Genomic DNA, 82,338 nt, shown 5'->3' with positions numbered 1-82,338 from the left:
GGCAGCGCAGCGGCCGTCCCGGCCGCGAGCAGCACCACGACGCAGGCGCCGAGCACGAACACGGCCCCGGCGGCGAGCGCTCCCACCGGTGGCGCGCAGTCCGCGAACACCCCGGCGCCTGCGGCGAACACCGCACCCGCCGAGGAGAACACCAAGTCCGGCAACGCCAACGGCAAGTCCGCGCCCGCCAAGCCGAATCGCACCAAGCGCGGGAAGGCGCCCATGCCGTCCTGGGAGGACGTGCTGCTCGGCGTGCGCAGCTCCGGTCACTGAGCCTGCCCGACGCGCCCGGCGCATTTTCCTGCGAAGTTTGCTGGATGACTCGTCCTGTTTGCTGAACCCCGAAATTTTCGGTGCGCTGGCGTGTTCCGTTACCGAAGCCGCGTCGCGTGTCGTCCGAGGCGGGTAGATTTTTCGATACGTGCCGGACGACGGGCGTCGTCGCCGGACACGAAAGGTAGCGGGAAGTTCGCGGAGTGTTTCGTGCGACCATCGGAGGTGCCGGAAATGCTGTCCAAAGCCTCGTCCCTCTGGTATGTCGACGCCTCCGACCCGTTGGCGGTACTGCGCGCTGATCACGACCCTGATCCCGAGGCCGCGCTGGCGCTGGCGAAGCAGCTCTACGCCGACCGCGACGTGGTGCCGATCATGGTCGGCACTCTCGGCGGCTGCGCGGGCCCCGATCTCGACGAGGTGTACATCGGCTGCTATCCCGGTGTCACCGTGCTGTGCTCGGCGCAGGCCGCACTGCCGCGGCCGACGAGACTGCCGGAGTTGCTGGTCCGCCCCCTTGCCTCCGACCACACCTATCTGATCTCCTTCGACACCGCCATCAGCTGGGGCGCGTTCGCGCACTGGGAGCGCGGGGAATTCCGCCGGGCGTTCAGCTCGACCAGGGTGAACATCCTGGAGGACGAGGGGCTTCCGCTGGTGTGGGAGCGGCCTTTCTGGGCGGGCGAGCATCCCGTCCGCTGGCATGCCGGGGAGTTGCCCGACCCGCATACGCTCCCCTTCGACCCGCCCGATTTCGCCGATGCGGCCAACAACGAATGGCTCGGCTTCCACTACCGCGCCCCCGCGGCCCAAGGGGCGCTGGTACCGGGTGACATCGCGGTGTGCGGGTTCACGCTCTACCCGAAAGGCGCGGCGCCCGACCACTCGACCTTGGTCGATTCCGAAAGGCTTCGGACCGAGATCAAGCCGAGGCGAGGGCTGTTCGGTTGGCTGCGCGGCGGCGACCGGGTCGGCTGAATCGGATTTGCGTGCTCACAGCTCTACATCCTCACAGCGCCGACAGGCCCTCGACGACGAGCGCCAGCCAACCGAGCACAACGCCAACCCCGCAACCGAGCAACACCCACCTCGTCACCGGCGTGAACCGCGCACGCCACGCGGTCGGCGCGGCGCCGCCCGCCGCCACCAGATTCACCGCCACCGCGAGCAGCGGATGCACCTGGGCCAGCGCGATACCGAACGCGTAGACGGCCACGGTAGCCAACAGGGCGACCATCACCGTCACGGTGAGGCCCGCTGCCCACGGCGTTGGATCCTGCGCGGGCGGATAGGGACGGTACGCACCGTTCGTCGGGTGATCCACCATGTCCTCGTCCCTCACGACGTTCTCACTCGTTCATAGAACGCCATAGCCGCGGCCGTGGCCACATTCAGCGAATCGGTACCCGGCGACATCGGAATGCGGGCCCGCACATCGGTCGCGCGCATCGCCTCCTCGGTGAGGCCCGGCCCCTCCGCACCGAGCAGCAGCGCGACCCGTTCGCCCGTCATGGCGGTGGCCAAATTCGGCGCCTTCGGGTTCGGGGTGAGCGCGATGATCTGAAAACCCTTGCGCCGCAGGAGCTCCAGGCCATCGGGCCAGTCCGGTACCGGCGCGAACGGCACCCGGAGGACATGACCCATCGACACCCGAACGGCACGCCGGTACAGCGGATCCGCGCAGCGGTCGCCGAACAGGATCGCCTCGGCCCCGAGTCCGGCCGCGTTGCGGAACATCGAGCCGAGATTCTCGTGATCGTTGACGCCCTCGAGCACCGCGACGGTGCGCGCGCCCTCGGTCACCTCGTCCATGGTCAGCTCGGGCGGCCGCCGAGCCACCGCGAGCACTCCGCGATTGAGGTGGAATCCGACGATCTCCGCCATCACCTCGGCGCTCGCCCGGTAGTACGGCACATCCACCCCGGCCAGATCCTCGGTCAACTGCTCGTACCGGCGGGCGACCCCGAGCAACCCGCTCGGCCGAAACCTCGAGTCAAGCATCCGCTGCACGACCACAACGCCCTCGGCGATCACAAGCCCCTTGCGGCCGGGCAGGTCGGGACGCCGATCCGCCGACGCCAGGTCGCGAAAATCGTCGACCCGGGGATCGCTGGGGTCATCGATATCGATCACTTCGGCCACCGCCATATCCTGCCCGCCCCGGCCGGTCGCCGGAAACCGTACCCGTCCGCCGCGACAGTTCCTCTCCTCAGACCTTCGGCCGGAAAACCGGGTGCGCGTGAGCGGGCCGCCGTGTGACGATCTTGCGCATGACGCTCGTACCCGGCATCACCGTCCGATCGGCTACCGAGGAGGACGCGGCAGGGGTGCGGCTACTCGTGGAGACGTCGTTCGGCACCAGGTCGGACGAGGCGTGGCTGGAGCGTTCGGCGCGGTTGTTCCCGCCGCGCGACGTCATCGTGGCGGTGGACGGCGACCGCGTCGTCGGGCACGTCCGGTCGCGCGAGATGATCCTGACGGTGCCCGGCGAGCGGACCGTTTCGGCGTGCGGCATCGCCGGGGTCGGCGTCGCGCCGACGCACCGCAGACGAGGCATTCTGCGCGCCATGTACACCGAGCAGCATCGGCGCACCGAGGCACAGGGCCTGCCGCTGACCATCTTCACGGCGAGCGAGGGCGGCATCTACGGGCGGTTCGGTTACGGGCCGACGTTACGGCTGAACGCGGTCGAGATCGATCGCAGGTTCGCCGAATTCCTGCCGACCACACCGGATCCGAGCGGCGTCGAGCTCGTGATGCTCACCGACGTCGGCGACCGGGTGCGCGAGATCTACGACCGCTGGCGCAGGCCGACACCGGGCGCGCAGGTGCGCCCCGACGCGTCATGGGAAAACCTGTTCGCCGATCCGGAGCGATTCCGCGGCGGCGGCTCCGACCTGTTCACGATGCTGCATTCGGACGGCTACGCGCTCTACCGCTACTACCACGAAGGCAGGGAGCTGGTCGTCGACGTCGTCGAGATGCGCACCGTCACCACCGACGCGCACGCCGCGCTCTGGCGCGCGCTGTTCGGGCTCGACCTCGTCACGCGCATCAAGGCCGAGCTGAGCGACAACGACCCGCTCCCGTACCTGCTCAGGAATCCGCGGCTGGTCCGCACCACCGCGCGCTACGACAACCTCTGGCTGCGGCTCATGAACGTTCCCGTCGCGCTGACGGCCCGCGCGTACCGCGCCGATCTCGACCTCGTTCTCGGCGTCACCGACCCGTTCCGCGAGGCCGGCGGCACGTTCGCGCTCACCGTGCGCGACGGACACGCCGAGTGCGTGTCCACCGACCGGGAGGCCGACATCGAACTCGGCATCGACGTCCTGGGCAGCATGTATCTCGGCGCGTACCCGGCGCGCGCGTTCGCCGCGGCGAACCGGCTCCAGGTCAAGGATTCCGGCAAGCTGCGCGCACTGGAAGAGGCGTTCGGCGCCGACCGGGACGCGGTGCTCGGCTGGTTCTTCTGACCGGTGGTTCCGCTGACCCGAGCTTCCTCCGGAGAGCAGGTCCGACGCCCGACCTGGAATGTCCCCGCGGCGGGCGGCGGGCTGGCATCCTGGAGAACATGAAGCCGCTACAGCTGGTTCTCAACATCCTCTGGCTCATCTTCGCCGGGTTCTGGATGGCGCTCGGCTACATCGTCGCTGGAATCATCTGCTTCATCCTGATCATCACGATCCCGTTCGGCATCGCGTCGTTCCGCATCGCGGCCTACGTGCTGTGGCCGTTCGGCCGCACCACGGTGGAGAAGCCGGGCGCGGGCGCGGGGTCGCTGATCGGCAACATCATCTGGTTCATCGTCGCGGGCTGGTGGCTGGCCCTCGGCCACCTGCTCACCAGCATCCCGCTGTTCCTCTCGATCATCGGCATCCCGTTCGGCTGGGCCAATCTCAAGTTCATCCCGCTCTCGCTCTTCCCCCTCGGCCGCGAGATCGTCGACTCCGACCAACCATTCGGCACCGCCTGAACAAGCGAACCGCCTGAGCTCGCATATCGTGCGCACGCTTCGCAGCGCCCGCAATCGCTGCGAGGCGTATGGAACCGGTGCGAAGAGGGGTTACTCCGATTCGGAGACGATGTGCTTCATGATCGTGACGGCCTGCTCGAGGACCGCGAGCTGATCGGCGGTGAGCGTCGAGAGTTGCTCGGTCATCCAGGCTTCGCGAGCGCTGGCCTCGTCGGCGATCAGCGCACGGCCGGATTCGGAGAGCGAGACGATGATCTGGCGTCCGTCGGTCGGATGCGGCTTGCGCTCCACCAGGTTCAGGTCGGACAGCGACGCGATCACCCTGGTCATCGACGGCGGCTGCACCCGCTCCTTGGCGGCCAGCGCGCCCGGTGTCATCGCGCCGTCGCGCGCGAGCGTGGCGAGGGCGGAGAGCTGGGTGAGCGAGATCTGTGCGTCGGCGCGGCGCCCACGGAGATGTCGCGTCAGCCGAACCACCGCCAGCGACAGTTCACCGGCGAGGGCTCGAACATCCGATGGCGTTGTCACAGTGGCAAACGATACGGGACCCGCTGGCTGCGGGACGCCGGTTCCCGCCGCTACGCTGAGGCCGTGACCCAGAAAGTGCCGGAGATCCCACCGCGGCTGACCGACCCACGGCCGGTGCTCGCCGTCGGCAGCGCCCTGTGGGTGGTCGCCACCATCGTCGTGTGGGCGAGCGGCGAACGCTGGGAGTCGGCCCGGCCCGTCTGTCTGATGGGGCTGGTGGTCGGCCTGATCGGCTTGACCATCTTCCTGATCCAGCGCCGCGGCGCCCGGCGCGGCGACAAGGGCGCACAGACCGGTCTGCGGTGATCAGCTCACCTGGAATTCCGCGCTCACCCCGGTGAACGGCCGCAGCACGCCGTCGGCGCCGAGGCTGTCGGCGAAGTGCACGAACCGGTAGTCGCCCGGCTCCGCGTCCGCGGGCACGTCCCAGCTGAACCTGGCCACCGATTCGGCCGCGCCGCGCTTGCTCCAGTGGTATCGCACCGCCCACTCCCCCTCGTTGGCGACGCGCACCCAGCCGGTTCCGGTTCGGCGCTGCACCTCGAGGAAGGTGCCGTTGCGTCGCGGGTTGTGCTTCGGATGCGCCGAAACGAACTCGGCGACAACTCTTTCCCCGCGGGCGCAGGAGGCGGGCTGGATCAGTGCGTCGCCGAAGCCGCGCCCGGGCGGCGTGGTGTCCGGGCCAGGCGCGGGCACGAAGTTCGGCTGGAGATTCGACACGTCCCGCGGCGCCGGACCGCGCGGGACCGCGGCTCGTGCCGCGAAAGCCGTTGCCAGGCGGTGGAATTCCTGCTGATATGCGGGCAGGGTATAGCGCCCGTACAGCGTCGACGCTCCCTCGTACTGCTGGGCGTCGTATTCCTCCGGCGTGGTGACGTATTCGTGGTAGGCGTTCGCATAGCCCTGGAGCAGTACCTGTTCCAGGCCGACGCCGAGCGCCTCCGCCACGGCGCGGCGCACCCGCAACCCGGACACGATGGTGAATTCACCGCCCGCGGCCGCCAGGTACAGCTCGCCGATCCGCACGAGCTGGATCGGCACCACGCTGGGCACCCACGGCACGGGCGGCAGCAGGCCCAGCGGCACGGCGATCGCCTTGGGCGCCTGGGCATCCGCCAGCCAGGCAGGCGCAGCCTGGTTCGGATCGCCGAGCGCGTCCAGGAACGGATTGCGCACGCCCTCGGGAATCGGCCCGCCCGGCAGGCCCGGCCCGTCCTCGACGCTACCGGCGATCAGCGAGACACCCGCGGCGGCCGGGGCCGTGTGCCGCGGCTGTCCGTCCGGCGTGAAACGTCCCTCGACCGCGATATCGGCCAGATCGATGTAGCAGAGCACGGAATCGACCGGTCCGCTCATCGCGCGAGCGGCGGTCAGCGCGTTCTTGGCCGCGCGATATTGCCGCTCGCCGATGAGGCGGGTGTTCTCGAACTCGTCCTCGGTCGGCCCGGAGCCGGGGCGCAGGTTCAGGTTCGGCGACATGTCGCCCGCGTTGGTCTGGGCGAAGGCGGACACGAAATCCGTTGCGCCGTCGAGGTATCGAACGCCGTGTTCGGTGTGCTCATGGGCGAACGAGGCGTAGCCCTTGTTGTCGGCGCTGATCAACCGGTTCGCGTTGGTCATCGAGGTATTGTGCGTGGCGAACCAAGTGATGGCGCCGACTTGCTTGCCGCCCTTGGCAATCGAGAGCGTGGTCACGGCCGGATCGATGGCGTCGGGGAAGTGCTCGCGGTCGGCCGCGGGGTTGCGATCGAAGGCGACGCGCGACCGATTGACGCTTGCGTCGTGCAATTCCGAACGGCCGAGCGCGAGGGCGGCGGGCGCGAGATCGGCGTGCGCGGCCGCGATGGCCTCCACGATCCCGTTCACCTCGGCGTCGTACACCTGCTGCTGGAAGCCCAGGATGGACAGGTTGTACGCGTAGCCGTGGGCGGAGCCGCCGCAGGTCGCGTGCGAGTGGGTCGAGGTGAGCAGCACGTTCTGCTCGGTGTAGAGGTCGCCGAAGCGGCGGGCCAGCTCGAGCAGCACGCCGCGGTGCACCGACTGGAAGATCATGCCGTTCTCGGCGACGACGAAGACGATGCGTCGCCCGCCCGCGGCTATCACATACGCGCGGGCGCGCGGACGCAGATGGATGCCCGCGGTCGTCTGCTCGAGCTGCGAGTAGCCCATCATCCCGCATTCGGCGGCCGGGCCGGTGATGTCCGAGATTCCGACGCCCACCTGGTAGCCCGTATCGGGTGCGGCGGCGGCGCTCGCGCCGAGTGTCGCGGTCAGCCCCGGCACGGCGCTCGTGGCGACGAGCGCGGCAGAACCTACCGCGGTTCGGGCGAGAACCGTTCTACGTGACACCGGCATCCGGGCCTCCCTTCTTCCGTTTGGCAGCGAACCACACAACTGGACATTCGTCCAGTCCAGATTTTTCCGCGCCGCGAATTGACTGCACGCGCCGCGGGCGCTTAACTCGCTGAGGTGTCCTCCCGATTGAGCGTCGAAGAACGAAGGGCCCACCTTATCGAGGCCGCGATCGGCCTCGCCGAAAAAAAGGGCGTGGCAGGCGTGACCACGCGCGATGTGGCTCAAGCAGCCGGTGTCTCGCTCGGTGTGGTGCATTACTGTTTCGAAAATAAGGACGCGCTGATGACCGAGCTGGTCAAAGCGTTGTCGATGGAATTACGCGATTCCGTTGACGCCAATGAAACAGTTTGGCAGAACGTCGAAAGTGGAAAAGAAGCACTTCAAAAATTGGTGCGCGCCGGACTCGAACTGATGTGGCTCAACATCGAAGCCACACCGGAACGACAACTGCTCACCTACGAAACAACCACTTATGCGTTGCGCGAAGGGGAACAGACCCCGAAAAAGCTCGCCATCGCGCGCGAACAGTACGCCTTCAACGACTCGACGCTCGCGGACGTACTCGACCACGCGCGCGACGCCACGTCCACCGAGTGGTCGGTGCCCCTGGAGACCCTGAGCCGCTTCACCCTCAACGTCATCGACGGCGTCGTGCTGCGCTGGCTCGTGGACAACGACAGCGAGGCGGTGCGCGCCCAGCTCGACCTGCTGAGCGAGATGCTCGCGGGATACGCGAAGTAGCCGTTCAGGAAGCCGGGGGCGGCGTTCCCTCGACGGCGGTCGGCATGCGGACGTGCGTCTCGGCTCCCGAACGCCACCAGGGCACCGACACCGTCCCCGACATCGCGCCCGACAGCCGTACCCGTAGGTCCTCGTGCAGCACCAGCTCACCCTCCTGCGGAGGGAGCGAGAACAGCTGGCGCAGAACGACTCCCAACGGTGCGGCGGACCACGATGTGCGCAGGCCGGCGCCGAGCACCTCGGCACTGACCGACTCCGACGCCAGCGGCAGGTCGAGCAGGGTCGCCAGGGCGGATGCGGTCTCCTGATCGCCGAACACCAGGCGGTCGGGCGGCAGCGCGAGACCGAACCACGGCAGATCCAGCACCATCGCCTCCGCCGCCGGCACCGCAGCGCCGGACAGCGTGCGCACCCGTTCCGGCAGCTCCAGCTCGGTGAGGTCCAGCCGGTCCGCCGCGGCCGCCAGGTGGCGGTGCGCCCGCGAAACGACCTCCGGCTCAGGGTTGTTCGCCGGATCGGCCAGCGCGGCGAGCAGCGCGTCCGCCAGCTCCGGGGTGATTCGCTCCGGGTTCGCCAGGACGGTGCGCAGCACCTCCAAATCGCCGTGGCTCAGGCCCGGCACCGCGAATTCCGGGAGTAGTCCGGCGAATTCGGTATCGAGGGGATGGCGGTGACGACCGAGCGGGATGCCGTCCAAGCGGGCGTGCCTGCGCAGCCACCACGCGGTGTAGCCGTCCGGGTCGGCCAGCAGACGCCTGGTTCGCGGTTCGGCTAGCAGCTGATGCAGGGCATCCGGCCAGGCGATGTCGTCGACCAGGTCCAGGTCACGGACGGCGACGAATTCGGCGGGCTCCTCGGCCAGGCCGGCCCACCAGGCCTCTTCGTCGTCGAGATGGTGGTCGGGTCCGGTCGGATCGGACTCGGCGACGATGCCGAAATCCCAGCCGACACCGACGGCCCGCAGCGCCTGCGCGCCGTACTCGGCCACGACCTCCTCGGCGACGGTGCCGAGCGGCGCGTCCTCGACCAGCAGCGCGTACAGCGGCGCCTCGGGCAGCAGCAGTTCGTCGGCGGGCAGCAATTCGCCTGTGCTGTCCGGCAATTCGATCATGCCGAGCCAGGGCGGCAGCGCGTCGGGATCGGCGTGCGCGGCCAGGCGCAGCACCGCGTCGACCAGGTCGGGATCGTCCGGATGATCGGAAAGGTCGGCGTGCAGCGCCGGATCGGCGAGCAGGTCCTCGGCGGTGGCCGAACGGGCGCCGAGGCGCGACAGCAGCGGGTGCGTCGCCTCCGGATGCACCAGGCGCGCCCAGTGCAACGGGATGGCGAGCTCGAGCATGTCGTCCAGGACGACGGTGCGCGGACCGGTCACCAAGCGGCCGTCGGCCAGCGGAACGGCCAGCGCCCCAAGCTCCTCCGCCGTCAGCGGGTCGACGACGAACGGTTCCAGCGCCGCGTACCAATCCCGCCACCAGGCGGGCGGCCGCTCCACACCGCCGGACAGCTCCGCGAGGCGCGCGAGGCCGAGGCGATGCACGTCGAGCACCGCGAGCGCCTCGGCGTGCGCGCTGCTCGACAGTTCGGGGATGACGAGCGGGCCGATCACGTCATCCAGGAGGCGGGCCAATTCCGGTGTGAGGTAAGGGAAGACGCTCGCACGGGCGGGTACGGCCGTGGGTATCACGCCTCGGCCGGAGCCGAGGCCGTAGCTCGAATCGAGGCCGAGGTCGTCGGCGAGACCGCCTGCGTTCGGGGTGTCGGCGTCCGCTTTCTGGTCGACCACCGGCAACCACGAATGGGTTTGCAGTTCGCGGACGAGGGCCTCGCGGAGCAGTCCGTCGGCCTCGCTGCGGTCGAAACCCGGCGTGGGAACCAGAACGAGCCGGTCGGCCGGGGGTAGTGCTCGCGCGAAATCGGCATAGCCCGAGGCCAGTTCCGCTACGCGGGCGCCGGGGAGCAGGCGGCGCCGGTCCGGCTGCATCGGGATGTCGGCGATCAGCAGCGCGGGCAGGGACAGTTCCTCGTCGGAGCGAGTGGGTGCGCGCAGGACGTCGTGCGGTGCGGCATGTGGCTTGCCGTCGCGTAACGGCAGCAGCCATCGCGCGCGCGGCGTACGGAACTGCCACCAGGTGCGGCCGCGCTCGTCCGGGCCGGTCACCCGTAGTTCCTCCAGACCGTCGCCGAGCTCGCGCACCACGGAGGTGAACTCGTCGTCGCCGATCCGAAGGGATTGCAAGGCAGGCAGTTCCAGGAGCAGATCCGCGGCCTCGTCGTGCATGGCGGCCAAGAGCGCGTCGGCGTCCACGTCAGCGCGCAGGCGCACCACGACCTCGGTATCGAAACCCTCTGCGGGGCAGGCCTCGACGGGCCAGGTCAAGCGAAGCGCGGGAGGCTGGAAGGTCGACGCGGCCGGGTCGGCATCGGCAGGCCGATCTGGGAGAACCGCGTTCGGCGTCGCTATCCCTCTCTCGCGCAGCGCCTCTCGCGTTCTGTCCCGCGAGAAGTGCAGGGATCCGGTGGTGGAGCGGAACTCGATGTCGTCGCTCACCGCGAGCACAGCGGTGAAGCCGACGCCGAACTGGCCGACCGCGGTCGCTTCGGCCTTCCCGGAAGCCCGCAGGGCCGTTAGGGCGTGCACACCGGAAAGATCCAGTGCCGCTCCGGTGTTCGCGATGGACAGCGTGCGGCCGTCCAACCGCACCCTGACTTCGCCCGGGACGCCCGCCTTGGCGGCGGCGTCGGCGGCGTTCTGCGCCAGCTCGGTCAGCAGCCGGTCGCGGTAACCCGCGCGGACCAGATCCGCCTCGGTGGCGGCGTCCTCCCTGAGCCTGGTCGGCGAATCACGCCAGGAGGCGAGAACGGCGGCGCGCAGCCCTTCGGTGCCGAACGGGTCGGCCGAGCCGATCAATTCCGCGGCGATGACCCGGACTCCGACCGCGATTCCCCATCGTCGTCCGCATCCGCCTGCGCGCCGGGCGTCGAACCCGGCTCTGCGGCTGTATCGTTCGCGGGCGCATCGGCGTCGATGTCATCCGAGAGCGACGGCGCTTCACCCGTCACCGGCTCGGCAGCACTGGACTCCGAGGTCGCCGAAGCGTCACCGGTGGCCGACGCCTGCACGTCGCCTGCTTCCACGTTCACCGCACGCGGCTCGGCGGAAAGCGTTGCGTCGGCGGCGTCAACCAGGACCGACGGCTCGACGTCGCCCGCTTCCACGTTCACGGCGGTCGGCTCGGCGGCGGGGGCTGCGTCAACCGCGGATTCGGCCTCGAAGTCGGTCTCCACCGACGGCACTTCGCCAGCCATCGATTCAGCCGCGTTCGGCTCGGTGGCGGACGTTGTGCCGACTACGGATTCGGCCGCATCCGACCTCAGCGACGGCTCCTCGCCGGTCACGGATTCGGCCGCGTTCGCCTCCGGGGTCGCCGACGCGTCGGCGGCGGGCTGCTCCTCGGCCGTCGCTTCCCGCACACCGCTCTGCTCGGACGTCACCGCCTCGTCGGCGACCGAACCGGCCGTCTCCGAACCCTTTTCGGTCTCCACCGCAGCGGCCACGGCCGACTCGGCGGCGGTGGCGTCGGCAATCGCTTCCGGATGCGTGACGGCAGCAGCGGATTCGGCGACGGCGGTGGTCTCGGCGACCGGCTCCGTGTGCTCGACGCTCGGACCCTCCAGCGATACGTCGTCGCGGCCGACCTCGGTATCGGACTCGGTGTCGCTGGTCGCGGTCTCCTGGGCGTCCGAATCGACAGGGGCGGTGGCGCTCTCTCCCTCGACGACCGACGTCTCGGTCTCGGCCGCAGCGGAAACACTCTCGCCCGCAGCCTTTTCATCGCTCGCGGCTTCGGGAGCCGACGGCGCCCCGTCACCTGCGACCACGGCCGACGACTTGCCCAGCTCCTCGGGCGGAATCACGTCGAAGGCGGCGTCGTCGTACGCCTCGTAGAGCGGGGAGCCGCCGCCGGTCGGCGCGACCACGTCGGAATGCGCGCCGCAGCCGTATTCGGTGTGCACCACGCGGCCGTCTGCGCCCATCGCGTTACCGCAGACACCGAAGGCGGCGCGCAGCGCGCCCGCCAGCGGCAGGTAGAAGCCGCACGTGCCGCAGGTGGCGGGAGCGGCCTTGGCCATGTCGGTCTCTGGGCCGTATTCGGAATACCAGCGTTCTGCGGCCTCGATGCGGCCCTCTTCGCTGAGCACCTTGGCGCGGCCGAGGCCGATCTCCAGCGCGACCTCGTCGACCTCCGGATCGCCGCTGGCCATGTAACCGGGCACCAGGCGCGGATCGTCCTGCGCCGGGGCGAGCAGGTCGCCGGGCGCCAAGTCGCCCGGGCGGATGCGCTGCTCCCACGGAACGAAGTCGGGCGCGACGAGGGCGTCCGGGCCGGGCAGCAACGCGGACTCGCTGACCGTCGCGCGGTCCGCCCCCGGCGGCGCCGCCACGACAACGGCCCACTGCCAGCCGCGATAGCCGGGCAGAGTGGCCTCGAACCGATGGGTCGCCGCGCTCTCGTCCTCGGCGCTGACACCGAGGTGCGCGCCGACGGCGGATGGCTCCAGCGCCAGGAGCGCACGGCGGGCCAGGTCCACGGCTTCGGCGAGTACCGGCCGGACGTCGGGCTCCGAAACAGAAACTGCGCTCACGGCCTACATTTTGCCGTATGGAGCGGAATCGGCGTGCGTTGGCCATGGGTGTGCTGGTCGGTTCGCTCCTGACGGGCGGTTGCGGCGACGCCGAGCCGGAGCCGCCGCGGCTGCGGATCGAGGTCGTCGGCGTCCGTCCGCACGATCCGGAGGCCTTCACGCAGGGGCTGGAGGTGGACGGCGACGTCCTCTACGAAGGCACCGGAATGACCGGCCGTTCCACCGTGCGCGCCACCGATCTGCGCACCGGCGCCGAGCTGGCCAGGGCGGAATTGCCGGAACCGTATTTCGGCGAGGGAATCACCAGGGCGGGCGACACGCTGTGGCAGTTGACCTGGCAGCACGGCGTCGCCTTCGCCCGCGATCCGGTCACCCTCGAAACCCGGTCCCAGGCCCCGTACCGAGGCGAGGGCTGGGGGCTGTGCACCCGCGACGGGCGGTTGGTCATGAGCGACGGAACGGACACACTGACCTTCCGCGATCCGGTCACCTTCGCGCCGACCGGTTCGGTCACCCTCCGGGACAGCAGGCGCGCGCACCTGAACGAACTCGACTGCGCCGCGGACGGTTCGGTCTACGCCAACGACTACCCGACGAACCGGATCCTGCGCATCGACCCCGATTCCGGCCATGTGCTCGGCGCCGCAGACGCCTCCGCGCTACTCACTCGCGAGCAGCGCGCCACCGCCGACGTGCTCAACGGCATCGCCCAGCTGCCCGGCACCGACCGCTTCCTGATCACCGGGAAACACTGGCCGACCATGTTCGAGGTCCGTTTCGTGCCCGACTGAGCCGTAGCGGGACGCGAGGAACGTCACTTCCGCCCCGCAACGTGGAGCGCCGGTGAGTTCCTGTCGTCGCAGTACGACAGAATTGAGGGGTGACTACTCCGCGCGATCCCTTCGGTCCCGAGCGTGGTCCATGGGATGGCGAGGAAGCGCCGATCGAACGGCATCCCGGCTACGACCGGTATCCCCCGCCCAACGGGTCGCCCCGGCGCAGGCCGCTGCCGCCGCTCGATCCCAACCGCAACACGCCGCGGCGCCGCCCACTCGGCCCTTTGCGCAAGACGTCACCGCCCGAGCCCGACCCGCAGGGGCAGACCCGAAAGCTTCCCGCCCGGCCCGGTCCGCCCGGGGAGCCGACCCACAAGGACCCGCGCCGCGTCTTCCCGAACGCGCCCGCGCAGCCCGCGGACACCAAGCGCTTCGAGGCGCAGGACCCGCCGCCCGAGCCCGTACGCCAGGAACCCGCCGCTCCACCGAGCGAGCAGCGCACTCCGCGCAAGCTGACCGTCACCCGGGTCGCCGCGCTGCGCGGCAAGGAACTCACCGAGAAGGGCATCGCCACCTTCCAGCGCGCCGCCAAGGCCGACGGCGCGGACAAGTCCGGCCTCACCGCGCTGACCTACGCCACCATGGCGAACTTCGCGCTGGACGCCGCGATCGCGGTGGCGTTGGCCAACACCCTGTTCTTCGCCAGCGCGACAGCGGAGAGCAAGTCCAAGGTCGCGCTGTATCTCTTGATCACGATCGCGCCGTTCGCGGTGATCGCGCCGCTGATCGGTCCGCTGCTCGACCGGCTCCAGCGCGGCCGCAGGCTGGCGCTGGCCACCTCGTTCGGCACCCGCGCCGTGCTCGCGGTGGTGCTGATCCTGCAGTTCGACACCTGGGCGCTCTATCCGCTCGCGCTGTGCATGATGATCGGCAGCAAGTCGTTCTCGGTGCTCAAGAGCGCGGTGACGCCGCGCGTGCTGCCACCGGATATCGACCTGGTGCGCACCAATTCCCGGCTCACCGTCTTCGGTCTCGTCGGCGGCACCATCGGCGCGGGAGCCATAGCCGCGCTGTTCGCGGCCATCGCGGGCTCGACGGGCGCGCTCGTGCTCGCCGTGCTGATCGCGGGCGCCGGCACCTATCTGAGCCTGCGCATCCCGCGGTGGGTCGAGGTGACCGAGGGCGAGGTGCCCGCGACGCTGGGTTACCACGGCGACGACGCGCACACCGAGGTGCTGCGCGAGGGCACGCCGTCCGCGGTGCCCCTGCGTAAACGCAGGCAGCCGCTCGGCCGTGCCGTGGTGACCGGGCTGTGGGGCAACAGCGCCATCCGCGTGCTGACCGGATTCCTGACCTTCTACTTGGCGTTCGTGGCCAAGGCGACCGAGCACCGGCCCGCGCAGCAGGCGGCGATGCTCGGCGCGGTCGGCGCGGCGGCCGCGATCGGCAACTTCGCGGGCAACGCCACCGGCGCCCGCCTCGCGCTCGGCAGGCCATCGCTCATCGTGCTCGGCTGCACCGCCGCGTGCACCGGGGTCGCGATCTTCGCGATCTTCGCCGACAACCTGCTCGGCGCGGCCGTGGCCACCCTCGTCGCGGCGGGCGCGAGCGCGCTGGCGAAAGTGTCCTTGGACGCGTCGATTCAGGACGACCTGCCGCCCGAGTCGATCGCGTCCGGATTCGGCCGCTCGGAGACCGTGCTCCAGCTGAGCTGGGTGGTCGGCGGCGCGGCAGGCGTGCTGCTGCCGACCGACTACTGGAAGGGCTTCGCGGTCGTCTCGGGAATACTCGTGCTCGGACTGATCCAGACCTTCGTCAGCTATCGCGGTCATTCGCTGTTGCCCGGCCTCGGCGGGAACCGGCCGCAGCACGCGGAACAGGAAGTGCCCGTGGCGCGTAAACCGCACGGCGACAGCATCCAACGAGAAACGGGAGATCCGATCTGGTGAACAAGCTCACTGGCCGCACCATCGCCGCGCTGTCCGCGGGCGCGCTGTTGCTGGTCGCCGCCGCGGTCGCCGTCGTGGTGACCGTGACGGTGCGCAACGCGCCCGACCACGACCCCGAGATCACCGCCTACGCGCACGGCAGGTCGGTCACCGTGCCGCCGTACCAGTACTGCGACATCAGGATCGTCGGCGAGGATCAGCTCGACCTGTCCAATTGCCGCGGTGGCGAATCCATCGATCTCGAAGTGCCTCCCGGCTATCCGCTGCAACTGTCGCTGCCCCGCTCGATCGCCGACGCGCCGTGGCTGGCGCAGCTGGTCTACGCGCTGCCCAACGGCGATGTGGTCGATCGCGTCATCAGCCACAACGACTACCCCGATGGCGCGCTCGCGCTGACCATCGATTCGCGCCCGCTGCCGGAACTCCGGCTCATCGGTGTGGAATTGCAGCTGCCGGTGCCCGCGATCGACGAGAACGGCCGGGAGACAACCGTTCCGCACGCCGCCTGGTCGATCCGCACGGCCTGAACGCTCGATCCGCCGGGCGCACAAGGCCTCCCGGCGGATCGGTCACGACAGAGATCGGCTCGTCGCGAGAAAGCGAGCGACCGTCAGTGGTCGAGCTCGCGCGCCACGGCGCGGACGACCTCGGAAATGGTCCGCGCGGACTTGCGATCCGGGTAGCGGCCCTTGCGCAGGTCCGGCTGAACCTTGGTCTCCAGCAGGGTGATCATGTCCTCGACCATCCCGTGCAGCTCGTCGGGTGTGCGGCGCGGGCCCGCGGGCTCCTTGCGGGTATTGCGCTCGCGCTCCTGGCCCTGGCGCACCGACGGCGGCGCCTCGAGCAGCTTGAGGCTCAACGCCTGCGGACCGCGGCGGCCCGCGGCCATGCCGAATTCGACACGCTGCCCGGGCTTCAGGCCTTCGACACCGTCGGGCAGCGCGGACGAGCGGACGTAGACGTCCTCACCCTCGTCCTGGGAAAGGAAGCCGAAGCCCTTTTCGACGTCGTACCACTTCACCCTGCCGGTCGGCACTGCGCTCACCCGTTCATCATTCGAAACCCGGACCCGGTCGGTCCGAGCACACCCGTCTGCTCGAAACTGCGCGGCGAATTCCGCCGGGAGCAGCTCCTGTCAGTTTGCGAAAAGAACGCGCCCCACAAGCTTGTAGGACGCGATTGTCATCGAGTCTACCCCGGTGGCGATAACCGAAGCACATCAGTTTTACCGTCGAGAGGTGACGAACCCTCCCGTACCGCCGCCGCCGAGCAGCTCGCCGCGCCGCGCCGGAGATTGGTTGTTGAAGCTCGCGCTCGGCCTGTTCGCGATCGGATTGCTGGCCATCATCGCGATCTTCCTGACGCCGATACTCACCGATGGGCGGCCAGGGCTGTGGCTGTATCTGCTCGCGATGCTGACGCCCGTCGGCTTCCTTTGCGCACTGGTGTTCGCGCTCTGGTCCGGCCGCAGGTCCAGATGACCGGCAACTGCTTACCCGAGCGGTTCGTTACTCACTCACCTGTGTGATCCTCGTCACATTCCAGGCGGGTCACGGACCGGCAACGGGCGGGAACCGTGTGCACGACGCCGCCTCTAGCTGCGCGGAAGGGATTTCGCACCCGCCGAGACCAGTTCGAGACCGACGGGTACACGCCGGTTACCAAATAGTGATTTTTCGCGGCGATCGACGTACGGTCTATCCCAGCCGGGGACACCCGGCACCACCGGCCCGCCGCACCGAACCTCGCCCCGCGGGTACCGGACCCCGACGGAATACAGGGGCGGGGGCGGGACGGACGACCTCTCAGTCCGAACCCGAGCGAAACCTCGCAGGTGCGGACGAGAGGAAGACACCCGATATGAGTGGACGCCATCGCAAGCCGACCTCCACCGGGCGCACCGTAGCCAAGGTCGCCGTCACCGGCGCGATCTTCGGTACCGCAGGTGTGGCCCTCGCTGGAAACGCCAGCGCGGCTCCCGACTCCGACTGGGATCGCCTCGCGCAGTGCGAAGCAGGCGGCAACTGGGGCATCAACACCGGCAACGGTTTCCAGGGCGGCCTGCAGTTCTCCCCGAGCACGTGGAATTCCCACGGCGGCCAGGAGTACGCGGCCACCGCCAACCAGGCCAGCCGCGAAGAGCAGATCGTCGTCGCCGAGAAGGTCCTTGCCTCGCAGGGCTGGGGCGCTTGGCCCTCGTGCTCGGCCAAGCTCGGCCTCAAGAGCTCCCCTTCCCAGCGCAGCGCTCCGTCCACCGCCGAGACCCCGCGCTGGAACCCCGAGCCGTCCGCCCCGCAGCAGGTGCAGGCCGCCGACGCCAACCAGGAGATCTTCCAGGCCGTCGACCGCGCCATCGCCGCGGTGCAGCAGCAGGGCGTGCAGATCCCGCAGCCCGCACTCGATTTCTTCAATGCCGCCAAGGCGAATGGCGTGACCCTCGACCCCACGGTCGTGAACTTCTACGAGGCGAACAAGGGCCTGCTGCCCTCCTGATCTTCGCCCCGTTCACGAACAAGGCCCCCGCATCAACGAGGATGCGGGGGCCTTGTTCGTACCTACGGCCGTGATCGGCGAGATCAGCGGTTGATCACCGTTTGGGGATGCACGTAGGCCAGCTGCTCGGCCGGGACCGGGAACTCGGTGTCCTCGCCGTAAGGCGACAGTCCACCGGAACGGGTCGACGAGAGCTCGGTGACCGCGTGATCACCATCGGCCACCTGGGGCCAACCGTTGTCGACATAGGGTTTCTTAGATTTGTTCACCACGCCCTCATGCTAGCTCCCCCCGCCTCCCCCGCATCTCCGCGCCTAAGGCCAGACTCGGGTGCGGGGCTTTCTGGCGTCGGTGGCCGGCGGGTAGGAAGGGGCTGGGTTAGCCCGTACCCGGTGAGTTATCCGGGCCGTGCGAGATCCGGCGGTGCGTCGGGTATATCGGTTATCGCCAGCGGCTAACGGGATGTCCTGCGATGGAGCAGCCGGATTCGGGTGAGAGCAGGGTGGTGTGGCGGCCGGCGGGGAGGAAGGGGGCTGGGTTAGCCGTCCCTGGCGAGTTACCCGGGCCGTGCGAAATCTGTCGTTGCCTAGGGCATATCGGCGGGCTACGGGGGCAGGAGTGTCCGGAGAGGGAGTGGCGGGGCGTAGGCGAGGGGATCGGGTGTCCTGGACCGGCGATCGGCGAGTCTGCGCACTACTCTGGATCGGATGACCGTGACCAGTGCCCTTGCCGCGTGGCTCGGTGCGCGCAGCGACGACCAACTGGTGCACCTGCTGCAATTGCGGCCCGATCTCGCCGTGCCGCTGCCGTCTTCGATGACGGTGCTCGCGGCGAGGGCCGAACAGCGCGCTTCCGTGCTGCGCGCCACCGACGATCTGAACACCCTCGATTTCGCCCTCGTGGAAACGCTTGCGGTGCACGGCGCTACGCGAGCGCCGGGCGACAGCGCGCCGCTGACCCGCAAGGCGTTGCACGCGCAACTGAAAGGACGCGCGACCAAGGCCGCGATCGAGGAGTCGCTCGAACGGCTGACCGCCCGCGCGCTGGTCTGGCTCGACCGTGACGACCTGCACCTGGTCGCCGCCGCGGCCGAGGCGCTGCCATGGCCGATGGGCAGCAGCACCGAACTGCCCGACGCGCTCACCGAGGCCGAGAGCGTCGCGGCGCTGGCCGAGATCGCCCCCGCCGAACGCGCATTGCTCGAGAAGCTGGCGAGCACCGGTCCGCGCGGCCGCACCAGGGACGCCGCACCGGGCACTCCCCCCGACCGTCCGGTGCAGCAGCTGCTCGCCCGTCGGCTGTTGCACCGCGTCGACGACGAGACCGTCGAGCTGCCGATCACCGTGGGCCAGGTGCTGCGCCGCGAGCCGGTGACCCACCCGCATGCCCTCATGCCACCGAAGCCGGAGCTGACCAAGCACGCCCCCGCCGATGTGAACGCCGTCGCCGCGGGCGAGGTGGGTGAGCTGCTGCGCCACTGCACCGACATCCTGGAGGCGCTCGGGCAAGCGCCCGCACCAGCCCTGCGCGCGGGCGGGCTCGGCGTGCGGGAGCTGCGCCGCATCGCCAAGCAGACGGGCGTCGACGAGATGAGGGCGGGTCTGCTCGTGGAGCTGCTTGCTGCCGCGAAGCTCATCGAGAAGGGGCAGCCGGACCCGCCGCCGGATTACGACTCCGTGGACGACTTCTGGGCGCCGACCCCCGCCGCCGACGGCTGGCTGGACGGCCCGCCCGCCCGCCGCTGGACGGTGCTCGCCATGGTGTGGCTCGACCTGGACCGGATGCCGTGGATGATCGGCATGCGCGACGCCAACGACAAGCCGCTGGCCGCGCTCTCCCTCGAGCTGCGCACCCCGACCGCGCCGCGCGACCGCCGCGCCGTGCTCGAACTGCTCGCCGAGTATCCGTCCGGCGCCGCCGTCGACCCCGCCGACATCGGCCGCCTCCTCGCCTGGCGGCAGCCGCGCAGGCGCAGGCACTTCCGGCGCGAGGCGGTGGAGAACACCGTGCGCGAGGCAGCCGAGGTGGGTCTCGTCGGACGCGGCGCGCTCGGGTCGCCCGCCCGCGCGCTGCTGCACGGCGGGGTGACCAGCGCGGCCGACGCCGAGGTCGCCATGGAGGCGGCGCTGCCGGCCCCGGTCGATCACGTGCTGGTGCAGGCCGACCTGACGGTGATCGCGCCCGGCCCGCTGACGGCCGAGCTCCAGCAGCGGGTCGCTCTCGTCGCCGACGTCGAATCGGCCGGTGCGGCAACGGTTTACCGAATCGGCGAGGACTCGGTGCGCCGCGCCCTCGACGCCGGGCTCACGGCTGCCGAGCTGCACACGCTGTTCGCCACGCATTCCCGCACGCCGATCCCGCAGGCGCTGACCTATCTCATCGATGACGTGGCCCGCAGGCACGGCAGGCTGCGGGCGGGCATGGCGCAGTCGTTCGTGCGCAGCGACGACCCGACGCTGCTCGCCCAGGTGCTCGCCGCCCCGGTCGCGTCCGCGCTGGCGCTGCGCGCGGTGGCCCCGACGGTCGCGATTTCGCAGGCGCCGCTGGGCGAGGTGCTCGAACAGCTGCGCGCGGCCGGTTTCGCGCCCGCGGGCGAGGATTCGGCGGGCGCGATCGTCGATCTGCGCAGGCGTGGCGCCCGCATCTCGGTGCGCCCGAACGCGCGCCAGGCCTATCGGCCGACGCCGCCGAGCACCGAACAGCTGGAACTGCTCGTCGCCGAGCTCAGGGCGGGCGAGCGCGCGGCCAGCGCCCGCGCAGGCCAGTCGGTGCGCACGGACGGCACCAGAACCAGCACGGCCGCCACCCTCGCGCTGCTGCAATTGGCGGCGCGAGTGCGGCGGCCGGTGAACATCGGGTATGTCGACGCCTCCGGCGTCGCGTCACAGCGCGTCGTCGAGCCGTTGAAGGTCGGCAACGGACAGCTCGACGCGCTGGACCCGGTGACGGGCGCGGTCCGGCACTTCACGTTGCACCGGATCGCGTCGGTCGCGCTGCTGGAATGATCAGCTGTTGGGCTTGCCCACGCAGAACAGGGTCTTGGGGTCGGAGACGGTGATGAACTCCTCGGCGCTCTCGCAGAGCAGTTCGTCGGTCTGGCCGTCCACGCGCTGCAGGACCTTGAAGGTGGCCTCGGTGGAGGAGCAGTCCACCCACTTGTACGGCGAGGTGCCGACATCGTTGTAGCAAGCGCCCTGGGCGAAGTTGGGCGCTAGGCACAGGAACGCCGTGCCGCCGCTGGCCAGCTGCTCGGTGTAGCTGGTGTACTCCTTCGACGCGCATTCGGTCTGTTGGTCGAAGCTCTGGTGCACCTTGTACACGGCCTTGGGCGAGGAGCAATCGATCGGCTCGCCCTCGGTCGCGGTGGGCGAGTTGTCGGTGATGTTGATGCAGTCACCGACCTTCGTCTTGGCCACGTCGGACTTGGTCGCGTTGTCGATCGCAGAACAGCCGGTCACCGCGGCCGCGAGCGCGGCCACCGCCAGGAGGGCGAGCACGACACGTGCCAGCAGCCTCGTTCCTGGGAACTTCACGGGAAAACCTCTCTCACCGAATACGTCCACGGGCGTGAACGCGGTGAGGATACCTTCACGATCGCGGTGGCCGCATCAGCCTCGTCGAACGACGTGGCGTGGCTCAGAAGCCGGCGCCGTACATTCCCAAGATCGCGAAGCCGAGTACGCGCGGGATCAGTTGACCGAGCAGTTGCAGACCAAAGTAGTTCACTAGCAATGCCTCTCGCAGATCGCCCACATGGTGGACGTTCGTCCAATACGACGACTGTGTCGTCCGACGGCGGCCCGTCGTTACGCTTGGCAGGTATGACGCTCGAGGACGTCGCCGGCGAGCTCTACGCGGTGCAGCCCACCGAGTTCGTCGCGGCGCGCGCCGCGCGAGTCGCCGAGGCCAAAGAGGCGGGCGACAAAGAGCTCGCGTCCGCCATCGGCAAGCTGCGCAAGCCGACGGTGACCGCGTGGGCGGTGAATCTGCTCGCCCGCTCGGTCCCGGACGAGGTGGACGCCCTGCTGCGGCTCGGCGACGCCCTGCGCACGGCGCAGCGCAAGCTGTCCGGCGACCAGCTGCGCACCCTCACCACGCAGCGGCAACAGGTGGTCAACGCGCTGGCCCGGCGGGCGGGGGCGCTGGCAGGCGAGGCGGGCAAACCGGTGAGCGAAAGCGTCCTGCGCGAGGTGGGGCAGACCCTGACCGCGGCACTTGCCGATCCGGAGGTCGCCGAGCAGGTGCGCACCGGCACGCTGGCCACCGCCGCGAACTACGAGGGTTTCGGGCCCACCGGTCCCGCACTGGTCGCGGTGGACGGCAAAGGTTCTGCGCCGTCGAAGAAGAAGGCGCGCGAGAAGCCGGAGAAGCAGCGCGACGAGGAGGCGGAGCAGGAGCTGGAGGACGCCCGCGCCACCCTCGAATCCGCTGCGGCCGCAGTGGATTCGGCACAGCGGGAGGCCGACGAGACGGCGGCGCGGCGCACGGAGATCGAGGACAGGATCACCGGGCTACGCGCCGAACTCGAGCACGCCGAGCAGGAGAAGCAATTCGCCCGCACCGCCGAACGCGGCGCCCAAGAGAAGTTGCGCGCGGCGCAGCGTCAGCTCGACCGGGCGCAGCGGTGGGTGCGGCGGGCGGAGGAGCGAGTGCGGGACTGACCCGGATCAGAGTCGCAGGTCGCCGGGGTACAAATATTCGTCGGCGGGCGGGGAGGTCTGATTCAGCCACGCGTCGAAGAAGCCGGTCAGATCCGTCCCGGTCTTCGACTGCACAAAGGTGCGGAACTCGGGCATCGACGCGTTCCCGTAGGCGTGCCTGGCGAGGAATTCCCTTGTCGCGCCGAAGAACGCGTCGTCACCGATTTGCTTGCGCAGCGCGTGCAGGAAGAGCGGGCCGCGGTAGTAGACCGAGGTGAATTCGAAACCAGCGCCGGGATTTTCCAGCGGGATATCCCAGAAGCGTTGTTTGTCATACCATTTCGCGATGGTCTCGCGATACTGCGCGTCGACGTCCTCGCCTTCCATCCGCTCCGGCCACAGGTAGTCGGCGGTGTAACTGGCGAAGCACTCGTTCAGGCAGATGTCGGACCATTGCCGCACCGACACCGCGTCGCCCCACCACTGGTGCGCGATCTCGTGCACCACGGTCTGCAGGTCGCTGCGCGGCGAGTAGATCGGCCGGGTCTGGGTCTCCAGGGAGAACAAGATGTCGGCGTCGACGTAGATACCGCCGCCGGCCTCGAACGGGTACGGCCCGTAGAGCTGCTCGGCGAAATCGAGGATCTCGGGCAACCGCTCCTCGTACTCCCTGTTGTGCTCGGCATCGGGCGCGAAGGCGCTCACCAGCGGGGTACCGTTGGCGCGCCGTTGGTCGAGGAAGCTGAAGTGGTCGATGGCGACGGTTGTCAGGTAGCCCAGGACCGGAACCCGCGATTCCCAGCTGACCGTGCGCTTGTCGGCGACCACCGTGTTCTGCGTGCGAAGTCCGTTGGACATGACCTCCCACTCGGCGGGCACCGTGGCGTGCAGCGCGAAGGTTGCCTTGTCCAATGGGGTGTCGTTGAGCGGGTACCAGGTGGTCGCGGAGTGCGGCTCGCCCGCGACGAACGCGCCGCCGCTCGGCGCGAAGGTCCAGCCCTCCCCCACAGTGTTGGTCATCTCGCCCGCGTAGTCGACGGTCACCGTGAACGGCAACCCGGGCAGGATCGGCAGCAGCGGCGTGACGGTCAGCTCGTGCTCGCCGTTGCGGTCGAAGGAGGCGGGCTGATGGTTCACCGAGACCATCCGCACCTCCGGCCCGGCGAAGTCGAGATTGAACGCGCGCAACGCCTGCGTCGCGACGGCGGCGATGCGGGCGGTGCCGGTGAGCTGATAGGTCGGCGGGTCGTAGTCGATGGTGACGTCGTAGTGGACCACGTCGTAGCCGCCGTTGCCGTCCATCGGGTAGTAGGGATCGTCCAGGCCGGGAGCGCCGACGAACGGATCGGCGTTCGCGGGCCCGGCTGCCGTGAGCAGCAAGGCGGCCACCACACCACACACCAAGCCGGACAACCTCATTCGACCACCGCCCCTTTCCACCACACCCCGATTCCGGTACCGACGTACCGCGCAGGTGGATGGTAGCCGGTTCAGTCCGCCGTGCCGCTGAGCGCCACCGACGCGCCGAGCCCGACGATCATCGCGCCGCCCGCACCGCCGACGGCTTCGAGCCTACGCGGCGACCTGGCGAACCAGTTGCGGGCCGAGGCCGCCAGCAGCGCCCACGCGCTGTCGGAGACGAGCGCGATGGCGAGGAACACCGTCCCGAGGACGACGAGCTGCAACGGCAGCGAACCGGAGGCCGGATCGATGAAATGCGGCAGCACGGCGGAGAAGAACACGATGCCCTTCGGATTGGTCACCCCGACGACGACGCTCTGCCGGAAGACCCGTCCGTCGGCGACGGTGTCGACGCTCGCGCCGAGCGCGTCCCGCAACGCCTTGCGTTCCCGAATCGCCTGCACGCCCAGATAGACGAGATACAGCGCGCCCGCGAACTTCACCACGCTGAGCGCCAGCGACGACGCGGCGAGCAACGTGCCGAGACCGATCGCGACGAAGATCAGGCAGATCAGCACGCCGAGGCAATGGCCGACGGCCGAGATCAGCGCGGCACGCCTGCCGAGGGCCAGCGCCCGCCCGACGGTGAACAACACGCCAGGACCGGGTACGACGACGATGAGAGTGGCCGCGGCCATGAACGCCAGCAGGTTGGTCATGGGAACCATCGGGGCAGTCTAATTCGCGGCTACGCGGGCTCGGCGTGTCGCGCGATGCCCGGCCGGGTCAGTTGCCGAGATCGTCCGGCAGCTGCTGCGGATCGAGCAGCAGGCGCTTGGCCGAGGTGCGGCGAACCTGCGCGGCGAGCGCGAGATTGTCGGTGAGCAACCGCCATTCGACCTCGCTGATGGCGGCGCGCGCCCGATCGATGACCTGGCCGTCCCTTGTCCCCCATGCGATCGGCATGGCGCTCACCGACTGCCAGCGCTCCCCGATCTGGCGCGGCGCGCGGTCGGTGCGGATGGCGACCGAAGGCACCCGCTCCCCGGCGCGCTTCTGGTGACCGGGCAGATCCCGCACCTTCCGGGTCACCAGCGCATAGCGCGGATCGGCCGCTTCGGGTGTCGACACATCGACGAGCGCGAGCAACACGACCCCGCTCGGATAGGTCTCCGACACCACGGCGGGTACGAGCTCGCCATCGGCGTAGAGCCTGTCGATGCTCGACCGGTGCGGCGCCCACAGCGCCACCCACAGCGAGGTCACCGCGCCGAGCGCGGAGGCGACCGCGAGCAGGTAGGACCACGGATGGTCCAGCCAGACGAGATAGGCCGTCACGGCGGCGGAGACGACGGCCGCGGCGATCGCCACGATGCGCAACCGGCGCAGATCGGCGAACACTTCGTTCACCGCATGGGCATGCCTGCGGTCCACCGCGAATTCGAAGCGTCGCACGTTTCTTTCCTAGCACACGTTGCGGAGGATTTGCCTCCGCTTATCCGATGGCAGGTCCGAGCAGATCGTCGGCGTCGGTGATGCGATAGGCGTAGCCCTGTTCGGCGAGAAAACGCTGACGGTGCGCGGCGTATTCGGCATCGAGGGTGTCGCGGGCGACCACCGAATAGAAGTGCGCCTGCCCGCCGCCCTGCTTCGGCCGCAACAGCCTGCCCAGCCGCTGCGCCTCCTCCTGTCGCGAACCGAACGTACCCGAAACCTGTACCGCCACGGAGGCTTCCGGCAGATCGATGGAGAAGTTGGCGACCTTGCTCACCACGAGCACCGGAATCTCGCCGCGCCGGAACGCGTCGAAAAGTTCTTCGCGCTCTTTGGTTTTCGTCGAACCCTGAATCACGGGCGCGTTCAAATCCGCGCCCAATTCGTCGAGCTGTTCCAGATAGGCGCCGATCACCAGGCTCGGCGCGTCCTGATGTCTGGCCAGAATCGATTCCACCACGGCGATTTTGGTTCGCGCGGTCGAGCACAGCTTGTAGCGCTCCTCCGGCTCCGCGGTCGCGTAGGCCATCCGCTCGGCGTCGGTGAGCGTCACCCGCACCTCGATGCAGTCGGCCGGGGCGATCCAGCCCTGCGCCTCGATGTCCTTCCACGGCGCGTCGTAGCGCTTCGGGCCGATCAGCGAGAATACGTCGCCCTCGCGTCCGTCCTCGCGCACCAGCGTGGCGGTGAGGCCGAGCCTGCGGCGCGACTGGAGGTCCGCGGTCATCCGGAAGACCGGCGCGGGCAACAGGTGCACCTCGTCGTAGATGACCAGGCCCCAGTCGCGGCTGTCGAACAGCTCCAGGTGCTTGTACTCGCCCTTGGTGCGGCGGGTGATCACCTGGTAGGTCGCGATGGTGACCGGCCGGATCTCCTTGCGCTCGCCCGAGTACTCGCCGATCTCGTCCTCGGTCAGCGAGGTGCGGGCCAGCAGCTCGCGCCGCCACTGCCTGCCCGCGACGGTATTGGTCACCAAGATCAGCGTGGTGGCCTTGGCCTTGGCCATCGCCGCGGCGCCGACCATCGTCTTGCCCGCGCCGCACGGGAGCACGACCACGCCGGAGCCGCCCGCCCAGAACGAGTCCGCGGCCATCTGCTGGTAGTCGCGTAGATGCCAGTGGCCGCCGGTGTAGTCGAGCTCGATGTGATGCGCCTCGCCGTCGACGTAGCCCGCCAGGTCCTCGGCGGGCCAGCCGATCTTGAGCAGCATCTGCTTGATCCGGCCGCGCTCGGACGGGTGCACCACCACGGTGTCCTCGTCGATGCGCGCGCCGAGCATGGGCGCGATCTTCTTGTGCCGCAGCACCTCTTCGAGCACCGCGCGATCCAGGCTGACCAGCGTCAGGCCGTGCGCGGGATGCTTGACCAGCTGCAGCCTGCCGTACCTGGCCATCGTGTCGACGACGTCGACGAGCAGCGGCTGCGGGACCGCGTACCGGGAGAAGCTGACCAGAGCGTCGACCACCTGCTCGGCGTCGTGCCCGGCCGCGCGTGCGTTCCACAGCGCCAGCGGCGTCACCCGGTAGGTGTGCACGTGCTCGGGCGCCCGTTCCAGCTCGGCGAACGGCGCGATGGACTGGCGCGCCGCGTCGGCCAGCTCGTGGTCGACCTCCAGCAGCAGCGTCTTGTCACTCTGAACGATCAGCGGACCGTCGGTCACAGTCTCTCCTCGTATCGGGCGGGTGCGGGCGTCGTTCGCCCGTGCGCGCCGGCTTCGGCGCTCATTCTCCCCTGGCCCACCGACAACCCGCAGGCTGCGGTGGGTGTGCGCAGCGGGGTTCGGCTCCGGAGATACCAGCGTAGGCCGCCGCCTTTTTGTTCCGTCGCGCCGGTCACGGCGGGAGTCCACCGGCCTCGAAGTGGACCGAGACGCGGTTCGCCTCGGTCGGCGACGATCGTGGGCATGATCGAAACAGCGGCTATCCTCGGCGTGGCTGCGGCCGCGCTCGGCATGGTGCTCACCCCGGGACCCAACATGATGTACCTGGTCTCCCGCACGGTTTCCCAGGGACGACGGGCCGGTCTGGTGTCGTTGACCGGGGTGGCGGCCGGTTTCGGCGTCTATCTCGCCGCCGCTGCCGCTGGCATCACCGCGGTGTTCGCGGTGGTGTCGGGGCTGTACCTCGCGGTGAAGCTGGCGGGCGCGGCCTACCTGCTGTGGCTGGCCTGGCAGGCGCTGCGGCCTGGCGGCGTCTCGGTGTTCGCGCCGTCGCAGCTGCCCGCCGACCCAGCGCGCAGGCTCTTCGCCATGGGCCTGGTCACCAACCTGCTCAACCCGAAGATCGCGATCATGTACCTCGCGCTGATCCCGCAGTTCGTCGTGCCCGAGCGCGGGCTGATCTGGCTTCAGAGCCTGTGCCTCGGCGCGGTGCAGATCGCCGTCGCGTTGACGGTGAACGGCGTCATCGTGCTCGCCGCAGGCACGATCTCGGGCTTCCTCACGGGACGGCCGCTGTGGTTGCGGGCCCAGCGGTACGTGATGGGCACGATGCTGGGATCGATCGCGGTGCTGCTCGCCACCGACCGCGCGCGTCCTGTCCCAGCCTGACGGGGCACCGAGGCCACGCGGCGCCGGCCACCGTTCGGGGCCGCACGGTGCGGGCGGCCCCTCGGCCCCACGGCGTCGCCGCAACCACGCGGCATCAACCCTCGACAGGGGCCGCATCGGCCTCGGCGACCAACTCCTCGAAACGCCGCGTCATGGTCCGATCCTCACCGATTCCCGGTCGGCGGCGCCACGGTCATTCCTCAGCGACGGACCCAGCTCCGAGCATCCGCAACCGACGTGCAAATCTGCTGGACGGAGAAAGAGGAAAGGAGCGGTTTCATGATCGCCGGGTTGGACGTCATGGCCACGCAGCTCGATTCCGCAGTGAACGCCGCCCAGCGCATCGGCGAGTTGCTCGGGGTGATCTCGTTCGCGGCGTCGGGCGCGCTGCTCGCGGTCCGCAAGAATCTCGACATCTTCGGGATGGCCGTGCTTGCCTGCAGCACCGCGCTCGGCGGCGGCGTCATCCGCGACCTGCTCATCGGCCGCACCCCGCCCGCCGCCTTCACCGATCTCACCTACCTGTGCGCGTCGCTGCTCACCGCGCTGGTGATCTTCTTCAAGCACCCCTCGCGCCGGCTCACCCGCGGCCCGCTCGAGGTGTTCGACGCCATCGGGCTCGGGCTGTTCTGCGTGACCGGCACCGCGGTCGCGTATGCCCAAGGGATTGGCGCGCCGACGGCCGCGCTGCTCGGCATGGTCACCGCGATCGGCGGCGGCGTCATCCGCGACGTGCTCGGCGGTGAGGTGCCGCGGGTGTTGCGCCCGGACCAGGAGCTGTACGCCGTGCCCGCGCTGTTCGGCGCCGCCGCCACCGCCACGCTGCTGCACTTCGACGCCTACTGGGCGTGGACCGGACTGCTCGCGGCGTGCCTCGCCATCGGCTTCCGTCTGCTGGCCCGCCGTTACGGCTGGCACGCGCCGCAGGCTCGCCGCGACACCGGCAGGCTCGATCGCACGCCGGACTGACCGCCCGCAGCGGCGGAGCACGCGGATGTCCAGGAACCGAAGGAGACATAGCATCCCCCGCCGCCCGCCCGTAACCTCGAAACGTGACGGCGACCGAGCTGCGGCAGGACCCTCGATCCGAGCGCGGCCGCCGGTCGACCTGGCTCGCAATCGAATTCGTGGCGCTGTACTTCGGACTGGTCGGCGGCTACGCCGCGATCGGTAGCCCCGGCAGCCCAATCCCGCCGCTGGTCGCGCTGGCCGTCGCCGCTCATCTCTGGCTGCGTCGCCTGCCGTTGCGACCGGCCGGGCTACGGGAACAGCTCCGCACGTTGCGCGCCGAACTGCCGTCGATGCTGGCGCTCTGGGTCGCCGCGGCGATCGCCATCGGTCTGACGCTCGCGGTGTTCAGCCCGGAGCGACTGCTCTCGCTGCCGCGCACCGAACCGCTGCTGTGGGCGGTGGTGATGGTGTTCTATCCGCTGTTCTCGGTGTACCCGCAGGAGCTGATCTTCCGTAAGTTCCTGTTCCAGCGGTACGCACCGGCTTTCGGCGACGGGTGGGCGCTGATCGTCGCGAACGCCGCCGCGTTCGGCTTCGCGCACATCATCTTCGGCAATTGGATCGCAGTGGCGCTGACCCTGATCGGCGGCATCCTCTTCGGCTACCGCTACAGGAGGACCGGTTCGCTGCTGGTGGTCTCGGTCGAGCACGCGCTCTACGGCTGTCTCGCCTTCACCATCGGCCTCGGCGGGTTCCTGTACCACGGCGCGAGCTGATCTCGCCGGATCAGCTCAGCCGATAGGTGAGCTGCGCGAACTGCCCCATCCGCGCTACCTCGGCCAACCGCATCCGGTCGGCGAGGATGCGGCGCGGCAGCAGCGGCGCCCCGCCACCGAGCGTCACCGGTGTGATGCCGACGATCACCTCGTCCAGCAGGCCCGCGTCGGCGAAACGCCCGGCCAGCTCGCCGCCACCGACGATCCAGATGTTCCGCTCGCCCGCCGCCTCTGCCATCAGCTTGTGCACCGGCTCGACGTCCCCGGACACGAAACGCAGGTTCGCGCCGGGGATCGCGGGCAGTTCCCGATGGGTGAACACCCAGCAGGGCCGATCGCCGTAGTTGTCACGCCAGGACGCGGGTGACTCGTTGGCCAGCATCCACTCGTAGGTGGTCGCGCCCATCGCCATGGCGCCGACGCCGCCGAGGAACGTGCCGATGTCATCGGTGGCGGCGTCGGCGTCCGGCACGGCGAACAGCCAACTCAACGAGTTGTCCGGGTCGGCGATGTACCCGTCGAGGCTGCTCGCGGTGTAGTACTGGGTTGTCATGGTCTCGATCCTCACACCGAAACATGACACCTTCGGTCAGCGTTTGCCGCTCGCCGTCACACCCGCGCGCAGCCGCCGCACGCCCTCGTCCAGCGTCTCGTCGCGCTTGCAGAAAGTGAACCGCACCAAATGGTTCCATGCGGGCGTGTAGTCGGCGAAGACGCTGACGGGCACCGCGGCCACGCCGATCCGCTCGGGGATCTCGCGGCAGAACTCGAGACCGTCGGTGCGACCCGTCGGTGTGAGGTCGGCGCACACGAAATAGCCTCCGCCGCTTGCCTTGACGCCGAAGCCGGTGTCGGCCAGCGCCGCAGACAGACGGAGGCGCTTGTCCGACAGTGAATCTCGCAGCCGAGCGACCCAGTCGAGCTCGTTGGTCAGCGCGTGCGCGATGGCGGGCTGGAACGGGCCGCCGCCGACGAAGGACATGAACTGCTTTGCGGCGAGCACGCCGTCGATCAGGTAGGCGGGGCCGCACGCCCAGCCGATCTTCCAACCGGTGACGCTGAAGGTCTTTGCGGCGCTGGACACCACGACGGTCCGCTCGGCCATGCCCGGCAGCGTCGCCAAGCTGATGTGTTCGTTGCCGTCGTAGACGAGATGTTCGTAGACCTCGTCGGTGAGCACCAACAGGTCGTGCGCGCAGGCGATCTCGGCTATCGCGGTGAGATCGGCCCTGTCGAGCACCGTGCCGGTGGGATTGTGCGGCGAATTGACCACCAGCATCCTGGTGCGCGGGGTGATCGCGGCGCGCAGGCTGTCCAGATCGAGCACGAACCGATCGCCGTCGGCCACCAGCCGGGCCGTGCGCCGCCGCGCGCCCGCAAGCGCGACGGCCGCCGCGTAGGAGTCGTAGTAGGGCTCGATCAGCACCACCTCGTCGCCCGGCTCGACGAGCCCGAGCATGGCCGCGCTGATCGCCTCTGTCGCGCCGACGGTGACCAGCACCTCCCGCTCCGGGTCGTATTCGGTGCCGTAGCGGCGGGCGCGGTCGTCGGCGATGGCGCGGCGCAGCACCGGCATGCCGCGGCCGGGCGGGTACTGGTTGACGCCGTCGGCGATGGCTTGCCTGGCCACCTCGAGCATGCCCGCGGGTCCGTCGCTGTCCGGGAAGCCCTGGCCGAGGTTCACCGCCTCGTGCCGGACAGCGAGTTCGGTCATCTCGGCGAAAATCGTGGCGGCGAAAGGTCGCAGGCGAGCGACGGTCGCGGGGCGCGCAGGCATACCCCGGAGAGTAGCCGAGCGGTCGCCATTGTTGCCATTAGATAGCGAATGGCTATGTTTCACATTCATTTCGATACCCCTAGCTGCATGGTTGTGCGTTCTCCCACAGGGAGCTAGCCTCGCCGTGTTCCATCTCATAAGCCGCCGTTCTCGCGGCGGCGTCTCGAAAGGGGCGCTCATGGCCTCGTATCTCGACCTCGTACTGCAGCCGGCCGCGTCGGAGGTCGCCGGAGCCGTACTCGGTCTGATTCGCGAAGTAGCGCACGATCTCGTCGCGGGCACCGGCGACTGGTTCACCGGATCGTCGACCGGCGATTGGTTCACCGGGTCCACCACCGGCAACGGCGGCACCGGATCCTCGACTGGCGACTGGTTCACCGGTTCGACCACCCCCTGATCCGTCCGGCTCCGCTGGGCCGGACGATGAGGGTCCGGCCCGGCGGCTCAGGACAACCGCACGCCCGTCAGCTTCGCCGGATTGGCGTGATCATAAGTGCCCCAGACCAATCCGTCGCACACCGTGAAACCGACCACCCTCGCCGGATGCCAATCCTGTTCCTCGGTCGCCGAATCCAAATTCATCACCAGGCCCAATTGCCCGTTCACCGTGGCGAATTCGTAGCGCGTCGCGGCCTGCTCGGAAGCGCCGATGCCGTACGTGTGCACCAGCTCGAGCATGAAGCGAGCGATCCGCTCCGCGCCGCCGACGATCTTCACCACCGTGGAGGTGGTGCCGTTGGCGTCGCCGATCAGCACCGCCTCCGGATGCAGCGCCTTCGCGACCGCGTCGACATCGTCCGTGGCCAGCGCCGCGAGCAGCCGCCGAACCGCGGCCTCGTGCTCGGCGTCGGCCACCGCCGAGGGCACGCAGGCGACCGCCTCACGCGCGTGGGTCGCCAGCAGGCTCACGTCATCGGTGGATACACCGAGAATTTCGGCGATCTCCTCGAACGGCACCGCCAGCCCGTCGTGCAGCACGAATGCCACCCGCTGCGGCGGAGTCAGGCCGTCCAGCGCGACCATCGCCGCCATGCGATATTCAGCGCCGCGCACCACCGATTCCAGCGGATCCGGCGTGCCCGACGGCGCGACGCCGGTGACGATGGGCTCCGGCAACCATTGCCCCACATAGGTTTCCCGGCGCATCGCGGTAGTGTGCAAGTGGTCCAAGCAGATTCGGCTCACCGTGGCCGTCAGCCAGTCGCGCAGATCGTCGATCTCGGACTGGTGTGTCCCCGCCAGCCGCAGCCGGCTCTCCTGCACCGCGTCTTCGGCGTCGCCGACGCTGCCCGTCAGCCGGTAGGCGACGGAAAGCAAATGCCCCCGATGTGATTCGAACAGGTCGGCGATAAGAGCGGAAACCATCGGGCTGATTCTACGGTCCGCCCGGCCGGGCGATCACCGCGGCATCCATCCGGTCATCCGATAACCGGATGCTCGCCTCGGCCCGTCCGTGTCACGATGGCTCGATGGAGATCCGCACGCTGTCCGACGGCGCGGTCTGGCTGTCACCGCCCACCGCGGCCGATACCGATGACATCATCGTCCACTGCCAGCACCCGTCCATCGGCCAGTGGACGACGATCCCGGTGCCATACGGCCGGTCCGAGGCCGAGAGCTTTCTCGCCGACTTCGTCGGTCCCGGCTGGGCGGGACGCAGCCCGACCTGGGCGATTCGCCCAGCGCCCGACGGGCCCGTGATCGGCATGATCGGCCTCACCGAACAGGACGCGTCGGCCTGCGAGATCGGGTTCTGGCTCGGCGCCGAGCAGCGCGGCCGCGGCCGCATGGCGCGCGCGGTGGCGCTGGTCTGCGAGTACGGTTTCGCCGCAGACGGCATGGGGCTGGCCCGCATCAGCTGGCGCGCGTTCGTCGGCAACTACGCGTCGGCCGCCGCGGTGTGCCGCAATGGCTTCCGCTACGAGGGACTTGCCAGGCTCGGCGTGCTGCACCGCGGCGTCCGGCGCGACGAATGGCGGGCGGCCCGTCTGTACAGCGACCCTCCGGGGCCGGCCGACGACGCCTGGCCCGCCGAGTGCATCGGAAGCCGGAAGGCGGCCCGCCATGGGTGACGCCCGGTTCGGCTGGTTCGCCGATGCCATGGATCTGCGCGCCACCGACCGGGTGCTGGAGATCGGCCCCGGTTCGAGCCCCTCGCTGTCGCTGCTGGCCGAGCGGGTGACCGACGGGCGCGTCGTCGGCGTCGAACGCTCCGCGACGGCGATCGCCCGCGCGGCGCAGCGGCTGGGAATTCCGCCTGCGGCGCAAACGAATTCGGGCCGTATCGGTCTCGTCCACGCCGACCTGGCCCGGCTGCTTCCCGAACAAGTGCTCGACGGGATCGACGGCTTCGACAAGATCCTGGCGGTCAACGTCAACGTGTTCTGGACCAAACGACCCACCGCCGAACTCGCCGTCGTCAGGAAACTGCTGGCTCCCGGCGGTGGCCTCTACCTGTGCTACGGCTACGGCGACCCGGACGGCGCGTCGACATCGGCCAAGCCGCCGCCGGGGCGCTTGGAGGAGCGCCTGACGGAGGCGGGCTTCACCGTTCGCACGCTCGCCTCCGGCGACCTGCTCTGCGTGCACGCCGTACTCGATTAGTTCCCGCACACCTTGCCGACGCCTCACAGACCGGCTGGGCCTGTGAGACGTCGAAAAGGGGGATGTGTCAGCGGCCGCGGCGCTGTGCGACGGCCTCGGCGAGGCGGTCCAGCTGGGCCGCGGTGGTGGACCAGTCGATGCACGCGTCGGTGATGGACTGACCGTAGGTCAGGTCGGCGGCGCGGCCGAGGGTGAGGTCCTGACGGCCCGCGACCAGGAAGCTCTCCAGCATGACGCCGACCACGCTGCGCTCGCCCGCGGCGACACGTTCGGCGATGTCGGTGACCACGTCGACCTGCTTGTTGTGGTCCTTGTTGCTGTTGCCGTGGCTGGCGTCCACCACGATGCGCTGCGGCAGCCCGGCCTTCTCCAGCCGCAGGCACGCTTCGGAGACCGAGGCCGCGTCGTAGTTCGGGCCGTTGCTGCCGCCGCGCAGGATCACGTGGCAGTCGGGGTTGCCGGTGGTGCGGATGAGCGCGGAACGCCCGTCCAGATCGGTGCCGGGGAAGACGTGGCTGGCCGCAGCGGCCCGCACGCCGTCGACGGCCACCTGCACGTCGCCGTCGGTGCCGTTCTTGATGCCGACCGGCATGGACAGCGCGCTGCTCAGCTGGCGGTGCACCTGGCTCGCCGCGGTGCGCGCGCCGATCGCGCCGTAGGAGACCAGATCCGCGATGTACTGCGGGGTGATCGGGTCGAGGAACTCGCAGGCCACCGGGAGGCCGAGCGCGGTGATGTCGACGAGCACCTTGCGGCCGATGCCGAGACCGGTGTTGACGTCGAACGAGCCGTCCAGGTGCGGGTCGTTGATCAGGCCCTTCCAGCCGAGGCTGGTGCGCGGCTTCTCGAAGTAGACCCGCATCACCACGTGCAGCCGGTCGTCGAGTTCGGCGGCCTTCTCGGCCAGTCGCCGCGCGTAGTCCAGCGCCGCCGCGGGATCGTGCACGGAGCACGGGCCGACGATCACCATGAGACGGTCGTCGGCGCCGTCGAGCACGTCCACCGTGGCCTTGCGGCCCGCGCGGACGGTGTCGGCCAGCGGATCGGTGATCGGGTGCACCATGCGCACCTCGGCTGGTGAGCGCAACGGGCTCACGGACAGGGTGCGCTGGTCGTCGAGATCGGAATGCCGCGCGTCGACGTCGGCTGCGGTTGTCATCTGTGTGGGTTCCTTTTCCTCAGGCCGACCCACGGACGTGAATACCGTCGAGCCGGTCCATCATCCGGCTCGGGGTGGAAGAAAGTCAGCGCATGTGGTTGCCGCAGACCGACCCACCCAGGGCCGGCTTGCTAAACCAGAAATACGCGCGCTGCACGTCGGCGACTGTACCAGGCGCTGGCAGCCGGGTGACGCGAGGGCCAACTTCGAAGATCGCGGCCGCGTCGGTCGTCACATCGATACCCGTCGCCTACCGACGTGACGCCGGGGATCGATCAGCCCCACTGCCCCGGCTGGTAGCTGCCGGCGGGCGTGCCCGCGATGACGTTCATCCGGTTGTAGGTGTTGATCAGCGCGACGAGCGAGATCAACGCGGCGATCTGGTCGGTGTCGTAGTGCTTCTGCACCTGAGCCCAGGTCTCGTCGCTGACGCCGGTGTGCGCGTCGGCCAGCCTGGTGCCCTCCTCGGTGAGCGCCAGCGCGGCCCGCTCCGCGTCGGTGAACACGGTGGCGTCGCGCCACGCGGCCACCAGGTTCAGCCGCACCTGGTCCTCGCCCGCGTGCAGCGCGTCCTTGCTGTGCATGTCGGTGCAGAAGCCGCAGCCGTTGATCTGGCTGGCCCGCAGCTTGATCAGCTCCTGGGTCGCGCGCGGGAGGGTGGACTGATCCACGACCAGCCCGGCGTTGCCGATGCGCTTGGTGAACTTCGCGCCGATCTCGGTGCCGTAGTAGTCGAAACGCGCTTCCATGGTGTGCTCCTCGGGTTGTCGGATTGTCGCTGCGGCGGGGCGCCGAAGCGTCGTATACCGATATGACGACCCACCTGCGCGAGGTGTGACATCGCCCGTTGTGACCCCGGTCACGACGCTCGAATCGGTCTCGGCGTATGCCGAGACCGCGAGCGAACGACGTCCGGAGAGAGGCGTCAGGAGAACGAGTAGGTGATGCCGGTGAGCTTCTCCGACAGCTCCCACAGGCCCCTGGCGACCGCCTCGTCCCGGGACAGCTTGGTGGAACCCGAAGTGCCCGGGTAGCCGCGCATGCCGCCCAGCCCGGTGGGCCCGTAGAACGCGCCGGGCTCGATCGGAGTGACAGTGGCGGCGTAAAGCTCTGGCAGCGCGCCCATTTCGGCGCTCTGCGCGAAGATCCGGTTACCGATGGACATGATCGGATCGAGCAACGATTCGGTGTGCGACTGCAATTCGGTCGCGGCGTAGCCAGGATGCGCGGCGACCGAGATCTTGGCCGAACCGGCGGCGGTGAGCCTGCGTTGCAGTTCGTAGGCGAACATCAGGTTGGCCAGCTTGGCCTGTCCGTAGGCGGCCCAGCGCTGATACTTCCTGCGCTCCCAGTTCAGGTCGTCCAGATCGATCTTGCCGATGGCGTGCGCACCGCTGGACACGGTGACCACCCGATCCGAGATCTTGTCCAGCAGCAGGCCGGTCAGCGCGAAGTGACCGAGATGGTTTGTGCCGACCTGCATTTCGAACCCGTCGGCGGTGCGGCCGAGCGGCACCGCCATCACGCCCGCGTTGTTGATCAGCACATCGACGCTGTCCACCGATTCGGCGAACGCGCGCACCGAGGAGAGGTCGGCGAGATCGAGCTCGCGCACCGTGGCGCGATCGCCGATCTCAGCGGCCACCCGCTCGCCCTTTGCCACATTGCGGCAGGCCAGCACCACATCGGCCCCCGCCTCCGCGAGCGCTCGCGCGGCCACCGCGCCGAGTCCGCTGTTCGCGCCGGTGACGATGAACGTCCGGCCGCTCTGATCCGGGATGTTCGAGGTGTCCCAACGGGTCATGCGGCCGAGTCTAGTCCGGGGGTCTGCTTCCGTCGCCCCGATCGGAATCGGGGCGACGGGATCCGGCTCAGGCCTGGGCGAGGATCTCCTCGTCCGTCATCGCCGCGACCTCCAGGTACAGCCGGGCGACCTCGTCGAGCCGGTCCGGCGTGCCCGCCTCGGTCTCCTTCGCGAGCAGCCGTCCGGCCAGACCCGCCACCGAACGGCCGACGAGAATGTCCGCGACCAGCGCGTGATCCACGTCGAGCCAGTCGCGGACCCGGGCGATCGCGGTGGTCGCGAGCACCGAGTCGCCGCCGAGCCCGAAGAAGTCGTCGTGCACACCTAGCCGCGGCACGCCGAGCACCTCGGCGACGATCGCCGCGAGCGCCTCTTCCAGCGGCGTGCGCGGCGCGAGATCCGGGGTGTCCCGCGCCGATGGCTCGAGCAGCGCGACCACCGCGCGGCGGTCGAGTTTGCCGTTGCCGGTGAGCGGCATGTCGTCGAGCAGCTCGATGCGGGTCGGAATCATATAGCCGGGCAACAGATCCGAGATCGCGCCGACCAGATCCACGGTGCTGCCCCGATATCCGGCGACCGCGGCGACCAGTTTCGGCGCGCCCGCTCCCACCACGGCGGCCACCGCGTGCCGGACCCCGGGCGCGGCGCGCAGCGCGCTTTCCACCTCGCCGAGTTCCACACGGTAGCCACGGATCTGCACCTGGTGGTCGGCGCGGCCGAGAAATTCGATGGTGCCGTCGGGCCAGTAGCGAGCCATGTCGCCGGTGCGGTACCAGCGGATGCCGTCGTGCGTCACGAATCGCTCGGCGGTGCGCTCGGGATCGTTGCGGTAGCCCGCGGCGACGTTCGCGCCGCCGACCCAGAATTCGCCGGGCACCCAGTCCGGGCAGTCGTGACCGGCCGAATTCACCACGCGGCAGCGCACATTGCGCAGCGGGACGCCGAACGGCACCGTGGTCCAGTGGGCGGGCGGGTCGCTCACCTCGCAGATGGTGTTGTGGATGGACGTCTCGGTCGCACCACCCAGGCCGGAGAAGCGGCACCCGGGCACCTGCGCTGCGAGCCTGCGGGCGAGATCGGCGCCGACCCAGTCGCCGCCCAGCGTCACCGCGCGCAGCGAGTCGCCCAGTTCGTCGCCGCCGATCTCCAGGATCATGTCGAGCATGCTCGGCACACAGTTGAGGATGGTCACCCCGAAGTGCCGCAACAGCTCCACCCAGGTGGTCGCCTCCTCGCGCTGGCGCGGGTTCAGCGCGACGACGGAGCCGCCCACCGAGAACATGCCGAAGATGTCGTAGACAGAGGCGTCGAACTCGAGCGCCGAGAGCCCGAGCACCCGGTCGTTCGGTCCTACCTCGAACCATTCGTTGACGGCGTCGATGGTGTTCATCGGGCCGCTGTGCGGCAGGTCGACGCCCTTGGGCGCGCCGGTCGATCCCGACGTGAACAGCACGTAGGCGATCGCGGAGGTATCCGGGATCACAGGTGCGGCAAGCGGATTCGGGTGCCTCTTGGCCTCGGAGACGGGCACGCAGACGATTTCGGGACGACCCATATCCGCCCCGTCGACGGTCAGCGCGGCCACCACCTCGCCGGTGCGCAGGATCTCGGCCCGCCTGCCCACCGGCTGGTCGAAGCCGATCGGCACGTACGTCGCGCCCGCGGCGAGCACGCCGAGCACCGCCAGGATCTGGTCCGGGCCCTTGGGCAGCTGAACGGCGACCGCATCGCCTTGTCGCACACCCTGATCCCGCAGCGCGCCCGCCACAGCGAGCGCCTGCGCGGCCAGTTCGCCGTAGCTCCACCCGCCGTCGACGCCGTCGGTGCGCCACAGCACCGCGGGCGCGTCCGGCGTCGCCGCGGCGTGCTGGAAGAAGCCCTCGTGCAGGGCGCGGCCGGACACGGGGCCGTCGGTCGCGTTCACCTGAGCCCGCACCGTGGCCTGCGCGAGCGGAAGCCGTACCGCCGCGTCGGCGTTCCACCCGGCCTCGCCCGCGCCGAGCCGCGCGATGGCGTCCGTGTAGCTGGCGAACATCGCGTCGATCACGCCCGCGGGGAACGCGGATTCGCGCACGTCCCAGTTCAGCAGCAGGCCGCCGCGCACCTCGGTGACCTGCGCGTCGAGCAGCACCTGCGGACCCTGCGAGATGATCCAGATCGGCTCACCGAAGGTCTCGGTCACCGCGTCGGCGAACAGTTCGCCGAGGTTGAGCGCGCTGGTGTAGACGATCGGCGCGAGCACCGGCTCGCCACGGTGACGGCCGAGATCGCGCAGCACCTCCAGGCCGGAATAGGCCGTGTGCGCACCGCTTTCGTGCATCGACCGCTGGAGCGCCCTGGCCCGGTCGGCGACCGTCATGTCCTCGCTGACGTCCACCTCCAGCATGATCGATGAGGTGAAATCGCCGATCACGCGGTCGATCTCGGGGTGCACCGGCTCACGGTGGAACAGCGGCACGTTCAGCAGGAATCGGCTCTGCGCCGACCACCCGCCGATGGTCTCGGCGAACACCGCCGCCAGCGCCATCGCCGGGGTGATGCCACGCGCGTGCGCGGCGTCCAGCAGCCGCTGCTTGGCCTCGGGCTCCAGCCAGTGGTTGTAGCGGACGGTCCGGTGCGGATCGGCCCGCTCGCTGACCGGAATGGTCGGCAGCTCGGGCGAACCGGGGAGTTCGGGGAGGCGTTCCTGCCACCACCGCTTGTCGCGCTCCCGCGCCGCCTCGTCGATCCGGCGTTCGGTGCGGTAGCGGCGGTAGCTGTAGGTCTCGGCGGGCAGGGTACCGCCGTGGTAGAGCTCGGCCAGGTCGGAGACCAGCACGCGGTAGCTCATGGCATCGCCCGCCAGCATGTCGACGTCCAGGTGCAGGCGGCTGCGGCCGTCGGCGAGCAGGCTGAGGGTGATGTCGAGAACCTGGCCGTCCTCGATGGCGAGCCGCTGATGGGTCTTGACGTCGCGAAGGCGTTCCAGCTCGGCGGCCGCGGCCTCGGCGGATTCCGCGCGCAAGTCGACCATGGAGAACACCGGGTGGCCCGGTGCAGGCATGGTCTGCTGCGTACCGTCGGGCAGCACCCGGGTGCGCAGCATCGGATGCGCGGCAACCAGCGCGGCGACGGCGCGCTCCAGCCGCTCGGAATCGATAGCGGGGCCCTCGAATTCGACGTACAGATGCGCCGCGACGCCGCCTAGATCCTGCTCGTCGGAACGGCCGATCCAGTACGCGTGCTGCATGGCGGCCAGCGGGAAGGGCTCGGATTCGTCGGCCGGGGCGATGTCGGCGGACGCGGTGTCGGCGGACGCGGTGTCAGCGGACGCGGTGTCAGCGGACGCGGTGTCAGCGGACGCGGTGTCAGCGGACGCGGTCTCGGCGGTCGAGGTCTCGGTGGTCGCGGCATCGCCGCCGAGCAGCCGGGACCATTCCGCGACGGTCGGGGTGGCGGCCAGTTGCGCGAAGTTGACGTCGGCGCCGCGCTTGCGCCAACCGCCCGCCAGCTTCATGGTCCGGATGGAATCCAAGCCCAGCTGGATCAGATCGTCCTCGTCGGCGATCGCGTCGATATCGATGCCGAGTTGCCCGGCGATCGCGGCGCGGATCTCGTTCCGGCCGATCACCGCGTTGACGCTTCCCGCCCCGTCCCCCGGTCGCTGTGCTGGCTCCATCTGCCGCTGTCACTCCTTGGTCGCCGCCGTATCCGGCGGATCGAGACTGCTCGGCGCTAGCGTATCGCACTGAGATAGGGTTGCCTAACCTACCTAAAGAGACCCTAATACTCGTTCCGACTACCCACCCGCCCGGACCTTGTGAGGCAGAGCGTGACCACCACATCCAGCACCCACCGCGAGGGCTACGTCCCCTTCCCCGCCGACGCGGCCGAGAACTACCGGGCCGCAGGCTACTGGACCGGCCGCACACTCGGCGATCTGCTGCGCGAGACCGCGCGCCGGGCGCCGGAGCGCACCGCCCTGCTCACCGGCGACGCGGCCCGCAGCTACGCGCAGGTGGACGCCGACGCCGACCGGATGGCGCACGGCCTGCTCGCACTCGGCATCGCGCCGGGCGATCGAGTGGTCGTGCAGCTGCCCAACGTGCCCGAATTCCTCACGGTGCTGTTCGGCCTGCTGCGTGCAGGCATCATCCCGGTGCTGACGCTGCCCGCGCACCGCAGGGCCGAAATAGAGCACCTGGCGGCGCTTTCCGAAGCAGTGGCCTACGTGATCGTCGACCGGCAGGGCGATTTCGACTATCGGGAGCTGGCGGCAACGGTTCGCGAGTCGGTCCCCAGCCTGCGCCACGTCCTGGTCCTCGGCGACCCCGGCGAGCACCTGGACCTGAATGCCGTTGCGCGCGACGGTGACACACTGCCGGACATCGACCCGAGCGATATCGCGCTCATGCTGGTCTCGGGCGGCACCACCGGCTTGCCCAAGCTGATCGCGCGCACGCACGACGACTACGCCTACAACGCCACCGCCAGCGCCGCGGTTTGCGAGCTCACGGCCGACGACGTCTATCTCGCGACGCTGCCCGCCGCGCACAACTTCCCGCTCGCTTGCCCCGGCATCCTCGGCACCGTGAGCGTCGGCGGCGCGGTCGCTTTCGTCACCGATCCCAGCCCCGAGAACGCCTTCGCCGCGATCGAGAAGCACCGGGTCACCGTCACCGCCGTCGTGCCGCCGCTGGCCCAGTTGTGGTGCGCGGCAACCGAATGGGAGGACGCGGACCTCGCCTCGCTGCGCCTGCTCCAGGTGGGCGGCGCGCGCCTGGCCGAGGTGAACGCCGTCGAAGTCACTCCCGCCCTCGGCGCCACGCTCCAGCAGGTCTTCGGCATGGCGGAGGGTCTGCTCAACTACACCAGGCTCGACGATCCGGCCGAGCTGCTGCACACCACGCAGGGCAGGCCGCTCTCTCCCGCCGACGAGGTGCGCGTGGTGGACGGCGAGGGCAATGACGTCGCGCCGGGCGAGGAGGGCGAGCTGCTCACCAAGGGCCCCTATACGATTCGCGGCTACTACCGCGCGCCCGAGCACAATGCCCGCGCCTTCACCCCGGACGGCTACTACCGCAGCGGCGACCTGGTCCGCCGTCTGCCCTCCGGGCACCTGGTGGTCTCCGGCCGGATCAAGGACGTGATCAACCGCGGCGGCGAGAACATATCGTGCGACGAGCTCGAGGAGCACCTGCTCGCCCATCCCGCCGTCCGGCACGCCGCCGCCGTCGGGCTGCCGGACGCGGCGCTCGGCGAAAAGGTCTGCGCGGTACTGGTCGTGGACGGCGCGATGCCGACGCTGGCCGAGATCAAGACCTTCCTCACCGGCCGCGGCCTGGCCACCTACAAGCTGCCCGACGTGCTCCGGCAGGCCGACACGCTGCCGATCACCGCGGTCGGCAAGATCGACAAGAAGGCGCTGCGCGCCCAGTGACGCTGCGGCATGCCGGTCGTAACTCCTTCCAGCACCGCCGCATACGCCGAAGGGCCGCCCACCGACCGGTGGGCGGCCCGCGCGCCGTTCGGCTCCGGCCTATGCCTTGACCACGTACGGGGCGACGCTGCCGAGCTTTTCGCAGGTCTCCTCGAACTCCCGCTCGGGACGGGACTGTCCGACGATGCCCGCGCCCGCGCGCAGCCAGGCGCCTTCGGTGGTCTGGTAGACCGCGCGCAGCACCAGGGTGGCCTCCATCGCACCGGTCGGCGAGATGGTCACCACCGCACCGGAATACAGGCCGCGCGGCGCGCCGTCGAGACGGAACACCGAGTCGACGCCTTCGCGCTTGGGAATGCCGGACGCGGTGACGGACGGGAAGAGCACCTCGAGCGCGTCCCAGCTGGACCGGTCGGCCGCCAGCCTGCCGCGCACAGTGGAGGCAAGGTGCTGCACGCTGCCGCGCTCGCGCACCGCCATGAAATCGGAGACCGCCGGGGTGCCCGGATCGGCGACAGCGCTGATCTCGGCGAACGAGGTCTGCACCGAGATGGCGTGCTCCACGATCTCTTTCGGATCGCTGACCAGGTCGGCGCGGGCCGCCATGTCGACCTCCTCGCCGTGGCCGAAGGCGCGGGTGCCCGCGAGCGGCTCGGTGGTGACCACCCGATCGTCGTCGACGGAGGCGACCAGCTCCGGGCTGAAGCCCGCGGCCTCCAGACCGCCGAGCCGCAGCAGGAAGGAGCGGGCGGGAGTGTTGTTCGCGCGGCCGAGCCGGTAGGTGGCGGGCACGTCGACTGGGAACGGCAGGTCGACCTTCCTGGACAGGATGACCTTCTGATAACGGCCCGAACGGATTTCGCCGACCGCCTCGGCTACCCGGTCGCGGTAGCCGGTCGGGTCGACCCTGATGTCGGTGGGGTGCGGCCGCGGCAGTTCGCTGCCCTGCGCGTCGGCGATCAGGTCGTGGATGTCGCCGGTCTCGGTGGGCGTCGCGCCGGAGACCCGCACGCCGGACTCGTCCACCCGGACCTCGATGCGCGGAATCATCAGGTGCGCCAGGGAGGTTCGCTCGTCGAGGTGCGCCGTCGCGTCCAGCGCCCACGCGCAGAACTCGAATCCGATCCAGCCGTATGCCCGGCGGCCGTCCAGCGGCAGCAGGCCGAGCGCCTCGTCCAATGCCCGCGCGGGCGAACCCTCCCAGCCGCTGGTGGTGGTCTTTCCCGCCCAGGTGACGCGCAATTCGCGAGCGTCGAGTTCGATGCTGCCGATCGGGTCTGCCGCGAACACCCACTCGCCCGGACGCTCGTACATCACGTACTCGCCGAACCGATCCGCCGCCGCGAGCCGGGACATCGCTGCCGCCGGATCGGTCACATACTCGACGCGCAAGCGCTCGTCCGTGGTCGACAACGATCCTCCAAAGGTTACCCTGACCTAACTTCGAGAGGTAAGGTTAGCATTACCTCGCTGGCGCGCAGGTGTGCCCGCGACCACCCAGCGCTCGCCCCGGCAAACCCCAAGGGCGACATCGGTTGTCCCACCTCGGCGCCCGTTCGGCCGCATCGGCCGGCGCCCCTCTTCGACAAACCCAATCGAACTCGCCGCGCGGAGTGCCTGCGCGCGGCGACGCGAAAGGCTTGAATGAAGTAAGCGTCACCTGCGGAGGGAAGAACATCGATGATCGAGCACCGCGGCGGCTCGCCGACGAAGTCAGCTACCGCGCCCCGCTCGGTGGTGGCACTGGTGGAAGCCACCTCCGGGGTCGAGCGCAAACTGGTCGGCGCCTGGCTCGGCGACGGCGGCATCGCCAAGGAGATCGGCACCGACGCGCCGATCACCCAGCTGGACATGGACGCGGGAGCGATCGCGGGCAGGCTGGTCGGGCGGCGCGACGATCCGCTGGTGGTGCCGATCCGGGTGCTGTGGCTGCCGCCGGAGCGCGACGGCGTGCGCCGGATGACCTTCGCCGATCTGGCGATGCTCACCAATCCCCGCAAACCGCACCGCCTCGCCCAGCGCAAGCTGGTGCGTGAATCGCCGGACCGCTACGTCATTCTGACCGGGCAGCCCGCGCTGCTGAGCGAGCTGCGCGCCAACAACCCCGAGGCCGCGGCACTGCACGCGGCCGGAACGACCGAACCGTTCGCCCGCGCCATTCTGCGCGCCGCGGTCGTCGCACTCGAGCGCGCGGAGCGCTCCATCATCGGCGACCGCTACAAGGTGCCGAGGCTGGTGGCCGAGGAGATCCTGGACTCCCCCGACTTCCTGCGCAAGCTAGAGCTGATCGCCGACCAGATCGGCGCCGATCCGCAGGAGGTGTACCGCCGGGCGGAGAAGGCGCTCAACGAACTGGTCGCCGCGCAGAGCAGGCTGCTCTCGGATCTGTTCACCCAGGCCATGCGCCCGGTGCACGCCTCGACGTGGAAGGTCGACACCGACGAGTCCGGGCTGGCCGCGCTGCGCGCGCTCAATCGCCGCTATCCGCTGGTCTTCCTGCCCTCGCACCGCTCCTACGTGGACGCGTTCGTCCTCGGCGACGTGCTGGCCCGCAATGACTTTCCGCCCACTCATGTGATCGGCGGCGCCAACCTGCGTTTCTGGCCGCTCGGTCCGATCGCGCGGCGCACCGGCACCGTGTTCATCCGGCGCAGCTTCGGCGACGACGAGATCTACAAGGCCGTCGTCGGCGAGTACTTCGCCTACCTGGTTGCCAAGCGCTTCAACCTGGAGTGGTACTTCGAGGGCGGCCGCACCCGCACCGGCAAGCTGCGCCCGCCGCGCTACGGCCTGCTCAACTACCTCGCCGCGGCGGTGCGCGCCGACCGCGTCGACGACGTGATGCTGGTGCCGGTCTCGATCACCTACGAGCGACTCAACGAGCTCGGCGCCATCGCCACCGAACAGTCGGGCGGCACCAAGAAGCCCGAGGGGCTGACCTGGATGGCCCGCTACATCCGGAGCCAGCAGCACTCGGCGGGCCACGTCTACGTGCGCTTCGGCGCGCCGCTCTCGGCGCGCGACCGGCTGGCCGCGCACGGCGACCCGCTCACCCCGCCGCGCGTCTCGATTCCCCTGCACCACACCGACAGCGCCGCCGAGCCGATCGTCGATACCGATCCGGAGACCGTCGAGCGGGAGCGAAAGGCCGTGCAACGCCTCGCCTTCGAGATCGCCGTCGGGATCAACAGGGTCACCCCGATCACCGTCAACGCGTTGGCCACGCTGGCCCTGCTCGGCGTCGACGAGCGCGCGCTGACCCTCGGCGAGGTGCGTGCCCTGCTCGCGCCGGTGCTCGGCTATATCGAGAAGCGCGGGCTGCCGAGCGGCGAACTCGACGCGTTGCGCGATGAGCAGAGCTTGGCCGTCGTGCTGGAACAGCTTTCGCTCGCCAAGGTGGTCACCGTCTATCGCGGCGGCCTGGAGCCGGTGTATTCGATCGAGAGCGGCGCGCACCTGGAGGCGGCCTTCTACCGCAACAGCGCCGTGCACTGGTTCGTGAACCGGGCGATCCTGGAGCTGTCCATCCTGGCCGCGGTGGATTCGGGTGCGCCCGACCAGCTCAGCACCGGCTGGGACGAGGCCTTCCGGCTGCGCGATCTGCTGAAGTTCGAGTTCTTCTTCCCCGACCGCGCGGAATTCACCGCCCAGATCACCGCCGAAGTGCTGCTCATCGACCCGGATTGGAACTCACGCAGCCGCAGGGACACGCTCGGCACCGACATTCTGGCGAAGCTGACCGCGTCCGGATTCGTGATGGCCCACCGGGTGCTTCGCTCGTTCTTCGACGCGCAACTGGTCGTCGCCGAGCGGCTGGCCGCGCGGGACCCCGGCGTCACCATCGACCGTAAGGAATTCCTCGACGAATGCGTGTCGGTGGGTAAGCAGATGCTGCTCCAGCAGCGGCTGCACAGCCCGGAATCGGTGTCCACCGAACTGTTCGGCAGCGCGTTGAAATTGGCCGCCAACCACGGGCTGCTCACTCCGGTGGCAGGCACCTCGGCCAAGGACCGCGCGGAAGCGACCGCGCGCCGCGCCGAATTCGCCGAGCGCCTGCGCGATATCGGGGCGCGGATCGCGCAGGCCGCGGCGCTCGACCCGTCCAATATTCCGGGGGCGACGCGATGAGCCAGGCCGCCGCACCGCGCAAGTCCGCCGATATCGAAGGCGGACATACCGATTCGCCCGCCGATCTACCGTCGCTGCTGTCCGCCATTCGATCCGGGCCGCAGGGTCCGCAGATCGCCGCGGTCTTCGACTTCGGCGGCGCGGTCGTCGACGGTTTCGCCCGGCCGCCGCTGTACCGCAGGGCGCTCTCTCCCATGGCGCGGCGTGGCCGCGGCTCAGGAGGACTTTCCGCGACGCTGCTCGGCAGCATCCGTAACGGGCTCACCGACGGCGAGTACAGCCGCTTCCTCCAGAATGCCTCGCACGCGCTGGCCGGACGGACCGAGGACGAACTCGACGAACTCGGCGAGCGACTGTTCCGCAAGGCCATCTACGGCCACCTGTTTCCCGAGGCGTGGCAACTGATCCGGACGCACGAGGCGGCCGGGCACACCGTGGTGCTGACCAGTTCGCTGACGCGGTTCCAGGTGGCGCCCGCCGCCGCGGCGCTCGGCGTCGCGCACGTGCTCTGCACCGAGATGGCCACCAGCGACGGCGTGCTCACCGGCTACGCCGAGGGCAGAACGCTGTGGCGGCACGGCAAAGCCGACGCGGTGCGCTCGTTCGCAATGGCCAACGGCATCGATCTGAGCCGCAGCTACGCCTACTCGGACGGGGTCGCCGACGCGCCGCTGCTCGCGCTGGTCGGCCATCCCGTCGCGGTGAACCCCGAACGCAAACTCGCCGCGATGGCGACCGGCAACGCTTGGCCGTCGCTGGCCTTCCGGCCCCGCCAAGCGCCGAGGCCACTGGACTACCTGCGCACGATCACCGGTTTCGCCGCGTTGATCGGCGGCGCGCTGTTCGGTGTGCTGGCCAAGGCGTACACCGGGCAGCGCAGGAAGATGGCCGACGCAGTGCTCGCCTACGGCACCGGCGCGACGCTGCGGGCGATCGGCGTGCGCATCCGGGTCACCGGCGCGGAGCACGCGCGGACACCACGCCCCGCCGTGTTCCTCTTCAACCATCAGAGCCAGTTCGACGTGATCATCGTGCCGAAGGTGCTCGGCGGCGGGGTCACCGGCATCGGCAAGAAGGAGCTGACCCGCAACCCGCTCTTCGGCCCGCTGATGCGCTTCGTCGGCGTGACCTTCATCGACCGTTCCGACACCAGCCGCGCCAAGGCGGCTTTGGCTCCCGTGGTCGAGACGCTGCGCGGCGGGCTGTCGATCGCCGTCTCGCCCGAGGGAACCCGTTCGTACACGCCGGAAGTCGGGCCGTTCAAGAAGGGCGCCTTCCACATCGCCCACCAGGCGGGCGTACCGGTTATCCCGGTGGTGATCCGCAACGCGGGCGAAATTTCCTGGCGCAATTCGATGATCGCGCGCCGCGGCACGGTGGACGTCGCGGTTCTCGCCCCCATCGACGTACGCGACTGGGACACCGAGGCGATGAACGAGCAGGTCGAGTCGGTGCGGCAGCTGTATCTCGAGACGCTGCTGAACTGGCCGGACGACGTGCCATCCGAAGCCACGCGCTGACTTCCCCCGAACGCGTCAGAGCCCCGCGTCCGTCCGGATGCGGGGCCCTGACGTCTATTCGAGTCGTGTGGTCAGACCGAGCGGCCGAACAGCAGCTTCCACGGCATCAGCGCCGATTCCAGCTGCACCTTCAGGCTCATCTTCGAGGCGCCCTTGGTGCGCTCCTCGAACCGGATCGGCACCTCGGCGATCGAGATGCCCCGCTTGACCGTGCGGTAGTTCATCTCGACCTGGAACGAGTAGCCGTTGCTGCGGATCGAGGCCACGTCGATGGCGCGCAACGTGTCGGCCTGCCAGGCCTTGAAGCCCGCGGTGGCGTCCTTCACGCCGAGGCGCAGGATCAGGTTCACGTAGAAGTTGGCCCAGGCCGAGAGCGCCTTGCGGTACCACTTCCACTCCTCGGCGGTGGAGCCGCCGGGAACGTACCGGGAGCCGAGCACGACACCCGCGTCGGTGTCGCGCAGCTTCTCCAGCATGGCCGGAATCACCTCGGCCGGGTGCGAGAGGTCGGCGTCCATCTGGATCACCACGTCGGCGCCCTCGTCCAGCGCGCGAGTGATGCCCGCGACATAGGCGCGACCGAGGCCGTCCTTCTCGGTGCGGTGCAGCACGCCGACGATGTTGGGCAGTTCGGCGGCCAGTTTGTCGGCGACCTCCCCGGTGCCGTCCGGCGAATTGTCGTCGACGACGAGGACGTGCAGGTCGGGTACCGGCAGCGCCGTCAGCCGCTCCACCGCAACCGGCAGATTCTCCCGCTCGTTGTAGGTCGGCACAACAACGGTAACCCTCAAGGGTCGCCCTCCCTGCTCACCTGGTCCAGCCAGCAGCCCACGCCGGACCGCCGAGCACTCATTGGATACTGAAGATTCTGAGAAACCGTACTCGATCGACCTGATGGACACCTGAGCGGCCGCATGCGGGAGGCAGGGCATCGCGCGCCGCGGCCCGGACCAAGATCAAGTCGCGGACCTGCGGCGACGGCGCGGGCACGGGCGGGTTCGCCCGGCTTCGCGAACGAAATCGGTTGTCGCGCAGGAGGGGTGTCAGTCGCCTTCGCGCCAGGATCGGTCGCGCGCGTCCTCGCGCGCGTTTCGCGCACGCACGATTTCCAGCGCGCGTTCGGCCGTGGCCTGGTCCGGATACGGGCCGATCCGGTCCCGGAACCAGCACTGGCGCCCCTTCTCGGCACGCTGGTGCTTCAAGCAGTAGTACCACCGTTCAGCCATGCCCCCAGCATCCCATTTCGCCCGACCACCCGGTTCGCGTTTCGCCGAGTGGAGGGGATCGGGCTCGAACGAGGAGGCGACCACCAGAACTTCACGAGACACCCGGGCGGTCCCTTCATGACGTCCGGCGAGCCGGCCGCCGGTGGCCCGGACTCAATCCTTCGGTAGGCCAACGCCGAAGCCGAAGGCGATGACGATACAGCTGACGACGGCCAAGACGGCGATGCTCCACACGCGCCAGACATTACGGACGACGACGGGTGCCGAGGAGACTCCTGTCACACTCCGGCCAGTAGCCGTATGCGCCATCCCAGGCGATGCGTGAAACGAAAAATCCCCCCACCGGACCGGCGAGGGGATTGTGGTGGCCAGGGCCGGGATCGAACCGGCGACCTTCCGCTTTTCAGGCGGACGCTCGTACCAACTGAGCTACCTGGCCGCAGGCACCCGTTCCGAATGCCAACGCGAAGCGCCGGATTGCTCCGGCGCTGACTTGCGACCCTGACGGGACTCGAACCCGCGACCTCCGCCGTGACAGGGCGGCGCGCTAACCAACTGCGCCACAGGGCCTTGCTCTGCTTCCAACGATCCGAAGACCGTACCCCCTACGGGATTCGAACCCGCGCTACCGCCTTGAAAGGGCGGCGTCCTAGGCCGCTAGACGAAGGGGGCTCGTCCCGGATTCCTCCGGACCGGCTTTCAACGGCTGTCCGTTGGGAGCTCGCATAGCTTATGACAGTATCGGCGTGATTCCCAAATCTGCTGGTCAGAGGCCCAGACCGAGCTCTTCCAGCCGTGCAGACGCCCGCCAGCCGTCGACGCGGAACGCGGCGCCCCACTCCGGGGTGGCCATCGCGTCGACCACCACCTCCAGCGCCTCCTGGAAGCGCGAGCGCAGATCGGCCGCGCCCCCCATGAGGTCGACCATGTAACGCTGGCCCGCGAGGGCCGCGGCCAGCGTCCTGGTGAACCGGTCCGGATCGGCGTCGGCGCGCAGCTGCCCGTGTTCGATGGCGCGCACGGCGAGCACCCTGGTCGCGCGGCCGAGGATGCGACCGCCGCCGGATTTCACGTCGCGGTAGAAGTCCGGCTCGATGATCAAGCGGTACTCGGCCTGCACGATGATGTCGTGCTCGAGCCGCAACGCCATCTCGTCGATCATCCCGTGCAGGGTGTCCAGCGGACCGAGATCGGTTCTGGCGAGCCAGCGTTCGGCCGAGGACCGGTACCGCTCCATCGCCGTTTCCAGTACCGCGCGGGCCAGATCTTCCTTGGAATCGAAATGGAAGTACATCGCCCCCTTGGTCGCGCGTGAACCTTCCAATATGCGGTTGAGCGATGCAGCGGCATAGCCGCTCTTCCCGAACTCAACGGCGGCGGACCTGATAATCGCCGCACGTGTCCGGCGGGCCCGCTCTTGCTGCCGTGCCATGCTCGAAACGCCTCCGAAGCCTACTCGCCGCCAATCGGTGCCCCCCATAGGAACGAACCCTTGGCGCGAAGTTATGAGTTTTATCAATACTTCAAACCGGGTTTTCGCCCAGTTTCAAACTTTCGGTACGAAAACTTGCGAAAAACCTGAAACACACCAGCTGGTATAGTTTGCCTGCCCGGGTGCGCCGCAGGGGGTGCGCACCCGGGCAAACATCGTCTTGGATCAGCCTCCTGCGGCATCGACTCCTTGTTCGCCACGATCGGCCGTACCGGTCGCGACACGTTCGGGCACAACAACGATAAGCCGAATTCCAGTTCGCCGGGTGTGGCGGCGATTCTTCCGGAATTCACCAAGGCGTCACCGTACCCGGAATCGCGTTGCGACACGCGGCAAACCGAAGAGTCAGGTAGCCGCCGAGTTCGGATATCTGTTACAGCAAACATCACGCAATCAGAATCGGCCTCTCGCCGGATTTCCGAATTCACCAGCGTGCCAGCACCGTTCACCCGAGCCGGCCGGCAGGCTCGACGGCAGCCCGCCCTCCACGCGACCATCGCCCGCGCCGCCCGCGCGCTCCCCCGAGCTTCGGTCTCCCACCCTCTGCAATTCCAAAGTCCCTGGAAGCCAACATGATTGGATGATATCCAGTTCCCGGAGGAATGAACAAAGCTGGGTGCCAACTGTTTACCGGCACCACCACGTCGCCCGCGTCCCTTGTTACCCCACCCGCGCACCCACGTCGAACCGCGCCGCGCGCACATCCGCCACCCGCCGAACCTCGCCCATCGCGACTCGGCGCCGCCCGGCTTGGGGGAAACGGACACCGCGCACTACACTTGCCCTTCGCGCCCCTATAGCTCAGTTGGTAGAGCTACGGACTTTTAATCCGCAGGTCGTAGGTTCGAGCCCTACTGGGGGCACACCGCCGCAGGCGCCCGGACCCGTTCCGGGCGCCTGCGGCGTTTCTGGGGTACCCGCGGTGCCGGATGGGTTCTTTCGACTAATTCGCTGCGGCATTCGCGTTGCCGGGATCGTCGCGAGTTCGGCGTGGCGAGGCCATCGCGGTCCGAGCGACCCACAGGGTGGCCTGCGGCGAAATGCCCGATCCGCAGCGAGCGCCGACTCCGATCGGCACGATTGCGGACCCGATCGCCAAGGCGGTTCGACTGCCCGCCTCCACCCGATCCCATTGGCGTTCTTGGGCCGAGGAGTCGGATGGCGGCGCAGACACGCTTGTTCCGGAGCACAAAGTTTGCTGTCGGGCAGCATCGCGACAGACAGCATCCTCGGCGGACCGTTTCGGCGGCCGACGACAGCGGCGCCGCGATCGGAGAGGCCGCTGATCGAGCGCGGCCCGAGCGTCGCGGATGGCGTTGGAAGGAGGTGCGCGGAGCGGAAGCGAAAGTCTCTCATCGGGCATCGCGCGATCGGCAACACCCCGGCGGACCTGTTCGGCGGCAGCGGACAGCTTGGCGGCATGCGACTGGAAAGGCGCTGGTCAAAGACGCAGGCGACGGATCTGGCAGCGTGCACGGCCAGCTGCTCGATGGGCGGTGGCGAGCGGCGTGCGAGGTTTCCGGCCCGAGCGAGCTAACACCGGCGGGCCCGCGCCGATAGACAAGTCGCTGCGAGCGGACGTGCCTTCTGTCACCGGACGCAAAGCTCGAAGCGGCTTACACTCGGAGGGTGCGCCGAGCGTCGATGACGACGTATGAAGTGCATCACCGGGCGCCGATTCCCAGCTGTATGCGTTTCGCATCACACCTACGGTGCCGTAAGGTATGGCCGCATCAGCACGGTCTACCCGGGGGGACGACCTGCAAGCGTGCACGCACTCAATGAAGGGCTATTACATGGCAAGGGATCTGACTCAACTCGAGCTGCTCACGGAGTTGGAGCCGGTTGCCGAACAAAACGTCAACCGGCACCTCTCCATGGCAAAGGAATGGCATCCGCACGACTACGTCCCGTGGGACGAGGGCCGCAACTTCGCCGCACTCGGGGGTATCGATTGGGACCCTGAGCAGTCTCGACTGAGCGAGGTCGCCAAGGCGGCCATGATCACCAACCTGCTCACCGAGGACAACCTCCCCTCCTACCATCGCGAGATCGCCGAGAACTTCTCGCAGGACGGCGCATGGGGTACCTGGGTCGGCCGCTGGACCGCCGAGGAGAACCGGCACGGCATCGTCATGCGTGACTACCTAGTGGTCACCCGCGGCGTGGATCCCGTTGCCCTCGAAGAGGCCCGCATGGTCCACATGACCAACGGATTCGCCTCCCCCACCGAGGCCGACGCGGGCTTCCTGCACTCGGTGGCCTACGTGACCTTCCAGGAACTCGCCACCCGCGTTTCGCACCGCAACACCGGCAAGGTCTGCGACGACCCGATCGCCGACCGCATGCTGCAGCGCGTCGCCGCCGACGAGAACCTGCACATGATCTTCTACCGCAACATGTGCGGCGCCGCCCTCGACCTGGCTCCCGACCAAGCCATCGAGGCCATCACGCTGATTCTGGAAAACTTCCAGATGCCCGGCGCCGGCATGCCCAACTTCCGCCGCAACGGCGTGCTGATGGCCAAGCACGGCATCTACGACCTGCGCCAGCATCTCGAAGAGGTGGTGCAGCCGGTGCTGAAGAAGTGGAACATCTTCGAGCGCGACGATTTCACCGCCCGTGGCGAGGAAGTGCGCGAGCGGCTCGGCAACTTCCTGGAAAAGCTGAGCAAGGACGTCGACAAGTTCGAAGAGCAGCGCGACCGCATGCTCGCCCGCGAAGCCAAGAAGCGCGAACTCGCGGGCACCGCCGCGATCTGATCACGGGCCGAAAAGCAAAGCGCCGCCGCCGGAATCATTCCGGCGGCGGCGCGCTTTGTCGGGCTATTCGTTCGGTGGCATTCGGTTCGGTGGCATTCAGCGCAACGGCAATGCGCCGTCGGTTCCACCGACATCGGTGATCTTCCAGCCGTTCTCGTCCACGGTGACGTTGTAGGTGACCGTCGTTTGCGCGCCTTCCGGGCTCTGCGCATTCGTCGAGCTGACGTTCACGAAGACATTCACCTTGTAGACGCCGTTGTCCTCGGAAACGACCTTGGCGGAAATGGGCGACGCGGTCGACGTCCACTTCAGCGGAACCAGAATCTGTTCCAGCTTGGGCGCCGTCGCGTCGAATTTGTTCGCCAGCTGCGGAGTGGTGTTGGCCTTCAGCTTGCCGACCCACGCATTGATGTCCTGATAATTGACGGTCGCGGCGCCGACCGCGTAATCGGTGGCGACCTGTTCGGCGCGGCGGTCGTCGGCGGCGCGCTGATCGCGTTCGTCGAGATCGCTCTTGGTCGACCACCACAGGACCGCGAACAGCACGGTCAGCACGCCGAGTACGCCGACGGCCGCGCCCCATAGCATCGACGACACCGGAATGGAGACTGTCGCGCCGGACTTGGGAGCGGGCGCTGGATCGTCCTTCTTGTCTAGGCGCACGTCCGACGTGTTCTCACGCTGTTCCGCGGCGGCGGCCTTGTCCTCGCCGGGCGTGCCCGGTTCGATGTCCTCGGCTGGCAATGGATTCTCCGATGTCGTGTGGATACAGCTGACTGTCCCAGACTAAGCCGTCGAGCGCATCGGACAGCGGTGAGGTGCGCGCGCGGTCTCGAGTGAATCAGCGCACGTCACGCCACGGCGCCGCCGGGTCGAGCAGCCCCTGATGAGACACTGGAACGCGTGACGATGACTACCGAGGCGCCGGCCACGCTGCGGATCGGGCCGTATCCGGTCGATCCGCCGGTGGTGCTCGCGCCGATGGCGGGCATCACCAACCTGGCCTTCCGCAAGCTGTGCCGCGAGTTCGGCAGCTCCACCTCCATCTACGTGTGCGAGATGATCACCGCGCGCGCTGTGGTGGAGCGCAACGAGAAGACGCTGCACATGATGTCCTTCGACGAGGACGAGCACCCGCGCTCGATGCAGCTCTACGGTGTCGACCCGGCCACGCTCGGCGAGGCCGTGCGCATCATCGTCGGCGAAGGCTGGGCCGATCACATCGACCTCAATCTGGGCTGCCCGGTGCCGAAGGTGACCCGTCTCGGCGGCGGCGCGGCCCTGCCCTACAAGCGGGCGCTGTTCAGCCGGATCGTGCGCGCGATGGTCGGCGCGGCCGAGCCCGCGGGCGTCCCGGTTACGGTCAAGTTCCGCATCGGCATCGACGACGAGCACCTGACCTACCTGGACGCGGGCCGCATCGCCGAGGCGGAGGGCGCCAAGGCCGTCGCGCTGCACGCGCGCACCGCCGCCCAGCGCTACTCCGGCCAGGCGGACTGGTCGGCCATCGCCCGGCTGAAGGAGGCGGTGACCACCATCCCGGTGCTCGGCAACGGCGACATCTTCTCCGCCGACGACGCGGTCCGCATGATGGCGGAGACCGGATGCGACGGCGTTGTCGTCGGTCGCGGCTGCCTCGGCAGGCCGTGGTTGTTCGGCGAACTGCAGGCGGCGTTGCGCGGTCAGGAACTGCCCGAGGCGCCGAACCTAGGCCGGGTCGGCGAGGTGCTGCACCGGCACGGCGCCCTGCTGTCCGACCATCTCGGCGAAGAGAAGGCCATGCGCGATCTGCGCAAGCACATGGCCTGGTACCTGATGGGCTTCCCGGTCGGCGCGGATCTGCGCCGCGCCTTCGCCACCGTGTCCAGTCTCACCGAATTGGGCGATTTGATCGGCAAGCTCGATCCGTCCGCTCCGTTCCCGAAGGACGCCGAGGGACCGCGCGGGCGGCAGGGTTCGCCCGGCAAGGTCGCGCTGCCGCACGGCTGGCTCGACGACCCGGACGATCCCGCGGTACCGACGGCGGCCGATGTCATGCACAGCGGAGGCTGAGCAAGCGGGAACCACCACCGCGGTGACGGGCAAACCGACACGCGCCGAAACCTCCCTGGTACCGGCTGTTTTGACACAGGTTTCGCTACCATCCGGTTACCGAACAACAGCGAATTGCAAACGGCTTTGCGGCGTATTCGATCTCTCTCCGGGCTGGCCCGCCGTGGCGGAATCGTTATCATTGGCGAAATCGGTCATGCTGGTTCGAGCTCGGCGCCGGCGGCAGCAAAGACGAAAAGCGAGGTTCGTTGGTGGGTGACGATCGGCACGGGCGTGCGCCAGGGCCCGGAGGTCGCGCCCCGTGGGAGCGCTATCCCACGGCGGAGAACCCCGAACGAGACGGCGCACGGGCGTCCCGGCGCTCCAGGCACACGGATGGCGGGGCCGACGCGGGCTCCGCGCCGCTGACAGTTCAGGATCTGGTCGAGAAGGTCGACAACGAGCGCACCGGTCGCAGGCGTCGCGCGGAGACCGCACCGGGCGCCGTCGCGCCCGCACGCCCCGCCGATCCCACCGCGCCGCGACGCGCACCCGATGGACCCGCTCCGCAGCAACGCCGCGCGCCAGAAGGCCCCCAACGCGGTGCGCCGAAGGGTCCGCAGCGCGGCGTGCCGGAAGGCACCCAGCGGGCGCCGGAAGGCGCCCGGCGCGCTGCGCCCGAAGCCGCTCAGCGCCGCGCACCCGAAACCGCCCAGCGCGGTGCGCCGGAAACCGCTCAGCGACGTGCACCTGAAAGTGCTCAGCGCCAGGCACCCGAAACAACTCAGCGCCGCGCGCCCGAAAGCACCCAGCGTCGCGCGCCTGAAGCGACCCAGGGGCGCGCGCCCGATGGCGCCCAGGGCGGCGCGCCGAACGCCACACAGCGCAACGCAGCGCAAGCGCCTCAGCGCCGCGCACCGGAATCCACCCCGGCGAAACCCGCGCCGGGTGCCCGACCCGAGGAGCCGAAGCGTCGACCCGCGGCGCAGGCCGCGCCCGGTCGGCCAGCTCGTCGCGCCCCGTCCGCCGTCGTGGAGGACATCACCGGCGCGACGCCCGCCACGCCGCCGCGCCGGGCCACCGAACCGGCCGAGCCCGCCGAAGAAGTCACCGACATACTGCCGCCGCTCGACGAGTCGGAGGCGCCCGACCCGGCGACCACGAAGTGGCCGACGACCGAGTCCGCCGCGACATCCAAACCGGCGGCAAAGTCCGCCGCGTCCAAGCTCGCGGCCCCGTCCAAGTCCGTCAGCCCGCCGCTTTCCCGGCTGGCCGCCTCGAAGCAGCGGCGACAGCGGCGGCTCAAGACCGCGGGCCGGGTGTCCGCCGCGCTGGTCGCGGTGCTGGTGCTGCTGATCACCGGCGGCGGTTGGAGCTACCTGCAATCGACCACGAACGGCTTCACCCAGGTCTCGGCCCTCGACGAGAACTCAGAGGACATCGTCGATTCCAACGCCCAGCTCGGCGACGAGAACTATCTGCTCGTCGGCACCGACACCCGCGCGGGCGCCAACGGACAACTCGGCGCGGGCACCCTGGACGATGCAGAGGGGGCGCGAGCGGACACCACCATGCTCGTGCACATCCCGAAGGCCCGTAACCGGGTCGTCGTCGTGTCGTTCCCTCGCGACCTGGACGTGACCAGGCCGAAGTGCAACGGGTGGGACAACGAGAAGGAGTCCTACACCAACGAGACCTTCCCCTCCGCCATGGGCGACAAGCTCAATGCCGTTTACGCCCTCGGCGGCCCGAAGTGCCTCACCACCACGATCCAGCGCCTGACGGGCGCGTCGATCAATCACTTCATCGGCATCGACTTCGCCGGTTTCGAGTCGATGGTCGACCAAATCGGCGGCGTCGAGGTGTGCGCGACCAAGCCGCTCGTCGACGGCGTACTCGGCACCGTGCTCGAGCAGCCGGGCAAGCAGCGCGTCAACGGCGAGACCGCGCTGAACTACGTACGCGCCAGGCACGTCTACGGCGAGGAGCGCAGCGACTACGACCGCATCAACCGGCAGCAGCGTTTCCTGGCTTCCCTGCTGCGCGGCGCGCTGTCGAGCAAGGTGCTCTTCGATCCGGGCAAGCTGAACGGTTTCGTCGAGGCGTTCCGCAAGCACACCTGGGTCGACGCCGTCAAAACCGAGGATCTGCTGATGCTGGGACGCTCGCTGCAGAAGATCGACGCGGGCACTGTCACGTTCATCACCGTCCCGACTGCGGGCACCACCTCCTACGGCAACGAGATCCCCCGGGAATCCGACATCAAGGCGATCTTCAAGGCGATCCGCGACGACCAGCCGCTGCCCGGCGAAAAGCCGACCACCCAGGACGACGCCCCTGCGCCCGCCCCGGCCGCACCGACGCCGGGGAAGCACATCGCGGTGGATCCGTCCACCGTCTCCCTGCTGGTCTCCAACGGCTCGGGACACGACGGCCTTGCGCGCACGGCGGCCACCAAGCTCGGCAACCAAGGCTTCACGATCTACAACACCGGCAACTACGCCAACGGCACCTCGCAGACGACCAAGGTCCGCTACGCCGCGGGTCTCGAGGCCGAGGCCGCCACCGTGGCCACCTCGATCCCCGGCGCGACGATCGAGGCCGCCGACGATCTCGGCGGCATCGTAGAGGTCGTCATCGGCGTCGACTCGGTGAACGGTGTGACCGTCAAGGCGCCGACGCCGGTCGGTGACGCGATCACCAACGTCGTGACGAGCACCTCGACGGACACGACGCCGACCGTACTTCCCTCGGACTTGGAGCACGTCAACGCGGCCGACGAAATGTGCAAGTAGCGACCCGGCGCGCGTCCGCGCTCCGCGAGCACGGTTCGAACCGAATGCGCGCTACCGGTGATCGGGCCGGATTCGTCGTCGGCCTCGCGTTGTGACACCTGTCATGCCGCCACCGAGCCGGACCACGTGAACCTCGCCGACGACGTCCGCGAGTCCGTCCGGCCTCAGCTGCGGAGACCGCCTACACCGGTCTATTCACCCTCCGTTGGTGACTTGGACAGGACCGGGAACTAGTGTCTGGTTTCATGCGTGTCATCTACAACGAGCAAATGGCCGATCTCGCCCACCTGCTGGGCGAGATGGCCGGTCTCGCGGGTACGGCCATGGACCGCGCCACCCAGTCGCTGCTACAGGCCGATCTGTCGCTTGCGGAGCAGGTGATCACCGAGTCCGACCGGATCGCCGAAATGATCACCGACGCCGAGGAGAAGGCGTTCGCGCTGCTCGCGCTCCAGGCCCCGGTCGCGGGCGATCTGCGCCAGGTGGTCAGCGCCATCCAGATCGTGCAGGACGTGAACCGGATGGGTGCGCTGGCCCTGCACGTCGCCAAGGTCACCCGCAGACGTCATCCGAACCACGCGCTGCCCGAATCGGTGAACGGCTACTTCGCCGAGATGGGCCGCATCGCGGTGAACATGGGCGCGGGCGCCAAAGAGGTCCTGGAGACGCGCGACCCCGAGCGTGCCGCCCAGCTCAACCAAGACGACGAGGCGATGGACGACCTACATCGCCACCTGTTCACCCTGCTGATGGACCGGGACTGGAAGTACGGCGTCGCCGCGGCGGTGGACGTCACCCTGCTCGGCCGCTACTACGAGCGTTTCGCGGACCACGCGGTGGAGATCGGCCGCCGAGTCATCTTCCTCGTCACGGGCGTACTGCCCGCGGACCCCGACACCGACGCCTAGAACGCGCAGCCCGACGCGCACTGCTGCCGGGCAGCAGCAGAAGGGCACGCGCTGATCACACGAACTCTCGGCCCCGGCGGAGCACGCCGGGGCCGAGCCGTATCCGTCGAGTCACGCCAACCGGGGCGATTTCCCGAAACAAGAGGGCCCGCGCGATTTCTCGCGCGGGCCCTCTTCCTCGTTCTTCTTAACCGAAGCGGCCGGAGATGTAGTCTTCCGTCGCCTTCTGCCCCGGGTTGGAGAAGATCTTCTCGGTGTCGTCGATCTCGATCAACCTGCCGGGCTTGCCCTGGGCCTCCAGGTTGAAGAAGCCGGTCTGGTCGCTCACGCGCGCGGCCTGCTGCATGTTGTGCGTGACGATGACGATCGTGAATTCCTTCTTCAGCTCGGTGATCAGGTCCTCGATCGCGAGCGTCGAGATCGGGTCGAGCGCCGAGCAGGGCTCGTCCATCAGCAGCACGTCGGGCGAGACCGCGATGGCGCGGGCGATGCACAGACGCTGCTGCTGACCGCCGGACAGACCGCCGCCCGGCTTGTCGAGGCGGTCCTTGACCTCGTTCCAGAGGTTGGCGCCGCGCAGCGAGCGCTCGGCGACCTCGTCGAGCTCCTTCTTGTTGCGCACGCCCTGCAGCTTCAGCCCGGCCACCACGTTGTCGCGAATCGACATGGTGGGGAACGGGTTCGGCCGCTGGAACACCATGCCGATGGTGCGGCGAACGCCGACCGGGTCGACGGTGGCGCCGTAGATGTCCTCGCCGTCCAGCAGCACCGCGCCCTCGACGCGGGCGCTCGGGGTCACCTCGTGCATGCGGTTGAGCGAGCGAAGCACGGTGGACTTACCGCAGCCGGACGGGCCGATGAAAGCGGTCACGCTGCGCGGCAACACGGTGAGCGAGACATCGGCAACCGCGTGGAACTTGCCGTAGTAGATGTTCAGGTCTTTGACGTCGATACGCTTGGCCATCTGAATATCCGTTCGCTTCTATCGGTTCCGCGTGAGCAGCTTGTTGACGACCGCCGCCGCCACGTACAGCAGCGCGATGAGCAGGATCAGCGTGAGCGCCGCACCCCAGACTCGTTCGCGGCCCGCGGCCTCGGGGTTGGCCAGCTCTTGGTAGATCAGCAGCGGCAGCGAGGCCATGTTGCCGTCGAAGAGGTTGGTGTTGATCGACTTCGCGTAGCCCACCAGCACCAGCACCGGCGCGGTCTCGCCCATGACGCGGGCGAGCGCGAGCAGGGTGCCGCTGATCATGCCGGGCGCGGCGGTCGGAATGACGATCCGCACGATGGTCTTCCACTTCGGGATGCCGAGCGCGTACGAGGCTTCGCGCAACTCGTCCGGCACCAGCTTCAGCATCTCCTCGGTGCTGCGCACCACCACGGGCAGCATCAGCAGCACCAGCGCGAGCGACACCGCGAAGGCGCTCTGCGGGAAGCCGAACGTGGCGATCCACAGCGCGAAGATGAACAGCGCCGCGACGATCGATGGCACGCCGGCCAGGATGTCGACCATGAACGTGGTGACCTTGGCGAGTCTCCCCCGGCCGTACTCGACCAGGTAGACCGCGGCCATGATGCCGAGCGGCACGGCGATGATCGCCGCGACTGCCGACTGGACGACGGTGCCGTAGATCGCGTGGTAGACGCCGCCGCCGAACTGGTCGGGCAGGATGCCCTTCTGCGACTTCTGCCACCAGTCCGGGGAGGCGATCGCGCTGATGCCCTTGCTGATCACCATCCACAGCACCCAGCCCAGCGGCACGAGCGCGATGGCGAAGCATGCGGTGACCAGGCCGGTGGCGAGGTGGTTCTTCACCCGCCGCGCGGTGCTCACGTGCCGGAAGGTCGGGGCCTTGACCGGCTGGTCGAACTTCGTCAGCGTTGCCATCAGCCGTTCACCTTTCCGCCTGCCGCGAGCCTGGCCAGCGCGTTGACCACGAAGGTCAGCGCGAACAGCACGAAGCCCGCGGCGATGTAGGCGCCGGTCGGCAGCGGCGAACTGAATTCCGATGCCGCCGAAGCGATCTTGGAGGCGAAGGTGTAGCCGCCGTCGAACAGCGACCAGCCACCCGCCTGTGCCGAGGTGCGCAGCACGACGAGCACCGCGATGGTCTCGCCGAGCGCGCGGCCGAGGCCGAGCATCGAGCCCGCGATCACACCGCTGCGCCCGTAGGGCAGCACCGTCATCCGCACGACCTCCCACTTGGTCGCGCCGAGTGCCTGCGCGGCCTCGATGTGCGAGACCGGGGTGAGGTTGAAGACCTCACGCGAAACCGACGTGATGATCGGCAGGATCATCACCGCGAGCACCACGCCCGCGGTGAAGATCGTGCCGCCGCCCGCGATCGAGACGTTGCCGTCGGCGAACAAGAAGAACCAGCCGAGGTTCTCGTTGAGGAAGCGCTGCACCGGCTCCAGCTCCGGGGCGAGCACCAGGAAACCCCACAGACCGAAGACGATGGACGGCACCGCGGCGAGCAGGTCGACCAGCATCCCGAACGGGCGCGCCAGCGCCTTCGGCGCGTAGTGGGTCAGGAACAGGGCGATGCCGACGCCGATCGGCACCGCGATCACCAGCGCGAAGATCGAGCTCAGCACCGTGACCATGAGCAGGTCACGGATGCCGAACCGGAGGTTGTCCGCGTTGCTGGTGCTGAATTCCGTGCTGGTGAAGAAGTTCACCTGGTCGGCCCTGAGCGAAGGCACTGCGCGAATCAACAAGAACAGCGCGATCAACGCGATGGAGGCGACGATGATCGCGCCCGCCGCCGTCGCGAGCGAGTGGAAGATCGCCTCGGCGCGCTGGCTGTGGGGCGGACGACTCTTCACCGGGGCCTGCTCGGTGTTCGTATCACTCGGCATCTGCGCAGTATCTCCAGCCGCCGACGGGCCCGTCGAGTCCGACGAGCCCGGTGCGGTCACCTCAGGGTGCACGGTCATGGTTATGCGATCAGGAGATGGCGTTGATCGCGGTGGTCAGGCGGGTCTTGAACTGCTCGGGGATCGGGATGTACCCGCCCTCGTCCAGGCCCTTCTGGCCGTTGGTCACGGCGGAGGTCAGGAACGCCTTGACGGCCTGGCCGGTCGCGGCGTCGCTGTACTTCGAGCACACGATCTCGTAGGTCGCCATCATGATCGGGTAGGCACCCGCGGCGCTCGGCTTGTAGAACGAGCTGGTGTCGAGGACGAGGTCGTTGCCCTCGCCCTTGATCTTCACGCCGTCGATGGCCTTGCCCGCGGTCTCGACCGACAGCTTCACCGGGTCCTTGCCCGCCGAGGTGACGATCTGCGCGACGGAGAGGTTCTGCGACTTGGCGAAGGACCACTCGTTGTAGGTGATCGAGTTCTTGGTGCTCTTGATCGCGGCCGAGGTGCCCTCGTTGCCCTTGGCGCCCTCACCGACGCCGCCGTTGAAGGTCTTGCCCGCGCCCTTGCCCCACGCGCCGTCGGAGGCGGCGTCCAGGTAGAGCTGGAAGTTGTCGGTGGTGCCCGACTCGTCGGAGCGGAAGATCACGGCGATCTTCTCCGAGGGAAGCTTGGCGTTCGGGTTGAGCGCCTTGATCTCGGGCGCGTCCCAGGTGGCGATGGTGCCGTTGAACACCTTGGCGGCGGTCGGGCCGTCGAGGACCAGGTCGGTGACGCCGTCGATGTTGTAGGTGATGGCGATCGGGCCGAAGACGGTCGGCAGGTTCCACGCGGGGGCGCCGCAGCGCTCCTGAGCCTTGGCGGGCTCTTCCTTCTTCGAGCTCAGCGGGGAGTCGGAGCCACCGAAATCGGTCTGGCTGCCGAGGAACTCGTTCACGCCGGCGCCGGAGCCGCTGGAGGTGTAGTTCAGGGTGTAGCCGTCGCAGTTGGCCTCGTAGGAGGCGATGAAGCGCTCCATGGCGTTCTTCTGCGAGGACGCGCCACTGGCCTTCAGCGACTTCTTGCCGCCGCAGGCGACGCTGGTGTTGGCGGCGTTGCTCGGGTCGCCGGTGGTGTTGTCGTCGCTACCACAGGCGGCAAGGGGCATGGCGACGACCGCCAGCACACCGACCAGGGCGCTGCTGCGCTTGAGATTCACTATTCCTCCGGGAATCGCGTCCGACACGCCCGGTCCCTCACCGGCCCGGGCGGGTGTTGTGGTGCCGTTCGCGGGGAACTTGCGCACCAGGCAGCGGCTGCACTGCCTTTAAGTAACGTAAAGTCGCTCGGTTGACAGTTGGACCAAGCTGAGTGAACGCAAAGTGAACAGCCCGGCGCGATTGCATCTGTTTTGTGTGACATTTGCCGCAGCTTTACTGGTCGGCCCCGGTCGGTCACTTTCGCGCCATACGCCGTTGGGGATTCGGCCGAATTGCGCCAGCTGCTCGGAGCAGCATCAGCGCCCCAACGGGCGGCGAACCGCTTCGGTCGAATCAGTCCCGGTCAAGTTGTTGCGCCGCGTAGGCGACGTCGACATGGGCGGTGGTGAAGGCGAGGCGCGTGTAGGTGTGGACGGCGGCGGTATTGTCGGCTTCCGTGTAGAGCAGCACTTCGGAAAGTCCGCTGTCGCGCAGGTAATGCAAGCCGGCCAGGGTGAGCAGGCGCCCGAGACCACGGCCCTGGGCGACGGGATCGATGCCGACGATGTAGACCTCGCCGACCGGAGGCCGCTCCTCGTGGTGCACCTTCGTCCAGTGGAAGCCGAGAATGCGGGCGGGGTCGTCGGAGGCGGTGACGATGAACAGGCCCTTCGGATCGAACCACTGCTCGGCGCGCCTGACCTCGATATCGCGCTCCGTCCAACCGCCCTGCTCCGGATGCCAGTGGAAGGCGGCGTTGTTCACACGAAGCAGCTCCGGGTCGTCCGCGGGGCCCGCGTAGGTGCGCAGGACGAGATCGTCCGCGACCGTCAGCTCCGGTAGCTCGGGCGTAGCCAAGGGTCGGCGCATCTGCCACAGCTCCCGCGCCGTCACCAAGCCGAGACGGGCCGCGATCGCTTTGGCCACGGGCCGATCACCGTGCGCCCACACCCGCGCGCCCGCTCCACCCTCCGCCAGCGCGGCGCGCACGAGTTCGGTTCCCACGCCGCTGCCGCGGGCGCCGGGATCGACGGCGATCTCCGTCATCGCGGGGTGATCCCCGTGCGCCGGAACGAGATTGGCGTACCCGACGATCGAGCCCGCCCGCTCGGCGAGCAGGTGCCGCGCCGCGCCCTTCTCGTTCAGCGAGAGCACGGCCTGTTCGGAGACGGGGGCAACGTCGTCGGCCGAAGTCGCCCGCCCGAGCAACTCGCGTACCGACCGCGCGGTGTCGGCATCCAGTTCGTCGGCCCATCGCACGTCGACCATGCCCTGCCCCTCTCTCGTCCCGGCGTCGCCGCCTTCGCCCGCGACACCGCTCGGCGCCACTCTCGTCCGCAGTGTGTCAGCGCCGACAGCCGCCCCGGCATTCCGGGTGAGGGAAATGGCGGTCGGCGCAAGCTGTTCGGCGAGGCAGCGCGTACGTGCCGCTACTGCGCCGAACCGTTGAGGGGCGTGAGGGCGGAATCGTCGCCCTCGGTGTCGTCCTCGGGGAACGTGACGGGCTCACCCTTCGCCGCGGTGCGAGACGGACGGACCGCCTTGTAACCGACGTTGCGCACGGTGCCGATGAGCGACTCGTATTCACTGCCGAGCTTGGCGCGCAGCCGTCGGACATGCACATCGACCGTCCGTGTGCCGCCGAAGAAGTCGTAGCCCCACACCTCCTGCAGCAGCTGAGCGCGGGTGAAGACCCGGCCCGCGTGCTGGGCGAGGTACTTGAGCAGCTCGAATTCCTTGTAGGTGAGGTCGAGCGGGCGGCCGCGCAGCCGGGCGGTGTAGGTGCCCTCGTCGATGACGAGTTCGCCGAGGGTGATCTTGCCGGTGTTCTCGGGGCTCGCGACGCCGCCGTTGCGACCGACGAGCAAACGGAGCCGGGCATCGAGTTCCGCGGGTCCGGTGCCGGGCAGCAGGATGTCGTCAAGTCCCCAGTCCGCGTTCACCGCGACCAGCCCGCCCTCGGTGAGCACCGCGACGACCGGCACCGACGAACCAGTGCTGCCCAGGAGGCGGCACAGTCCGCGGGCGGCCGCGAGATCGGTGCGGGCATCGACCAGCGCGACGTCGGCGGTGCCCGCCTCCAACAGCGACGCCACCTCGGTCGGGGCAGGTCGCACGTTGTGCGCGAGCAGCGCAAGCGAGGGCAACACCGACTCCGGGTTGGGGTCGGAGGTCAGCAGGAGCAGCTCCACAAGCCCTCCTCCCATCTCGTAGCGCCGAAGCGACGGCAGCATCGCCGAGGCCGCATCGCTAATACACAGGTAATCGAGTGCAAGATTAGCGCGTCAACCCCGATGACCTCGCCATCCGGGTGAGCGAAGTGCCGCCGATGAGACCGTCGCAACCCGGGACTCGCCGTCGCATTACTGTTCATGGCATGCGCAAGCTGATCATCGGACTGCTGTGTCTCGCGGGTTTGGCGGTCGTCATCGATTTCGGTGCCGCCGCCTACTCGGAGTACCGCGTCTCGCGCACCCTGCGCGAGGGAACCGATCTCAGCGCCGATCCCGAGGTGACCATCCACGGCTTCCCGTTTCTCGGCCAGGCGCTCGACGGGCGCTACCAGAGCATGGTGATCCGCGCCGACGTGGTCCGCCCCGACATTCCCGGCGAGATCAGGGTGGACGCGACGCTCACCGGCGTCAGGGTGAGCATGAGCGACCTGGCCGACGGCAACGTGCGCAAGGTGCCGGTGGAGAAGGTTCAGGCGGGGATGCGCATCGAGCCGGTCGAGCTGGGCCGCTTGTTCAATATCCCCGATCTGCAAGTGCATTCGCGTCCAGCGGACAAATCCGACGGAACGGGCGGCTCCGGCGGCACCGGCATGACCACCGAGGGCGCGCTCGTGCTGACCGGCACGCTGCCCGGCAGCACCGTCCAGCCTGGCAAGTCGGGCGCGCAGAGCGGTGACAAGGTCGCGGTGCAGGCCGAGCTGACGCTGGACGGCGACCAGGTCAAGATCGTCGCCACCGGCTTCTACCGCAGCGACACGGACCTGACCACCACCGCCGTCGTGCCCGAAGCCGACCGGCCCGCGGTGCTCGCGCGTTTCACGCGCACTATCGATACGAAGGACCTGCCCTTCGGCGTGCGCCCGACGAAGGTGTTCGCGCTGGGCGGGCAGATCTTGGTCGAGGGCAAAGGAGAGAACGTGACGATCGACCTGGACCAGCTGCAGAGACCATGACCGAACTCACACTTCTCGCTCTCGTTCTGCTCACCGCAGTCGCCGTCGGACTGGTGCTGCGCGGCCGCCACGGCAAGCTGCGCGCGGCCGCTCCCGCCACCGAGACCGGCTCCGCGCGGGCCGCCCTGCTCGCCTCGGTGGGCGTGACCGGATCCGGTCCCGCGGTGCTGCATTTCTCCGCCGACTGGTGCGGACCGTGCGTCGCGGTTCGCCGGGTAGTTGCCGGAGTCGCGACGGACCTGGCGGAGACGCCGCGCCCACCGCAGGACATCGAAGTCGACATCGACGCCGAACCGGCGCTGGCCAAGGAACTGAACGTGCTCTCGCTGCCGACCACGTTCGTCTTCGACATCGAGGGCAGGGAGCGCTTCCGCATCTCCGGCGTTCCCAAGGCGGGCGATCTGCGCACCGCGTTGGCCCCCTTGACGGGGCAAAACCAGTCGTAAGGCCGCTGGACGGCGACTGTGACGTACCCCCGGTCCCAATTCTCCGGTCGAATTGGGTAAACTGCCTCTCGTGCAATCCGACCACGAGCTGATGCTCACCCGACGCCGCACAGTTGATCTGTGTCGCCTCGGTGGTTGTTGCTGCCTGTGCCGCTGATCGGTCGGCCGTCCCCGGAATCTTCCTGACGCCGACCGCTGCCCGCCGCGCGAGTGATCGCTCGATCCCCCCGGCGAACTGGCAACTTTCCAGCCAATCAAAGCATTCAGCGCAGGAGTACGCACAATGTCCACCGAAACCCGGAACACTTTCGAACGAACAGCGATTCGCCCCGCGACCGACCGCGTCGACGTGCGCGGCCCGCGCTTCGCGGCCTGGGCCACTACCGCCGTCCTCGTCCTGGTCCTGCTGGCCGCGGCCGTCTCGCCCGGCGCCGCCGCGGTCCTGATCGCGCTGCAAGCGGTCGTCTTCGCGATCGGCGCCGCCGCCGGTCCGCGCAAGCACCCGTACGGCCGGATCTTCGCCACGTTCCTCGCGCCGCGCCTCGCCCCCACCAGCGAGACCGAGCCGACGCCGCCGCTGCGATTCGCGCAGCTGCTCGGCTTCGTGTTCGCGGCCGTCAGCCTGCTGGGCTTCGTGCTCGGCTCCACAGTCGTCGGCGCGGTGTTCGCCGGCTTTGCCCTGTTCGCGGCGTTCTTGAACGCGGCGTTCGGGATCTGCCTGGGTTGCCAGATCTATCCGCTGGTCGCCCGCCTCCGCCGGAACCCAGTCCCGGCATCGAACTGACCCTGCAAGTCATCTCTGAAAGGAACACAATGGCTCGCTCCGATGTCCTGGTCTCCGTGGACTGGGCCGAAGAGAACCTCAACGCCCCCGGCGTCGTCTTCGTCGAGGTCGATGAGGACACCTCCGCCTACGATGGCGGCCACATCGAGGGCGCCGTCCGGCTCGATTGGAAGAAGGACCTGCAGGATCAGGTTCGTCGTGACTTCGTGAACCAGGAGCAGTTCTCCGATCTGCTCTCGGCGCGTGGCATTTCGAACGACGACGAGGTCGTCCTCTACGGCGGCAACAACAACTGGTTCGCCGCGTACGCGTACTGGTACTTCAAGCTGTACGGCCACAACAACGTCAAGCTGCTCGACGGCGGCCGCAAGAAGTGGGAGCTGGACGGCCGTCCGCTGTCCACCGAGGCCGTGAACCGTCCCGCCACGCAGTACAAGGCGGCGGCGCCCGACCTGTCGATCCGCGCGTTCCGCGACGAGGTCATCGCGGCCATCGGCGCCAAGAACCTGGTCGACGTGCGTTCGCCTGACGAGTTCTCCGGCAAGATCCTCGCTCCCGCGCACCTGCCGCAGGAGCAGAGCCAGCGTCCCGGCCACATCCCGGGCGCCATCAACGTGCCGTGGAGCAAGGCGGCCAACGAGGACGGCACCTTCAAGTCCGACGCCGAGCTCGCCGAGATCTACAAGGAAGCCGGCCTGGACGGCGAGAAGGACACCATCGCCTACTGCCGCATCGGCGAGCGTTCCTCGCACACCTGGTTCGTGCTGCAGGAGCTGCTCGGCCACCAGAACGTCAAGAACTACGACGGGAGCTGGACCGAGTACGGCTCTCTCGTCGGTGCACCGATCGAGTTGGGAGCGTAATCAACATGTGTGCAGCACCTACCCAGGGTCAGGCCATCCCCGCAGGCGTCGACGTGGAGAAGGAGACGGTCATCACCGGCCGTGTCCTGAGCACCGACGGTCAGCCGGTCGGCGGAGCCTTCGTGCGGCTGCTCGACGGCAACGGTGACTTCACCGCCGAGGTCGTCGCCTCCGGCACCGGTGACTTCCGGTTCTTCGCGGCTCCGGGCTCGTGGACCGTCCGTGCGCTGTCCTCCGCGGGCAACGGCTCGGCCGAGGTCCGCCCCGAAGGCGCCGGCATCCACGCGGTGGACGTCGCGGTCGCCAAGTAAGGCGCTCGAACCTCAACGGCCCCGGCGCTTCCCCCCGCGGAAGCTCCGGGGCCGTTGTGCTGTCCGGTGCGGCGCTCGTTAGACTCCAGACGTGGTCCTCTTCTTCGAAATTCTGCTGGTCCTGGTATCGGTGCTGATCGGCTGGTTCGGTCTGTACGTCTTCTACCGGCTGTTCACCGAGTCATGAGTGAGCGAAGCGAGCGAATCATGTGCCAGCGCGCGTCGCGCATGCCGGAGTCGAGCGCCAGCGAGACGCAGGCATGAGCGATCTCGCGAGCGAAGGTTCCAATTCGGCCGAGCGAGCGAGTGAACAGATGAACGGCAGCGCTCCAGCCGGCGGGCCAGGGCCCGCCGGAAAGCCTCAGCGCGGTGACGACGCGGGCGCTCGGCGCAGCGGCGACCAAGCCGTGGCCGAGGCCGCCGAACGCGCGAAATCCACCGGCGCCCGCAACATTCCGGTGCTGCCGGATCTGCCGCTGCCCGAGGACACCGCGAATCTGCGACTCGGGCCGGACCTCAGCGCGGCCATGCTGGCGCTGCTCCCCATGGTCGGCGTCTGGCGCGGCGAAGGCGAGGGCAACGATCCCGAGCGCGGGGACTACCGCTTCGGCCAGCAGATCGTCGTCTCGCACGACGGCGGCGACTACCTCTCCTGGGACGCGCGTTCCTGGGTCATCGAGGCCGACGGCAGCTACGGCGGACCCGATCTGCGTGAGACCGGTTTCTGGCGGGTCGGTATCGATGGCAACGACGAAGTCATCGAACTGCTGCTGACGCACAGCTCGGGCATCGTCGAACTCTTCTACGGCACCGCCCTCACCCAGTCCTCCTGGGAGTTGGCGACCGACGTGGTCATCCGCAGCCAGTCCGGCATCGTCGTCGGCGGCGCCAAGCGCCTCTACGGCATCGTCGAAGGCGGCGACCTCGCCTACGTCGAAGAGCGCGTAGTAGCCGACGGCCCCCTCGAACCCCGCCTCTCCGCCCGCCTCCAGCGCTACATCGGCTAGATCGACCTCACGTGTCTCCGGCCGCCTCCGGGCCGGAGACACGGTCATTCACCCGTCATCGCGGCGAGCGCGGCCCGCGCGGCACCGACCACCGCAGGCCAAGCCGGATCCGCCAGGTACACCGCGTCCGAGACATCACCCAGCCGCCGAATCATGGGATCGAGCGCGCGATCCAACTCGATGAGGCGTTCGATTTCCGGTCCATCGACCAGCACCGTCCCGATCCTGATGCGCGGATCCGGGATGACGACACAATCGTCGTACAGCGTGCTGATGTTCGTGTCCAGATCATCGTGGAAACCGGCATGCGGAAATCGACGCTCCACCGAAATACGCTGTTGGTACTCGGGGTCCGCGAGGGATCCCAACGCGCGTACGACAGCTTCGCGCATCTCCGGAAAACGGACATCGCTCACGGGTGATCCCAGCTCCGCCATGTCAGCCATTCGGTCGACTGGTGTGTGGTCCGTCTCAACGTTGTCATGGGTGCTGGTTCAGCTAGCCGCCGACAACGTCTCCGAATAGCGCTTCCAGCTGTTCCAGTCCGGCGTGAGCCTCTGGCGTCAGCTCCCCCGCGATCGTTCGCGCCGCTTCCAATATCGGCAGTCGCTCGAAGATCTGAAGTTCGCGCAGGCGGTAGGCGATGTAGTCCGAGTCGGGATCCTCGGACCGCCGGCCCAACTCGGTCAGCACGACGATCAGACCCACTCGGTCCCCATACCGAACAAGAGATTCCGCCGCTTCCTGCTGCACGGCGGTGTCTTCGTCGTCCAGCAATGCGGTCAAATCCGACAGCGCCGCAGTATCCGGCAGCACTCCACCCAACGTCCGCGCGGCATCTCGGCGGACGTCCCATTGCGCCGAACGGACATCTTCCGAAATTCGATTACGCTCCATGCTTCCTCACTGCGACTCCTACGGTATCTCGTCCGGGCGAGCCGGGCGGGCATCCTTACGTTCTCGCACAAAAATTCGCCCATCGGGCGCACGGTCATGCACCATTTCGACGACATGCGGAGTTGGAACACCGCCGTGCGGTCGACCGGTAAGGTCTACCCGTTTGATACCGCGACCATTCTCGTCGAACTGGACATAGTTGGTGATATTCCCATTCGGATCACGCTTTACGATATACCCATTGGGTGGTCCATTGTCAATCGTGATATTGCCCTTGGTGATATAAGGAGCATTCTCCAGCGTCTCACGTAACGTCCGGCCCGGAGTAGGCCCCGAGTCAGGTCCCGTATCATCCAACTCCTGCGGTTGACGTTCCTTTATTTCGTCCGTCAATGCTCGCTTGTGCTGAAAATCGCTGGGCTCGACAGAGCGGTAGGCCTCGTTTCGCTGCTCACTCCACTTGCCCACTTCTTCCACCACTCGCACACGAATCGCCTCGACGAACAATTTAGGAACGCCGATCCGAGTGAATCGCACCTCGAGTAGCGAAGGACGCGTAACGAATTCGACCCGATCATCATTTTGTCGACCTCGTCGAGAATCGCCTTCGGCAAGGTGTCGCTTCGCAATTTCTCGAGATGGCCGCGCTGGGCACCAGCGAACGAGGCCAGCTTGCTACATTCGGAGAATACGTCGGTCACGGCATCTTCGAGATCTTGCAGATCTTCCACGATGCCTTCCGCGTCCTTGGCATCCAGGTGCTGGAAGTCGACAATGAGTGTTTCCAAGTCGGCGACTGCCTGCGGCTTACGAAGACCCAGCTTCTGCCAAGAGTCCTCGGCGTCTCGCAAGTCCTCGGTGTTGCCGTCGGGGCAGGAGGCACCCACTGCGGCCTCGGTGAGCCCGCCGTTGTCGGCCAATCCCTGGCCTGATCCTTTATTGGTGATCAGAGCGCCGATATCTACCGAAGAGCTTCGATCCGGAGCAGATATGGTCGGCTTCTCGGGTTTCGCTGGTTTCGGCTCCCGCGCGGAATTATATTCGCCGATCGCATGATTGAACCCGGATTGGTTGAGAATTCGAGCGTAGTTGTCCAGCGCGGGAAGCAACGACTCGTAGACCATCCGGTAAAGACCCTGAGTCCAAGGGTCGTATTTTGCTACCCATTCGCGCCCAGTGCGATCAGTACCGCCCGCCTCGTCAGCAGTCTTCAAGACGCGAGCGTTGATGGTGAAAAAATTATCTATATCATTCGATGTTTCCAGGCATCGACGACTGGCGTTGTAATAGACTTCTGGTTTGCCTTCCAATCCCCACCCTGCCTTTATCGACGGCGGCCGACCATCTTGCTGTTGGTTGCGATCACAGCGGAGTAGCTCGTATGCGCCCGCGCGGCGTCCTGTTCCATCGTCTGCAATGCTGACTCCAGTTGAGCCACGCTGCGTGCCCAGTCTCGATGTGCTTCGTCGAACGCCGCCGCAGCCTGTCCAGACCAATTCGATGTCAGCGCACGGACACGTTGTGTCAGCTCATCGAGTTGATCCGTGAGGAATCCTTGATAAGCGCGCAACCGCGCGGCCAGAGTCTCGAGGTCGGCAAGATCGACGCTGTATTCGCTCGTCATGACGGAACTCACAAATTCAGCGAGCTGAACGCGCCCGCAGTGCCGGTGTCTCGCTGCCGATAGGTATCTGCGGTGATTCCGAGCTTTTCTGCGAGTTCGAACAATTCATCCCATACTTGCAGCGCCGCTGCGTGCATCTCGCGCCAACCGTCCGCGTACGAGGTGGCGGAACTGCCTTTCCAAGAGGCCAGGAGCGCGGTTACCTCGTTGTCGAGCATTGCAGCACCGGAACGAAGTTCGGTGGCAACCCGGTAGGCGAACCGACCGACGTCTTGCACGTCCTCTGGCACGACCGACACATTGGGAACATTCCCATCCATCGTGTGCTCCCCCTTCGCGCCCCCGTTGTCTCCGAACGGCATGCCCGCTTTGGCTGTCTCGAGAGGCTCCGAACACCATATACGCGACCCTCGCATGCACCCAACGCCGAGTGGGCAGGCTCGGTGCAGGTCGAGGCTCCCCGAGGTGCCCGAAAACGGAACGACCCCCGAGCCACTTACCGGTGCGGGTTCGGGAACCTGCACCGGTCCCGGTCGGACAAGACCGGGGGCTCGGGGGTCGGGTGACTGCTGGTATTCGTCAGCGCACGCGCGGGCGGATACCACCTGCAGCGGTGGCGCTAGCGGACAGCCACCTCACGTGTCCTGGAATTACTCATTCTTCGAACCACCTCCTTCCCGTGTACTGACGAAACTAGCGAAGGATCACCAGGTCGGCAACGGAATTTCGCGGGCGGCGGAAACGGCGCCGTTGCGGGCCGGATATTCGACCGTGACCTGGCCCGATGCGTCGACGTGCGCGACCGCGTCGGCCCGGTGCTCTGCGGGCAGCTGATGGGTGACGACCACCACTGTCCGGTCCGGATCGACCAGTCCGCCGACGGGTTCGAGCAAAGCCCGCAGCAGGTCGGCGCCCGCCTCGGCCTCGAGGTGTTCGGTTGGTTCGTCGAGCAACAGCACCCTGGCCGGTGCGAGCAGGGCGCGGGCGAGCAGGATGCGGCGGCGCTGTCCACCGGAGACCGCGGCCGCGCCGCCGACCAGTTCGGTGTGCAGCCCGTCGGCGAGCGAATCCAGCCAATCGCCGAGGCCGACCGCGCGCAGCGCCTGTTCCGCCTCCGCTTCGGTGATGTCGCCGCGCGCCACGCGCAGGTTCTCCAGGACGCTGGTGCCGAAGAGGTGGGCGTCCTCGGCGAAGAAGGTGGTGTCGGGCCGCGGGGTGTCGAAGAGACCGGCCCAGGACATGAGCAGCGTCGTCTTGCCCGCCCCGCTCGGCCCCACGACGGCGATCCGGCGCCCGGCGGGCAGCTCGGGCAGCTCGCGCGGCAAACCGGCCGCTCCGCGCGGGTCGGCAGCCTCGGCGGCGGAGAGCCTGCGCAGTGCGGCTCGCGCCGTGGTGATGGCCTGCGCGGCGGCGGGCAGCGGTGCGACCGCTTCGAAAGCCGAGAGCGGCAGCAGCACAAGGATGGTGAGCGCCATCGGCGTCATGGCGCCGGGCGCGCCGCCGTTCGAGCCGTAGATGACGATGCCGATCAGCAGGGCTCCCAGCACACTCGCGCCGATGGCGAGCGGGGTCGCCGCAGCCGCAGAAGCGGTGTGGGACGCGGCCTTGTCCTCGGCGGCGACCGCGCGCTCGCCCGCGTTCTTCGCGGCCGTCAGCGCCGCATCGAGCCTGCCCGCGACGCGCAGTTCGGCCGCGTGGTCGAGCACGGTGAGCGCCTGCGCGGTGAATTCGGCACGGTCGGCGCGCACCGCGGTCTCCGCCTCGCGCGCGGCGCGCGCCGAGAGCCAGGGCGCGAGAATCCCGGAGACCCCGAGCGCGGCGGCCAGAATCACCGCGGCCGCAACGGAAATTGTCGCCAGCAACCCGATCGCGGCGAAGGCCAGGACGATGGCGACCGCGATCGGCACCAGCGCGCGCACGACCACCGCGCCGAGATCATCGATGTCGCTGCCGACGCGGACCAGCAGATCGCCGCGCCGCAACCGCGCCGCGCTTGCCGGCTCCGCGTCCTCCGACGCGGTCCGCGCCCGGCGCAGCCACACGTCCGAGCCCGCCAAGGTGCGGTAGACGCTCGTGCGCGCGGTCGTCATCGACCGCAGCGCGACATCGTGCGTCGCAAGCCTTTCCAGGTACCGGCACAGGCCACGCGAGATGCCGAGCGCCCGCACCGAGACCACCGCGACGCTGAGGTCGAGCACCGGCGGCATCTGCCACGCCCGCGCGATCAGCCACGCGGCCAAGGCCGCGAGCCCGAGTCCGCTACCCAGCGCCAGCACGCCCCAACCGATCGCCACCGCCACCCGCCAGGGCGACAGCGCGAGCAGGTCCCACATCTTGCGGAAATCGTCACGCACGCTCTGCGAACTCATGACCGGCTCACCGCCTCGTCGGGGATCGACGCGCGCACGGGCACGACGTAATCGGCGGCGGCCAGGACAGCGGGGCGGTGACCGATGACGACGACCGTGGCTCCGTCGCGGGCCTTGGCTCGAAGGGCGGCGAGCACCGCCGACTCGCTCGCGGCGTCGAGATGGGCGGTCGGCTCGTCCAGCAGCAGCACCGGACGGTCGGCGGCGAGCACCCTGGTCAGCGCGAGGCGCTGACGTTGGCCGAGCGACAGACCGGCGCCGCCCGCACCGACGACGGTGTCCCAGCGCTGCGGCAGCTCGTCCAGCACGGCGTCGAATCCGGTGGCGGCGCAGGCGGCTTCGAGGACCGCCCCGCGATCCGCATCGTCGGCGGCCCGCGCGCCGAGCAGTTCCAGGTTCTCCCGCAACGTGCCCGGCACCAGCACCGGCCGCTGCGGCAGCCACGCCACCCGCGCCCACCACGACTCGGCGTCCAGCTCGCGCACATCGGCTCCGTCGACGAGCACGCTCCCGCGCTCCGGCCGCACGAGACCGAGCACGGCGAGCAGTGCCGTCGACTTGCCGCTGCCATTGGGCCCGGTCAGCACGGTCACCGCGCCCGGACGCATCACCGCCGCGAGCCCCTCCGGAGCGAAGCCGTCCCGAGCGGCGATACTCAGTTCGCGCATCTCGATGCGACCGAATGGCTTTCGATCCCCGACCGGCGATTCCGGCTGCCCGCCGACACTCCCCGGGTCCGGGCTCGCAGCCCCGCCTACAGCCGCCCGAGCATCGCCCGCCGGACGTTCGACCGCCGACTCGGCGACCGATTCCACCCGTCGGTTGGACGCGCTACCTGCCGCCGCCGGTCGGTCGGCGATCGCTTCGCCAGGCTCCAGAATCGCGAACGCCTTGTCGGCCGCCGCCATACCGTCCTGGGCCGCGTGGAACCGCTCGCCGACCATCCGCAACGGCAGATACACCTCGGGCGCGAGAATGAGCGCGACGAGCCCGGCATACAGGCTCATCCCGCCGTAAACCAGGCGCAGGCCGATGGACACCGCGATCAACGCCACGCTCAGCGTCGCGAGCAGCTCCAGCACCATCGAGGACAGGAACGCGATCCGCAGCGCCCGCATGGTGCGCGATCGCAGCGCGTCGCCGAGCTCGCGGACGCGCTGCGCCATGGTGCGCTGCCTGGGCGAAGCCTGCTCGCCGTCCCCACCCTGCTCCCGTCCCAGCGCGCGCAACGTCGGCATCCCGGCGAACAGATCCAGCAACTGATCCGACAAACGCGTCGTCGCCTCCAGCGTCGCCGCCGCACGCCCCTGCGTGAGCAACCCGACCAGCACCATGAAGATCGGAATGAGCGGCAGCGTGACCAGCGCGATCCCACCGGAAACCAAGTCGTGCGCAGCGATGACCGCCAACACGATCGGCGGCACCAGCACCGCGAGCAGCAGCGCGGGCAGGTAACCGCTCAGATAGCCGCGTAACCCGGACAGCCCCGTACCGACCACTACCGCGAGTTCGGTTCTCCGGCTTTCCAATTCACGCGGAGTCAGCCGGGCACCGGCCGCGAGCACTTCCGTCTCGAGCTCCGCGACGACGTCCGCACCGGCCCGGTGCGCCACCCTGGCCTGCACCCAGGTCGCGAGCACCCGCGCGCCGATCGAGCCCGCGAGCACCGCGATTTCGACCGTCCACGAACCGAATCCGCGCGCACCCGGGTCGGTGATGACACCGGCCAGCACCCTGGCCAACGTCACCGCGGTGACCACGATCGACACCGTGATCACCACGGACAACCCGACGCTCAGCACCAGATACCTGCGAGCCGAGCGGGCGTACCGCCACAGGCGCGGGTCGACGGGCGGACGTGGCATGGGCGATCAGTCCTTCGCCGACCCCAGCGGCAGCCCGGTGTGCGCCGGAATCTGCTCCACCGTCAGGCGTTTGCGGAACACCCAGTACGTCCACCCCTGGTACCCGAGCACCACCGGCGTGACGATCACCGCCGCCCAGCTCATCACCTTCAGCGTGTAAGGCGTCGACGAAGCGTTGTCGATGGTGAGGTGGAACGCGTCGCTGATGGTGGAGGGCAGCACGTTCGGAAACAGCGAGCCGAACAGCAGCACCGTCGCGGCGCCGATGACGAACGTCGTTCCGGTGAACGCCCACCCGTCGCGTCCGGCGGACACGGCGACGGCCGCGACGACCAAACCCAGCACCGCGAGCCCCAGCGGAATCCAGGTCCATCCGGCGCCATAGGCCAGCTGCGTCCAGAGGCCGAACCCGGCGACGACGAGCGCGGTCGGGGCGAGCAGGAGTCGGGTCAGGCGCACCGAGTCGGCCCGCACCTCGCCGCCAGTCTTGAGGCTGACGAAGATCGCGCCGTGCAGCAGGAACAACAGACCGGTGGTCAGCGCGCCCAGCAGCGCGTACGGGCTGAACAGGTCGGACAGCGAGCCGCCGATCCGCTTGTCTCCGTCCAGCGGCACCCCGTGCACGATGTTGGCGAACACCCAGCCCCACGCGAACGCTGGCAGCCAGGAGCCGATGCCGATGCCGATGTCACAACGCGCCCGCCACACGGGATCATCGATCTTGGCTCGGTATTCGATGGCGCAGATGCGCAGGATCAGCGCGACGAGGACCAACAGCAACGCGAAGTAGAACCCGGAGAACAGGCTGGCGTACCACTCGGGGAACGCGGCGAACATCGCGCCACCGGCGGTGAGCAGCCACACCTCGTTGCCGTCCCACACCGGGCCGATGGTGTTGAGCACCACGCGCCGCCGGGTGTCGCTGCCCTTGCCGAGGATCGGCATCAGCATGCCGGCGCCGAAGTCGAAACCTTCCAGCACGAAGTAGCCGGTGAACAGGACGCCGATCAGGACGAACCAGAACTCTTGCAGACTCATCGTCGGACTCCTCAGTACGCGAACGAAAGCTGTTCGACGGCAGGTTCTTCGGCGCGCCCGCGTTCACCGGGGCCACCCGTGTCGCCGGGGCCAGGGGGCTTGTGCGCGGGCGGCTGTTCCGGCCCGGCGATCACGTATCGCCGCATCAGGTAGAACCACACCACCGCGAGCACGCCGTAGAGCAGCGTGAACACCACCAGCGAGGCGACCACGGTGCCGGCCACGTGGTCGGACACGCCCTGCTGCACCGTCATTCGCAGGGCGGGGTCACCGGTCGGGTTCGGCGCCACCACCCAGGGCTGGCGGCCCATTTCGGTGAACACCCAGCCCGCGCTGTTGGCCAGGAACGGCGTCGGAATGGCCAGCAAGCTCAGCCACGAGTACCAGCGCTGATCGGGCACCCTGCCGCGCCTGGTCAGCCACAGTCCGGCGAGTACCAGCGCCATCGAGCCTGCGGCGAGTCCGATCATGGCGCGGAACGACCAGTAGGTGACGAAGAGGTTGGGCCGGTAGTCGCCGGGACCGAACTTCTCGATGTAGGCCCTTTGCAGATCCTGCACGCCGTCGAGGGTGACGTCGGTGAACTCACCCTTGGCCAGGTACGGCAGCACGTACGGCACCTCGATCACGTGGGTGACACTCTCGCAGTTGTTGTGCGTGCCGACGGTAAGCACCGAGAAGTTCGGGTCGGTCGCGGTGTGGCAGAGTGATTCGGCCGAGGCCATCTTCATCGGCTGCTGCTCGAACATCAGCTTGCCCTGGATGTCGCCGGTGAGCACCAGCGCGATGCCGGAGACCACGATCACCCACATGCCCGCGCGTCCGCCGGAGCGCCACATGGTGCGCGCCTCGGCGACCTTCGCCGGATCGCCGCTGCGCGCGTTGCGCACCATCCACCAGCCAGCGATACCCGCGACGAAGGTGCCCGCGGTCAGGAACGCGCCCGCGACCACGTGCGGGAAGGCCGCAAGCGCCGTGTTGTTGGTCAGCACCTCCCAGATGCTGGTCAGCTCGGCGCGCCCGCGCTCCGGGTTGTACCTGGCGCCGACCGGATGCTGCATGAACGAGTTGGCGGCGACGATGAAGTAGGCGGAGGCGTTCACGCCGATCGCGACCAGCCAGATCGCGCCAAGGTGAAGCAGTTTCGGCAAGCGCGTCCAGCCGAAGATCCACAGGCCGAGGAAGGTCGACTCGAGGAAGAAGGCGACCAGCGCCTCCAGCGCCAGCGGCGCGCCGAACACGTCGCCGACAAAGCGGGAGTACTCGCTCCAGTTCATGCCGAACTGGAATTCCTGCACGATGCCGGTGGCGACGCCGAGCGCGAAATTGATCAGGAACAGTTTGCCGAAGAACTTGGTCAGCCGGTACCAATGGTCCTTGCCGGTGATCACCCACGCGGTCTGCATGCCCGCGACGAGCGGGGCGAGACCGATAGTGAGCGGGACGAAGATGAAGTGGTAGACGGTCGTGATGCCGAACTGCCAACGTGAGATGTCCAGAACACTCATTCGACCCTCCAAACCGCCCTACTACTTGTCGTAGTAAATGCTACGCGGCGGGGCCGAGCAATCAACGTGCGCTAGGACACGACACGCACGGGGAGCAGGCGGCTGTCCGCCTCGGCGAGGCGGACGTCACCTCACCAATCGCCGATGGCGCCCGCCCGATCAATACCACGATCTACCAGTTCGATGATCTCCTTCGCGTTGTCCGGCGCCGACATACGCAAACCGTCCAGTGAATTCACCCGCGCGGCAAGGCTGATGCTGGAGAGCAGCCAGATGCTGTCGCAGGTCAGCAAATCCGCGGTGAAGAGCAGTTCGTAGCTGCACGTCCACCCGGCCTTCTCCGCCTCGTTGAACAGCGCGCGCTGGGTGACGCCCGGCAGCACACCGTTTTTGGCCGGCGGCGTGATCAGCTTCTTGTCGCGCGCGATCACCACCGTGGAGCGCGGACCCTCCAGCACCCGGTTCTCGGTGCTGGTGAAGATCACGTCGTCGGCGCCCATCCGGTGCGCGAAACGCAGTGCGGCCATATTCGTCGCGTAGGACAGCGTCTTGGCGCCGAGCAGCTGCCACGGCGCGGCCTGGGCCAGGTCGATCGAGATGCCGCGCGGCAGCGTCACCACCGAGACACCCTCGGTGCGCGCCTTCGCCACCCGATCCGGCACCGGAACCACCAGCACGTAGCAGGTCGGCACCGGGACCGCCGCGGCCAGATCGCCCGAGGTGACGCTGGATCGCACGCCGGACAGTTCGGAGTCCCGTCCGCGGGTCATCACCAAGCGCATCAAGCCCTCGCGCTCACTGCCCCACTCCTTCGCGGCGGTCTCGGCGGCCTCGCGCCAGCGACTCAGTTCGGGCTCGGGTAGCTCCAGCGCCTGCGCCGAGCGCCTTAGCCGGCCTAGATGGAATTCGAGCGCACACGCGGCGCCGCCGCGCACCAGCACTGTTTCGAAGACGCCGTCGCCGCGCAGCACTCCGATGTCGTCGGCGAACAGCAACGGCACGTCCGCATCCTGGACGACGCCGTCGAGTGTGACAAGTACCCGATCTACCATGCGTCGAGCGTAGGCGGTATGCGCTGCTCTTGCCTATGTTTGCCGCGCCGTCGCGCGCGTCCGCGCGTCGTCGGCGGACGCGCCACCCGCCGCGCAACTCCGGCGTCGCTACACCGGCCGCGCGCAGGCCGTCCACGGACCGAGTTCGGCACTGCCACTACAGTGGAGGACGTGTCCGTGGTCGATGCACCCAGCCCTCTGCTTTCCCTTCCGGGCGCCGTCGCGGGTCCGCCCGGGACTCCGGACGCCGCCGTGGCGTGGCATTACGGCAATCCCTTCGGCGAGCAGAAGGCCGCCGCGGAACGCGTCGCGGTCATCGATCGCTCGCACCGCTTCGTCCTGAGCATCACCGGTGCCGAGCGATTGAGCTGGCTGCACACCATCACCAGCCAGCACGTCGCCGACCTCGCCGACGGGCGGTCCGCGGAAAATCTGGACCTCGATCTCAATGGTCGCGTGCAGCACCACTTCGTGCTCACCGACCTCGGCGGCACGGTCTGGGCCGACACCGAGGCCGATCGCGGTCCGGCCCTGCTGGATTTCCTGCGCAAGATGGTCTTCTGGGCCGACGCCCAGCCGCGCGAGGCCGACGACCACGCGGTGCTGAGCCTGCTCGGACCCCGGGCGCGCGAGCTGACGGCCGCGCTCGGCGTGGCCGATCTGCCCGGCGTCTACGAGGCCGTGCCGCTGCCGGGCGGCGGTTTCCTTCGTCGCATGCCCTGGCCGACCGCCGACTCCTTCGACCTGGTGATCCCTCGCGAGCGGCTGTCCGAGTGGTGGTCGAAACTCACCGAAGCGGGCGCCGAACCCGCAGGCATGTGGGCCTTCGAGGCGCTGCGGGTGGCCGCGCTGCGCCCGCGCATCGGCCTCGACACCGACGAGCGCACCATCCCGCACGAGGCCCGCTGGATCGGCGGCGTCGACGAACACGGCGCCGTGCACCTGGACAAGGGCTGCTACCGCGGCCAGGAGACGGTGGCCAGGGTGCACAACCTGGGCAAGCCACCGCGCCACCTGGTTCTGCTGCACCTGGACGGTTCCGCCGACGAGCGCCCGGCGCCCGGCGAGGACGTCACCGCGGGCGGTCGCACCGTGGGCAGGCTCGGCACCGTGGTCGATCACTACGAGTTCGGCCCGATCGCGCTGGCCCTGATCAAGCGCACGATTCCGGCCGACACGGCGCTCGTCGCCGGTCCGACCGCCGCCGCCATCGATCCCGACTCGGTCCCCGCCGACGACGAGCCGCAAGCAGGCCGTCTCGCCGTCGACCGGCTGCGCGGACGGTGATCCGCCCGACCTTGCTCGACGCCAAGCCTCGCGATTCCCACCAACTCGACGAAGGGAGCGGCGCCGATGCGCAGCGATGACACCGCCCACGTGCTGGCGGTCTGCGTGGTGCACGCCGATCTGGAGGTGCCGACCAGGGTCGGCCGCACCGCCATCGACAAGCGGCCCGTCCCAGGCCGAGTCGGCGTGCGCGCCCTCGGCCTCGACGGCGACCACGTCTGCGACACCAAGCACCACGGCGGCGTGAACCAGGCGGTCTACGCCTACGCCGAGCACGACGCGCAGCGCTGGGCCGACGAACTCGGCAGGGAACTGCCCGCGGGCTGGTTCGGCGAGAACCTGCGCATCAGCGGCCTCGAGGTGAGCGACGCCGTGGTCGGCGCCCGCTGGGCGATCGGCGACACCCTGCTCGAGGTGAGCGCGCCGCGAGTGCCGTGCGCTACCTTCCAGCACTGGTCCGGCGAGGCGCAGTGGGTCAAGCGCTTCACGCTGCGCAGCAATACCGGCGCCTACCTGCGCGTCCTCACCGAAGGCACGATCGGCGCAGGCGACACCGTCGAGGTGGTGCACGTCCCGGACCACGGCGTCACCGTGCGGGATGTGTTCACCGGCGCCGACATGGAACGCCTCGCCACCCTGCTCGAACACGAATCCACCGTCTCCGACGACATCAGGATGCAGATCGACCGGCACGCCCGCCGGTACGCCAACGCCGCGCACGCCGCCGAACGGCGCGGCGCATGAGCGAGCGGAGCGAGCGAATCATGTGCCAGCGCGCATCGCGCATGCCGGAACCGAGCGCCAGCGAGGTGCAGGCATGAGCGAGCGGAGCGAGCGAATCATGTGCCAGCGCGCATCGCGCATGCCGGAACCGAGCGCCAGCGAGG

76 protein-coding genes and 4 tRNA genes are annotated in these 82,338 nt (G+C 68.8%); 35 read left to right on the top strand and 45 right to left on the bottom strand.

Going from position 1 to position 82,338, the window contains the following annotated elements; genetic code table 11:
- Nucleotides 1-273: septation protein SepH (sepH, locus tag NX1_RS37790; protein WP_245668385.1), on the top strand; the 273-nt coding region annotated here is incomplete at its 5' end.
- Nucleotides 274-507: 234 nt separating this feature from the next.
- Nucleotides 508-1,251: a DUF6928 family protein gene (locus NX1_RS08005; protein WP_068056168.1), complete on the top strand. Its 744-nt coding sequence runs from the start codon at nucleotides 508-510 to the stop codon at nucleotides 1,249-1,251.
- Between the two features lie 31 nt (nucleotides 1,252-1,282).
- Here the strand turns inward: NX1_RS08005 and NX1_RS08000 are convergent, their stop codons facing one another.
- Nucleotides 1,283-1,600, bottom strand: coding sequence for a DUF2537 domain-containing protein (locus NX1_RS08000; RefSeq protein ID WP_068056192.1), 318 nt, complete (start codon nucleotides 1,598-1,600; stop codon nucleotides 1,283-1,285).
- An 11-nt stretch (nucleotides 1,601-1,611) separates the two neighbouring features.
- Nucleotides 1,612-2,415, bottom strand: coding sequence for a TrmH family RNA methyltransferase (locus NX1_RS07995; RefSeq protein WP_157119586.1), 804 nt, complete (start codon nucleotides 2,413-2,415; stop codon nucleotides 1,612-1,614).
- Between the two features lie 128 nt (nucleotides 2,416-2,543).
- On the opposite strand from NX1_RS07995, the gene NX1_RS07990 reads away from it, so the two are divergent.
- Both NX1_RS07990 and NX1_RS07985 read left to right on the top strand, forming a co-directional pair.
- Nucleotides 2,544-3,749 (top strand): GNAT family N-acetyltransferase, encoded by a 1,206-nt coding sequence (locus NX1_RS07990; RefSeq protein WP_068056190.1) that lies wholly within the window; start codon nucleotides 2,544-2,546, stop codon nucleotides 3,747-3,749.
- Nucleotides 3,750-3,847: 98 nt separating this feature from the next.
- Nucleotides 3,848-4,249 carry a YccF domain-containing protein gene (locus NX1_RS07985; RefSeq protein WP_068056163.1) on the top strand — a complete coding sequence of 134 codons (402 nt, stop codon included), beginning with the start codon at nucleotides 3,848-3,850 and terminating at the stop codon, nucleotides 4,247-4,249.
- Between the two features lie 90 nt (nucleotides 4,250-4,339).
- Here NX1_RS07985 and NX1_RS07980 read toward each other — a convergent pair whose 3' ends face one another.
- Nucleotides 4,340-4,777 carry a MarR family winged helix-turn-helix transcriptional regulator gene (locus NX1_RS07980; protein ID WP_068056161.1) on the bottom strand — a complete coding sequence of 146 codons (438 nt, stop codon included), beginning with the start codon at nucleotides 4,775-4,777 and terminating at the stop codon, nucleotides 4,340-4,342.
- Nucleotides 4,778-4,840: 63 nt separating this feature from the next.
- On the opposite strand from NX1_RS07980, the gene NX1_RS37785 reads away from it, so the two are divergent.
- On the top strand, nucleotides 4,841-5,083 hold the full coding sequence (locus NX1_RS37785; protein ID WP_068056159.1) for a DUF2530 domain-containing protein: 243 nt from the start codon (nucleotides 4,841-4,843) through the stop codon (nucleotides 5,081-5,083).
- Here the strand turns inward: NX1_RS37785 and NX1_RS07970 are convergent, their stop codons facing one another.
- Nucleotides 5,084-7,132, bottom strand: a complete 2,049-nt coding sequence (locus tag NX1_RS07970) for a neutral/alkaline ceramidase (protein WP_068056157.1) — start codon at nucleotides 7,130-7,132, stop codon at nucleotides 5,084-5,086.
- 126 nt (nucleotides 7,133-7,258) lie between these two features.
- Here NX1_RS07970 and NX1_RS07965 point away from each other — a divergent pair, with 126 nt between their 5' ends.
- Nucleotides 7,259-7,873 (top strand): TetR/AcrR family transcriptional regulator, encoded by a 615-nt coding sequence (locus tag NX1_RS07965; protein WP_245668384.1) that lies wholly within the window; start codon nucleotides 7,259-7,261, stop codon nucleotides 7,871-7,873.
- A 4-nt stretch (nucleotides 7,874-7,877) separates the two neighbouring features.
- Here the strand turns inward: NX1_RS07965 and NX1_RS07960 are convergent, their stop codons facing one another.
- Together NX1_RS07960 and NX1_RS35160 are read right to left on the bottom strand one after the other, a co-directional pair.
- On the bottom strand, nucleotides 7,878-10,778 hold the full coding sequence (locus NX1_RS07960) for a sacsin N-terminal ATP-binding-like domain-containing protein (RefSeq protein ID WP_068056188.1): 2,901 nt from the start codon (nucleotides 10,776-10,778) through the stop codon (nucleotides 7,878-7,880).
- Entirely contained in the window at nucleotides 10,778-12,517 is a 1,740-nt protein-coding gene (locus NX1_RS35160; RefSeq protein ID WP_157119585.1) for a DUF3027 domain-containing protein, read from the bottom strand. Before NX1_RS35160 ends, NX1_RS07960 begins: the two co-directional genes overlap by 1 nt.
- Nucleotides 12,518-12,534: 17 nt before the next feature.
- Here NX1_RS35160 and NX1_RS07950 point away from each other — a divergent pair, with 17 nt between their 5' ends.
- The 3 genes from NX1_RS07950 to NX1_RS07940 all read left to right on the top strand — a co-directional run bounded on the left by NX1_RS07950 (nucleotide 12,535) and on the right by NX1_RS07940 (nucleotide 15,769).
- A complete protein-coding gene (locus NX1_RS07950; protein ID WP_068056154.1) occupies nucleotides 12,535-13,308 on the top strand; it encodes a glutaminyl-peptide cyclotransferase in 774 nt (257 codons plus the stop codon).
- An 89-nt stretch (nucleotides 13,309-13,397) separates the two neighbouring features.
- On the top strand, nucleotides 13,398-15,242 hold the full coding sequence (locus NX1_RS07945) for an MFS transporter (RefSeq protein WP_068056152.1): 1,845 nt from the start codon (nucleotides 13,398-13,400) through the stop codon (nucleotides 15,240-15,242).
- On the top strand, nucleotides 15,239-15,769 hold the full coding sequence (locus tag NX1_RS07940) for a DUF2771 domain-containing protein (protein ID WP_068056150.1): 531 nt from the start codon (nucleotides 15,239-15,241) through the stop codon (nucleotides 15,767-15,769). Before NX1_RS07945 ends, NX1_RS07940 begins: the two co-directional genes overlap by 4 nt.
- A gap of 83 nt (nucleotides 15,770-15,852) precedes the next feature.
- On the opposite strand, the gene NX1_RS07935 is transcribed toward NX1_RS07940, so the two are convergent.
- Nucleotides 15,853-16,278, bottom strand: a complete 426-nt coding sequence (locus NX1_RS07935) for a cold-shock protein (RefSeq protein WP_174555466.1) — start codon at nucleotides 16,276-16,278, stop codon at nucleotides 15,853-15,855.
- A 202-nt stretch (nucleotides 16,279-16,480) separates the two neighbouring features.
- Here NX1_RS07935 and NX1_RS07930 point away from each other — a divergent pair, with 202 nt between their 5' ends.
- Complete coding sequence (locus tag NX1_RS07930) at nucleotides 16,481-16,723, top strand: hypothetical protein (protein WP_068056148.1); 243 nt, start codon at nucleotides 16,481-16,483, stop codon at nucleotides 16,721-16,723.
- A gap of 379 nt (nucleotides 16,724-17,102) precedes the next feature.
- A complete protein-coding gene (locus tag NX1_RS07925; RefSeq protein ID WP_068056145.1) occupies nucleotides 17,103-17,735 on the top strand; it encodes a resuscitation-promoting factor Rpf1 domain-containing protein in 633 nt (210 codons plus the stop codon).
- Between the two features lie 83 nt (nucleotides 17,736-17,818).
- On the opposite strand, the gene NX1_RS07920 is transcribed toward NX1_RS07925, so the two are convergent.
- Entirely contained in the window at nucleotides 17,819-18,007 is a 189-nt protein-coding gene (locus NX1_RS07920; RefSeq protein ID WP_068056142.1) for a hypothetical protein, read from the bottom strand.
- 435 nt (nucleotides 18,008-18,442) lie between these two features.
- Here NX1_RS07920 and NX1_RS07915 point away from each other — a divergent pair, with 435 nt between their 5' ends.
- Nucleotides 18,443-20,740, top strand: a complete 2,298-nt coding sequence (locus NX1_RS07915) for a helicase-associated domain-containing protein (protein ID WP_068056141.1) — start codon at nucleotides 18,443-18,445, stop codon at nucleotides 20,738-20,740.
- Here the strand turns inward: NX1_RS07915 and NX1_RS07910 are convergent, their stop codons facing one another.
- Nucleotides 20,741-21,268: an LppU/SCO3897 family protein gene (locus NX1_RS07910; RefSeq protein ID WP_068056139.1), complete on the bottom strand. Its 528-nt coding sequence runs from the start codon at nucleotides 21,266-21,268 to the stop codon at nucleotides 20,741-20,743.
- A 288-nt stretch (nucleotides 21,269-21,556) separates the two neighbouring features.
- Between NX1_RS07910 and NX1_RS07905 the strand changes: the two genes are divergently transcribed.
- Nucleotides 21,557-22,396 (top strand): hypothetical protein, encoded by an 840-nt coding sequence (locus tag NX1_RS07905; protein WP_068056137.1) that lies wholly within the window; start codon nucleotides 21,557-21,559, stop codon nucleotides 22,394-22,396.
- Between the two features lie 6 nt (nucleotides 22,397-22,402).
- Here the strand turns inward: NX1_RS07905 and NX1_RS07900 are convergent, their stop codons facing one another.
- The 4 genes from NX1_RS07900 to NX1_RS07885 all read right to left on the bottom strand — a co-directional run bounded on the left by NX1_RS07900 (nucleotide 22,403) and on the right by NX1_RS07885 (nucleotide 26,930).
- Nucleotides 22,403-23,794, bottom strand: a complete 1,392-nt coding sequence (locus tag NX1_RS07900) for a M1 family metallopeptidase (protein WP_068056135.1) — start codon at nucleotides 23,792-23,794, stop codon at nucleotides 22,403-22,405.
- 71 nt (nucleotides 23,795-23,865) lie between these two features.
- The gene (locus tag NX1_RS07895) at nucleotides 23,866-24,504 is read right to left on the bottom strand and encodes a LysE family translocator (protein ID WP_068056133.1); all 639 of its coding nucleotides are present in this window, start codon (nucleotides 24,502-24,504) and stop codon (nucleotides 23,866-23,868) included.
- Nucleotides 24,505-24,562: 58 nt separating this feature from the next.
- Nucleotides 24,563-25,231, bottom strand: coding sequence for a DUF3239 domain-containing protein (locus NX1_RS07890; RefSeq protein WP_084501207.1), 669 nt, complete (start codon nucleotides 25,229-25,231; stop codon nucleotides 24,563-24,565).
- A gap of 40 nt (nucleotides 25,232-25,271) precedes the next feature.
- Nucleotides 25,272-26,930, bottom strand: a complete 1,659-nt coding sequence (locus tag NX1_RS07885; protein WP_068056126.1) for a DNA repair helicase XPB — start codon at nucleotides 26,928-26,930, stop codon at nucleotides 25,272-25,274.
- 243 nt (nucleotides 26,931-27,173) lie between these two features.
- Between NX1_RS07885 and NX1_RS07880 the strand changes: the two genes are divergently transcribed.
- From NX1_RS07880 to NX1_RS07870, 3 genes are all read left to right on the top strand, one after another.
- Complete coding sequence (locus NX1_RS07880) at nucleotides 27,174-27,818, top strand: LysE family translocator (protein WP_068056187.1); 645 nt, start codon at nucleotides 27,174-27,176, stop codon at nucleotides 27,816-27,818.
- A gap of 279 nt (nucleotides 27,819-28,097) precedes the next feature.
- Entirely contained in the window at nucleotides 28,098-28,787 is a 690-nt protein-coding gene (locus NX1_RS07875; protein WP_068056124.1) for a trimeric intracellular cation channel family protein, read from the top strand.
- A gap of 83 nt (nucleotides 28,788-28,870) precedes the next feature.
- On the top strand, nucleotides 28,871-29,545 hold the full coding sequence (locus NX1_RS07870) for a CPBP family intramembrane glutamic endopeptidase (protein WP_218024076.1): 675 nt from the start codon (nucleotides 28,871-28,873) through the stop codon (nucleotides 29,543-29,545).
- Nucleotides 29,546-29,555: 10 nt separating this feature from the next.
- Here NX1_RS07870 and NX1_RS07865 read toward each other — a convergent pair whose 3' ends face one another.
- Together NX1_RS07865 and NX1_RS07860 are read right to left on the bottom strand one after the other, a co-directional pair.
- Nucleotides 29,556-30,098 carry a dihydrofolate reductase family protein gene (locus tag NX1_RS07865; RefSeq protein ID WP_068056184.1) on the bottom strand — a complete coding sequence of 181 codons (543 nt, stop codon included), beginning with the start codon at nucleotides 30,096-30,098 and terminating at the stop codon, nucleotides 29,556-29,558.
- 36 nt (nucleotides 30,099-30,134) lie between these two features.
- A complete protein-coding gene (locus NX1_RS07860) occupies nucleotides 30,135-31,322 on the bottom strand; it encodes a pyridoxal phosphate-dependent aminotransferase (protein WP_068056122.1) in 1,188 nt (395 codons plus the stop codon).
- A 178-nt stretch (nucleotides 31,323-31,500) separates the two neighbouring features.
- Between NX1_RS07860 and NX1_RS07855 the strand changes: the two genes are divergently transcribed.
- The gene (locus NX1_RS07855; RefSeq protein WP_068056121.1) at nucleotides 31,501-31,719 is read left to right on the top strand and encodes a hypothetical protein; all 219 of its coding nucleotides are present in this window, start codon (nucleotides 31,501-31,503) and stop codon (nucleotides 31,717-31,719) included.
- Between the two features lie 47 nt (nucleotides 31,720-31,766).
- Here NX1_RS07855 and sigJ read toward each other — a convergent pair whose 3' ends face one another.
- Nucleotides 31,767-32,687: an RNA polymerase sigma factor SigJ gene (sigJ, locus tag NX1_RS07850; RefSeq protein WP_068056120.1), complete on the bottom strand. Its 921-nt coding sequence runs from the start codon at nucleotides 32,685-32,687 to the stop codon at nucleotides 31,767-31,769.
- Nucleotides 32,688-32,791: 104 nt separating this feature from the next.
- On the opposite strand from sigJ, the gene NX1_RS07845 reads away from it, so the two are divergent.
- Together NX1_RS07845 and NX1_RS07840 are read left to right on the top strand one after the other, a co-directional pair.
- On the top strand, nucleotides 32,792-33,394 hold the full coding sequence (locus tag NX1_RS07845) for a GNAT family N-acetyltransferase (protein WP_068056182.1): 603 nt from the start codon (nucleotides 32,792-32,794) through the stop codon (nucleotides 33,392-33,394).
- The gene (locus NX1_RS07840) at nucleotides 33,387-33,926 is read left to right on the top strand and encodes a class I SAM-dependent methyltransferase (protein WP_068056116.1); all 540 of its coding nucleotides are present in this window, start codon (nucleotides 33,387-33,389) and stop codon (nucleotides 33,924-33,926) included. The genes NX1_RS07845 and NX1_RS07840 overlap by 8 nt, the downstream gene beginning before the upstream one ends.
- A 67-nt stretch (nucleotides 33,927-33,993) precedes the next feature.
- Here the strand turns inward: NX1_RS07840 and NX1_RS07835 are convergent, their stop codons facing one another.
- The 4 genes from NX1_RS07835 to NX1_RS07820 all read right to left on the bottom strand — a co-directional run bounded on the left by NX1_RS07835 (nucleotide 33,994) and on the right by NX1_RS07820 (nucleotide 40,547).
- Nucleotides 33,994-35,085: a 3-deoxy-7-phosphoheptulonate synthase gene (locus NX1_RS07835; RefSeq protein WP_068056115.1), complete on the bottom strand. Its 1,092-nt coding sequence runs from the start codon at nucleotides 35,083-35,085 to the stop codon at nucleotides 33,994-33,996.
- A gap of 275 nt (nucleotides 35,086-35,360) precedes the next feature.
- On the bottom strand, nucleotides 35,361-35,834 hold the full coding sequence (locus tag NX1_RS07830; protein WP_068056114.1) for a carboxymuconolactone decarboxylase family protein: 474 nt from the start codon (nucleotides 35,832-35,834) through the stop codon (nucleotides 35,361-35,363).
- 176 nt (nucleotides 35,835-36,010) lie between these two features.
- Nucleotides 36,011-36,889, bottom strand: coding sequence for an oxidoreductase (locus tag NX1_RS07825; protein WP_068056110.1), 879 nt, complete (start codon nucleotides 36,887-36,889; stop codon nucleotides 36,011-36,013).
- 67 nt (nucleotides 36,890-36,956) lie between these two features.
- Nucleotides 36,957-40,547, bottom strand: a complete 3,591-nt coding sequence (locus NX1_RS07820) for a non-ribosomal peptide synthetase (protein ID WP_068056107.1) — start codon at nucleotides 40,545-40,547, stop codon at nucleotides 36,957-36,959.
- A 153-nt stretch (nucleotides 40,548-40,700) separates the two neighbouring features.
- Here NX1_RS07820 and NX1_RS07815 point away from each other — a divergent pair, with 153 nt between their 5' ends.
- Entirely contained in the window at nucleotides 40,701-42,308 is a 1,608-nt protein-coding gene (locus tag NX1_RS07815) for a (2,3-dihydroxybenzoyl)adenylate synthase (protein WP_068056102.1), read from the top strand.
- 99 nt (nucleotides 42,309-42,407) lie between these two features.
- Here NX1_RS07815 and nbtS read toward each other — a convergent pair whose 3' ends face one another.
- A complete protein-coding gene (gene nbtS / locus NX1_RS07810; RefSeq protein WP_068056100.1) occupies nucleotides 42,408-43,721 on the bottom strand; it encodes a nocobactin biosynthesis salicylate synthase NbtS in 1,314 nt (437 codons plus the stop codon).
- Nucleotides 43,722-43,988: 267 nt separating this feature from the next.
- Here nbtS and NX1_RS07805 point away from each other — a divergent pair, with 267 nt between their 5' ends.
- Both NX1_RS07805 and NX1_RS07800 read left to right on the top strand, forming a co-directional pair.
- The gene (locus NX1_RS07805) at nucleotides 43,989-46,436 is read left to right on the top strand and encodes a glycerol-3-phosphate 1-O-acyltransferase (protein WP_068056097.1); all 2,448 of its coding nucleotides are present in this window, start codon (nucleotides 43,989-43,991) and stop codon (nucleotides 46,434-46,436) included.
- A complete protein-coding gene (locus NX1_RS07800; protein ID WP_084501204.1) occupies nucleotides 46,433-47,956 on the top strand; it encodes an HAD-IB family hydrolase in 1,524 nt (507 codons plus the stop codon). The genes NX1_RS07805 and NX1_RS07800 overlap by 4 nt, the downstream gene beginning before the upstream one ends.
- 71 nt (nucleotides 47,957-48,027) lie before the next feature.
- Here NX1_RS07800 and NX1_RS07795 read toward each other — a convergent pair whose 3' ends face one another.
- The 6 genes from NX1_RS07795 to NX1_RS07770 all read right to left on the bottom strand — a co-directional run bounded on the left by NX1_RS07795 (nucleotide 48,028) and on the right by NX1_RS07770 (nucleotide 50,614).
- A complete protein-coding gene (locus tag NX1_RS07795; protein WP_281216047.1) occupies nucleotides 48,028-48,747 on the bottom strand; it encodes a polyprenol monophosphomannose synthase in 720 nt (239 codons plus the stop codon).
- Nucleotides 48,748-48,999: 252 nt separating this feature from the next.
- Entirely contained in the window at nucleotides 49,000-49,182 is a 183-nt protein-coding gene (locus tag NX1_RS07790) for a hypothetical protein (protein ID WP_068056091.1), read from the bottom strand.
- A 362-nt stretch (nucleotides 49,183-49,544) separates the two neighbouring features.
- Nucleotides 49,545-49,621: transfer RNA gene (locus NX1_RS07785), tRNA-Phe, on the bottom strand.
- 57 nt (nucleotides 49,622-49,678) lie between these two features.
- Nucleotides 49,679-49,752 (bottom strand) — tRNA-Asp (locus tag NX1_RS07780).
- Nucleotides 49,753-49,781: 29 nt separating this feature from the next.
- Nucleotides 49,782-49,854, bottom strand: a tRNA-Glu gene (locus NX1_RS07775).
- A 94-nt stretch (nucleotides 49,855-49,948) separates the two neighbouring features.
- On the bottom strand, nucleotides 49,949-50,614 hold the full coding sequence (locus tag NX1_RS07770) for a TetR family transcriptional regulator (protein ID WP_068056087.1): 666 nt from the start codon (nucleotides 50,612-50,614) through the stop codon (nucleotides 49,949-49,951).
- Nucleotides 50,615-51,464: 850 nt separating this feature from the next.
- Here NX1_RS07770 and NX1_RS07765 point away from each other — a divergent pair.
- Together NX1_RS07765 and NX1_RS07755 are read left to right on the top strand one after the other, a co-directional pair.
- Nucleotides 51,465-51,537 (top strand) — tRNA-Lys (locus NX1_RS07765).
- Between the two features lie 933 nt (nucleotides 51,538-52,470).
- Nucleotides 52,471-53,436 carry an acyl-ACP desaturase gene (locus NX1_RS07755; protein WP_068056177.1) on the top strand — a complete coding sequence of 322 codons (966 nt, stop codon included), beginning with the start codon at nucleotides 52,471-52,473 and terminating at the stop codon, nucleotides 53,434-53,436.
- A gap of 96 nt (nucleotides 53,437-53,532) precedes the next feature.
- On the opposite strand, the gene NX1_RS07750 is transcribed toward NX1_RS07755, so the two are convergent.
- A complete protein-coding gene (locus NX1_RS07750) occupies nucleotides 53,533-54,180 on the bottom strand; it encodes a hypothetical protein (protein ID WP_068056081.1) in 648 nt (215 codons plus the stop codon).
- A 165-nt stretch (nucleotides 54,181-54,345) separates the two neighbouring features.
- Here NX1_RS07750 and dusB point away from each other — a divergent pair, with 165 nt between their 5' ends.
- From dusB to phoU, 3 genes are all read left to right on the top strand, one after another.
- Nucleotides 54,346-55,488: a tRNA dihydrouridine synthase DusB gene (gene dusB / locus NX1_RS07745; protein WP_157119589.1), complete on the top strand. Its 1,143-nt coding sequence runs from the start codon at nucleotides 54,346-54,348 to the stop codon at nucleotides 55,486-55,488.
- 251 nt (nucleotides 55,489-55,739) lie between these two features.
- Nucleotides 55,740-58,262, top strand: coding sequence for an LCP family protein (locus tag NX1_RS07740; protein ID WP_084501202.1), 2,523 nt, complete (start codon nucleotides 55,740-55,742; stop codon nucleotides 58,260-58,262).
- A gap of 245 nt (nucleotides 58,263-58,507) precedes the next feature.
- Nucleotides 58,508-59,170, top strand: a complete 663-nt coding sequence (gene phoU, locus NX1_RS07735) for a phosphate signaling complex protein PhoU (RefSeq protein ID WP_068056068.1) — start codon at nucleotides 58,508-58,510, stop codon at nucleotides 59,168-59,170.
- Nucleotides 59,171-59,357: 187 nt separating this feature from the next.
- Here the strand turns inward: phoU and pstB are convergent, their stop codons facing one another.
- The 6 genes from pstB to NX1_RS07705 form a co-directional block, all read right to left on the bottom strand.
- Nucleotides 59,358-60,134: a phosphate ABC transporter ATP-binding protein PstB gene (pstB, locus tag NX1_RS07730; RefSeq protein WP_068056065.1), complete on the bottom strand. Its 777-nt coding sequence runs from the start codon at nucleotides 60,132-60,134 to the stop codon at nucleotides 59,358-59,360.
- A gap of 18 nt (nucleotides 60,135-60,152) precedes the next feature.
- Nucleotides 60,153-61,058, bottom strand: coding sequence for a phosphate ABC transporter permease PstA (gene pstA / locus NX1_RS07725; RefSeq protein ID WP_174555465.1), 906 nt, complete (start codon nucleotides 61,056-61,058; stop codon nucleotides 60,153-60,155).
- Nucleotides 61,058-62,032, bottom strand: coding sequence for a phosphate ABC transporter permease subunit PstC (gene pstC, locus NX1_RS07720; RefSeq protein ID WP_174555464.1), 975 nt, complete (start codon nucleotides 62,030-62,032; stop codon nucleotides 61,058-61,060). Before pstC ends, pstA begins: the two co-directional genes overlap by 1 nt.
- 88 nt (nucleotides 62,033-62,120) lie before the next feature.
- A complete protein-coding gene (gene pstS, locus NX1_RS07715; protein WP_157119584.1) occupies nucleotides 62,121-63,233 on the bottom strand; it encodes a phosphate ABC transporter substrate-binding protein PstS in 1,113 nt (370 codons plus the stop codon).
- A 334-nt stretch (nucleotides 63,234-63,567) separates the two neighbouring features.
- Nucleotides 63,568-64,482, bottom strand: a complete 915-nt coding sequence (mshD, locus tag NX1_RS07710; protein WP_068056059.1) for a mycothiol synthase — start codon at nucleotides 64,480-64,482, stop codon at nucleotides 63,568-63,570.
- Nucleotides 64,483-64,643: 161 nt separating this feature from the next.
- The gene (locus NX1_RS07705; RefSeq protein WP_068056173.1) at nucleotides 64,644-65,405 is read right to left on the bottom strand and encodes a winged helix-turn-helix transcriptional regulator; all 762 of its coding nucleotides are present in this window, start codon (nucleotides 65,403-65,405) and stop codon (nucleotides 64,644-64,646) included.
- 185 nt (nucleotides 65,406-65,590) lie between these two features.
- Between NX1_RS07705 and NX1_RS07700 the strand changes: the two genes are divergently transcribed.
- The 6 genes from NX1_RS07700 to NX1_RS07675 all read left to right on the top strand — a co-directional run bounded on the left by NX1_RS07700 (nucleotide 65,591) and on the right by NX1_RS07675 (nucleotide 69,811).
- The gene (locus tag NX1_RS07700; protein WP_068056056.1) at nucleotides 65,591-66,400 is read left to right on the top strand and encodes an LmeA family phospholipid-binding protein; all 810 of its coding nucleotides are present in this window, start codon (nucleotides 65,591-65,593) and stop codon (nucleotides 66,398-66,400) included.
- The gene (locus tag NX1_RS07695) at nucleotides 66,397-66,846 is read left to right on the top strand and encodes a thioredoxin family protein (protein WP_068056053.1); all 450 of its coding nucleotides are present in this window, start codon (nucleotides 66,397-66,399) and stop codon (nucleotides 66,844-66,846) included. Before NX1_RS07700 ends, NX1_RS07695 begins: the two co-directional genes overlap by 4 nt.
- Nucleotides 66,847-67,129: 283 nt before the next feature.
- Nucleotides 67,130-67,630, top strand: coding sequence for a DUF4395 domain-containing protein (locus NX1_RS07690; RefSeq protein ID WP_068056051.1), 501 nt, complete (start codon nucleotides 67,130-67,132; stop codon nucleotides 67,628-67,630).
- Nucleotides 67,631-67,659: 29 nt separating this feature from the next.
- Nucleotides 67,660-68,493 (top strand): sulfurtransferase, encoded by an 834-nt coding sequence (locus tag NX1_RS07685; RefSeq protein ID WP_068056048.1) that lies wholly within the window; start codon nucleotides 67,660-67,662, stop codon nucleotides 68,491-68,493.
- Between the two features lie 5 nt (nucleotides 68,494-68,498).
- Nucleotides 68,499-68,804, top strand: a complete 306-nt coding sequence (locus NX1_RS07680; RefSeq protein WP_063023277.1) for a DUF1416 domain-containing protein — start codon at nucleotides 68,499-68,501, stop codon at nucleotides 68,802-68,804.
- 260 nt (nucleotides 68,805-69,064) lie between these two features.
- On the top strand, nucleotides 69,065-69,811 hold the full coding sequence (locus tag NX1_RS07675; protein WP_068056045.1) for a heme-binding beta-barrel domain-containing protein: 747 nt from the start codon (nucleotides 69,065-69,067) through the stop codon (nucleotides 69,809-69,811).
- Between the two features lie 44 nt (nucleotides 69,812-69,855).
- Here NX1_RS07675 and NX1_RS07670 read toward each other — a convergent pair whose 3' ends face one another.
- The 11 genes from NX1_RS07670 to NX1_RS07620 form a co-directional block, all read right to left on the bottom strand.
- Nucleotides 69,856-70,227 (bottom strand): SCO4402 family protein, encoded by a 372-nt coding sequence (locus tag NX1_RS07670; RefSeq protein ID WP_157119583.1) that lies wholly within the window; start codon nucleotides 70,225-70,227, stop codon nucleotides 69,856-69,858.
- A gap of 82 nt (nucleotides 70,228-70,309) precedes the next feature.
- Complete coding sequence (locus NX1_RS07665) at nucleotides 70,310-70,708, bottom strand: HEAT repeat domain-containing protein (protein ID WP_084501198.1); 399 nt, start codon at nucleotides 70,706-70,708, stop codon at nucleotides 70,310-70,312.
- Nucleotides 70,709-70,726: 18 nt separating this feature from the next.
- Nucleotides 70,727-71,101: a polymorphic toxin type 24 domain-containing protein gene (locus NX1_RS36835; RefSeq protein ID WP_169812194.1), complete on the bottom strand. Its 375-nt coding sequence runs from the start codon at nucleotides 71,099-71,101 to the stop codon at nucleotides 70,727-70,729.
- Nucleotides 71,098-72,018: a hypothetical protein gene (locus tag NX1_RS36830; protein WP_169812193.1), complete on the bottom strand. Its 921-nt coding sequence runs from the start codon at nucleotides 72,016-72,018 to the stop codon at nucleotides 71,098-71,100. The genes NX1_RS36835 and NX1_RS36830 overlap by 4 nt, the downstream gene beginning before the upstream one ends.
- 14 nt (nucleotides 72,019-72,032) lie before the next feature.
- On the bottom strand, nucleotides 72,033-72,332 hold the full coding sequence (locus NX1_RS07650) for a WXG100 family type VII secretion target (RefSeq protein ID WP_068056171.1): 300 nt from the start codon (nucleotides 72,330-72,332) through the stop codon (nucleotides 72,033-72,035).
- Nucleotides 72,333-72,340: 8 nt separating this feature from the next.
- Nucleotides 72,341-72,652, bottom strand: coding sequence for a WXG100 family type VII secretion target (locus tag NX1_RS07645; protein WP_068056170.1), 312 nt, complete (start codon nucleotides 72,650-72,652; stop codon nucleotides 72,341-72,343).
- Nucleotides 72,653-73,036: 384 nt separating this feature from the next.
- Nucleotides 73,037-74,701 carry an ATP-binding cassette domain-containing protein gene (locus NX1_RS07640; RefSeq protein WP_068056030.1) on the bottom strand — a complete coding sequence of 555 codons (1,665 nt, stop codon included), beginning with the start codon at nucleotides 74,699-74,701 and terminating at the stop codon, nucleotides 73,037-73,039.
- A complete protein-coding gene (cydD, locus tag NX1_RS07635; RefSeq protein ID WP_068056027.1) occupies nucleotides 74,698-76,566 on the bottom strand; it encodes a thiol reductant ABC exporter subunit CydD in 1,869 nt (622 codons plus the stop codon). Before cydD ends, NX1_RS07640 begins: the two co-directional genes overlap by 4 nt.
- A gap of 6 nt (nucleotides 76,567-76,572) precedes the next feature.
- The gene (gene cydB, locus NX1_RS07630; protein WP_068056024.1) at nucleotides 76,573-77,604 is read right to left on the bottom strand and encodes a cytochrome d ubiquinol oxidase subunit II; all 1,032 of its coding nucleotides are present in this window, start codon (nucleotides 77,602-77,604) and stop codon (nucleotides 76,573-76,575) included.
- 11 nt (nucleotides 77,605-77,615) lie between these two features.
- Nucleotides 77,616-79,112, bottom strand: a complete 1,497-nt coding sequence (locus NX1_RS07625; protein ID WP_068056021.1) for a cytochrome ubiquinol oxidase subunit I — start codon at nucleotides 79,110-79,112, stop codon at nucleotides 77,616-77,618.
- Nucleotides 79,113-79,243: 131 nt separating this feature from the next.
- Entirely contained in the window at nucleotides 79,244-80,164 is a 921-nt protein-coding gene (locus tag NX1_RS07620) for an aminodeoxychorismate lyase (RefSeq protein ID WP_068056018.1), read from the bottom strand.
- Between the two features lie 171 nt (nucleotides 80,165-80,335).
- On the opposite strand from NX1_RS07620, the gene ygfZ reads away from it, so the two are divergent.
- Together ygfZ and NX1_RS07610 are read left to right on the top strand one after the other, a co-directional pair.
- Entirely contained in the window at nucleotides 80,336-81,451 is a 1,116-nt protein-coding gene (ygfZ, locus tag NX1_RS07615; protein WP_245668382.1) for a CAF17-like 4Fe-4S cluster assembly/insertion protein YgfZ, read from the top strand.
- Between the two features lie 66 nt (nucleotides 81,452-81,517).
- The gene (locus NX1_RS07610; protein WP_068056014.1) at nucleotides 81,518-82,195 is read left to right on the top strand and encodes an MOSC domain-containing protein; all 678 of its coding nucleotides are present in this window, start codon (nucleotides 81,518-81,520) and stop codon (nucleotides 82,193-82,195) included.
- Nucleotides 82,196-82,338: the final 143 nt, after the last annotated feature.

The organism is Nocardia xishanensis NBRC 101358 (genome assembly GCF_001613365.1).
Classification (GTDB): Bacteria; Actinomycetota; Actinomycetes; order Mycobacteriales; family Mycobacteriaceae; genus Nocardia; species Nocardia xishanensis.
This window is presented reverse-complemented; position numbering and strand designations above follow the sequence as displayed.

Excerpts from the sequence above, each read along its gene's own strand:
- NX1_RS08005 (WP_068056168.1), top strand. The coding sequence starts at position 508 with ATGCTGTCCAAAGCCTCGTCCCTCTGGTATGTCGACGCCTCCGACCCG.
- NX1_RS08000 (WP_068056192.1), bottom strand. The coding sequence starts at position 1,600 with ATGGTGGATCACCCGACGAACGGTGCGTACCGTCCCTATCCGCCCGCG.
- NX1_RS07990 (WP_068056190.1), top strand. The coding sequence starts at position 2,544 with ATGACGCTCGTACCCGGCATCACCGTCCGATCGGCTACCGAGGAGGAC.
- NX1_RS07985 (WP_068056163.1), top strand. The coding sequence starts at position 3,848 with ATGAAGCCGCTACAGCTGGTTCTCAACATCCTCTGGCTCATCTTCGCC.
- NX1_RS07970 (WP_068056157.1), bottom strand. The coding sequence starts at position 7,132 with ATGCCGGTGTCACGTAGAACGGTTCTCGCCCGAACCGCGGTAGGTTCT.
- NX1_RS07950 (WP_068056154.1), top strand. The coding sequence starts at position 12,535 with ATGGAGCGGAATCGGCGTGCGTTGGCCATGGGTGTGCTGGTCGGTTCG.
- NX1_RS07925 (WP_068056145.1), top strand. The coding sequence starts at position 17,103 with ATGAGTGGACGCCATCGCAAGCCGACCTCCACCGGGCGCACCGTAGCC.
- NX1_RS07915 (WP_068056141.1), top strand. The coding sequence starts at position 18,443 with ATGACCGTGACCAGTGCCCTTGCCGCGTGGCTCGGTGCGCGCAGCGAC.
- NX1_RS07905 (WP_068056137.1), top strand. The coding sequence starts at position 21,557 with ATGACGCTCGAGGACGTCGCCGGCGAGCTCTACGCGGTGCAGCCCACC.
- NX1_RS07900 (WP_068056135.1), bottom strand. The coding sequence starts at position 23,794 with ATGAGGTTGTCCGGCTTGGTGTGTGGTGTGGTGGCCGCCTTGCTGCTC.
- NX1_RS07895 (WP_068056133.1), bottom strand. The coding sequence starts at position 24,504 with ATGGTTCCCATGACCAACCTGCTGGCGTTCATGGCCGCGGCCACTCTC.
- NX1_RS07880 (WP_068056187.1), top strand. The coding sequence starts at position 27,174 with ATGATCGAAACAGCGGCTATCCTCGGCGTGGCTGCGGCCGCGCTCGGC.
- NX1_RS07875 (WP_068056124.1), top strand. The coding sequence starts at position 28,098 with ATGATCGCCGGGTTGGACGTCATGGCCACGCAGCTCGATTCCGCAGTG.
- NX1_RS07865 (WP_068056184.1), bottom strand. The coding sequence starts at position 30,098 with ATGACAACCCAGTACTACACCGCGAGCAGCCTCGACGGGTACATCGCC.
- NX1_RS07860 (WP_068056122.1), bottom strand. The coding sequence starts at position 31,322 with ATGCCTGCGCGCCCCGCGACCGTCGCTCGCCTGCGACCTTTCGCCGCC.
- NX1_RS07855 (WP_068056121.1), top strand. The coding sequence starts at position 31,501 with ATGGCCTCGTATCTCGACCTCGTACTGCAGCCGGCCGCGTCGGAGGTC.
- sigJ (WP_068056120.1), bottom strand. The coding sequence starts at position 32,687 with ATGGTTTCCGCTCTTATCGCCGACCTGTTCGAATCACATCGGGGGCAT.
- NX1_RS07845 (WP_068056182.1), top strand. The coding sequence starts at position 32,792 with ATGGAGATCCGCACGCTGTCCGACGGCGCGGTCTGGCTGTCACCGCCC.
- NX1_RS07840 (WP_068056116.1), top strand. The coding sequence starts at position 33,387 with ATGGGTGACGCCCGGTTCGGCTGGTTCGCCGATGCCATGGATCTGCGC.
- NX1_RS07835 (WP_068056115.1), bottom strand. The coding sequence starts at position 35,085 with ATGACAACCGCAGCCGACGTCGACGCGCGGCATTCCGATCTCGACGAC.
- NX1_RS07830 (WP_068056114.1), bottom strand. The coding sequence starts at position 35,834 with ATGGAAGCGCGTTTCGACTACTACGGCACCGAGATCGGCGCGAAGTTC.
- NX1_RS07825 (WP_068056110.1), bottom strand. The coding sequence starts at position 36,889 with ATGACCCGTTGGGACACCTCGAACATCCCGGATCAGAGCGGCCGGACG.
- NX1_RS07820 (WP_068056107.1), bottom strand. The coding sequence starts at position 40,547 with ATGGAGCCAGCACAGCGACCGGGGGACGGGGCGGGAAGCGTCAACGCG.
- NX1_RS07805 (WP_068056097.1), top strand. The coding sequence starts at position 43,989 with ATGATCGAGCACCGCGGCGGCTCGCCGACGAAGTCAGCTACCGCGCCC.
- NX1_RS07800 (WP_084501204.1), top strand. The coding sequence starts at position 46,433 with ATGAGCCAGGCCGCCGCACCGCGCAAGTCCGCCGATATCGAAGGCGGA.
- NX1_RS07790 (WP_068056091.1), bottom strand. The coding sequence starts at position 49,182 with ATGGCTGAACGGTGGTACTACTGCTTGAAGCACCAGCGTGCCGAGAAG.
- NX1_RS07770 (WP_068056087.1), bottom strand. The coding sequence starts at position 50,614 with ATGGCACGGCAGCAAGAGCGGGCCCGCCGGACACGTGCGGCGATTATC.
- NX1_RS07755 (WP_068056177.1), top strand. The coding sequence starts at position 52,471 with ATGGCAAGGGATCTGACTCAACTCGAGCTGCTCACGGAGTTGGAGCCG.
- dusB (WP_157119589.1), top strand. The coding sequence starts at position 54,346 with ATGACTACCGAGGCGCCGGCCACGCTGCGGATCGGGCCGTATCCGGTC.
- phoU (WP_068056068.1), top strand. The coding sequence starts at position 58,508 with ATGCGTGTCATCTACAACGAGCAAATGGCCGATCTCGCCCACCTGCTG.
- pstB (WP_068056065.1), bottom strand. The coding sequence starts at position 60,134 with ATGGCCAAGCGTATCGACGTCAAAGACCTGAACATCTACTACGGCAAG.
- pstA (WP_174555465.1), bottom strand. The coding sequence starts at position 61,058 with ATGGCAACGCTGACGAAGTTCGACCAGCCGGTCAAGGCCCCGACCTTC.
- pstC (WP_174555464.1), bottom strand. The coding sequence starts at position 62,032 with ATGCCGAGTGATACGAACACCGAGCAGGCCCCGGTGAAGAGTCGTCCG.
- mshD (WP_068056059.1), bottom strand. The coding sequence starts at position 64,482 with ATGGTCGACGTGCGATGGGCCGACGAACTGGATGCCGACACCGCGCGG.
- NX1_RS07700 (WP_068056056.1), top strand. The coding sequence starts at position 65,591 with ATGCGCAAGCTGATCATCGGACTGCTGTGTCTCGCGGGTTTGGCGGTC.
- NX1_RS07695 (WP_068056053.1), top strand. The coding sequence starts at position 66,397 with ATGACCGAACTCACACTTCTCGCTCTCGTTCTGCTCACCGCAGTCGCC.
- NX1_RS07690 (WP_068056051.1), top strand. The coding sequence starts at position 67,130 with ATGTCCACCGAAACCCGGAACACTTTCGAACGAACAGCGATTCGCCCC.
- NX1_RS07685 (WP_068056048.1), top strand. The coding sequence starts at position 67,660 with ATGGCTCGCTCCGATGTCCTGGTCTCCGTGGACTGGGCCGAAGAGAAC.
- NX1_RS07680 (WP_063023277.1), top strand. The coding sequence starts at position 68,499 with ATGTGTGCAGCACCTACCCAGGGTCAGGCCATCCCCGCAGGCGTCGAC.
- NX1_RS07675 (WP_068056045.1), top strand. The coding sequence starts at position 69,065 with ATGAGCGATCTCGCGAGCGAAGGTTCCAATTCGGCCGAGCGAGCGAGT.
- NX1_RS07665 (WP_084501198.1), bottom strand. The coding sequence starts at position 70,708 with ATGGAGCGTAATCGAATTTCGGAAGATGTCCGTTCGGCGCAATGGGAC.
- NX1_RS07650 (WP_068056171.1), bottom strand. The coding sequence starts at position 72,332 with ATGACGAGCGAATACAGCGTCGATCTTGCCGACCTCGAGACTCTGGCC.
- NX1_RS07645 (WP_068056170.1), bottom strand. The coding sequence starts at position 72,652 with ATGGATGGGAATGTTCCCAATGTGTCGGTCGTGCCAGAGGACGTGCAA.
- NX1_RS07640 (WP_068056030.1), bottom strand. The coding sequence starts at position 74,701 with ATGAGTTCGCAGAGCGTGCGTGACGATTTCCGCAAGATGTGGGACCTG.
- cydD (WP_068056027.1), bottom strand. The coding sequence starts at position 76,566 with ATGCCACGTCCGCCCGTCGACCCGCGCCTGTGGCGGTACGCCCGCTCG.
- cydB (WP_068056024.1), bottom strand. The coding sequence starts at position 77,604 with ATGAGTCTGCAAGAGTTCTGGTTCGTCCTGATCGGCGTCCTGTTCACC.
- NX1_RS07625 (WP_068056021.1), bottom strand. The coding sequence starts at position 79,112 with ATGAGTGTTCTGGACATCTCACGTTGGCAGTTCGGCATCACGACCGTC.
- NX1_RS07620 (WP_068056018.1), bottom strand. The coding sequence starts at position 80,164 with ATGGTAGATCGGGTACTTGTCACACTCGACGGCGTCGTCCAGGATGCG.
- NX1_RS07610 (WP_068056014.1), top strand. The coding sequence starts at position 81,518 with ATGCGCAGCGATGACACCGCCCACGTGCTGGCGGTCTGCGTGGTGCAC.